This is a genomic window from Devosia sp. 1566, assembly GCF_004005995.1.
Classification (GTDB): Bacteria; Pseudomonadota; Alphaproteobacteria; order Rhizobiales; family Devosiaceae; genus Devosia.
In genome coordinates, this window is sequence record NZ_CP034767.1 from 1 (window position 1) to 115,343 (window position 115,343).

Consider the following 115,343-nt stretch of genomic DNA (forward strand, 5'->3'; position numbering starts at 1 on the left):
CGCCGCCAACGATACTTCTTTGCGTCCACAGCTTTGGGACGCAATGGCGAAGCTTTGGCTGCGGAGACCCTCCGCCGCCATAACAAACCAGGCCGACCCGATCTTGCGGACGGGGCGGCAACACGAATGGGGCACCAGAATATGAAGCAGCAGATTGCCGCCGGAAGAGCAGATTGGGACCGATCCAACGCTTCTTCCTTTTCGTCGACCAGCATGGGCGAGGTGTCTGCCGTGAACGAAGCCGAGTTTCCCTCAGCCGATCAGCGTCAGCTCTGGAACCGGGTCCGTGCCCGCCTCAAAACTGCGGTTGGCGAGGATGTGTTCACCTCCTGGTTCGCCCGCCTCGAACTCGAGGAAATCGCCGGCGAAGTGGTGCATCTGTCTGCCCCCACCCGGTTTCTCTGTTCCTGGGTTCAGTCCAATTATGCCGATCGCATTGTGGAAGCGTTCCGCCTGGATGATGAAGCGATCACCCGGCTCCAGGTCACGTTGCGCGTCAATGGCCAGCCCCGCCAGCGCCCGACCCTAGTGGCTGAATCGGCGCCCGCCGAAAGCGCCGCCGCTGCGCCCGCGCAGTCGCCACAGCCCTCGGCGACCGTGACGCGGATTGGCCGCGAAGCTCCCGCCCCCAAGGGCGATGCCCTTTCGGGCAGCGGCATCGATCCGCGCATGACCTTCGATACATTTGTCGCCGGCGCCGCCAACGAAATGGCACTGGGCGTTGCCCGCCAGATCGCGCAGGCCGCCGCCAATGACACCGTGACCTTCAACCCGGTTTACATTCATTCCACCGTGGGCTTGGGTAAGTCGCACCTGCTCAATGCCATCGCCCATGCCACCCAGCAGGCCGATGCCACCAAGAACATCGTTTACCTCACCGCCGACCACTTCATGTACCATTTCATCACCGCCGTGCAGCGCCAGTCCGCGCTCGGCTTCAAGGAATGGTTGCGCCGGGTCGATCTGCTGCTGATCGATGACATGCAGTTCCTGCAGGGCAAGTCGGCTACCGAATTCGGCCATACGCTGGGTACGCTCCTGACGGGCGCCAAGCAGGTCGTCGTGGCCGGCGATGCGCCGCCGCGCGATCTCGAAATGCTCGACGAGCGCGTGCGCTCGCGCCTTTCTGGCGGGCTGGTTGTGCCCATCTCGGGCTTTGACGTGGAACTGCGCCGCTCCATCGTACAGCGCCGCGCCGATCAGGCGACCGCGCGCTTTGGCATGCATTTCCCCGCGCCCGTGCTCGATTATGTCGCCCGTGCCGTGGTCAGTCATGGCCGCGATCTTGATGGCGCGGTCAACCGTCTGGTGGCCGCCAACCAGCTGACCGGCGAACTCATCACCGTGCCGCTGGCCGAAAAGACCCTGGGCGACCTCATCCGCACCCATGACGCCAAGCGCGTGCGCATCGAGGACATTCTCAAAATGGTGTCGCGCCACTACAAGGTGCCGCGCAACGAATTGCTGTCCGCGCGCCGCTCGCGCGATGTGGTGCGGCCGCGCCAGATCGCGATGTTCCTTGCCAAGGCCCTGACCTCGCGCTCGCTGCCCGAGATCGGCCGCCGCTTTGGCGGGCGCGACCACACCACCGTGCTCCATTCGGTGCGCAAGGTCGAGCAGATGATCAAGGACGATGTGGAACTCGCCCAGGAAATCGAACTGCTCAAGCGCATGCTTGAGGAATAGGACGGCCTGGCGTGAAGTGAGTTGCGGCGAGGCTTTGAGGTCTCGCCGTACTTGTTTTGGGGCAATGGGCCAGCGTGTCGCGCTCCCGGGCCTTGCCAATCGGTTCACAAATTGTAAATGTCCAAACCCGCCTCGCCGGGGTGTTGGCTGGCCCGATCAGCCGCGTAGTGCTTTGGAAGTTGTTGCCATGAAGATTACCCTCGAACGCAATCATCTGCTCAAGTCGCTGAGCCATGTGCATCGGGTGGTTGAACGGCGCAACACCTATCCAATCCTGGCCAATGTGGTGTTCAAGGCCGCCGAGGATGCGGTTGAACTGCGCGCCACCGACCTTGATATCGAGGTCACCGAAAGCGTGCCCGCGATGGTCTCGACCCCGGGCACCACCACGGTTCCGGCCCATACGCTTTATGAAATCGTGCGCAAGCTCGCCGATGGCGCCGAAGTGCGGCTTGAAACCGAAGGTGGCGAGCAGATGCTGCTGACCTCCGGGCGATCGCGCTTTCACCTGGCATGCCTGTCGCCCGACAGCTTCCCCGATCTCAAATCGGGCGCCTTTGGCCACGAATTTTCTATGCCGGCGAGCGGCTTGCGCGAGTTGATCGAGCGCACCCAGTTCGCCATTTCCAACGAGGAAACCCGTTACTACCTCAACGGCATTTACCTGCATGCCGTGGAATCCAGCGCCAACGGCCCGCTGCTGCGCGCAGTCGCGACCGATGGTCACCGCCTGGCCCGCGCCGAAATGCCCGCGCCCGAAGGCGCCCAGGGCATGCCCGGTATCATCGTCCCCAAAAAGACCGTGGGCGAAGTGCAAAAGCTGCTCGACGGCGTTGATGGCGAGGTCAAGGTCGAGGTGTCCGACACCAAGATCCGCTTCACCGTGGGTCCGGTCGTGCTGCTGTCCAAGCTGATCGAGGGCACCTTCCCCGATTATGATCGGGTCACGCCCAAGAACAACGACAAGCAGATGAATGTCGATCGCGCTTCCTTTGCCATTGCGGTGGATCGCGTTTCCACCATTGCGTCGGATCGCGGCGGCAAGGCGGTCAAGCTTTCGGCCAAGGATGGCCTTTTGGAATTGTCCGTCACCAATCCCGATCACGGCACAGCCAGCGAAGAACTCGCGGTGGAATTCGACACCGATGGCTTCGAGATCGGCTTTAATGCCCGTTACCTCTTGGACATTGTCGGGCAGATCCGCTCGGAAAGCGCCGTCTTCATGTTCAATGATGCGGGCTCGCCGACCCTGGTCAAGGAAGAGGGCGAGGCCAGCGCGCTTTACGTGCTGATGCCCATGCGGGTCTGAGCGGCATTCACAAGTTGAGCATTGATGCGGAGCCGATGGCTCCATTGCTCCTGCGGGGTCATCGATGATCCGCCACCTGTCGCGCCTGCGCCTGACGGCCTTTCGCAACTACACTGCCGCTGCGCTCGATCTGGATGGTCGCCATCTGGTTCTGACCGGCTCCAATGGCGCAGGCAAGACCAATCTGCTTGAGGCCATTTCCCTGCTGTCGCCCGGGCGCGGGCTGCGCCGGGCAACGTTTGACGCCGTGGGCGAGCAAGGCTCCGATACGGGTTGGGCAGTGGCCGCGACGGTGGAAACCGAAGCCGGACCCACCGACATTGGCACTGGCGCGTCCCCCGGCGATTCCGGACGCCGGGTGCGCATCAATGGCGCCAATGCCCGCTCGGTCGAGGCGATGAGCGAGTATCTGCGCGTCCTGTGGCTCACCCCTGCTATGGATGGGCTGTTCTCGGGCCCCGCCAGTGACCGCCGCCGCTTTCTGGATCGCCTCGTGACCACGCTGATCCCCTCCCATGGCGCGGCGGTGTCGGACTACGACAAGGCGATGCGCCAACGCAACCGGCTGCTTGAAGAAGGTGGCGATGTTCGCTGGCTGGGCGCCATCGAGGCGCAGATGGCGGAGTTGGGCGCCTCCATTCACCTCGCCCGAGTCGACAGCCTCGAGCATCTGCAAACCCTCATCGCCCATAGCCTTGAGGACGAGAGCTTTCCGGCGGCCGATCTGGCGTTGACCCCGCTCTGGGAAGACGGGCCGGCACCCACCGTTTCAAGCGAGCTCGAAACGTCCTTGGGTGAGCTCTGGCTGGGCTCGCGCGGCCTTGATCGGGCGGCCGGGCGCACCATATATGGTCCACACCGTCTGGATCTCGAAGTGACCTATCGCCAGAAGGGCATGCCGGCCGCCTTGGGCTCGACTGGCGAGCAGAAAGCGCTGCTGATCGGCCTCATTCTGGCGCATGCGCGCCTGGTGCATCACCGCACCGGCATCACGCCATTCCTGTTGCTGGACGAGATTGCCGCGCATCTGGATCCAGATCGCCGCCGTGCGCTGTTTGGCGCTCTGGACGGTCTGGGCACGCAGTGTTTTCTCACCGGCACGGACAGTTTGCTGTTCGCCGATCTGGGCGAGCGGGCCCAGGCGGTAACGGTGCGCGACGGGCGGCTCCTCACGGAGCGCTAAAGCCCGGACTCACCTGCCGATTTGCGCTATATAGACCCATTCGACTTGGGGTTGACGCCCCAGTTGGATACAACAGTTTCACTCCCTAACGACTTGATTCGGACCCCATGACCGACAGCGAAAATTCCGTTCCCAACGAATACGGCGCCGATAGCATCAGGGTGCTTAAAGGCCTCGACGCGGTGCGCAAGCGCCCGGGCATGTATATCGGGGACACGGATGACGGCTCGGGCCTGCATCACATGGTCTACGAAGTGGTCGACAACGCCATCGACGAGGCACTGGCCGGCCATGCCGACCTTGTAACGGTCACGCTGAACGCCGATGGCTCGGTGACGGTGATCGACAATGGTCGCGGCATCCCGACCGACATCCACAAGGAAGAAGGCGTTTCGGCGGCCGAGGTCATTATGACCCAGCTGCATGCCGGCGGCAAGTTCGACCAGAACAGCTACAAGGTTTCGGGCGGCCTGCATGGCGTGGGCGTGTCCGTGGTGAATGCCCTCAGCCAATGGCTCAAGCTCAAGATTCGTCGCGACGGCAAGATCTTCGAGATGAGCTTCACCCATGGCGATGCCGATGGTCCGCTCCAGCAGACCGGCACCTATGTGCCCGACAAGCAGCCCGGCACCTATGAAGGCCGCTCGGGCAGCGCCATCACCTTTTTCCCGTCGGACCAAACCTTCACCATGGTGGAGTTCGACTTCAAGACGCTCGAGCACCGCTTGCGCGAACTGGCCTTCCTGAATTCCGGTGTACGCATCCTGCTCAATGACCTCCGGCATCCCGAGCCGGTCAAGGTCGAGTTGTTTTATGAAGGCGGCCTCGAGGCCTTTGTGCGCTATCTCGACAAGGCCAAGACGCCGGCGATCGACCACCCCATCACCATGATCAGCGAAAAGGACGGCATCACCGTCGAAGTGGCGCTGCAGTGGAACGACAGCTACCACGAAAACGTGCTGTGCTTCACCAACAACATCCCCCAGCGCGATGGCGGTACCCACCTTGCCGGCTTGCGCGGGGCGCTGACGCGCCAGGTCACGAGCTACGCCGAAAGCTCTGGCATCAGCAAAAAGGAAAAGGTGACCGTTACCGGCGACGATACGCGCGAAGGGCTGACCTGCGTGCTCTCCGTCAAGGTGCCCGATCCCAAGTTCTCGAGCCAGACCAAGGACAAGCTTGTGTCCTCCGAGGTGCGCCCGGTGGTCGAGAACATCGTCAATGAAAAGCTCGGCCAGTGGTTCGAGGAGCATCCCAACGAAGCCAAGATCATCGTTGGCAAGGTCGCCGAAGCTGCCGCTGCACGTGAAGCCGCCCGCAAGGCGCGCGAATTGACGCGCCGCAAGGGTGCGCTCGAAATCTCCTCGCTCCCCGGCAAGCTTGCCGACTGCCAGGAACGCGATCCGGCAAAATCCGAAATCTTCATCGTCGAAGGTGACTCGGCCGGTGGCTCGGCCAAGCAGGGGCGCGACCGCTCCAACCAGGCGGTGCTGCCGCTGCGTGGCAAGATCCTCAATGTGGAGCGCGCGCGCTTTGATCGCATGATCTCGTCCGACCAGGTCGGCACGCTGATCACGGCGCTGGGCACCGGCATTGGGCGCGAAGAGTTCAACGCCGACAAGCTGCGCTACCACAAGATCATCATCATGACCGACGCTGACGTGGACGGCGCCCATATTCGCACGCTGTTGCTGACCTTCTTTTATCGGCAAACGCCCGAACTGCTGGAACGCGGCCACATCTATATCGCCCAGCCCCCGCTTTATAAGGCCAAGCGCGGTCAGTCCGAGCAGTATCTCAAGGACGAGCGGGCGCTCGAGGACTATCTCCTGGCGGCCGGCCTGGACGATGCCGTGTTCACCACCAGCGCAGGCGTCGAGCATGGCGGGCATGATCTGCTCTCGATCCTTGGGCAGTCGCGCGACATCGTGCACGCCATCGCCAATCTCAACACCCGCTACAACCGTAGCCTTGTTGAGCAGGCCGCTATCGTTGGTGGCATGGACCCTGAGGGTCTCGCCGATCCCGAGCGCGCCGCCGCGACCGCCAAGCGCATTGCGGGGCGCCTTGATCGCATCTCCGATGAGCTCGAACGCGGCTGGATCGGTGAACTGGCCGATGACGATGGCCTGACCTTCTCGCGTACCGTGCGCGGCGTCACTGAGACGCACCGCCTCGATCCGGCACTGCTGGGGAGCGCCGATGCGCGGCGCCTGCGGCAACTGGCCGAGCGGCTCGACGAACTCTATGCCGGCATGCCCACTCTGACGCGCAAGGGCGAGACGATCCCGATCTTCGGGCCGTCCTCGCTGTTCAATGCCGTTACCGATGCCGGCCGCAAGGGCGTGTCGCTGCAGCGCTACAAGGGACTGGGCGAGATGAACGCTGAGCAGCTCTGGGAAACCACGCTTGATCCCAATGCCCGCACCCTGCTCAAGGTGGAAATCGACAAGTCCGACGAGGCCGACAGCGTGTTCACCGCCCTGATGGGTGATCTGGTGGAGCCGCGCCGCGATTTTATCCAGGACAACGCGCTCAGCGTCTCCAATCTGGACGTTTGACCTGGCTGATGGCGGGGTGTCGCAACCCCGCCACAGCGCCGGGAAATCGGCTGTTATCACATAAACCGGCCACATTTTGCCGGGACAAGCAAAGTCGTGTGGACGCGCGGCAGCACCCCGATTGGGCGGGCGCCAGGTGAGCGGCCAGACCAGCATCTCTTTGCCAGGCAAGCGCATTGCGCGATACCGGGCCGGGACACCGTTCAGGGTTCAGATTTGATGGATTTCCGCATCACCGCCGATGACCGTGTCGGGGCTCAGCCTGGCAGGAAAGCCAAACCCGCGCCGCGTTCCGCCTCAGCCAAGAGCCGGGAACGCGTCGAGCCTTCAATGGGCCGCTCCGTTGGGGTGTTTGTGGACGATGAACGCACGGGCGGGGCCTCACCCGGGCCCAAGGGCGCCAAGCGCCCGGCGCAAAAACGCGGCAAGGCAACGCCACCCCGTCGCCCCGGCAAGCCCAAGCGCCGTCGTTCGGGCGCGGGCGGCTTTCTGATCGGCGTGCTCCATTGGGGCTTTGTCTTATGCCTTTGGGTCGGCATCGCCATCGCCGGCGTCGTGGTTTACTACGGCGCGCAACTGCCATCCTCTGACACCTGGGCTGTGCCGGATCGGCCGCCCAATATCCGCATCCTTGCCGCTGACGGGCAACTGATTTCCAATCGCGGCCAAACCGGCGGCGAAGCCACCGTGCTACGTGAGCTGCCGCAATATGTGCCCGCGGCGCTGCTCGCCATCGAGGATCGGCGCTTTTACGACCACTTCGGCGTCGATATTGTCGGCCTTGCCGCCGTGGCGGTGGAAAGCCTGCAGGCTGGACGCGTCACCCGTGGCGCCTCGACCATTACCCAGCAGCTGGCCAAGAACCTCTTTCTCACCCCCGACCAGACAATTGGGCGCAAGGTGCAGGAAGCGCTGCTCGCCGTGTGGCTCGAGCAGAACTATTCCAAGGACGAAATCCTCGAGCTTTATCTCAACCGCGTGTTCTTCGGCCACAATTCCTATGGCATCGAGGCGGCGGCGCAGACCTATTTTGGCAAATCCGCCCGCAATCTGTCCCTGGGGGAAGCGGCCATGCTGGCCGGTTCGCTCCAGGCGCCATCTCGCCTCAATCCCAAGTCTGATCCTGCCGCCACCTCGGCGCGACAAAAGCTCGTCCTCAGTGCCATGGCCGAAGAGGGTTATATCACCCGCGAGGAGGCCCAGGCCGCCCAGATCGATCCCGATCAGACCATCCGCACCAAGGTGGCCGGCTCGGAATCCTATGTCGCCGATTGGGTGGAGTCATTGATGACCGCCTATATCGGTGAGATCGAAGGCGATGTGGTGGTCTCTACCACGGTCGACTGGGACCTGCAGAAGCAGGCCGAGTTCATCGTGCGTGAGGCGGTGGCCAATGAAGGCCCCAAGCGCGGCTTCACCCAGGGTGCGCTCGTGGCCATGGATGTGGATGGTACCGTTCGCGCCATGGTGGGTGGCGTGGATTACCAGGCCAGCCAATACAACCGCGCCGTCACGGCCAAGCGCCAGCCCGGCTCGACCTTCAAGCCATTCGTGTATCTCGCGGCCATGGAAAAGGGCTACACCCCTGATACCCTCGCCGAGGACGCGCAGTTCGAATATCAGGGCTGGAGCCCGCGCAATGCTTCGGGCAAGTATGCCGGCACGGTAACGCTGCGCCAGGGCCTGGCTTATTCGCTCAACACCATTGCCGCACGGCTCGCCATTGATGTCACGCCCCAGGCGGTGATCGATACCGCCATGCGGATGGGCATTTCCTCGCCACTGACGGCGGTGCCCTCGATTGCGCTCGGAACCCAGGAGGTGAACTTGCTTGAGCTCACTTCCGCCTATGCACCCTTTGCCAATGGCGGCATGGGCGTGATCCCCAATGTGATCACCCGCATCGAAAGCAAGGACGGCGAGGTGCTTTACGAGGCCAGCACTGCCGGCCCGGGCCGCGTTATTGCCCCCAATATCCTGGCCGAAATGAACGACATGCTCAAAACCGCCGTGGAAGTGGGCACCGGCAAGGGCGCCAACCTCAATGGCTGGCCTTTTGGGGGCAAGACCGGTACCAGCCAGGAATCCAAGGATGCGCTGTTTGTCGGCTATACCGCCCGCATGGTCACTGGCGTGTGGCTGGGCAATGACGACAACACCAAGACCACGCTGTCCGGCGGCAATGTGCCGGCAGCGATCTGGAGCCAGTTCATGACCAAGGCCCATGAAGGGCTCGAAGTGGCGCAGATACCAGCCGGTTCCGGTGAGGCCAGCGGCGCCGGGGGTGCGGTCTCCAGCCAGCCGGTCGCCCAGCCGGTTTATGATCCCCAAACCGGTCAGCAAGCCGTCGACCCGACGACCGGTCAGCCCATGGTGCAATATGTGGATCCGGCGACCGGCGAGCCGGTGGACGGCTTTGCTGAAGCAGCTTCTGCTCCCGCGGCGCAGATCGATCCCACTACGGGCCTGCCGGTCGATGCTGGCCAATCGGCTCCGGCTATCGATGCGGCTACCGGCTACCCCGCCGGCACCATCGTTGACGCCTCGGGCCAGCAGATCGATCCTGCCACGGGCTATCCCGTGGGCGAGGCAGCTCCAGGCTTTGACAACACCCCGATCGATCCTGACACCGGCATGCCCATGCAGCTGGTGGTGGATCCGGCAACCGGCCAGGAGGTTTGGGTCCCGAGCCAGCCCGCGCAGCAGGCCCAGCCGCAATGGCAACAACAGCAGCCCCATGGCATCCAGCCGCCGGGCGACTTTGTAGCGCCCCAGCCGGTGGAAAGCTTCGCGCCGCCCCAGCCGGTGCAAACCCAGCCCGCCCCCAGTGGCGAGCGCAAGCCGCGCACGCTGATGGACATGATCTTTGGTGGTTGAGCTGGTTCTTCGGGGCTAATTGGCGCGAAACGCCATCAGCTCGCGGCCATGGGTCTTGAGCCAGGCCCGGCCGCGATCCATCTCGGGCAGGGTGCGCTTGACGGTGGCCCAAAAGGCCGGAGAATGGTTCATCTCCACTAGGTGAGCGACCTCATGGGCCGCCACATAATCGAGCACGAAGGGCGGCGCGAGGATCAGCCGCCAGTTGTAGTTGAGGCTGCCGCTCGATGAGCACGAGCCCCAGCGGCTGGCCTGGTCGCGCATGGTGATCGAGCGCACGGTGACCCCGAGCCCGGCGGCATGGTGGGCGCTGCGCAGCTTGAGCTCGCGCGCCGCCTCTTCCTTGAGCCAATCAACGAGCCGGCGGGCGCGGTGCGCCGGCTCTCCTGGCACAAACAACACTTTCTCCCCATCCTGCTCGCTGATCTCGACCCGGCCGCGCAGCTTGCCCGTGGCAATGATCCGGTGCGGGATGCCGCGCAGGGGCACCAGCACGCCATCGGCAAAACTGACCGGCCCGGTTGTGCCATCGAGCCGTTCGGCCAGCCAGCCGGTTTGGCGCTGCAAAAAGGCTTCGGCGTCGCTCCAGCGGCCGCCGGGCGGCAGGGTCAGCACCGGCGTGCCGTCATGGGGAATGGACAGGCGATAGGAGCGCGCGCGGGCATGGGTGCGCACGGCAACGCTCACGGTGCGATCGGCAATCCGGATCTCGGTCGAGGGAGGGATTTTGCTTTTAAAGAACAGGGCAGTGGTCCGCAGCGAATCAGCCACGCCCAGACTAGCGCGCCCGCCAGCCACACCCCAAGGAAAAGGCGCCTTCCTCGCGGAAGACGCCTTTGCTAATGCGGTCCCGGGCAGGGCTTAGCTGCCCCAGTTGGCCGTGTTGTTGTCGCCATAACCCTGGCGGGTGCCGTTACGCTCGCTCATGAAGCGGTCGAACTCTTCGCGGTCCTTGGCCTTGTGCAGATTGGCCATGTATTCGCGAAAGGCCTCGATCTCTTCGTCGAGCCGGCGACGCTCTTCCTCAAGCCGGCGCAACTGCTCGCTGCGATACTCGTCAAAGGCGGCATTGCCGCTCGAGGACGCTGCAAAGCCACCGCTAAAGCCAGCCGGCTTGTTGGAGGAAACAAAGGAGCGAGCCTTGTTCCAATAGGCCTGGGCCTTTTCAGGCGAGCCGCCAAATTTTTCACCCCACAGGATATAGCCAAGAACGGCCAGACCCAGGGGCCAGAAGATGATAAAGCCTAGAACCATCAGGGCGATGGTCAGGGGGGACCAAGCCGGTTTGATAAGGGCAGTGTTCATGTTTCGCATTCTCCCAGTCACAACAGGGAATACGTGGTCCCCTCGGGCGCAGGATCAAGCATGACGGACCAAAAATTTTGTCTTGAATCATACGCCCGCCATTCCCATGCGCTATGGAGGGGTTTCCCCGGGAGGCGCGCGCCATGAGTTCAGTTGAAACGGCCGACGGGCTGCTGCGGCCTTCCACCTGGCGCCGGCTCCGGCTTGAAACTCTGGTCTTGCTGCGCTGGCTAGCCCTTGCCGGCCAAACCATTGGCGTGTTGTTCGTGGCGTTCGGGCTGGGCTATCCGGTGCCGCTAATGGAATGCGCTGTGTTGATCGGGCTTTCCGCCGCGCTCAATATCTGGCTCGTCTTGCGCTTTGGTCCCGCCCACCGGCCCACCTCACTCTTTATCGCGAGCCAGATCGCCTATGACTGCCTGCAGCTTGGCGGCCTGCTGGCGCTGACCGGGGGGCTGCATAATCCCTTTTCGGTGCTGCTGCTGGCCCCTGTATCGGTCTCGGCAACCACTTTGCCGCGCCGCGACACGCTTCTCATCGCGCTTCTCGCCGCCCTGATCGCCTCCATACTAGCGGTCTGGCACCTGCCGCTGCCCTGGAGCCCCAATGAGCGCATTGTTTTCAATCGCATCTATGTGGTTGGCATCTGGGTCGCCATTATCTGCGGCCTGACCTTCATTACCTTTTATATCAACCGCGTCGCCCATGAAGCCCGCCAGATCGGGGACGCCCTGGCAGCAACCGAGTTGGCGCTGTCACGACGGGAGCAACTTTCGGCCCTTGATGGACTTGCCGCCGCCGCTGCCCATGAATTGGGGACGCCCCTTTCCACCATTGCTCTTGCCGCCAAGGAGATGCGGGCCGAAGTACCAGCGGGCAGTGATCTGGCCAGTGACGTGGAATTGATCATCAGCCAGGCTGCGCGCTGTCGCGCCATTCTCTCTAAATTGCGCAATCTTGGCAGCGAAGGCGGCGATCCCTTTGCGGCGGCGCCCCTGACCGATCTGTTGTCCGAAGTCGCTCGTCCTCATGAGGCGCTCGGCAAGACCATCCTGTTTGATGTGGACGGTGCGGGTGGTGAGCCTCCGGTGTTCCAGCGCAGCGTCGGTCTGCTATATGGCCTGGGCAATCTCATTGAGAATGCCACCGATTTCGCCCGCAGCACTGTTCGTGTCGGCGTCCGCTGGGATGCTGACAGCGTGTGCGTGACCATTGCCGATGATGGGCCCGGTTTTGCCCCCGAGCTGATCGCCCGGCTGGGCGAGCCTTATCTCACGACGCGGCCGCGCGATCCTCAAGGCAGCGATGCCCATCAGCCAGGGGGACTTGGGCTCGGCATTTTCATTGCCAAGACGCTGCTGGAGCGCACGGGCGCACGGCTCGAATTTGCAAATGCTGACCCAGAAGGGCACGCCCAAGTAACCATTGTTTGGCCACGTTCAGCCGTGGAGGGCTGAAACGGCCGCCGGGCTTTTGCTTTTTGCGCCTGCAATACCTAAATAAGGCGCATGAGCACGATTGAAGAACTTTTGGCCGCCGATTCCAGCTTGTTGCTGGTGGACGACGATGCCGCATTCCTGCAGCGCCTCGAGCGCGCCATGGCCCGGCGCGGCTTTGACGTCCGCTCCGCTGGCTCGGTTGCCGAAGGGCTTGCCGCAGTGGCCGAACGCGCCCCGGCCTATGCGGTGGTCGACTTGCGGCTCGAAGATGGCAATGGCCTTGAAGTGGTCTCGGCTCTCCACCAGCAGCGTCCAGATGCCCGGGCCGTGGTGCTGACCGGCTATGGCAATATCGCGACGGCGGTGACGGCGGTCAAGCTCGGTGCTGTGGACTACCTCTCCAAGCCCGCCGACGCCGACGATGTCATCAATGCGCTGCTGGCGACCGGGGAAGACAAGCCCGAGCCGCCGGAAAATCCGATGTCGGCCGACCGGGTGCGCTGGGAGCATATCCAGCGCGTCTATGAACTATGCGACCGCAATGTTTCGGAAACCGCGCGGCGTCTCAACATGCACCGCCGCACGCTGCAGCGCATCCTCGCCAAGCGCGCCCCACGCTGATCTCTAGTCGAGCCGGCCGAGGCCGCGCTCGCTCCTGAGGGCCGGATCCATCAAGCCGTGGATCCGCTCGGCGCCCAGTCGCGCCAATTGCAGCAACAGCGCCCGCCGCCGCGCCGGGGGCAGGGGCGTATCGGGGCTCGGACGCAGCACCGCTCCTTCATGCCCATCGGCCACGATCAGCCCTTCGCTCTCCGGAAAGATCTCGGCTTCCAGTTCAGGCGGCTTGGCAAAAAAGAACCGATCGGAAAACGCCCTGTATTCCGGCCATTTCGTATCCACCTGAAAATCCTGCAGGCTCGATTTGATCTCGACGATCCAGATCTCGCCCTTGGGGCCGACCGCCAGCACATCGGCGCGCCGGCCATTGCTCAATGGCACTTCGGCATAAGGGGCCATGTTGTAAACGTCGCGCAGCAGGCGCATCACGCCGCGCTGCACCCGCAGGGCCGTGGGCGATTGGCGCCCATCGACAATGGGGGGCAGCTCAGCCATGGGGCGCGGGCGCCGGCGCGCCCGTCACGGGCAGCACTGCATTGCGAGTGGAAAGGGCGCGCACGGCCAGCAGGCCCGCGGCGAGCACGGGCAGGCAGATCAGGTAGGAATTGCGGATGCCCAGATATTCAGCCACGAAGCCCAAAAGGGGCGGGGCGAGGAAGAACACCACAAAGCTGATCTGCCCCAGCGCCGCAACATTGACCGCCGAGGGGCGGTCGGTGCGCTGCGCGGCGGCCGAAACGGCCAGCGGATAAACGGCGCTGCAGCCAATGCCCATCAGGGCAAAGCCCGTCAGGGCCAACCCCGGCGAGGGCGCAAGGCCAACCAGCAGGGTCCCGCAGGCGGCAAGCCCAAGCAGGATGGTCGCAACCAGCCTCGGCCCCAGCCGCTCGACCACGGGATCGACGGTGAGGCGCGTAACGGCCATGAAGAAGGAAAAAAGCGTGAGGCTGAGCCCGCCGATAAAGGGCTCCACTGCAAACACATCGCGCATATAGATGGCCGACCAGTCGATGCCCGCCCCTTCAATGAGGAAGGCGGCAATGCCGATGATGCAAAGGGGCAGCAACCCCAGGGTCGGGAAGGCAATGCGCGGCGTGTCGCCCTGATGCCCGTCAGTCCGGCGCGGTGCACTGCGCATGCCCGCGATCATGTAGCCGCCAACGCCCAGCACGACGAGCGCGATCAGCGCCAGATGCAGCTGCATCGAGAGCTGGGACTGGCGCACCACGGCGCCGAAGAGGGCGGTGACGAAAAAGCCGGCGCTCCAGAACCCATGGGCGCGGTTCATGAACCGCTTGCCATATTGCGCCTCGAGCCGGTCGATCTCGACATTGAGGTTGATCTCGAGCGCACCCGACAGCAGCCCCGTGCAAAAGAACACCGCAAACACGGCCGGCGCGACGCCCAGCCAGGGTACGCAGGCAAACAGCAGCGCCGGGCCCAGAACGGTAATGAAGGCGGTGGTCCGGGCGCCCAGCCGGTCAATCAGCGGCGCCGACAGGGTCAGCGACAGCAGCGAGCCAATAGACATGCCGATCAGCGTCAGCCCCAGCTGGCTTTCCGTGACTCCCAGCGCGTGCTGCAGGTCGGGCAACCGCGACAGGAGCGCCCCCGTGGTCAGGGCAAACAGGAAAAAGCAGGCATAGATACGGTGCTGTGGTGCAATCGACATGGCGTGAACTAACTCGGTATGCCCGGCAATTCAGCGCGAGAATGGCGCTGCCGGCCTGCCCGCAAGGGGTGAGCCAGCGCCAATCGGGCTGAACAAGGGATGAAAGCCGGCCGAAAGCTAGTGGGTTTCTGCCCAAAGGGAAAGAGCGGGCCGCAAGGTGCCTGCTCGGGAAAGAAGAAAAGGCGTCCCAACGGGGCAGCCTTTTTCGTTGGAGCGACTAGAGCTTTTCGATGCACACGGAGGTTGTGCCCCGGTTGCGGAAACCCAGCTTGTTGGCGGCGCCCTTGGAAAGATCGATGATCCGCTTGCCGTGGAATGGACCGCGATCATTGATCGTCACCTGGATGGTCTTGCCCGTGCGCTGGTCGGTCACCCGCAATTTGGTGCCGAAGGGGAGCGAGCGGTGCGCCGCGGTCATGGCATCTTGGTTGAAGATTTGTCCCGATGCCGCGCGCTTGCCGTTAAAGCCCGGACCGTACCAGGAGGCGCCGCCACATTGGGCGTAGGCGGCCGAGGAAAAGCACAGGGCGGAAGCAGCAACGGCCAGGGTTAACAGAGTCTTTTTAAACAAGCGTCCAGTCTCACTTCAATTGATGTGAGCAGACGATACCCGGCGGGCCGGGGCCAGAATGTGGACTAATTTACCAAAATGCCTTTTCGGCCGGAACCAATGCCGGTAAGGGGCGTTAGGCGGCCCCGATTTGCTGGAATGTCGCGGTAAGTTCCTTGGCGCAGCTAGAATGAGGTTCTAGTTCAAAGCGCCTCGTCGTCCCGGATGCAGCTGAATCGCGCAAACGCAGGATTGTGTTTGCGCGGTGCTGCACATAGGCCACACCAAGCCCACAAGGGCAATAAACGCTCGTACCGTCTGTTAGTTCCGGGGAAAACCACAGGAAATTGCGGCGACGCTGCCGACAATGCGGCGGCTTTGTGGCGCTCGTATTCTGATATTTGACCAATTGATAAAAGATTGGGGTCGCGCTAGCCTCCCCAAGAAGACTGCAGCAGGGGAGGAGAAACCATGCCGGACGGTGTTCTCAAGGAGGGCATTGCGCCCGCACGGCTCGAACCGACGCAGTACCGCGCCAATTTCGCCGAACTGCATCCCCCTCTCGACAAGCACGAAGCCTTTGTGGAAGCCGATCGCTGCTACTTCTGCTTTGATGCGCCCTGCATGAATGCTTGTCCCACCAGCATCGATATTCCGCTGTTTATTCGCGAGATCGCGACCGACAACCCGCTGGGGGCCGCCAAGACGATCTTCGAGCAGAATATTTTGGGTGGCATGTGCGCCCGGGTCTGCCCCACCGAGCAGCTTTGCGAAGAAGCCTGCGTTCGCGAGGAGGCCGAGGGAAAGCCGGTGCGGATTGGGCTGCTGCAGCGCTATGCCACCGATATCGCGATGAGCGAAAACCGGCAGTTCTTCACCCGCGCGCCCGCCACCGGCAAGAGTGTGGCGGTGATCGGTGCGGGACCGGCGGGACTGGCCGCCGCGCATCGCCTCGCCACCAAGGGCCACGCCGTGGTGATGTTTGATGCGCGCCCCAAGCCCGGCGGGCTCAACGAATATGGCATCGCCTCCTACAAGGCGACCGACAGCTTCGCCCAGGCCGAGGTGGATTACGTGACCGCCATTGGCGGCATCGAGATCGTCAACGGCCAGGTGCTCGGGCGCGACCTCACGCTGGAGCGGCTGTGCGAAACCTATGATGCGGTGTTTCTCGGCATTGGTCTGGGGGGCGTCAATGCGCTGCGGGCCGAAAACGAGAATGTGGCCGGCGTCAGCGATGCGGTGGATTTCATCGCCGATCTGCGCCAAGCCGAGGATCTGTCCCGCCTGCCCATCGGGCGGCGGGTGGTCGTAATCGGCGGGGGCATGACGGCGATCGATGCGGCGGTGCAGGCCAAGCTCCTGGGCGCCGAAGAGGTCACGATGGTCTATCGCCGTGGCAAGGAACACATGAATGCTTCTGAATGGGAGCAGGACCTTGCCGCCTCCAAAGGGGTTACTATCCGCCACTGGCTGGCGCCCAAGCGGGTGCTGACCGATGGAGCCAAGGCCATTGGGCTGGAACTGGCCTATACCGCGCTGGTGTATGGCCGGCTGACGGAAACCGGCGAGACCACCACGATTGCCTGCGACCAGATCTTCAAGGCCATCGGGCAAACCCTCGCCATCGAAGGCGGCGGGCCGATCCTGGCGGGCGGCAAGATCGAAGTGGATGCCGAGGGGCGCACCTCCATGCCCAAGGTCTGGGCGGGGGGCGATTGCGCTGCGGGTGGCGATGATCTGACGGTGACGGCCGTGGCCGAAGGGCGCGATGCCGCCGAAAGCATGCACATCTTCCTCATGGGAGGCAGCAATGGCTGACCTGCGCAACAACTTCGTTGGCATCAAGTCGCCCAACCCGTTCTGGCTCGCATCCGCGCCGCCCACCGACAAGGCCTATAATGTCGAGCGCGCCTTTCGAGCCGGCTGGGGTGGCGTGGTCTGGAAGACGCTGGGCGAAGAGGGACCGCCCGTGGTCAATGTCAACGGGCCGCGCTATGGCGCGATCTGGGGCGCCGACCGGCGGCTCCTGGGGCTCAACAATATCGAGCTCATCACCGACCGGCAGCTGCAGATCAACCTGCAGGAAATGAAGCAGATCAAGATGGCCTGGCCCGACCGGGCCCTGGTGGCCTCCATCATGGTGCCCTGCGTCGAGGACGCCTGGAAAGCCATCCTGCCGGTGGTGGAGGAAACCGGCGCCGACGGCATCGAGCTCAATTTCGGCTGTCCGCACGGGATGAGCGAGCGCGGTATGGGCGCCGCCGTCGGGCAGGTGCCTGAATATATCGAAATGGTGGTGCGTTGGTGCAAGCAATATACCCGCATGCCGGTGATCACCAAGCTCACGCCCAATGTCACCGATATCCGCAAACCGGCCCGCGCCGCCAAGGCGGGCGGCACTGATGCGGTGTCGCTGATCAACACCATCAACTCCATTGTTTCGGTGGATCTCGACCTCTTTGCACCGACCCCGACCGTGGGTGACAAGGGCACCCATGGCGGCTATTGCGGCCCGGCAGTCAAACCCATCGCCCTCCATATGGTCGCCGATATTGCCCGCGATCCCGAAACCTATGGCCTGCCCATCTCCGGCATTGGAGGAGTGACCACCTGGCGCGATGCGGCCGAGTTCATGGCGCTGGGCGCGGGCAATGTGCAGGTCTGCACCGCCGCCATGACCTATGGCTTCAAGATCGTCGAGGAAATGATCTCGGGGCTCAGCCAGTGGATGGACGAGAAGGGCCATGCCGATCTCGAAGCCTTTACCGGCCGCGCCGTGCGCAATGTCACCGATTGGCAGTATCTGGATCTCGAATACATCGCCAAGGCCAAGATCGACCAGGATCTGTGCATCAAATGCGGGCGCTGCCACATCGCCTGCGAGGACACCTCGCACCAGGCCATCACCAAGGAAAAGGATGGTCGGCGCTATTTCGAGGTCAAGAACGAGGAATGCGTGGGCTGCAATCTGTGCGTCAATGTCTGCCCGGTGGAAGACTGCATCACGATGGAAGCCCTGCCGGTCGGCTCGGTGGATGAGCGCACCGGCCGCGTCGTGACCGGGCGTTATGCCAACTGGACCACCCACCCCAACAATCCCAGCGCGGCGCAAACGCCGATGGGCGACATCTCGGTGGTTGAGCCGGCACAATAGCGCCCTCCCTTCAGCCAAGCACTGGTCAGCGCCCCGCAGCACGGCACTCGCTTGCGGTTAGGCGCCGATGATGCTCGTCCAGCGAGCGCAGGGGTGCGCCTAGTGCTAGCCGCTGACGCCAAATCCAACTCGCAAGAACGTTTAAACCTGCGGAAGGCTCAGACTGCCTCAGGTTAGCGGCGGGCAACGGGATGAGCGTCCGAGCCTTTCCCCCGCCGAACCCTAACGGAGATCAACCATGTTCTACACTGACGGAAAGCTGCAATATCCGGTCCGCGTTGAAACGCCCGATCCACTATTCGCCCGCGCGCTGCAGCAGGCAATCGGCGGCGTGGAAGGCGAAATCCGCGTTTGCATGCAGTATTTCTTCCAGGCCATGGGTGCCCGCGGTAACCCGAAATTCCGTGACCTGTTGCTCAACACCGCCACCGAAGAACTGGGCCATATCGAGATGCTCGCCACCGCCGTGGCCATGAATCTTGAGGGCGCACCAGTCGGCATCAAGGACGAAGTGGCCAAGGACCCGATCGCCAGCGCCGTGCTGGGTGGCATGAACCTCAAGAACTTCCTGTCCGCCGGGCTTTCGGCCATGCCGGTCGATTCCGACGGCGTCCCGTTCGACATGTCCCACATCTATGCCAGCGGCAACATCGCTGCCGACATGACCGCCAATGTCATGGCCGAGTCCACCGGCCGCGTACTGGCCGTCCGGCTCTACAACATGACCAGCGATCCCGGCATGAAGGACATGCTCCAGTTCCTGATCGCCCGCGATACCATGCACCAGAACCAGTGGATGGCCGCGATCGAGGAGCTGGGCGGCGACAAGGGCGTGTTCCCGATCCCCAACAGCCATCCGCAGGCCGAGGAAAAGACCGAATTCGCCTATGGCTTCTTTAGCCATACGCTCGACAAGCAGCCCCCTGAAGGCCGCTGGTCCAAGGGTCCGTCCATCGACGGCAAGGGCGAATTCAGCATTGTGGTCAGCGAGCCCCTGGGCCAGGTCCCTAATCTCGGGCCAGCCCGTCCCAAAGGCGGCGCTCAAAAAGAACAGATGTAAGCCAAGCGGCTTGCACGATTCCGGTGGGGTTGGCTTGTGCCAGCCCCATTTCTTTATGTCAGCCGACGACGTGCAGAGGCATCAGCCGGACCCTGGCAGGATTAGCGCTCACTTGCTCGACAATGCCGTGGGCCAGTAGGCGCCGCATCAGCCCCTTGCCGCCGCTTAGGCGCTTGAAGAGTTGCGGGTTAGCCTGGGCGAGCCTCGAGCCGATCTGGCCCGGATCGGCCCGGCCCGTGGCGTTATCGCTCAGCGCCCGCACAAGATTGGTCAGCTCGTCACGGTCTGTTGCAGAAAGCGCGGTCAGCCCCTTGGCACGGGGAGGAGCTGCCGGTTTCTGGGGCGCGGGAGCGGACTTGGTAGCGGCAGGCGCTAAGGGGGTGACGGCCCCCCTAGCCACCGGGGCACTTGCGCAATCCTCTTCGGGTAAACAGGTGAACCCAGTGCAGCCGGCGCGAAAGGCTTGCGGCGCCTTAGCCGTCCCAAAGCCCAATACGTCCAGTCCCATGTCGCGCAGATGCAGCGCCAAGGGGGTGAAATCGCGGTCATTGCTGACGAGAGCGATGGTGTCGACTTGCCCACGATGCGCCAGGTTCATGGCCTCGATGGCAAGGCGGATATCGGCGGAGTTCTTGCCCTTGCCCAGGCTTGGTTGCAGCACCAGCATCAAGCCGTGCCTGCTGGCTTCAGCCCGCCAGGGCCCCAGCGTCGGCTCGGCGAAATCACCCACGGCCTTGGCAGTGGTCACCTGGCCGCGCTGCGCCAGTTGCGAGAGCACTGGCTCAATGCAGCCTGCGCCGATGTTTTCCGCATCAAACAGCACAGCGATCTGCCGCATAATCGTCCCCCCAGCCCCGGCCGCAGGCTAGCGCAGGGGCTCTCTCCAGAGCCTCTCCAAATTGCCTGCAATTGCGCGGATCAGGCGCCGGAGCGGCGGGGGGTGAGGCCATGCATGAACAGGTGCTCGAGAAAGCGCGCGGCATCCTCGAAGCGCCCTTCGCCACCACGGGCGGGTCCGAGGACGGCGCGCACCTGCACGTCGAAATCGGCGTAATGCTGGGTGGTCGCCCAGATCGAAAAGATCAGGTGATAGGGATCAGTGCGCGCGAGCTTGCCCTGGTCCATCCAGCTCAGCAGCACCTGGGCTTTTTCGTCGACGAGGTTCTTGAGGTCGACCTCGATCATTTCGATGATCCGCGGCGCGCCCTGCAGCATCTCATTGGCAAAGAGCCGGCTTTCGCGCGGAAAGTCGCGCGCCATTTCGAGCTTGCGTCTTATATAGGAGCGGATCTCGGGGAACGGGTCTCCCGCCGCATCCATCTCGCGCAGGGGCGCGAGCCAAGTCTGCAACAGCGCCGCAATCAGGCGGCGATGGATCTCTTCCTTGCGCGGAAAGTAATACAGTAGGTTGGGCTTGCTCATCCCCGCAACCTCGGCGATCTGGTCGATCGTGGCGCCGCGAAAGCCATGCAGCGAAAACACATCCAGCGCGGCTTCCAGGATAATATCGTGCTTTTCACGCTGGATCCGCGTCAGCGGCCGGCTGGGCTTGGCGCCTGGGCCGGCTGCCGCGATCTGCCCATCGGCACCAGCGGCAGGCGCAAGATTTTTCGCGTCGGGGGGCGGCATTTTGGCCTTGCGGGAAGTTCTGGGAGTGCTAACGTTTTTCCATATGGTCAAAATTCTTGGGTTCGCCGGGCCACGTCAAGAGCTAAAAGCGCGCACCGAGTTGGTTCTTGGAGGAGTTAGCCGTGGCGTCAACGTCCAGCAGCAGAGCGCCCAATGATCTGAGTGCGTTCTGGATGCCGTTTACCGCCAACCGGCAATTCAAGAAAGCGCCCCGCATGCTCGTTGGGGCCAAGGACATGCACTACACCACCGCCGATGGCCGCCAGATTCTCGATGGCACGGCCGGGCTCTGGTGCGTCAATGCCGGTCACGCCCGCCCCCGCATCGTGGAAGCGATCGGCAACCAGGCCGCCGAACTCGATTATGCGCCCGCCTTCCAGATGGGGCATCCCAAGGCTTTTGAACTGGCGAGCCGCCTCGTCGACCTCGCGCCCGAAGGGCTCGACCATGTGCTCTACACCAATTCGGGTTCTGAATCGGTGGAAACCGCCCTCAAAGTGGCTCTGGCCTACCACCGCGTGCGCGGCGAAGGCAGCCGCACCCGCTTGATCGGTCGCGAGCGGGGCTATCACGGCGTCAATTTCGGCGGCATCTCGGTGGGCGGCATCGTCACCAACCGCAAGATGTTCGGCACGCTGCTGGCGGGGGTCGATCATCTGCCCCACACCCATAACCTGCAGAAAAATGCCTTCAGCAATGGCTTGCCCCCGCATGGCATGGAACTGGCCGACGAGCTCGAGCGCATCGTGGCCCTCCATGATGCCTCCACCATTGCGGCGGTGATCGTTGAGCCGGTGGCGGGCTCGACCGGCGTCTTGATCCCGCCCGCCGGCTATCTGCAGCGCCTGCGCGAGATCACGAAGAAGCACGGCATCCTGCTGATCTTTGACGAGGTGATCACTGGTTACGGACGGCTGGGCACGCCCTTTGCCGCCGATTACTTCGGGGTGACGCCTGATATCATGGTCACGGCCAAGGGCCTCACCAATGGCGTTATTCCGATGGGCGCGGTGCTGGTTTCCGCCGAAATCCACGACGCCTTCATGGCCGGGCCGGAAAACGCCATCGAGCTGTTCCATGGCTATACCTATTCGGGCAATCCCATCGCCTGCGCCGCCGCGCTCGCCACGCTGGAAACTTACCGGGAAGAAGGGCTGCTGACGCGCGGGGCGGAACTGGCCCCCTATTTCGCCGAGGCGCTGCATTCGCTGCGCGGCGAGCCGCATGTGATCGATATCCGCAATATCGGACTGGTTGGCGCCGTCGAGCTCGAGCCCATCGCCGGCAGCCCGACCAAGCGGGCCTTCTCGGCCTTTATCAAGGCATTCGAAAGCGGCTATCTGATCCGCACCACAGGGGACATCATTGCGCTGAGCCCACCCCTCATCATTTCGCGCGACCAGATCGAGGAACTGGTGGATGGATTGCGCACAGTTTTGCGGAGCATCGAATAATGCGGCTGATCGAAAACGCCGTAGCAGGCAAGCGCTACATTTCCAGCGGCCGGCGTGTGCCGGTGTTCAATCCGGCCACGGGCGAACAATCGGCCGAACTGCCGCTGTCGACCCCCAACGAGCTCGATGCTGCGGTGCAGGCCGCCAAGGCCGCGCAGCCCGTTTGGGGCAATACCCCGCCCATGAAGCGGGCGCGCATCATGTTCCGCTACAAGGCCCTGCTCGACCAGCATGCCGATGAGCTGGCGCGCGAAATTTCGCGTGAGCACGGCAAGGTGCATGACGATGCGCTGGGGGAAGTGGCGCGCGGCATTGATTGCGTCGAATTTGCCTGCGGCATTCCCCAACTGCTCAAGGGCGAGTTCTCGCGCAATGTGGGCCCGGCGATCGACTCCTATTCCGAGCGCCAGCCGCTCGGCGTCGTGGCGGGCATCACCCCGTTCAACTTCCCGGCCATGGTGCCGATGTGGATGTATCCAGCGGCCATTGCCTGCGGCAACACCTTTATCCTCAAGCCCTCCGAGCGCGATCCTTCAGCCTCGATGCTGGCCTGGAACCTCTTCATGGATGCGGGTCTGCCTGAAGGGGTGTTCAATATCGTCCATGGCGACAAGGAAATTGTCGACGCCATTCTCGATCATCCCGACATCAAGGCGGTGAGCTTTGTCGGCTCTACTCCGATCGCCGAATATGTGTATCGCCGCGGTACGGCGGCGGGCAAGCGCATGCAGGCGCTGGGCGGGGCCAAGAACCACATGGTGGTGATGCCCGATGCCGATCTCGACCAGGCGGCCGACGCGCTGATGGGCGCTGGTTACGGCTCGGCCGGCGAGCGCTGCATGGCCGTTTCGGTGGCGGTGCCCGTGGGCAAGGAAACTGGCGACGCGCTGATCGCCAAGCTCAAGCCGCGGGTCGAAGCGCTCAAGATCGGCCCAGCAACCGACGCCGATGCGCAAATGGGCCCGGTGGTGACCAAGGCCCATCGCGACAAGATCATCGGCTATATCGACTCTGGCGTCGAGCAGGGCGCCGAGCTCGTGGTCGATGGGCGCAACTTCTCGCTCCAGGGCTATGAAGGCGGCTATTATGTCGGGGGGACCTTGTTCGACAATGTGACCCGCGACATGACCATCTACAAGGAAGAGATCTTCGGGCCGGTGCTCTCGGTGGTGCGCGCGGCGGACTATGCCGAGGCAGTCGATCTCATCAACAGCCACGAATTTGGCAATGGCACCGCGATCTTCACCCGCGATGGCGATGCGGCGCGCGAATTTGCCGACAAGATCGAGGTGGGCATGGTCGGCGTCAATGTGCCAATCCCGGTGCCGGTCGCCTATCATTCCTTTGGCGGCTGGAAGCGCTCGCTCTTTGGCGACCATGCCATTTACGGTCCAGAAGGCGTTCACTTCTATACCCGCCTCAAGACCGTGACCACCCGCTGGCCCGCCGGCATCAAGGGTGGCGCCGAGTTCTCCTTCCCCAGCGTCAAATAAGGAACACAACCGCATGCCGTCCCCCGGAGAAAACCTGCGCATCAATGGTGACCGGCTTTGGGACGGCCTGATGGACATGGCCAAGATCGGCCCGGGCGTGGCCGGCGGCAATAACCGGCAAACCCTGACCGACGAGGACGGGGAAGGGCGGCACCTCTTTGCGCGCTGGTGCGAAGCGGCGGGGCTCACCCTCGGCGTTGACCAGATGGGCAATATGTTTGCCACCCGCCCGGGCACCGATCCCGCGGCGCTGCCGGTTTACATCGGCTCACACCTCGATACCCAGCCCACCGGCGGCAAGTTCGATGGCGTGCTCGGCGTTCTGGCCGGGCTCGAAGTGGTGCGCTCGCTCAACGACCTCAACATCGCCACCCGCCATCCGATCGTCGTGACCAACTGGGCTAATGAGGAAGGGGCGCGCTTTGCTCCGGCCATGCTGGGTTCGGGCGTGTTTGCCGGCATCCATACGCTCGACTATGCCTATGCGCGGCGGGATGGCGAGGGCAAGAGCTATGGTGACGAACTCAAACGCATCGGCTGGCTGGGCGACGAAGAGGTAGGCGCGCGCCCCATGCATGCCTATTTCGAATACCACATCGAACAGGGCCCGATCCTTGAGGCCCAAAACAAGCAGATCGGCGTCGTCACCCACTGCCAGGGTCTGTGGTGGCTCGAATTCACGCTGACGGGTCGGGAAGCCCATACCGGCTCGACCCCGATGAATATGCGCGTCAATGCCGGGCTGGCGATGGCACGGATCATCGAGATGGTGCAGGCCGTCGCGATGGACAACCAGCCGGGCGCGGTGGCCGGCGTCGGCCAGGCCCGGTTCTTCCCCAATTCACGCAATGTTCTGCCCGGCAGGGTGGTGTTCACGGTTGATCTGCGCTCGCCCGATCAGACGAAGCTCGACGCCATGCGGCGCCGGATCGAGGAAGAGGCCGCCAGCATTGCCGCCGCGCTCGGCGTGGGCTGCAGTGTCGAGGATGTCGGCCATTTCGATCCCGTCACCTTCGCGCCCGAACTGGTGGATCGCGTGCGCAGCGCTGCCGAAAAATTGGGCTATTCGCACATGCCCATTATCTCGGGCGCCGGCCACGACGCCTGCTGGGCCGCCAAACTGGCGCCCACGACCATGATCATGTGCCCTTGCGTTGATGGCATAAGCCACAACGAAGCCGAGGAAATCAGCCGGGACTGGGCCGCTGCTGGCGCCGATGTGTTGTTCCACGCCGTGCTCGAAACCGCGGAGATCGCGGACTGAGACATGGCATAGCGATTGCATAGAATCGAAAAGATCGTGCAGGGGGGATGTGACGATGAGCATAGTCATCAAGAACGGGACGGTGGTTACCGCGGACCTGACCTATAAGGCCGATGTGCTGATCGAGGGGGAGCGCATCATCGAGATCGGCGCCGATCTCGATGGCGACGAAGTGCTCGACGCCAGTGGCTGCTATGTGATGCCGGGCGGCATCGATCCGCATACCCATCTCGAGATGCCCTTCATGGGCACCTATTCCGCCGACGATTTTGAAAGCGGCACGCGGGCGGCGCTTGCCGGTGGGACCACCACCGTGGTGGACTTCTGCCTGCCCAGCCCCGGCCAGTCCCTGCTGGAAGCCCTGCAGATGTGGGACAACAAGACCGGCAAGGCCTCCACCGACTTCGCCTTTCACATGGCCATCACCTGGTGGGACGAGCAGGTCTGGCGCGAAATGGCCGAGGTGGTGGATCGCGGCATCACCTCCTTCAAGCACTTCATGGCCTATAAGGGCTCGCTGATGGTCAATGACGACGAGATGTTCTCTTCGTTCAGCCGCTGCGCCGAACTCGGCGCCTTGCCGCTGGTCCATGCGGAAAACGGCGACGTCGTCGCCGCCATGACCCAAAAGCTGCTCGACGCCGGCAATAACGGCCCCGAGGCCCATGCCTATTCGCGCCCCCCCGAAGTGGAGGGGGAAGCGACCAACCGCGCCATCATGCTGGCCGATATGGCGGGCGTGCCGCTGTATGTCGTCCATGTCTCGTGCGAGCAGGCCCATGAAGCCATCCGCCGCGCGCGCCAAAAGGGTATGCGGGTTTATGGCGAGCCGCTGGTGCAGCACCTGACGCTCGATGAAAGCGAATACGCCAACCCCGATTGGGACCATGCCGCGCGGCGGGTGATGTCGCCCCCGTTCCGCAACAAGCAGCACCAGGATTCCCTCTGGGCCGGCCTGCAATCGGGCTCGCTGTCGGCGGTAGCCACCGATCACTGCGCCTTCACCACCGCCCAGAAGCGTACCGGCATCGGCGATTTCAGCAAGATTCCCAATGGCACAGGCGGCCTCGAAGATCGCTTGCCGGTATTGTGGACGGCTGGGGTAAATACCGGGCGCCTGACCATGAACGAATTTGTGGCGGTGACCTCGACCAATATCGCCAAGATCCTCAACATGTATCCCAAAAAGGGCGCGGTGCTGCCCGGTGCCGATGCGGACTTGGTGGTCTGGGACCCCAAACGAAGCAAGACCATTTCCGCCCAGCGCCAGCAATCGGTCATCGACTACAATGTGTTCGAGGGCTTTGAAGCCACCGGTCTGCCGCGCTTTGTCTTGAGCCGGGGCAAGGTGTCGATCAGCGAAGACGAGGTGCGGGCCGAGCCGGGCCACGGCAAGTTCGTGCCGCGCGAGGCCAAGAACCCGGTCAGCCGCGCCCTCTCGCAATGGAAGGATCTCGTGGCGCCACGCCGCGTCGAGCGCTCCGGCATTCCCGCGAGCGGCGTCTAGCCATGGCGACAATGCTCTTCAAACCCACTCGCTTTAAGCACTAGAGGGCCAACTCTTGTCCGTGTTGTCTGCTGCACCCGCCATTTCTTCTCCCACGGCTTTGCAGTCGGCACCCGTTGTCTCAGCGCGCGGATTGGGGCTGATGTTCAAGACCAATGATGGTCCGGTCCATGCCCTGTCCAATGTCGATCTCGATATCGGCAAGGGCGATTTCGTTTCCTTTATCGGCCCGTCGGGCTGCGGCAAGACGACGTTTCTGCGCACCATTGCCGATCTGGAACAGCCCACATCGGGCACGCTCACCATCAATGGGCAAACTCCCGAACAAGCGCGCAAGAGCCGCGCTTATGGCTATGTGTTCCAGGCCCCCGCGCTCTACCCCTGGCGCACGATCGAAAAGAACGTCGCGCTGCCGCTCGAGATCATGGGCTATTCCGCGGCCCAGCAGCGCGAACGCATCACCCGCACGTTGGAGCTGGTGAATCTGACGGGCTTTGCCGGCAAATTCCCCTGGCAGTTGTCGGGCGGCATGCAGCAGCGCGCTTCGATCGCCCGGGCACTGGCGTTCGACGCTGACCTCTTGCTGATGGACGAGCCCTTCGGCGCGCTCGACGAAATCGTTCGCGACCACCTCAATTCCGAACTGCTCAAGCTTTGGCAACGCACCGGCAAGACCATCTGCTTTGTCACCCACTCCATCCCCGAGGCGGTGTACCTGTCGACCCGGATCGTCGTGATGTCGCCCCGCCCCGGGCGGGTGACCGAGGTGATCGTCTCGACCCTCCCCCGCGAGCGCCCGCTCGACATCCGCGAAAGCCCCGAGTTCCTCCAGATCGCCGCGCGGGTGCGCGACGGTCTGCGCGCGGGCCATTCCTATGACGAGGTCATGGTCTGATGGGGCGCCTGCAGCAAGCTTTGCCCGTTCTGGCTGTGCTGCTGATGCTGGTCCTCGCCTGGTATGGCGCTGCCATCGCAATGAATGCCGCCTGGCAAAATGATGTGAACCGGCGCGCCGGCATCGAGACCGTGCCGGCGACCGACTTCGTCTTGGCCACTTGGAACCAGGAAAAGCCGGTTCTGCCCACGCCACATCAGGTGCTAGGCGAATTGTGGAATTCGACGGCACTGGTGGCGCCCAACAAGCCGCGCAGCCTGCTGTTTCATGCCTGGGTGACCTTTTCGGCGACCGGCTTGGGCTTTGTCATGGGCAGCCTGCTTGGCATTGGGCTGGCCATTGCCATTGTTCACAGCGAAGCCACCAGCCGCTCGCTGATGCCCTGGATCGTGGCGAGCCAGACCATTCCCATTCTGGCGCTGGCGCCGCTGATCGTGGTCATTGGCTTCAACATCTTCACCGGCAGCCTGGGTCTGCCGACCGATCCGGCGCGGCTGCTGTCCAAGGCGATCATCTCGGCCTATCTCAGCTTTTTCCCCGTGACCGTAGGCATGGTCAAAGGGCTGCGCTCCCCCGAAGCCATCCAGCTTGACCTGATGCGCACCTACCATGCCTCGCGGGCGCAAACCTTTTGGAAGCTGCGCTGGCCGGCGGCGGTGCCGTTCTTGTTTGCTTCGCTCAAGGTGGGCGTGGCCGCGAGCCTTGTCGGGGCCATCGTGGGCGAATTGCCGACCGGTGCCGTCGCGGGCCTGGGCGCACGCCTTCTCGCCGGATCCTATTACAGCCAGACCGTCCAGATCTGGGCGGCGCTGGTCGCCGCCTCGATCCTCGCGGCGCTGCTGATCCTCATTGTCGGCTGGGTCGAGGCGCTGGTCGCCCGTCGCATGGGGGTGCGCGCGCCATGAGCCAGTTCCAGCTTTACCTCGCCATCCTTGCGAGCGGGCTTTGCGCCGCAGCGCTGGGCCTGACGCTTCTGAGCGGGGCCGAGCCGACGCTGCTGCTGCACGGGTTCCTGGTGTTGGGCGCCCTGTCGCTGTTGCGGCTGTGGCTGCATCCCGGGCTGTGGCTCGATAGTGCGCTCGCGGTCCTCGGCGCTGTCGCGGTGCTTGCGAGCTTCCAGCTCTACCCCGGCCCGCCCGCTTTCTTGTGGTTGGCGCTGGTCGCGACCTGGCTGTGGAGCTGGGTATTTGTCGAGCGCCTATCGGACCTGACGGCACCGAGCCTGGGGCAGAATGGCGGCCTGGGCTTGTTGATCCCGCTGACCTTTGGCCTCGCCATTCTCGTGACCTGGGAAGCGATCACGCGCGGCGCTGGCGTGCCGCAGGTGATCCTGCCGCCTCCCTCCCAGATCGGCAGCCGCATCGCCGCGAGCCTGCCGACGCTCTGGACCGATTTCCAGCAAACCTTTCTCAAGGCGGTGCTCGCCGGCTACGCCATTGGCTGTGGGGTGGGCTTCTTGGTGGCCATCCTCATCGACCGCTCGCCGTTCCTCAAATCCGGCTTGTTGCCGCTGGGCAGTTTCGTTTCGGCGCTCCCCATCGTGGGGGTCGCGCCCATCATGGTGATGTGGTTCGGCTTTGACTGGCAGAGCAAGGCGGCCGTGGTCGTGATCATGACCTTCTTTCCCATGCTGGTGAACACCATTGCCGGGCTCAACGCCGCTTCGGCCATCGAGCGCGACCTGATGCGCACCTATGCCGCCAGCTACTGGCAAACGCTGCTCAAGCTGCGCCTCCCGGCGGCGGCTCCCTTCATCTTCAATGCGCTCAAGATCTGTTCGACCCTCGCGCTGATCGGCGCCATCGTGGCCGAGTTCTTCGGCTCGCCCGTCGCGGGCATGGGGTTCCGGATTTCGGCCGAGATCGGGCGCATGAATGTCGACATGGTCTGGGCCGAGATCGCCATGGCGGCGCTCGCCGGCTCGGTTTTTTATGGGGTGGTCGCGCTGGTCGAGCGGGGGATCACGTTTTGGCATCCGTCCATGCGTCGTGCGTGAGGCGGCACAACAGGGGAAAGCAGCATGAACAAGTTCTTGGTCGGGGCTTTGGCAGGGGCCATTTCGCTCGCCTCCGCACATGCGGGATATGCGCAGGACAACAGCGTGACTCTCCAGCTCAAATGGGTCACCCAGGGTCAGTTCGCCGGCTATTATGTTGCGGCGGCAAAGGGCTTTTACGAGGAAGAAGGGCTTGATGTGGAGATCAAGCCCGGCGGCCCCGACATCGCCCCCGAGCAGGTGATTGCAGGCGGCGGGGCCGATGTGATTACCACCTGGATGGCGGCGGGACTGGCAGCACGCGAACGCGGCGTGCCACTGGTCAACATCGCCCAGCCCTTTGCGTCCTCGGGCCTGCTGCTGACCTGCCGCAAGGATGCGGGGGTCGAGACCACCGACGACTTTCCCGGCAAGACGCTGGGCGTCTGGTTCTTTGGCAATGAATATCCCTTCTACGCCTGGATGGCCAAGCTGGGCCTCGCCACCGACGGCAGCGAAGGGGGCGTCGAAGTGCTTCGCCAGGCCTTCAATGTCGATCCCCTGATCCAGAACCAGGCCGCTTGCATCTCCACCATGACCTATAACGAATTTGGCCAGGTGCTGCGGGCGGGCCTGACCGAGGACGACCTGACGGTCTTCAACTATCGCGACGAAGGCGTCGGCATGCTCGAGGATGGGCTGTATGTGCTCGAGGAGAATCTCGCGGATCCTGCCTTTGTCGAGAAGATGACCAAGTTCGTGCGCGCCTCGATGAAGGGCTGGGAATATGCCCGCGCCAACCCCGAAGAAGCCGCCCAGATCGTGGTCGACAACGACATGACGGGCTCGATGACCGTAGAAGACCAGCTCTATCAGGTCACCGAGGTCAACAAGCTGACGGAAGGCTCAACCGGCGCCCTCGATGAAGCCGCCTACCAGCAGACCGTCGATACGCTGCTTTCGGCCGTGTCGCCTGACAACCCGGCCATCACCAGGGCCCCCGAAGGCGCATTCAGCCATGTCGTCACCGAAGGCTTGTAGTCCCTTCGCCAGATCGATTGAGAGGGGCGGGAGCAATCCCGCCCTTTTTCATGCCCGGATTTGCCGCTCTTTTGTGCGCTTTTGTACAAAATTTGGGCACTATCTGGAACGAAAAGCAGTGCTCACGGTTGAGTGATCATCGCGTCAAACGCCTGAGGACTCCATCATGAACTCTATCATTTATCTCGTCGGTCTTGTTGTGGTCGTCTTGGCCATCCTGTCTTTTCTTGGCCTCAGCTAAGGGAAGCGGCAGCTTTCTTCCGTTTCCCCCCGCGAAAGGCTCATCATGACCATAGAATCTACTCTGGGTGTAACCCGCGTAGCCACAACCGCTTCGGATGGCGACCAGTCCTCCTATGTTGACTGGCCCGCCATCATTGCAGGTATTGTGCTCGCTTCGGCAATTTCCGTCGTCTTCATCAGCTTCGGATCGGCAATTGGGCTGAACTTCCTCGACTTCAATGCACGCGAAGGCGCCTCGCCGATCTTCATCGCCATCGTGGCGGCCAGCTGGTTCTTGTGGGTACAGGTGTCGAGCTTCATGGCTGGCGGGTACCTCACCGGTCGTTTGCGCCGCCGCTATCACGACGCCACCGAGCACGAGAGTGATGTGCGCGATGGTGCCCATGGCCTGCTGGTTTGGGCCGGCGCCGTTGTGGTTGGCACTGTTCTAGCCGTGAGCGGCATTGGCGCTGCTGTAAATACAGCGGGTGCCGCACTTTCCACTGCAACCCAGGCTACCGCCAATGTGGCGGGCGGCGCAGCTGAAGCAGTTGATCCAAACGCATACTTCATCGACACTCTGTTCCGCTCGCAGCAGCCAACCAATCCCGAAGCCGCACGAGCCGAAGCGGGCCGCATCTTCGCGCAGGCCGCTTTGGGCGATGGTACCGTGGTGGAAGAGGACCGCACCTACCTGGCCAATGTCGTTGCCGCCAATACCGGGTTGACACCAGAAGAAGCCAATGCCCGCGTTGATCAGGTGATCGGCAATATCGAGCAGGCCCGTCAGGATGCGCTGGAAACCGCGCGTACCGCGCGTAATACCGGCATCCTTGGTGCATTCCTTTTGGCTGCATCGCTGCTGATTTCGGCTATCGGCGCCTTCTGGGCCGCCCAGAAGGGTGGCAATCACCGGGACGAGAACAGCGTGTTTGCTGAAGTGTTCCGCCGCTTCTAAGCGTCACTGGAAAGGAAAACATCATGTTGCGTGGTTTGGGTCTCTGGCTCCTCGGTGTGCCGATCTGGTTGATCATCATCATCGTACTCTTCTTGAACTAACAGAAATGGGCGGGGAGCAATCCCCGCCCATTTCTGTGTTGTCTGCAAAGCGGAAAAGACTCAGGCCTGGATGGCCGCCGCCACAATCACGCGGGCGCCCGGGGAATTGTCGGCGATTTCCATGGATCCACCGAGGCGCTGCACCAGGCTCGCCAACATGCGCGAGCCGAACCCCGTGCCTTCGGTCACACCGCTATAACCGCGTCCGCTATCGGCAACGATCAGGCGAAGCATGTCACGGTGCTGCTGCAGGCTGATGAGCAGCGGGCCGGGTTCACCGCCATAGGCATATTTGGTGACATTGGTCACGAGCTCGTTCACGATGAGGCCGACGCTAACCGCCCGATCGGTGCTGATCAGCATGGGGACAAGATCCAAGGTCACCTGTCGGCGCCAGCGCTCGTCCATGGATTTCAGCAACTCATCGACCAACTCGGTAAGATAGCGCGACAAGTCGATAATCTCGACACTGTCATCCTGGTAAAGGCGCCGGTGCGCCAGCCCGACCGCCGATAAGCGGCTCTCCGCCTGCGTCAGATGTGCGCGCACTTCTTCGCCAGCATTGCGCCCCTGCATGCGCAGGAAGGCGCCCACAAGCGCCAAACTGTTTTGGACGCGGTGATTGACCTCGCGCAACAAGAAATCCTTCTGGCGGATTAGGCTTTCATTCTCGTTGAGGGTCGTGGTCAGCTCGCGGTTAAGCTGCTTGATGCGACTGTTGTTGCGCGCCTCGGTCATCAAGCGAACAACGCGGGACGCGGACTCCGTCTGCGCCAATGTCCAGGGCCGTGAGCGGCCGCGCACGCTTTCGGACCATGCTTCGAATGAAGCGCGCGGCTTAAGCACCGCCCCCGGCTCGTGCGGTACGTCCTTGTGCGGGTTGCCGGCCCATTTGACAGTCTGCAACTGTTCGGCCCGGAACCACATCAGAATCGTGGGTACCTCGGTTGACATCGTGACGGCGAGGAGCCCGCTGGCACTCTCCTGAAACGCTGCTGCTGCGGCATAGTCCTTGCTCAGTTCACGGCTGGCGACCGGCTTGAGGGACCCGGGATGGCGCACATGTTCCGCCAGTTGGCGCACATCCGTTGGGTCGGGACAATTGCCGGCGCGAAACAGCTCGCCCCCCTGAACGGCGGCAAAGCCATCGGCTTGCAACAAAGCGGCGAGTTCTTCGCCGGATCGCGCAAAGAACTCTACTAGGGAGCTGTCCGTGCCGAGGCGGGCGAGGATGGCGTCTTCCTGCGCGCGCAGCGCAATCCGCTCGCGATACAACTCGCCCTCGTCACGCGTCTTGACCTGCCGGGCGAGACTGGTTGCCATGGCCTGACATGCGAGCCTTGTGGTCAGCGATAATTCGCGCGGTTGGTGGTGATGGCAGGCGATGAGCCCCCACAAAACGCCATCAACCACGATGGACATGGAGGCCGAAGCGCCCACCTCCATGTTCTTGAGGTACTGGATATGGATCGGGGAGACACTGCGCAGCGTCGAGTCGCTCAGATCAATGGCGGTCAGGTCCCGGCTGGCGCTGACGATCGGGGCGGGCTCATAGTGCACATCGGCAATGACACGCACCTTGTTGCGCACGTAAAGCGCCCGCGCCTGGCGCGGAATGTCGGTTGCCGGGAAATGGTGGTTCATGAAGCTCGAAGCGCTATCGCTGATGCTTTCGCCCAGCACCACGCCCGCCTCGTCATCGATGAAGCGGTAAACCATTACCCGGCTATAGCCGGTGAGGCGCTGGAAAATGCCCGCGGCTCGGTTGGACAGGTCCGCCAGGGTGGTCGAGCGCTCCAAGGTGGCGCCCAGTGTCTCCAACTGCGCCAGGAATTGCGCGTCAAGATCCGCGTTTTCGTCGGGGTCGGTGAGTTCAACCACCAGATGCCCACCACTGCGATAAGCGACGCCATCACGCGCTCGTCGACCAAACTGCAGGCGGCCAAGCACCAGCAAGCCGGAAGCCGGGATCTTGCCGACAAGCGCTTGCACGTTGAGCCCCGTGAGCTCAGCCAACGGAAGCCCAAGGATTGGGGCAGAACCGTCCGGTCCGGCAAAACCTTCAACAATGCCGCTATCGGCATCAGCAATCAGCATTGTGCCATAGGGCTGGATGGATCCGGGAATATGGATCGGCTCCAGGTCGCAATTGGTCAGGTCAACGGTCTTAGGCTCTGGCAAAGACAGGCTCCGAATGGATCGACAGAGCCAGTTGAAACACGGCCCCTGCGGCATGCAATGCTGCGGAATGGTCAAGCTCAGCAGTTCCGAGCAAGGCCACGAACCGCTTCCAGCGCCCCGGATCGTCCGTTTGCGCCGCCAGATGCCGTGCTCCGAAATGCTCGCTTAGTCCAAGCTGTTGTGCCCGCGCAAAAAGGATGCGCGCACCCACGCCCGAGCCCTCCAGCACATAAAGTGCCCCGAGGGCAGAAGCAAACCCCAAGGGAAGCTCAAGGATGGGGGCGCTTGGAAGATCAGCTTGCCTGAGATCCTTCAGGTCGGCGCGGAGAGGACCCGCCAGGTCCTGCACCGACCATTCTGGCCGGCCTCGGACGGTCGGCTCCACCGCGGCGCGGAACCGGTAGGAGCGGATAACAAAGGCCCGATAATCGTCCAAGCTTTCGAATTGGCCCACAATATTGTCGAGGCGCGTATGCACGGCTTGAGTATGCAATCGCAGTGCGCTGCGCAGGCTAGTGTCGGCCAACCGGTCAGTCTCCTACCGCTTCCGCTTGCTGCGCCAGGGCATGTGTGGCGCGGACGGGGTGCAATCCACTTTAGCAGCAAGTCACGCGGTTCAAAGCGCTGCGGCCGAAGGCAGACCTTCATATGTGCGCAGTTTGAGCGATAAGCGCATCCTGTCGCAAGTGGCACAGCACCCGCAAAGCAGAGAGCTGACTGGAGAGAGCTGAATTTGGGGTGACTGTGGCGCATCTGCGCCGCAATCACCTTGCTCTCGGGGGATTAACGAGGGGTGGGCGGGGCAGGATGCCGGCGACCATCACCCTGGCGGGAGCGCACCAAGGCATAAGCCAAGGTCAACACCGCACCGGTAACCGCGACTTTGCGGATCAAGCCGGGCATGTTGTGGGCGACTTCAGATTTGATACCCATTTCGGCCGGGATATTGGGCACTCGGCCGGCCAGCAGGTCGGCCGCTACGCCTTCAACCACGTTGATGCGGTCCGCTGCCAACAGGATCAGCCAATGGCTCCATTTACCTTCGCTGCTCTTGAACGCCTGCCGACGGAGCGCCCCACTGACGCCGCTGGGCGGAGTAGAGGTGCCAAATACGGCGGTACGCCGATTATGCTCGGTTGAACGGAGCACCTCGACAGTTTCTGGCTGCAAGGCTGGTCGTGGCCAATCCAGCCCACCCTTGCTGTCCTTGGAAATGTCGCGCATCGGGTAGGTTGGATTGTTGGCCGGGTCGGCATCCACACCCCAGCCGACCACCTGGGTCGGATCAATCCGCTGCTGGGCCGCCAGGGCTTCAGGCGACATTGATTGAGGAAGGGACGAGGACGGGCTTGATGCAACCATCGAGCTTGGCAGAGAAGATGTGGTAGGCATCGGAGACCTCCTCGAGCGGCACTTTGTGGGTAATAAGGGCTTTGGGGTTGATGCGGCCGGCCTGCACATGCTCGATCAGCCGCGGCAGGAGGCGCTTCACCGAAGCCTGGTTGGCGCGGATGGTGATGCCTTTGTTAACCACATTGCCGATCGGCACCAAATTCCCGGTTGGGCCGTAAACCCCGACAATCGAAACAATCCCGCCCTTTTTGACCGAGTTGATCGCCCAGTGCAGCGCGGTCGCGGCACCCGCTTCGAGCTTGAGCTTGGTGCCAAGCAGGGTGTGCAATGCACTTCCTGCTGCGTCTCCGCCCACCGCATCGATGCAGACGTCAGCGCCCAGCGAGTCTGTGATCTTCTTGAGGAAATAAACCGGATCTTCGATAGAGCGGAAATTGTAGACCTCGGCCGGGCCGTACTGGCGCGCGAAATCGAGCCGGTATTCGAGGTGGTCAATGACGATCACCCGTCCGGCCCCAAACAGCCACGCGCACCGGGCGGCCATGATGCCAACCGGGCCGGCCCCGAACACCACCACCGTGTCACCGCGCTGGATGCCGCCCATTTCGGCGGCTTGATAGCCGGTGGGCACCACATCGGTCAGCAGCACCGCATCATCGAGATCCATGCCGGCCGGGATCTTGGTTGGCCCCACATCGGCATAGGGAACGCGCACATATTCGGCCTGCCCGCCATCATAGCCACCAGCGGTGTGGGAATAGCCGAAGATGCCGCCCACGGCAGTCGCCTGGCTGTTGGACTCGTGGCAATTGCCAAACAGACCCTGTTGGCAGAAGTGGCATTTGCCGCAGGCAATATTGAAGGGCACGATCACATGGTCACCCACGGCGAGGTTGCGAACCTCCGAGCCGACCTCGACAACAATGCCGGTAAACTCATGCCCGAAGGTCATGCCGATCCGGGTGTCGGGCACCATGCCGTGGTAAAGATGCAGGTCCGAGCCGCAGATGCATGAGCGCGTCACCCGCACGATCGCATCTTCCGGATGGAGGATCTCGGGCATCGGCTTTTGCTCGGCCCGCACCCGATAGGGCCCTCGATAATCCATCGCCAGCATGCGCATCTCCTTGCAATAGCTTGGGTTGAATGCTGAGGATGCCTGCGGCGTTCCCCTTTCCCAGGGACCCGCTAACCTAGGTGCCGGTTCCCCTTGGTCGGCACCTTTCACTCAATCGTGTGCCTAGATCGAGGGGACAGCTCCCACGATGCGGAGGGACTGGCCTTCATAGCCATCGAGACCGATGAAGAGTTCGCCCGATTCCGGCAAATCCCCAAAGATCGTGCCATGTAACATGTCGATCACGGGTCCGGTCTGGGCATGCTCCAGGGTGATGGTTTCCTCGACCCGATCTGGCCCAAAATTGAGCGCAGTCACCTGCAGCCCGCGTTGATCGGGCAGTTCATGCACCATCACGAGCAGGCTGTTGTTCTGCACGTCTGGAATGGCGATCTGCTTGGCCGCGAAGAGACCATGCGCCTGGCGCACAGCCAGCAGGTGCTTGAGCTCGTTGGCGAAGGACTTTGGATCGTCTAGCTGCTGATTAAGTGGACCATAGAGCATACGCGCTCTGGGCAGGCCCGCGCTGGAGTGCTCGGCGCCCGGATTGACGTCGATCAGATCATAGGCGCCGCGCTCGATCCAACGGGTGTCGCCTTCGCTGGTGAGCTCACTGACCGATTCCACCGGAAGCGGCAGGGCGCCGACTAAATCCCATCCCGACAGGGCGAAAACGCCCGGCTGGTAGGCGTTGTACATGACCAGCAGCAGGTGGATGCGCTTGATCAGCTCCTTTTGCTCGGGCGTTATCGCATCGAGATCGCGGATACCGAGCGCAGCGGTGATCACGCTAATGGTGGTGCAGGCGACGCCATTGGCCACAAAGCGCAGATTATAGGGTGCGGCTTCGCCCGTAAGCTTGAGGTAAAGGGTGTCACGCAGATGCTCGCGCAGCAAGGACCCTGGCCAGGTCTGGCCTTCGAACACATAAGTGTCGTTGGCATGCTTGGTCCAGAAATGCACCAGTTCGAGCGTCAGCTCGTCATGGTTCTGCAGCGCGTGGATCAGCGAAGCTGGATCAATGCCAAATTCATGGACCGTGCGCAGCATTAGCCGCAGAAATTCCGTGCTGCCGGTCAGGACTGCGTGGTGGTAGGCGGGGCGGGTGATGAAGTCGTAGCTGAGATCAGCGCCTCCCTTTGACATTTCGGCGATGTCATCGACGGTCAGGTTGAGCTCCTGAAAGGAAAAGCCACCTGCTTTGCGCACCATGCCGGCAATGAGTTGGTTGCCAACAAGGGAAAGCGGATGGCCCTCGGACCAAGCCGTCTCGTTCTGCTGAACCTCCACACCAAGGAAGCCGTTCGCATCCAGCCGCAAGCCGCGCGCACCCAGAATATCGAGTGAATGCAGTGCGTCCCCGACAATCATTTGTGGGGCGGCAAAGGTTGGATCGAGCCAGTTGAGCGAAGGCTGGCCTTCCTTGAAATAGTGCAGATAAACCCAGCGCCGCGCTACGCCATCCACGCCCAAGATAACGTCGGTGGCGCTCCAGTCGGTTTCCTTGACGCCCGGCTCAAAGAAGATCACGCGCCTGAGCTGGCCAACGATATAGCCTTTGCTCTTGAGCGCATCGACGCTAGACGGCGACATATTGGCGGCCCGGCGTCCCTCTGGAATATCGGGGAGCAGGTTCCAGTCTTCCTGGGGAATTTCCACCATGTGGTAGAGCCCTGGATAATCCCCGTAGAACATCTCGGCGAGGCGGAAGTCAGCGCCCTTGCCGGTGTGGGCGGGGATAATGTCGTCGATAACGATGGAATTGTAGGCGGCTGCCACCCGGCTCATGGCTACGAATTCGTCGAGCGTACCAAATTGCGGATCGATCTCGAAGCTGATGCGGTCGAAATTGCCGTCGACGGTTGGCGTCTTGACGCCGTCCCGAATGCCGCCGGCTTCCTTCATCGGGCCGGTATGTACGCCTTGCACGCCGATGGCTGCGAGCGACCGCCACAGCTCGGGATCGCCGAGCGTCGCCAATACGCTCTCGCCTTCGCGGGTGACGATCGCGGCGGGATAGGCGGTGAACCAGACCGAGGCCAACGCCGAAGCCGCGCGTGGCCGCGCTTCTGCATACGGATTGCGCCAGAACCGCCCTTGACCAGCATAGCGGCTGGCAAGCTTGCGGGCATTGTTGAGCATGGACTGTTCTAAGAGCCAGTCGATGTATTGCGGATCCGGTTTGTCCATATCTGGCCTGTTCGCTGGTCGGGCAATGATCTAGTGCGGGTTATGCTGTATGTCGGCTGAGCCTGAACGCTTCGATTAAGCCGTCGTTGCCTTGATCTGGCAGAAAGCCACTAGCCTGCCCTTCTCAGCGGCTCGACAAGGCTCCAGGCATCGGGGTCCTCGGCAAGTTCCTCAATGGTCATCGCGTACTTTCGGCGCCAGTTGGGGTGCTCGGTGGAGGTGCCGGGCACATTGACCGGGGCGATGTCACCAGTCATGTCATCAAGTTGCGTGACCAGCAGCGTGGACCGGGTCATGCCAAGAAAGCGGTGCGCCTCCCGGGCAAAGAGCTCAGGTGAGACATCAGCTATCCTCGGCGCAGGGCTGAACAATCCAGCCTGCGTGAATGCCTCGAGTATGTTTAACCGCTCCCGGTCGCGCCTTTCTTGCTGGCTGCGGGTTTCCTCCTCGGTTCCATAAAGCCCCAAGCTGTCCTTCAAAGTGATGTCGTCGCCTTCCCACCACGCCTCAAGCGTCGGCAGATCGTGACTGCCGGTCACCGTCAGCGCCAGTTCGGGGTATTGGTCCGGCGGCACAAACGTGCCGGTTTGGAAATCCTGCTCAAAAAACAGCACGCGGTACGACAAGATGTTGGCAGCGGCGAGCTGTTCGCGGAAGCCGGGCGGCACGGTGCCGAGATCTTCCCCGACAACCAAGCATTGCTGCCGCTGGGATTCCAGCGCCAAAACCCCAATCAGATCATCGAGGGGAAAGCTCACATAAGCGCCTTCCGCTGAACTCTTGCCCTCGGGGATGCAGTAAAGACGGGCCAGCCCCATCACATGGTCGATCCGCAGGCCGCCGGCATGGGCCATGTTGGAGCGGATCAACTCGGCAAAGCTTTTGTAGCCTTCGCGTTTGAGCGCAATTGGATCAAATGGCGGAAGGCCCCAATTCTGCCCAGCGGGATTGAAGATATCGGGCGGAGCACCCACCAGGGTGCTCTGCAGGAAGGCGGGCGGATTTGCCCAGGTTTCCGCACCGGAGCGATCACATCCCACCGCTAGGTCGCGATAAAGGCCGATAGCCATGCCCTGCCGGCGGGCTTCCTCGGCTGCCCTCGCTAGCTGTTCATCGGCGAGGAACTGGAGATAGATCTGGAAGTCCAATTCAGCCTCGTGCTCGCGTGCGAACTGCATTTGTGCTGGCGAGCCGGCGATCTGCATGTCAGTCGGCCAGTCCTGCCAGCTGGCTTGCGACGGATTCTCGCTGGCAAAATGTTGTCGCATGACCTGAAACAAGGCTACGCGTTCAAGGCTTTCGCCCTTTTCTGCGCGGAAGGCGGCCATCGCGTTTTTGCGCTCGGCACTGTCTGCTTTCGTGAAGCTCTCAAAGACGAGCTGCAGTGCCTCGAGCTTAAGCGCGGTTACTGCAGTGTAATCGACCAGCTTTGTGGCGCGGCAGTCGCCCAGGCGCCGCTGGAAATCGGCCGATTCCACCAAGGTTTGCGCCGCTTCGGACTGGCCGAACTCAGGCACCGCCAGCACGTCGATATAAAGGGGGTTCAGATAAAGCCGCGTTGCGGGTGAATAAGGGCTTGCAGCTTCAGGATCGTCCAAGAACATCTGGTGCAGGGGGTTGAGCCCGATCACGGCACAACCGCGAGGTCCAGCGACCTTGATCAGCTCTTGCAAGTCTGAAAAATCGCCGATGCCCCAGTTTGCGGCTGAACGCAGCAGATAAAGCTGCACAGCAATACCCCAATAACCCGTCGCCGTTTTTGGGGGCAACCAGCAGCGACCGGGGCTGACGATGAGGTTTGCCTCCGCACTTATTTCTGGAAGTTGCAAGCGGTGGTATCCGAATGGCAGGTCGGGAATGCGCAAGCTGACCTTGCCCTGGGGCGAAGCAGCGAAGGAATCCGCAACGCCGCTGATCTCCTTCCCGTCCTCCAGCACGACTTGCCAAGCGAGCTGGTCAGTGCCGGCCGGCAGCTTGACCTCGAGCGCGCACCCGCCGTCTCGCGGCGTCACGACAATGCTGGCCGGGAGGGAGCGTGCGGCGGCTTCCTGATCGAATTGCTCCAGTGCGGTCTTGGCTTCAGCCTCATCGGCGACTGAAACGCCCATGCTCGCGAGCAGGAGCTGAATTGTTGCCGCGGATACCGATATGTGGCGCCCTAGCGCGTCCTCGAACTGCACCCCGATGCCGTAACGCTGTGCGAGTTGTTCCAGCGCAGACCGCGCTTCGTGATGGTCGTTGGACATCGGTTCTCCTCATCGACGTACAGGACGTCGGGCAGCAACAAACTACCTAGCGTCCTCTACGGCTACGGCAATCTGCCAGCGGCGCGTTTGTTCCTCACCGACCACCTGCAGTGGTTAGGTCCGGGTCCACCCGCGGTCAGCGGGTTTTGCCGTAGGCGTCACTAAACTTCTGACAAGAAAGCGAAACTAAACCACAGATTGAAGCATTTGGTCCGCAATCATGCCGGAAGTGGGGACATCATGCTGCTCGACAATAAAAAGGCTAAGCCCAGCAAGGCTCGAGTGGCAACCGCTCAGCCGGTGAGCGCTCCCCGACAGGTGGATGCCGGCGATCAGGAATTGTTCCGGCTGGCTGCCAACCGGGTAGCCATCGAAGGGATCGTGCCCGAGATTGATGGCGGCCGTTTCCCCGCCAAGAGCGTGGTGGGCGAAGAGGTGGTGATCGAGGCTGATATTTTCAGCGATGGTCATGACACGATCGACGCGGCCCTGCTGTATCGCCCGGCGGGAACCGAAGCCTGGTTTGAACAGCCCATGGAGTTCGTCGAGAACGACCGCTGGCGCACGACGATCGCCTTTCCCGAGAACCGGTTGTACGAGTTCACCCTTGCCGGCTGGCGGGACCTTTATGGCAGCTGGCGCAAGGAGATCGCCAAAAAGCACGCTGCGGGCATTGATGTCAGCCTGGAACTCGAGGAGGGGCGTCGCCTGCTCGATGTCGCACAGCGCTCAGACCGGGCCAGCGATGCTGACAGGCGGGAACTGTCCGGCGTGTTGGCGGCATACACAGCGCTGCAGAACAATCCCGAGCGCCTGGCGCTATTGAGTTCCGATGCTGTGGCCGACGTGATGCAGCGCGCCGCTGCGCGAACCAATTTCAGCCAGTATGAGCGCGTGCTCGAGATCTTCGTTGATCGCAAGGTCGCTGCGTTCGGCGCCTGGTATGAGCTCTTTCCGCGCTCGCAGTCGGGCAGTCCGGACCGGCACGGTACCTTTGACGATGTGATCGCGCGGCTACCCTATATCCGCGATCTGGGCTTTGACGTGCTGTACTTCCCGCCCATCCACCCGATCGGGCAAACCAACAAGAAGGGCAAGAACAATAGCCTGAGTGCGACCGTCGAGGACCCCGGCAGCCCCTATGCCATTGGATCGGCGGATGGCGGTCATGAGGCAATCGAGCCCAAGCTTGGCACGTTCGAGGATTTCGACCGGCTGGTTGCAGCTGCCGCCGAGTATGATCTTGAGATCGCGCTCGATTTCGCCATCCAGTGTTCCCCCGACCACCCCTGGATCAAGGCGCATCCCGAATGGTTCGACTGGCGTCCGGACGGCTCGATCAAATATGCCGAGAACCCGCCCAAGAAGTACGAGGACATCGTCAACGTCCACTTCTATCGCGATGCGATTCCAAGCCTCTGGCATGAGCTGCGCGACATCGTGCTGCTTTGGGTGGATCATGGCGTCCGCATCTTTCGCGTCGACAATCCCCACACCAAGCCCTTCCCGTTCTGGGAATGGCTTATCGCCGAGGTCCGCGCCAAGGATCCAGGCGTCATCTTCCTTTCGGAAGCTTTCACCCGCCCCAAGGTGATGAAGCGGCTGGCCAAGGTCGGCTTCAGCCAGAGCTATTCCTATTTCACTTGGCGCAATGTGAAGTGGGAGCTCGAGCAATATCTGACCGAGCTGACCCAGGAGGAATCCCGCCATTATATGCGGCCCAATTTCTTCACCACCACCCACGACATCAATCCGCGCTATCTGCAGGGCAGTGGCCGGCCCGGGTTCCAGACCCGGTTGATCCTGGGGGCAACCCTGGGCGCCAGCTACGGCGTTTATAACGGCTTTGAAATCTGCGAATCCGAGCCGGTTCCGGGCAAGGAGGAATATCTCAACTCCGAGAAATACGAGATCCGGGCCTGGGACTTCGACAAGCCCGACAACATCAAATGGGACATTGCCTTCATCAACCGGCTACGCCGCGAGCACAAGGCGTTGCAGGAGTTTACGAGCCTGGCTTTCTATAACGCCTGGAACGACAACATCCTGTGTTACGGCAAGCGCACCGCCGACCGTTCGGACTTCCTGCTGTTCCATGTGTGCCTTGACCCGCACAACCAGCAGGGCGCCGATTTCGAGTTGCCGCTATGGGAATTCGGCCTTCCCGACGATGCCTCGATCGAGGTCGAGGACATGGTAACGGGGCATCACTTCACCTGGCACGGCAAGTACCAGCACATCCATCTTGATCCATTCTACAAGCCATACGCCATCTGGCGTCTGATTGCGCCGGGGGCACCGCGATGAACGCCCCGACAGCGCCGATGGCTTCGCCCGTTCCCACGCTCTTTTCCCCCGATGGGCAGCTGGTTTCGGCCATTGCCGGGGAGGGCAAGACACAGCTTGAATCCGTGACCCTGCCGGCATTCCTGCCGTTCCAGCGTTGGTTCGGCGCCAAGGACAGCACGATCACTGGCGTCAGCCTTTCCCCGCTGGGGGAACTCGAGCCCGGCGCTCACGCCCTGGTTGCCGCCGATGTTGCCGTGGGGGGAGAAACGCAGCGCTACCTGCTGCCGCTTTCCGCAGTGTGGAGCGATTTGGGCCGGGGCAGTGCCGGCTCGGCAGCACCCCCGGTGCTCGCCAATATCAACAGCGACTCCAGGTCCGGTGTGCTGATCGATGGTGCGCTTGACGGCGGCTTTGCCAAGGCATTGCTGCAAGCCTTGCGTGAGCAGAACATCATGAGCACGGCAGCTGGGGACGTCGTATTTTCCGCCAGCGAAGCTTTGCGGGCCAGCGGCGATGTCGGCGAGCCACGGCCGCTCGGCGCGGAGCAAAGCAATGTTTCGATCGCGTTTGGTAACACCATCATCCTCAAGCTCTACCGCCGGTTGCGCTCGGGTGAGCAGCCCGATGTTGAAGTGGCGCGCTTCCTGACCGCTGTCGGACAGTTTGCCAATACGCCTGAATTCCTGGGCGAAATCCAACATCGTCCGACTTCGGGTGAGGCAACGACGCTCGCCGCCGTGTTTGCCTATGTGCCCAACCAGGGTGACGCCTGGGCGGCGGTAACCAATGCCTTGACCGAGAGCCTGTTGGACGGCGCGGCTGACGACGGCAACTGGATCGGCGCTATCCTGGGGCAGCGCACGGCGGAAATGCACAAGGCCTTCGCCGTGGATACAAACGAGGCCGCTTTCCGTGTCGAGCAGTTGGCCGGATCTGACATTACCGGCTGGGCCGCTGAAGCGGTCGCCGAAGCTCACGATCTTCTCGACCGTCTCGAGCAGAACCTGCCCAGCCTCCCGGGCGTGGCCCGTGCGATAGCCGAGGAGATTCTCAGCAAGCGCGAACTGCTGATCGAGCGCATCGAGGCTGGCTCAGCAATGGCACCCTCGGGTGGGCGCTCGCGCATTCACGGCGATTACCATCTCGGCCAGGTCCTGGTAACCGGGCGCGACGTGATGATCATCGATTTTGAAGGCGAGCCCAAGCGCAGCCTGCCCGAGCGCCGGGCAAAGTCATCCCCCCTGCGTGATGTCGCCGGCATGCTGCGCTCGTTCCATTACGCCGCCTGGACGGCCCTCAGCCGCTACCAAGCCGAAACGGGCAGCCTGCCTGATGGGGTGCGGACACGGGTCGAGGATTGGCGCCGCGGCATCAGCGCTGACTTCGTCGCGGCATACGAAACCAGCGTGGCTGGTGCCTTGAGCTTTCCGCCCGACCCAGCCCTGGCCAAGGCTTTAACTGAAATGTTCCTGCTGCAAAAGGCTATCTACGAGGTTGGCTACGAGTTGGCGAACCGGCCCGCCTGGGTGGAAATTCCCCTCAGTGGCATCAAAGACCTCCTGAGTGAAGGCTGAACCCGTGGACAATCCAATGAACCAAGACACTGCGCGGCCGTCAGCCTATCCTGGCGATGTCGAAGCGATCGTGCGGGGGCGGCATGGTAATCCCTTTGCCACGCTGGGCATGCAGGGAGGCGATGGCGAGCCCCTTGCCGTCAATGTCTTTGCTCCGCAGGCGGGGCAAGTTGAGGTGGTGGACAGCGCCACTGGCGAGAAGGTCGCCGAGCTCGAACGCATCCACCCTGAAGGGTTCTTTTCGGGGTTCGTCACGGACCGCAACGAACGTTTTGCTTATCGGCTCGCCATGTCGGCCGGCGAATTTGCCTGGGAAGCCGAAGACCCCTATCGCTTCCCGCCCATCCTGGGTGAGATGGACGAATACCTGCTGGGCGAAGGGCGCCATTTCCGCCTCTACGAAAGACTGGGGGCCCATCCAACAGTTCTGGAAGGGATAGACGGGGTTGCCTTCGCCGTTTGGGCGCCCAATGCCTCGCGCGTCAGCGTCGTGGGCGAGTTCAACGCCTGGGACGGGCGCCGCCACCCCATGCGCAAGCGCATAGGTGTCGGAATCTGGGAACTGTTTATCCCGGGTCTGGAGAAGGGCACCGTCTACAAATACGAGATCATTGGCGCCCATGGCGAGCGGCTGCCGCTCAAGGCCGACCCGCTGTCCTTCTACCAGGAACATCCACCCGCAACCGCTTCGGTCGTGCACGGCCTGCCCGAACATGACTGGCAGGACAGCGAGTGGATGCGCAACCGCGCGAGGCGGCAGGATTTATCGGCCCCGATGTCGATCTACGAGATGCATCTGGGCTCCTGGCGAACAGGAGGGGACGGCGAGGCGCTCGACTACGACGCCATTGCCGACCAGCTCGCTGACTACCTTACCGATATGGGCTTTACCCATGTTGAGCTGATGCCTGTCACCGAGCATCCATTTGGCGGGTCCTGGGGGTACCAACCAGTGGGCCTGTTTGCCCCCACGAGCCGCTTTGGCACGCCGGAAGGTTTTGCGCGCTTCGTGGACCGTTTGCATGCGGCCGGCATTGGCGTCTTGATGGATTGGGTACCCGCACATTTCCCGTCCGACGCCCATGGGTTGGTGCGGTTCGATGGGACCGCCCTTTACGAGCACGAAGATCCACGGCTGGGTTTCCATCGTGACTGGAACACGCTGATCTATAATTTCGGCCGCAACGAAGTGGCCAATTTCCTCGAGGCCAGCGCGCTCTTTTGGCTGGACCGCTACCATATCGACGGCCTGCGCGTGGATGCCGTGGCCTCCATGCTCTACCTCGATTATTCCCGTGAGGCGGGCGAATGGATCCCCAACAAGTTCGGCGGCAACGAGAATCTCGAAGCCATCGCTTTTCTTAAGGAGACCAATACCCGCGCCTATGAGCTCAATCCGGGCTCGCAGACCATTGCCGAGGAATCCACCGCTTTTCCCAAGGTCAGCCGCCCCATTTATGACGGTGGCCTCGGCTTTGGCTACAAATGGAACATGGGGTGGATGCACGATACGCTCCACTATATGCAGCTCGACCCCATCTATCGCCGGCATCACCAGGGTGAGATGACCTTCGGGCTGCACTACGCCTATACCGAGAACTTCGTGCTGCCGTTGAGCCACGACGAGGTCGTTTACGGCAAGGGGTCACTCCTGGGCAAAATGCCGGGCGACCGCTGGCAGAAATTTGCCAATCTGCGCGCCTATCTTGCCTTTATGTGGACCCACCCGGGCAAGAAGCTCCTGTTCATGGGCGGCGAGTTCGGCCAGGAGCGGGAATGGAACCACGACCAGTCGCTCGACTGGCATCTGCTCGAAAATCCCATGCACAAGGGCGTGCAGTCGCTGGTGCGGGACCTCAATCATACCTATCGCAACCATCCGGCGCTCCACCAGCTCGATGCCGACCCCGAGGGGTTTGAATGGATCGACGCCAGCGATGCCGAGGGCAGCGTCTTTATCTATCTGCGTAAGGGCCGCGATGGCGTGCCCCCGGTGGTTATCGCCTGTAACATGACGCCGGCAGTGCGCTCCGATTATCGGGTGGGGGTGCCGCAAGGTGGAAGCTGGGGCGAGATTTTAAACTCGGATTCAGAAGTCTATGGCGGCTCCAATGTCGGCAATGGCGGCCATATCAATGCTGAAGACGTCAGCTGGCACGGCCGGCCGGCGTCCCTGCGGCTCACCTTGCCACCGCTCGCCGCCATCCTGCTGACGCCGAACGATCCGCCGGCATAAGAGCCGGCGGGAGTCACACCATCTGGATGGGCGCAGCCTGCGCCGTCAGCGTCGAGACAAAGCGCTTGGTCCGTTCAGAGGCGGGACTGCCGAACACCTGTTGCGCCGGGCCTGCCTCGACGACTTCCCCGGCCTCGATGAACACCACATTGGAGGCTATGGTGGCGGCAAGGCGCAGGTCATGGGTGGCCATCAGCATGGTCGTGCCTTCGCGGGCCAGTTGCGCCAGAACTTCCACCACTTCGCCAGCCAGCTGCGGATCGAGCGCCGAAGTGGGCTCGTCGCACAACAAGACCTTGGGCGTCGGCGCCAGGGCACGGGCAATGGCGACGCGTTGCTGCTGCCCGCCCGAAAGGCTCGATGGCCAGGCATCGGCCTTGGCCGCCATCCCCACTTTTTCGAGCAGTTCGAGACCGCGTTGGCGCGCTTGGTCGGGGGGCCATTTCAGCACGGTCAGCAGTCCCTCCATCACATTTCCCAGCGCGGTGAAATGGGGAAACAGCTGGAAGTTCTGGAACACCATGCCAGTCTTGCGCCGAAGAGCCAGGACGGCTTTGCGGTCCACCTTGATCCCAGGCCCAAAATGGATGACGGCATCATCGATGCGGACATCGCCCGCTTGCGGCATTTCCAGCAGATTGACGCAGCGCAACAATGTGCTCTTGCCACTGCCCGACGGGCCGATCAGCGCTGTTACGCTCCCCTCGGGAACGGCCACGCTGACGCCCTTGAGCACCTCAGCATCGCCAAAGCTCTTGTGGATGTTTTCGAGCGTGATCACGCGCCAGCCTCGATGAAACCGCCATAGCGGGAAAAGCGTCGCTCCACTCTGGCCTGCAGGCTCGACAATACCGAGCTGACAACAAGATAGATCAGGGCGACCTCAACATAAAGAATGAGCGGCTCGTAGCTAGTCGCGACGATACGCTGGCCGGCCCGGAATAGTTCGGGCACGGTGATCGCCGCCGCCAGCGAGGTGTCCTTCACCAGCGAGATAAAGGTATTAGACAGTGGGGGAATGGCTACCCGCGTTGCCTGGGGCAGGATGGCGCGGCGCATGGCCTGGGGCCAGGTCATGCCAATCGAATAGGCGGCTTCCCACTGCCCCTTGGGCACTGACAGCAGGACGGCCCGGATGATCTCGGACGTATAGGCGCCGACATTGAGGGTGAAGCCGATCAGGGCGGCGGGAAACGCATCAAGCACGATGCCGATGCTGGGCAAGCCGTAAAAAATCAGGAACAGCTGCACCAGCAACGGCGTGCCGCGGATAATCCACACATAGAATTTGACCAGTGCGACCAGCGGGCGCGGCCCGAACAGCCGGGCGATGGCGGCAAGAAAACCCAGGCTCAGGCCCAAGACAAACGACAGCAGCGTCAGCGGGATGGTGAACAGCAGGCATGCCCAAAGCAGCGAGGGCAGGGAGTCCAGCATCAAGGAAAGCCAGGGCGGCATCGCGGGGTTTCCGTCAACAAAAAAGGACCGGCCGAACCGGGCCGATCCTTTCACACAATATCGGAGAAAGTTTACTGGGAAACGTCTTCGCCGAAATACTTCTGGGAAATTTCGGCATAGGTGCCGTCGGCCTTGATCTCCTCCAGGGCCGCATTGATGGCGGCCAGAAGTTCGGGCCGGTTCTTGGCCAGCAGCACGCCAGAGAAATCGGCATCTTCGGCTTCCGCGACGATCTTCACTTCGGCATCGGGCTGCTGCTTTTTAAAGTCGTAAAAGGAAAGGCTGTCATTGATGGTGGCATCGGCACGGCCCTGGGTGACGAGCGCGATCGACTGGTCGAACCCTTCGGTGGGCACCAGTTCAGCGCCATATTGCTGCGCCAGCTTGCCGAAATTGCTGGTCAGCGTCTGGGCCGAGCGCTTGCCGGAGAGATCCTCGAAGCTCGTGATGTCGGTATTGTCCTCGCGTACCACCAGCACGGCCTTGGAGGCGATATAGGGCTCGGAGAAGTCGTATTTGGCCTGCCGCTCAGCATTGATGCCGACCTGGTTGATGACAACGTCATAGCGATTGGCGTCGATGCCGGCGATGAGGCCGTCCCAGGGCCCTTCCACAAATTGTGGCTCGACCCCAATATGCTCGGCGATGGCCCGGCCGATCTCGACATCAAAGCCCACCAGTTCCCCGCTCGCGTCATGGAAGGTGAAGGGAGCATAGGTGCCTTCGGTGCCGATGCGCAGCGCACCCGCCTGCTTGACCGCATCGAGGTCCGTCTGCGCCCATACCGGCGTGGCCACCGCCATCAAACCGACAGCAACAAGCACTTTAGCGAGCTTCATCTTCTTCTCCTGGCTGGCCGGTTCCTGTTGAGGCCCGGATTTGGTGAGGCAAACTGCGCCCAAGCCCGCCCGGTTTCAACTAGCTGAATGGATGTTTTCTCCCAGGCGCCCCGCAGAGTGCTCCCATGCTCCGCTTGGCGGGGCGCTGACATCTTTGTTGTGCCAAGTGCCACGGTCGCAAAACTTTCTTCGGTTGTTAGTTGGCAGCGGCGGGCGGCTGGCCTAGTCTCATTTGCATCACGGCCGCTTCAGCCCGCCAAGAGGCACGAGCTGGCCAGTGCAGGGGGGGACGTCGTGGCGATCAGAATCGCTGTCGGGCAATTCCACGAGCTCAGCCAGGAGCGCCTGCGCTTTGCCGCGCAGATCGGGGCCACCGGGATCCAGATGAACAACCCCACCCTTCCCGGCGACACGCGCTGGGAAGAAGCGGATGTGCGCGCGCTGGTGAAAGAGGTTGAGGCGGCGGGGCTGGTCTTCGAGGCCATCGAGAATGTGCCCACCCATTTCTACCACAAGGCCATGCTCGGGCTTGAGGGCCGGGACGAGCAGATCGAGAATTACCAGCAGACGATCCGCGCGGTCGCACGAGCCGGGGTGCCGGTGCTGGGCTATCATTTCATGCCAAATTCGGTCTGGACCACCAACCGGACCGCCCAAACGCGGGGCGGGGCGCTGGCGCGCCAGTTCGACATGAGCGTTGTCGAGGCCCATGCCGACGATCTCGACACCCTGCGTGGCTTTATGCCCACAACGCTCGGCCGGGCCAGTTCCATGCCGCTCTTTGGCAAGGACGGGCCGGTGATCACCGAAGAAGCGATGTGGAGCAATTACCGCTATTTCATCGAAGCGGTGCTGCCCGTGGCCGAAGAAGAAGGGCTGCGGCTGGCGCTCCATCCCGACGATCCACCCGTGCCGATGCTGGGCGGGGTGGCGCGCCTCTTCTACCAGCCCGAAAACTTCCGCCGCGCCTATGAGCTTGCCGGCCAGTCACCGGCTTGGGCGCTCGACCTGTGCCTCGGCTGTTGCTCGGAAATGCCGGGCGGCAAGGCGGCGGTGCGCGAGATGATCGATTTCTTCGCCCCGCGCGGCACCATCGCCTATATCCATTTCCGCGACGTGCAGGGGGCCGTTCCCAATTTCACCGAATGCTTCATCGGCGATGGCAATTACGATCCGGCTGAAGTGATTGCGCTCTTGGCCAAACATCGCTTCGATGGCTTCCTGCTCGACGATCATGTTCCCAAACTGGATGGCGACAGCGACTGGAACCATCGCGGCCGCGCCCATGCCATTGGCTATATGCAAGGTTTGCTGCGCATGGCCGACTATTGCGACCTGCTATGAAACCCTTGCCGGCCGGCGTTCCTCCGGCCAGCCCCTGCGCTGCAAAAGTTTGAGGACCTGGTTTAATGCCTTCTGCCCTGGTGTTCGTTGGTGGTGTCAATCGCGGGATCGGCTATGTCGCCCACCCCGCCGGGGAGGGGATCGCGGCCTTCCGGCTGGACCTTGCCAGCGGGGCGGCAGAGCCGCTGGCCGTTACCAAGGGCATCGACAACCCGACCTTTGTGGCCGTGGCGCCCGATGGGCAAAGCCTGGTTGCCGTCAGCGAAGTGGATGGCTGGCATGAAGGCTTGCTCACCGCCTATGGACTGGATCGGGCGACCGGCGCCCTGCGCTATCGCAACAAGCAGCCCACCCGGGGCGATTACACCTGCTTTGCCGGCTTTGATCGCTCGGGCCGCTGGGCCGGCATTGCCAATTATGGCGGCGTGCCGATCACCGAAGAGCCCAACCGCTCCTTTGCCATTTTCCCTGTGCGCGTCGATGGCAGCCTCGGCGCCCCTTGTGCCGAAATCACCCATACCGGGCAGGCCAAGGATCCCGACCGGCAGGGGCGGCCCCATGCTCATTGCCTGCGCTGGAGCCCGGACAACCGCTTTATCCTCGTGGCCGATCTCGGGATTGATCGGCTGATGATCTATCGCTTCGACGCGCAAAGCGGCGCCGTTTTGGCGCATGGCGCCGCCGAGTTGGCGTCGGGTGCCGGGCCGCGGCACCTGCAATTCCATCCCAGCCTGCCGCTGGTGTATTGCGTCAACGAACTCGACAGCACCCTTGCCACCTTGCGCTTCGACCCCGAGGCGGGGCAGCTCGAACTGCTGGGGGCCGTATCCACCCTGCCAGCGGGCGGGCACCCCGGCAATTCCTGCTCCGCCATCGCCGTGCACCCCAGTGGGCAACACATCTTTGTCGGCAATCGCGGCCATGACAGTGTCGCTCGCTTTGTTCTCGATATCCAAACCGGACTGCCGACGCTGCTGGGCACCACGCCGGCAGGCGGACACATTCCGCGCGACCTGGCGCTCGACCCGTCCGGTACGCTCCTGGCCGTTGCCAATCAGGAAAGCGACCGGGTGTCCCTGTTCCGCTACGAGCCGCAGAGCGGCGGGCTCGAGCCGCTCGACGTCCCCATCGATGTGGGCTCGCCGACCGTGGTTGCCTTTCATCCCGAGCTTGGGGGCGCGGCATGAAGATCACCGCGATCAAGCCCTTTCCCGTCTGGGTCGGACACCGCAACCAGCTGATCCTCAAGATCGAAACCGACGAGGGGATCTATGGCTGGGGCGAAAGCGGGCTGTCGGGCCGCGAAAAGGCGGTGATCGGCGCGATCGAGCATTTCCGCGAGTTCCTGCTCGGGCGCGATCCCATGCGCATCGGCGCCATCTGGCAGGAGCTTTATCGCAGCCAGTATTTCGAAGGCGGGCGCGTGTTGCTCGCCGCCCAATCGGCGATCGATATTGCGCTCCATGACATCAAGGCCAAAGCTCTGGGCGTGCCAGTTTATGAGCTGCTGGGCGGCAAGCAGCGCGACGTGATCCCGACCTTTCCATCCGTGGCCAATGTCGAAGGGCCCGAAGGGATCGAAGCCGCGCAGGCGCTGGTTGAGCGAGGCTGGAACGTGGTGCGGTTCTTCCCCGCCGCCTGGAGCAATGCCGACAACATCTTCGAGCCGCGCGTGTCGATCGGCCGAACGGCGCAGGCGCTGGTTGCCGCGCGCGAAGCACTGGGCGAGGAGGTGGTGATCGGGGTGGATTACCACCATCGGCTGAGCGTGGCGGAAGCGGCGAGCTTCTGCCAGCGCATGCCGGCCGGCACGCTCGACTTCCTTGAGGAACCCATTCGCGACGAGACGCCCGAGGCTTATGAGGCGCTGCGTCGGCTGACCGATGTACCCTTTGCCATCGGCGAGGAATTTGCCAGCAAGTGGCAGTTCCTGCCCTTTATCGAGCGCGACATCCACCAGTTCAACCGGCTTGATCTCTGTAATGTTGGCGGCTTCACCGAAGCCATGAAAGTGGCCGGCTGGAGCGAGGCCCATTATGTCGACATGATGCCCCATAACCCCTTGGGGCCGATCTGCACCGCCGCCACCATCCATTTCTCCGCCGCCGTCCCCAATTTCTCCTGGCTCGAAACCCGAGTGGCGGTGGGCGATCTTTATAGCGGGGAAGCGGGCAATGAGATCTTCACCCAGCAGCCGCGCCTCGAAGGCGTGGTGTACCGGGTGCCGGACGGACCGGGCCTTGGTGTCGAGGTGGATCAAGGAAGGCTCGCGGCGCAAAGCTTCCGTTTTTGGGAAGCGCCCCATCTGCGCCGCCCCGATGGTTCGGTGACCAATTGGTGAGGCTGGGGTGAAACAGTTCGCACTCGGTTGGAGCCATGGCGATGCGCTGGTGCTGAGCACCGCTGCCATGCTGGCCGAGTGCCGCTTTGATCTTGGCGGCAGAGATTTCCGCCCCTTTGCCCGCGCCCCCTGGATGGGGCAGGTGAGCGATCCCGCCATCATCGGGCATCTGCGCGAACTGGGCGGCGATTTTGCCTGCCTGCCCTTTGGCGCCGGGCCCCCACAGCCGATCGGGCCACCCGAATGGGCCGAACTCATGGGCGAGCCGCCCCTTGTGCCCATTCACGGCCCGGCCGGTGACGCGGAATGGGAGCTGGTTGCGCGAACCGAGCACAGCGTTACCCTCGGGCTCGATTACCCCGCGGACTCCCTGGTGCGCCGGCTCGAGCGCCGGGTCGCCGGACGGCCGGGAGCGCCGGTTCTCGACTCGAGCCTCACTATTTACCCCCGCCGCTCCGGCGCCGTTTCGGTGGGCTTGCATCCCATTTTGCGGCTGCCTGAAGCACGCGGGCAATTGCGGCTCGAAGCCGAGTTTGAGTTTGGCCTGGTGCATCCCCGGCAGGTGGGGGCAGGGGAAGCGCAGGAGTTTACGAGCCTCAACCACGTGCCGCACAGGGGTGGAAAAATCGATCTGAGCCATGTGCCCCTGGGTGAGCCCAATTTTAGCGCCCAGCTCTGCGGCATGCGCGGACCGTTGCGCGCCGTGTTCCTCGAGGAAGGCGCAGAGGTCGAGATCGATTGGGACCGCGACCTGCTCCCCTCGCTGCAGATCTGGTGCACCGATCGCGGCATCGAGGGCGAGCCCTGGCAAGGGCGCTATCGCGGCATCGGACTCGAGCCCATTGCTTCCGCCTTCGATCTCAACACCCAGCTTTCCGAGCGGCCCAACCCTATCAGCCGGCGCGGCGTCGCGACGGCAGTCCAGCTGCAGGCCGACACCCCGCTCACCCTTTCTCACACGGTTTCCGCTTTCGCCACCGGAAGCACAGCCGCAGGCGGAGGTTGATCGCACCCTAGTTACTGCTCCCTTCAGCCGCATTGCTCTGCCTGATGCAAAGTAAATCATCTGATTTGCTTGACGGCCGGCTTTGTGTGTCTGCGCCTTCTCTGGAATAATGCAAGTAACAGCATTGCCAATTCTGGCAAGCGGGCGCACAATAGTTATGTTGGTCCTCCAATCACTGGCGTCAGATCAGGATGGAGGCAAACACAAGGAGGTGCAGGGCCCGACTGGTTGGAGGAGACCGGGGCCTTGCCGGATCACAGCAATGCCGGCCCCGCCGGCTTGAGGTGCGCGCAGGTGCCCGGCGCAGCCATGCCCTCCGGCATGCCGCCAGCCGGCTGGAGCCAACAAGGGAGAGAGCGTTTGATGTTCAAGTTTCATGCAGTTGCTGCCTCGGTGATCGCGCTGGGGCTGGTGGCGGTGCCGGTGGCCAGCCTGGCCCAGACCGGCGCCCCGCCCGCGACCGAAATCACCCCAAGCGGACCCCTGCCCGAAGTGCCGCGCAACCAGACGCTGAACCTGGCCTGGGGCGTTTCGGCATCCTCCTCGATCGGCACCACCAATCCCTGGGTGCTGCCCGGCTATACCCATCAGGAAGGCAACAACCTGCTGTTCGAGCCGCTGATGTATTTCGGCATCTACACCAACGAGTTCATTCCCTGGCTGGCCGACAGCATGGAATATACCAATGAGGATTTCACCGCCCTCGAGATCAAGCTCAACGAGAACGCGGAATGGTCCGATGGCGAGCCGGTGACGGCCGATGACGTCGTTTATACCTTTGAAGGCCAGCGCGATTACGAAACGCTCCCCTATCACGCCCAGTTCGCCGACCTCGTCGACACCATCACCGCCAAGGACGAGCTGACCGTCGAGGTGACGTTCAAGCAGCCGGCGCCGCGCTTCAAGTTCGAGGTGCTGACCGAAAAATTCGATACCGGCATCCCCATCGTGCCCGAACACTGGCTGTCCCAGCAGGAGGATCCGACCAAGGTGCCGGGCCTGGCGGAAATGCCCCATTCGGGCCCCTATGACGTCGTCGCCTGGAACGCCAACCAGAAGATCCTCGACCTGCGCGACGACTGGTGGGCGGTCAAGGCCGGGCGCGTCGAGATGCCGGCGGTCAAGCGGGTGGTGGTGGTCAACATCCTCAACCAGCCTATCGACACGGTGGCCCAGCGCCTCGTCAACAACGAGTTCGACTCCTCGGTCGATATGCGCGCCCAGATCATCGGCAACATCTTGCAGCAGAACCCGGACATCCAGTCCTGGACCGGCACGGAAAGCCCCTATGGCTATCTCGACTGGTGGCCCAATTCGCTGTGGATGAACACCCAGCTCGAGCCCTACAACGATGTGCGGGTGCGCAAGGCGGTAAGCCTCGCCATCAATCGCGACCTCATCAACGAGGTGCTCTATGAAGGGGCCGAGATCGCCACGATCTATCCCTTCCCGCTTTATCCCAACCTGCAAACCTTCGCCGACACGCCCGAAGTGAAGGCCGAGGAGGAGAAGTATAGCCCCCTGACCTTTGATCCAGACCAGAGCGCGGCGCTGATGGAAGAAGCGGGCTTCACCCGCAATGGCGATGGGCTTTGGGAAAAGGATGGGCAAACGCTCGACGCCACCATCCAGGCCTTTGAAACCATCCATGGCGACGTCGCCCCGGTGCTGGCCGAAATGCTGCGCCAGGCCGGCTTTGACTCCAATGTCAATTTCGGCACCGATGCCTACCAGAACATGGTGGACGGCAAGGCCGGGTTCTACATGTTCGGCCACGGCGCGAGCCTGTTTGATCCCTTCGAGGCGCTCAACCTCTTTCACGGCCGTTATTCCAATGTGATCGGCTCCTCGGCCGGCAACAACCGCTTCTCGCGCTATTCCAACCCCGAGTACGACGCACTGGTTGATGCCATTGCGCCCCTTGATTCCCAGGATCCTGCCTTTATCGAGGGCGCCGCCAAGGCGCTGGGGATCTACTGGCGCGACGTGATCGATGTGCCCGTGATCCAGTGGCTGCACCGCATTCCCTACAACAACCATTATTGGACCAACTGGCCGAGCGCCGAGAATGTGGGCCTGGGCACCAATGGCGCCTTTTGGGCCCATACTGGGCTGCTCGTGATCGCGGGGCTGCAGCCTTCGGGCAACTAAGACTTCCGGCACCCGGGGTGCGCGGCACGCGCGCACCCTTTCCCTCAAGTGTATCGGGATCAGTGCAGTGAACATTCGGATCGTTGCCCGGCGCCTGCTCTATTTCGTGTTGATCGTCTGGGCTGCCTCGACCATCGTGTTTTTCATTCCGCGCCTGTCGCCGCGTAACGCCATTCGCGAGCGCTTTGGCGAACTGGCGCGCACCGGTGGCTTTTCGCCCGCCGATATCGAAAAGCTGATCGGCTCCATGCAGCAGCAATTCGGCCTCGACCGCCCGCTGCTCGAACAATACTGGCAGTATCTGGGCAATATCCTGCGGCTCGATTTCGGCTATTCGCTCAGCCGCTATCCCATGACCGTCACCGATGTGATCGCCCAGTCCTTGCCCTGGACCATTGGGCTGCTGCTGGTGACGACGGTTCTGAGCTTCATCATTGGCACGCTGCTGGGCGCGGTGGCCGCCTGGCCGAGGGCACCGGGCTGGCTGCGCTCGACGGCGACGCCCTTTATCCTTCTGACCGGCGTACCCCCGGTGATCATGGGCATCCTGCTGCTGTTCTTTATCGGCTTTCGTCTGAAATGGCTGCCGCTGGGCGGGGCCTATTCGGTGGGGCTCGTGCCCAACTGGTCCTGGACGTTTTTTACCGATCTCATGGCGCACCAGATCCTGCCCGCTCTGTCGCTGATCCTGGGCTCGGTAGGCGGTTGGGTGCTCTCCATGCGCGGCATGGGCGTCACCATCCAGGGGGAGGATTACGTCAATTTCGCCGAACACAAGGGGCTGAGCGGGCCACGCATCTTCCGCGATTATTATCTGCGCAACGCGCTGTTGCCCCAGGTCACGGGCCTGGCCCTGGCGCTGGGTACGGTGGTCACCTCGGCGGTGATCGTTGAAGGCTTGTTCGGCCTGCCCGGCATCGGCACGGCGCTCAACCTTGCCATCCGCGCCAACGATTTCCCGGTGATCTACGGGATCGTGCTCTTCATCACCATTGCCATTGCACTGCTGATGACGCTGCTCGAATTCGTTTATCCGCTGCTCGATCCGCGCATTCGCAACAGCTAGGAGCCCGCCATGACCCTCGTCAATGCTACGGGCGTGCCGGTGAGCCCCGCCCTGCCGACCCAGCCCTCCCGCGTGCGGCTGACGCTCCGTTATCTGCGGCGCAACAAGGGGCTGGCGCTCGGCGCCGCCATCCTCCTCGCGCTGGCCCTTTTCACTATTATCGGGCTCATCCTCATCGATCCCAAAAAGGCCTATCCGCTGTCGGCCGCGCTCAAGCAGCCCCCCAGCCTCAAATATCCCTTCGGGACCGATTTCTTTGGCCGCGATCTCTTGGCGGCCATGGTGGTGGGCACCTGGCAGACCGCCTTTATCGGCCTTCTCGCCGGCGGCATCGGTACGCTGGTGGGCGTGGTGCTGGGCTTCACCGCCGCCTATTTCGGCGGCTGGATCGATGGCACGGTGCGCACGATCTGCCAGATTTTGACGCCCATTCCGGTGCTGCTGATCCAGGTCGTCGCGGCGGGCTCACTCGACAAGCGCGACGTCACCATCGTCACCATGGCGATCATTGTCGCCATGCTGGCCTGGATGGGCCCAACCCTCGTGATCCGGGCGCAAGTGCTGACCATGAAGGAGCGCCAGTTCGTGGCCGTCGCCAAGCTTTCGGGCGTTTCGGACATGGGCATCATCTTCAAGGAAATCTTGCCCAATCTCCTGCCCTTCATCGCCGCCGCCTTTGTCGGCCAGGTCTTTGCCGCCGTGTTCGCCTCCTTCTATCTTGCCGTTCTCGGTCTTGGGCCCCTACGCGAGCCGCTCTTGGGTAACATCATCTGGGCGGCCCAGAGCCAGGGCGCGTTCTTTAATGGCTGGTGGTGGTGGCCGCTCGAGCCGGCCTTCGCCATGATCCTGATCCTGGGGGCACTGGCCTTGGTCAATATGGGGCTGGACGAGTTGGCCAATCCCCGCGTCAGAAGGACGGAGTAGCGCCATGGCTGCCGTGACCCTCGACCCCGTGAGCGCGCCAACGCCCCATGCCGGGGTGTTGGCGCAGCCAGCGCCCAGCCCGGTGCTGCGCGTCAACCAGCTCGCGGTCACCTACTACACCGATCTCGGCCGGGCCCGCGCGCTCGACGATGTCAGCTTCACCCTCAATGCCGGCCAGAAGCTGGGCATGGTCGGAGAGTCGGGCTCGGGCAAGAGCACCTTGGCGCTCGCCATGATGCGCATGATCAAGCCCCCCGGGCGCATCGAGGGCGGCGAAGTCTTTGTGGGCGACACCGAGCTCATGGGCCTGAACGAAGAAGCCATGCGCCGGGCGCGGCTGAGCAAAATCGCCTATATTCCGCAAGGGGCGATGAACTCGCTCAACCCCGTGATCCGCATCGGCGCGCAGATGGTCGATGCCGTCAAGGCGCATCTGCCGGGGGAAAGCCGCGCCGCCATCCAGGATCGTTGCCGGCAGGCGCTGCGCTCGGTCGATCTCGATCCCGGCGTCTTCAACATGTATGCCCATGAGTTGTCGGGCGGCATGAAGCAGCGGGTGTGCATCGCCATTGGCGTGCTGCTCGAGCCCAGCGTCATCATCGCCGATGAGCCCACCAGTGCGCTCGATGTGGTCACCCAACGCCAGGTGATGGAAACCATCGACCGGGTGCAAGACCAGATCGGCGCCGCCGTGATCCTGATCGGCCACGACATGGGGCTGATGGCCCAGTTCGTCGATCGGGTGGCGGTGATGTATGCCGGGCGGCTCGTGGAGATCTCAAGCGTACGCGAGATGTTCACCAACCCCAAGCACCCCTATGCAAGGGCGCTGATCTCGAGCCTGCCCAATCTCGACAATCGCGGCGTGTTCCAGGGCATTCCGGGTCTTGCCCCTTCGCTGCTGCGTGTCCCGAGCGGCTGTGCCTTTCACCCGCGCTGTCCCTTTGCCATGGACGTCTGCACCACGGTGCGGCCCGAAGTGCTGGAACTGGAAGGCGGGCGGCGCGTCGCCTGCCACCTGTTTGACGAGGAGGCCCGCCATGACTGAACTGCTCGAACTGCGCGGGGTCTCGAAAGTCTATACCCGCGGGCTGACCCATTCCCACCCCACCGTGGCGCTGCGCGAGATATCGCTGACCCTCAAGGAGGACGAGCCCACCATCCTCACTGTTGCTGGCGAAAGCGGTAGCGGCAAGACGACGCTAGCCATGCTGCTGCTGGGCTTCATCAGCCCCACAATGGGGGAAATCCTCTATAAGGGCCGCAATATCACGACCCTGACGGGACCCGAGCGACTGGCCTATCGGCGCGAAGTGCAGGCGGTGTTCCAGGATCCTTTCGCGGTCTTTAATCCCTTCTATACCGTCGACCACCTGCTGACGGTGCCGATCAAGCGCTTCAAGCTGGCAAGCACAAGGGCTGAAGCGCGGGCGCGCATGGAAGAAGCGCTCAACGCCGTGGGGTTGCGCCCCGAAGACGTACTCGGGCGCTTTCCGCACCAGCTTTCGGGCGGGCAGCGCCAGCGCATCAATGTCGCCCGCGCCTTGTTGCTGAAGCCGCGCCTGCTGATCGCCGACGAGCCGGTGTCCATGGTGGATGCCTCCCTGCGCGCCACGATCCTCGAAACCCTGCGCAATCTGCAGCGCGATTATGGCGTCTCCATCATCTACATCACCCACGACCTAACCACGGCCTACCACATCGCCAAGTCGATCATCGTGCTTTATCGCGGTGGGGTGATGGAGGCGGGGGATGTCGATCGGGTGATCAAGTCGCCCCAGCACCCCTATACCCAGCTGCTGGTCGATTCCATTCCCTGGCCCAATCTCGAGCAGCGCTGGGGCGAGCAATCGATCATGGCGCGCGAAAGCACCGCGCCACCGCCCGGCGCCTGCCCCTTCATGCCGCGCTGTCCCAAGGCCATGCCGGTTTGCGCCAGCCGCCCGCCGCTGTTCCAGATCAATCCGCACCAGGCGGCCGCTTGCTACCTGCATGAGCGGCAGCCTCAACTCGTGGCTGAAAAGCTCTCCGAACTCCTGCCTGCCTGAGAACCCTATGCTCGAAATCGCCGAATTCATCAGTCCCACGCCATCGCCGGTCTGGCAGCTTGCCTTGCAGGCCGGGGTGAACCTTGCCGTGGGCGGGCTGCCCTTTGACAGCTTGCGCCCGGGGGAAAGGCTGGGGGATCTCGCTCCGCTCAGCCGCATGCAGCAAAGCTACCAAGATGCCGGCTTTGAGCTGCGCGTCATCGAGGCGCGCCCGCCGCTTAATTTGGCCAAGCGCGGCTTGCCGGGGCGGGACGAAGAGATCGATGTCGTCTGCGAACTCCTTACCAGCATGGGCAAGCTCGGCATCGGCGTCTGGTGCTATGAATGGATGACCGATTTCAACTGGGTGCGCACCAATATGGCGACGCCCTCGCGCGGGGGCTCGGTGGTCACGAGCTTCAATCTCGATGATGTTCCCGAGGACCTGACGAGCAATCCGCCCATCGGCGAGGAAGCGCTTTGGGAGAACCTCCAATATTTCCTCGCGCGCGTGCTGCCGGTGGCCGAACAAGCCGGGGTCAAGCTCTCCATGCATCCCGACGACCCGCCGATCACCCCGATCCGGGGCGTCAGCCGCATCATGCGCAGCATCGAGAACTACCAGCGCCTCCTGGCCATGGCGCCCAGCCCGATGAACACCATTACCCTGTGCCAGGGCAATTTCACCCTGATGACCGATGACCTCCCCCGCGAGATCAGGCGCTTTGGCGACAAGATCTCCTTTGTGCATTTCCGCGATGTGCGGGGCGTGCCCACGCGGTTCGAGGAAACCTGGCACGACGACGGCAAGACCGACATGCTCGCCTGCATGCAGGCCTATCGCGACATCGGGTTCAGCGGCGTCCTGCGGCCCGACCATGTGCCCACCGTTGCGGGCGATAGCAACGATAATGCCGGCTATTCCGCCTTCGGGCGGCTTTACGCCATTGGTTACATCCGCGGCCTGCACGAGGCCGTTTATGCGCAATAGGTCAGATCCATGAGAATTGCAGTTACCGGCGCCAGCGGCGGCATTGGCCGCGCCATTGTCAAAGAGGCCGAGGCCCGCGGCCACACGGTGGTCGGCATCGACCGGGTCGAGCACCCCGATGTCGCGGCCAGCGGCGAGCGCCGCTTCGTTCTGGCCGACATGGACAATTACGATGCCCTGCTCGACGCCTTTGCCGGCTGCGATGCGGTGATCCACATGGCCGCCATTCCGTCCCCCGGCCGCCATCCCGATCACATCGTGCACAACAACAATGTGGTGGGCAGCTATAATGCGCTCCAGGCCGCCGTCGAGAACGGCATCCGGCGGCTCTGCCAGGCCTCGAGCGTCAATGCCATTGGCCATTCCTTCAGCCGCGCGCCGCGCTATGATTATTTCCCCATCGACGAGAGCCATCCCAACTACGCCGAGGACCCCTATAGCCTCTCCAAATGGATCTGCGAGCAGCAGGCCGACGCCTTTATCCGGCGCTATCCGGAGATGGTGATCGCTTCCATGCGCTTTCATTATGTCTGCGATGACCGCTCCATCGCCAAGGCGCTCTATGACCCCAATCCCGAGATCGCCAAGCATCTCTGGGCCTATACCAGGCGCGATGCGGCGGCCGATGCGTGCCTCTTGAGCCTCGAAGCTTCCATCGAGGGTCACGAGGCCTTCTATATCGTGGCGCCCGACACGATTTCGGACACGCCGAGCCGGGAGCTGGCGCGCCAGTATTTTCCGCAGATCCCGCTGCGCGATGGCTGGGGCGGGCACCAGAGCTTTTTCAACTCGGCCAAGGCCGAGCGCATGCTGGGCTGGCGGCACGGCCATGTGCCGCCCGAGCGCCTGACCGACTAGGATCGCGCTAGAGGTCGGCCTGCCGCCATTGGGGTCCGAGATGGATGTCGATGGTTTGCAGCCGGCCGGGCCCCAGATTTTCGAACCGGTGCGGCAGCCCCTTGGGGCCGAGCACGACCTCGCCGGCCTGCGCGTCGATCACCGCATCGCCGACATAAAAGCGCCCGCGGCCTTCCACCACCACAAAGAGCTCGTCATAGGGATGGACATGCAGGGCCGGCCCCGTGCCCACCGCCTCATTGCCATAGGCGAGGATCGTGGTCGTGGTGCCCAGTGCCTCGCCCGGAAGGTGACCGCGCCAGGGGCCGGGCTGGTCGGGTCGAACAACTGCTGTTTGGCCGGGGCGCGCCCGTCCGGCACTGCGGCGCTGGGGTCGATGCTGAGTTTTGCCATTGCTGTTGCACTCCAAGGTGAGTTGCTTGGCCATTATTGGGCCGGTTCACCAAGACTGCCAAGAGGACGCAGGCAGTGCATAGGCTTTGAGCTGAATTGCGCGCAATTTAGGCACAAGCAGATGCTGCTGATCTGTTGTGCAAAATGCCGTGGTCAAATTGGCGATCCTGCGCAAGGACTTACCGGCACAAACAAGGATTGGCACAACTGATGCATGACAGTTCCCAGCAAAGGGAGCTGCGCAATGTCCAAGTCTGCCGAGATCGATCTTGCTTCTGTTTCCAAGATCTACGGCAAGACCACGGCCGTCGACAGCATCAGCCTCAAGATCCCCGGCGGCAGTTATTGCTGTCTGCTCGGCCCTTCGGGCTGTGGCAAGACCTCCACCCTGCGCATGATTGCCGGGCATGAAACCGTCTCGATCGGGGACATTGTTCTGGGCAAGCAGGTGGTGACCGACCTGCCACCGGCCAAGCGCGGCACGGCGATGATGTTCCAGTCCTATGCGCTGTTTCCCCATCTCGATCTGGTCGACAATGTCGCCTTCAGCCTCAAAATGGCGGGGGTCGACAAGTCGACCCGCCGCGCGCGGGCGCTCGAGCTGCTCAAGCTGATGCAGATGGATGCCTATGCCGACCGCCGTCCCGGCCAGCTTTCGGGCGGCCAGCAGCAGCGCGTGGCCCTGGCGCGGGCGCTGATCACCGATCCCGAAGCGCTGCTGCTGGATGAGCCGCTCTCGGCGCTCGATCCCTTCCTCAAGATCCGCATGCGTGCCGAGCTCAAGAAGCTGCAAAAGCAGCTCGGCATCACCTTTGTCCATGTCACCCACAGCCAGGAAGAAGCCATGGCGCTGGCCGACCTCGTCGTGGTGATGAGCAATGGCCGGATCGAGCAGGCCGCCACCCCGCGCGAAGTGTTCGAGCGCCCGGCGACTGCCTTTGTTGCCCGCTTCATGGGCGATCATAATGTCATTTCGGGCAAGGTCACCGGCGCCGGCGACGGCCTGGTGGATTTTACCGTGGTCGGCGGCGGCAGCTTTTCCGCCACCGGCGCACCCCTGCCGCTGGGCGCCGATATGGATGTCGCCGTGCGCACCGACCATGTCCGGATCGGGGACAGCCCGCAGCCGGGCCTCGGGTTCACCGGCATCATCTCCAACATCGAATATCGCGGCGCCACGGTGAAGCTCACCGTGGAGGGCGCCGGGATCAGCGAATTCACCGCCATCATCACCGACACCGCCTTTTACGCGACCCCGGTCGCGGTGGGCGATGCGGTGCCCCTCCATTGGGATGCCGGGGACGCCATCGTCCTCGCCCGACCCGATGCGTAACCGTCCATCAAGCCAACAGGGAGACGTGCCATGACCGCCAAGAGTGACATCAAGTCCGGTGTCAGCCGCCGCAACTTTCTCAAGACCAGCGCTGCCGCCGCGGTCGGCGCCAGCCTGGGTTCGGGTGTTATTACGGGCTTTCCGACTATCTGGGCGCAAAACCCCATCACCCTGCGCCAGTTCGGCACCGGCGTGAGCAACCTCAACGCCATTGCCGAAAAGTGCAAGGAAGATCTCGGCATCACCATCCAGATGACGGCCACCGACAGCGATGCGGCCGCCCAGCGTGCCGTGACCCAGCCCGACAGCTACGACATCGCCGATGTGGAATACTGGATCCTCAAAAAGGTCTTCCCGGCCGGAGTGATCCAGCCCATGGATATCAGCCGGCTGACGCATTACGACCAGATCGTGCCGCTGTTCAAGACCGGCAAGCTGCTGCCCGACAGCGTCATCGCCCAGGGCACCGCGCCCCATACGGTGGGCTTTGTGGAAGGCCCCGACAGCCGCGACTTCGCCAAGGGCGAAACGGACTGGTTCACCATGGTCCCCACCATCTACAATGCCGATACGCTGGGTATCCGGCCCGATCTGGTGGGTCGTGAGATTTCCTCCTGGGCCGATATCATGGACCCCGCCTTCAAGGGCAAGTCGGCCATCATCAACGTGCCCTCGATCGGCATCATGGATGCCGCCATGATCATGGAAGCCATGGGGCTCATCACCTATGGCGACAAGGGCAACATGACCACCGAAGAGATCGATGCCACCGTCGATTTCCTGATCAAGGCCAAGCAGGATGGCCAGTTCCGCGCCTTCTGGAAGAGCTTTGACGAAAGCGTCAACCTCATGAGCTCGGGCGAGGTGGTGATCCAGTCCATGTGGTCGCCGGCCGTGGCGGCAGTGCGCTCCAAGGGCATTGCCTGCACCTACCAGCCCCTCAAGGAAGGCTATCGCTCCTGGGGCGGCGGCATGGGTCTGGCGGCGCACCTGTCGGGTGCCCAGCTCGACGCGGCCTATGAATATATCAACTGGTACACCTCGGGCTGGGTCGGCGGCTATCTCAACCGGCAGGGCTATTATTCGGCCAATATGGAAACGGCCAAGCAGCACATGACCCCCGACGAATGGGGCTTCTGGATCGAAGGCAAGCCCGCCCAGGGCGATATTCTCGCGCCCGATGGCACGGTGATGGAAAAGGCCGGCGCCGTGCGCGATGGCGGCTCGTTCGAAGAGCGCATGGGCAAGGTCGCCTGCTGGAACTCGGTGATGGACGAGGACCGCTACATGGTCCGCCGCTGGAACGAGTTCATCGCCGCCTGATGCCTCAGCCTGTCCGGCAGGCTCTTGCCACATCCACCGATGCGGCACCTCCCCCTTGACGGGGGAGGTTGGGTGGGGGTGGCGGGAGCCTCGATTTCCGGGCTTTCCACCCCCACCCTTGATCCCTCCCCGCGAGGGGGAGGGTTTTGACTGCAACTGCAGGAGCATTCCAATGACCGCTTTGCTCGCCCGCGCCACGCCTTATCTGCAGGCGACGCCGCTGTTGTTGATCCTCGGCTTTTTCCTTGCCGTCCCGATCCTGCTGCTGCTGGTGGTCAGCTTCTGGGATTATGACTTTGCCGGCATCTATCCCGATTTCCTCACCCTCAACTATGCCGAAGCGCTGGGCTCCTGGGTCACCTGGCGCATCTATGCCAATACGCTCAAATATGCGGTCATCGTCTGGGCGATCACCGCTTTGGTGGGCTTCTGGGTCGCCTATTTCCTCGCTTTTCATGTGCGCACCGCGACCATGCAGATGGTGCTGTTCCTCATCTGCACCGTGCCGTTCCTCACCTCCAACATCATCCGCATGATTTCCTGGATCCCCGTGCTGGGGCGCAACGGGCTGATCAATTCGGGGCTGACTGGATCGGGGATCATCGAACAACCCATCGAGTGGCTGTTGTATTCCGACTTCGCCGTCGTGCTCGCCATGGTCCATCTTTATACGCTCTTCATGGTCACCCCGATCTTCAACGCCATGATGCGGATCGACAAATCCCTCGTTGAAGCGGCGCGCGATGCAGGCGCCAAGGACTGGCAGGTGATCTGGAACGTCGTGCTGCCGCTGGCCAAGCCCGGCATCGCCATCGGCACCATCTTTGTCGTCACCCTGGTGATGGCCGATTTTTCCACCGTGCAGGTGATGAGCGGGGGCCAAAGCGCGTCGGTAGCGCTGATGATGCGCAACCAGATGAGCCTTCTGCAATATCCGGCGGCCGCCGCCAATGCGATCGTGCTGCTGGTGCTGGTGCTCCTCATGGTCGCCGGCATGCTGCGCATCGTTGATATTCGCAAGGAGCTCTAGGATGGAACGCGAAAAGCGCAGCCCCGGCTTTTACCTGCTGGCCGGCTTTTTCGGCCTCTTTGTGCTGTTTCTCTACGGCCCTTTGTCGGCCGTGTTTATCCTCAGCTTTCAGGGGCCGCAGGGCGGGCTAACCTTTCCGCTCAATGGCGTGTCACTGCGCTGGTTTCAGAACCTCTTCGAGGCCCAGGCGGTGGGGGATTTCGGCGCCAGCTTCGGGCGCTCCTTTGCGCTGGGGCTAATGGTGATGGCGGGCACCGTGCTGGTCTCGTTGCTGGCGGGGCTGGCCTTTCGCCGCCGGTTTCTGGGCGCAACGCCCCTCTTCTACCTGACGGTCGCGAGCCTCGTTGTGCCCTCCATCATCGTTTCGCTCGGCATCGGCGTGTTGTTCCAGCAGATCGGCTGGCGCCCCAACTGGTTCAGCTCCGGCTTTGGCGCGCATCTGACCTGGACGCTGCCTTTTGGCGTGCTGATCATGTTTGCGGTGTTCAACCGCTTTTCCCCGAGCTACGAGGAAGCCGCGCGCGATCTGGGGGCCAGCAACTGGCAGACCTTTCGCCATGTCGTCTTGCCCATGATCGCACCCAGCCTGATCGGCGTGGGGCTTTTCGGTTTCTCGCTGAGCTATGACGAGTTTGCCAGGACGCTGATGACCTCCGGCAGCGCCAACACTTTGCCGCTCGAAATCTACGGCATGACCACCAATGTCACGACCCCGGTGCTCTATGCGCTAGGGACGGTCACGACACTGTTCTCGTTCCTCGTGATCCTCGTGACCCTGAGCACCATCCTCTGGATCAACCGCCGGCGGGTGCGGGCATGAACCGCATCGCCGTCATCAATCCCAACACCACCGCCAGCATGACCGCGACCATTGCCGCAGCGGCCCGGCTAGTGGCCGCGCCCACGACCGAGATCGTGCCGCTCACTTCTTCCATGGGGCCGGTCTCCATCGAAGGCTATTACGACGAAGCCTTTGCCTTGCCTGGATTGCTGCGTGAGATCGGCCAGGCGGAGGGGGAGGGGGCCCGGGCCGCAGTGATCGCCTGTTTCGATGATACCGGGCTCGATGCCGCCCGAGCCATGGCCACCATTCCCGTGCTCGGCATTTGCGAAGCGGCGCTCGCCACCGCGGCCTTCCTCGCCAAGCGCTTCACGGTCGTGACCACCACCGAGCGCTCGCGCGTGCCCATCGAGGAGCTGGCGCAGCGCTATGGCATGTCCGGGCGCGCCCGTATCCGCGCCGCCGACATTCCGGTCCTGGCGCTCGATGATCCAGCCTCGGGCGCGCGCGAGCGGCTGCGGGCGGAAATCGATCGTGCCATCGGCGAGGACAAGGCGGAGGCCATCGTCCTGGGTTGCGCGGGGATGGCCGACCTGGCGCGGGCGCTGCAGGAGGAACTCGGGCTGCCGGTGATCGATGGCGTGGGCGCCGCGGTCAAACAGGCCGAAGCGCTAATCGCGCTGGGCCTGCGCACCAGCAAACGCGGCAGCTATGCCCCGCCCCTGCCCAAGCCCTACAAGGGCGAACTCAGCGCTTTCGCGCCACGAGAATAGGGGAGCGAGCCGGTCAGTCCAGCTCCTGCACCCCACCCCCCGAGACGGTCAGCACCTGCCCGCTGATCCATGACGCCGCGGGCGAACACAGAAACAGCGCCGCATAGGCGATGTCATCGACCTCCCCGAGCCGTCGGATCGGGGTGTGCTGCAGCATGCTCTGCTCGATCTCGGGCGTCAGCACGCCGGCCAGCGCCGCGGTCCTTGTGGCGCCGGGCGCAATGGCGTTGATCCGCACGCCCATAGGCCCAAGATCAAAGGCGATATTGCGGGTCAAATGGTTGAGCGCGGCCTTGGAAGAGGCATAAGAGGCCATGCGCTGGTTGCGGTTTTCACCGGCCATGGACGAGATATTGAGCACTGCGCCATCCCCTGCTGCCGCCAGATGCGGCGCGGCCAGCTGGGTGAGCCGGAACGCCGAAAAGACGTTGAGTTTGTAGGCCCAGCGGAAATCCTCCATTGGCATGTCAAAGGGCTGGGGGCCGCCGCCTCCGGCATTGTTGACGAGGATGGCGAGCTTGCCGAACTGGTCCAGCGCGGTGTGCACCAAAAGCTCAAGGTCATCTTCCCGGGTGACATCACAAGCCACCGCGACCGCCTTGCCCCCTGTTGTGTTGATTTCGGCGGCAGCCGCCTGGGCCGCCTCGAGCTTGCGGTCGCTGATCACGATGGCGGCCCCCGCACCGGCGAAGAGACGCGCAATGCCGAGCCCGATCCCGGAACCGGCGCCAGTCACCACCGCCACCTGCCCATCAAGGCGGAACTTATTCGGGTCATACATGCTGTGCTCCCGTCGTCCTTTGCCAAACCCTAAGCCGTCGCGCCTTTCAGCTCTTGATATCGGTCAGGCCCGGGCTGGTATTGAAGGGGCGCGTGCTGTCCGGTGGACGCCTCGCGCGGTGGGCCGATCTGACAGGCTGGGTTCCGCTCCCCCGGCGAATTCCGCGTCACGGCAGATACTGGATCTGCAGGCCCCGGTGCAGCGTCGAGGGGGCCACCTGGGCGCGCACCTTGAACACCTCGGCGATCAGCGCCTCGGTCAAGACTGCATGTGGCGTGCCCGCGGCCACCAGCCGCCCCTCGCGCATCACTGCGATCTGGTCGCAGAACATGGCGGCGAGGTTGAGATCGTGCAGCGCCACGATCGTGGTGAGCGGCAGCCCGGCCACGAGGCGCAGGATATCGAGCTGGTGCTGGATATCGAGGTGGTTGGTGGGCTCATCAAGGATCAGATCGGTTGGCTCTTGCGCCAGCGCTCGCGCCAGCTGCACGCGCTGCCGCTCGCCGCCCGAAAGCGTATGCCAGGGCTGGTGGCGCCGGTCGGCCAACTCCACCCGCTGCAGGGATTGCTCGACAATGGCGTCGTCCGCTTGCGTCCAGGGCGACAGGGCCGAGCGGTGCGGCGTGCGCCCCAGCCGCACCACATCGAGCACCGTCACATTGGCTTCGGTCGTGGCATGTTGCTCGACCACCGCTACGCGCTGGGCGAGCTGGCGCCGGCCGAAGCGGCCCAGCGGGGCGGTATCAAGGGTGACCTCGCCACCAGCGGGCGCGCGCAAACCCGCGAGGAGCCGGATCAGCGATGATTTGCCCGACCCATTGGGCCCGAGCAGGCCCAGCGTCATGCCGGGCTGCGCCTCGAGGGTCACGCCATCGACGATGATCTTGCTGCCAGCCTTCCAGCTCACGCCATGGGCGGCAATGGTCATCGCGCACCCCGCCCGCGATATAGGATGACGGCAAAGAACGGCACCCCGACCAGCGCGGTGACCACCCCGATCGGCAGCACCTGCTGGGGCAGGATGATGCGCGAAACGATGTCGGCCAGCACCATGAACACCGCTCCCACCACCACGCAGGCGGGCAGCAGCCGCAGATGGTGCGGGCCCACGATGAAGCGGGCGACATGGGGAATGACGAGGCCCACAAAACCGATCGAGCCCACCATCGACACCATGGTTGCGGCCATGAGGGCGGTGAGCGCAAACAGCACCACCCGCACCTGCGCCACGGGCACGCCGAGCGAACGAGCGGCGTCATCCCCGAAGGTGAAAGCATCGAGCGCCCTCGCATAGCGCAGGCACACGACAAGCCCCGCGCCAACCACGCCCGCGGCGAGGCCCACATCGCTCCAGCGCACGCCGGCAAAACTGCCCAGCAGCCAGAACATGACGCTGCGCGCCTGTTCGGCATCGGCCGAAGTGCTGACGACATAAGAGGTCAGCGCATTGAACAATTGCGAAGCGGCGACACCGGCCAGGATCGTGCGCTCGGCGCTGCCCGCCGCGCCTCGCGCGAGGAGAATGACAAAGGCAAAGGCGGCCAGGGCTCCGGCAAAGGCGCCCAGCGGAATGGCGGCGCTACCCGCCCCCATGCCGAGCACGATAACGCAGACCGCCCCGGTCGAGGCGCCTGCCGAAACGCCCAGCACATAGGGTTCGGCCAGCGGATCGCGCAGCAGCGATTGCAGGATCGCGCCACACAGCGCCAGCCCCGCCCCGCAGGCGGCCGCTACCAGTGAGCGGCTGAGCCGATAATCCCAGATCACGCTTTCCTGGATGCGGCTGATCTCGAACTGCGTCCAGCCCAGGCGGTTGGTGATGGCCTGGAGCGTGGTGTGGAGCGAAATGGGCATTTCGCCAATCCCCACGCCCAGCGCCACGGCAAGGGGCAGCAGCAAGGCTGCCCCCGCGATCACCGATCCCCCCAGCCGCGCGCGGCGCCGCTGGGTCATCGCCATGGTCATTGCAGCAGGCCCTGGCTCTGCAGCGCCCCCGCCATAATTTCGAGCCCGCCTATGGTGCGCAGGGTCGGGTTCATTGCCTGCGCGTCGAGCAGCACCAGATGGTCCGCCTGCACGGCGCTGAGCTGGCTGACCACCGGGTCGGTTTGGAGAAACTCCATTTTGACGGCAGGGTCATCGGCCGGCCGGTTGCGCCGGTCCATCGTGCCTACGACGATGACGGTGGGGTCGGCCGGCGCAATGGCTTCCCAGCTCACCAGCGGCCAATCTTCTTCGCTGTCGACGATGTTGCGGGCACCCAGCACCTCCATCATATAGGCCGAAGCGCCATTGCGGCCCGCCACCCAGGCATCCCCGGCGATTTCAGGGCTCGAAAACCAGAACACCATGGAAAGCCCCGCCGCACGCTTCCCCAGTTGCGCGCGCACGGCCGCTTCGCGGCTGCGCAGCTCGCTCACGAGTTCGGCCCCCCGCTCATTGACGTCAAAGATCGCCGCCAATTCGCTGATCTCCTGGTAGAGCAGTTCGCTGGTCCAGGGTTCGAGGCGCACGCCATCGCCGTTGCTGGCATCCTTCATGGCGCAGGTGGTCGGCGAGATATAGCTCGGGATCCCGAGATCAGCATATTGCTCGCGGTTACCCGCTTCATCGCGCATCCCGAACTGGGCGGCAATGAAATCGGGCTCGGTGCCAAGGATTGCTTCATAGCTCGCGGTGCTGTCGGCCAGGCGCGGCACTTTTGCGTTGTCGGCGGCAACCTCTTCGAGCACCGGCGAAACCCAGGTGGCGGTGCCCACCATGCGATCGGCCAGACCGAGCAGCAGCAGGATTTCCGAGCTGTTCTGCCCGATGCCGACGGCCCGCTGCGGTGCCTCGGTAAAGGTGAGTTCGACCCCGCAATTTTCGAGCTGCAGGGGGTATTGGGTTGCGTGTTGGGCCAAGGCCGTGCTGGCCGTGGCAACAAAAATGCCGCTGGCCAGAAGGGAGAATAGACGCATCGAAACCTCTCGTGATGCTGTTCAAGCCAAACGATCAGCCAGACACGAGGGGAAAGTTGAGGTCATGCTGCCGCTACCCCGAAGAGGGCGCAGCGGCAACGATCGGACCAGGCAAGAGCCGGTCCGCACCCCACCGAAACACCTCGTTCGGTTTGCTGGTCGATGTCCCGGCAGGTCTCCTGGCTCGCGGCTCTGGCGCTCCTCGTCCCCTTCCCGGTCGCTTGACCAGTGGCTTGGACGGTGAACTTGCCGCTTACAGTTGCGAGGGCAGCTTCGGTTTTGGCCCCTGATGGGTAATCCGCACCGTATTCCCTTTTCATCCGCGCTCGATGGCGGAACCGTGACCCCGCCGTCTTAGCGGCGCGTCGGACCCTGGGCAAGGGGGAAGTGGCGGAGGGGGTGTCGCGGTCAGCCGCTCGCCAGCCGCGCCACCGAGCTGCGCACCACTAGTTCCGCGCGCAACAGGATATTGGTGGATTTGGGCTGCTCGTCGGCCAGCAGGGTCAGCAGCAATTCCATCGCCGCTTCCCCGATCCGGTGCCGGGGCTGCTTCATCGTCGTCAGCGACGGGCTGACAAAGCTGGCAAAGGAAATATCGTCGAACCCCATCACCGAAAACTGCCGCGGCAGTTCATAGCGGCGCGTGTTGAGCGCGATGATGACCCCGAGGGCCGTTGCATCATTGACGCAGAAAAACGCGCTGGGCAGCGCATCGCGCACAAACATCAGCTCGGCGGCGGCGCGTCCGCTTTCCGTCGTGCCATCGCCATCGAGGATCAGCCGCGGATCGATGCGGATGCCGGCCCCTTCAAGGGCCGCGCGATAGCCCGCTTCGCGCAAGCGGTTAATCTCCCGGCTGCTGGAATGGCCGATAAAGGCGATGCGCCGGTGCCCCTGCGAAATCAGGTGCTCGGTGGCGACGCGGGCGCCCTCGACATTGTCGACCCCGACAAAGGGAATGCTTTGCCCCGTCACCGGCTCGTTAACGGCGACGGTCGGGGGCAGGCGGGTTTCGCCGCGATCCTGCCCGAAGCCGAACGGCAGGTGGCCGGTAAAGAGGATCAATCCATCCGCCTGGTTGGAGCTGATGAACCGGAGATAATCGGTTTCCCGGCTCGGATCGTTCTGGGTATTGCCGATCAGTACCCCATAGCCGCGCTTGCTGGCTTCAGTCTCGAGACCCACGAGGATGTTGGAGAAATTGGGGTCGCCCACATCGGGGGCAAGGATCAGGATCATGTTGGAGCGCCGCATGCGCAGCGAGCGCGCCAGGGCATTGGTGGTGTAGCCGGTGCGGGCAACGGCTTCGGCGACCTTGCGGCGGGTGGCGTCGGCGACTTTGGTCGGCTCGTTGATGGCGCGGCTGACGGTGGCGATCGACACCCCGGCCATGGCCGCAACATCTTCAATGGTCGCCAGCTTTTGCTGCTGCACTCCGCCCCGCTCCGCCCTCCGCGCCGCTCGGTTGCGCTGCAACCGGCTTACGCCCAGACAAGTGTCATTTGCGCGATCAATCAGTGCGCCTGTGCCCCTTAGCAGAGGTCGACCCAGGCGGCACGCTCTACCACTCCCCCATAGCAGTTATGCACCTGTGTAAACCTTTACATCAATCCTGAAAACCTTTACACCGGCACTCAAGCAGAGAGCCGCACAGTAAGTGCGCCATGCTTGGGGGAGGGCGGCAGCATGATCGATGCGCAAGACGCAAATGCGTCCCCGATCTTGTCGGCCCACCGCATTTCCAAGTCCTTTGGCGATATTCCGGTGCTGTTCAGCATCGATTTCGACATCAGGCCCGGCGAGGTTCACGCCATTATCGGCGAGAATGGCGCGGGCAAGTCGACGCTGATCAAGATCCTCTCCGGTATCGAGCAGCCGACCTCGGGCACCATCACCTATCAGGGGCAAACCGTGGTCTTGCCACCCGATGGGCAGGCGGCGGCCATGGGCATCGTGGTGATCCACCAGGAATTGCTGCTGGCCGAACATTTGAGCGTCGCCGACTCCATTTTCCTCGGGCGCGAATTGCGCCGCGGCCCATTCTTGCAGCTCAAGCAGATGCGCGAGCAGACCCGGGCCATCCTCGACACGCTCCATGTCCATATCGACCCCGATGCGCGCATCAACACGCTCTCCGTCGCCGACAAGCAGATGGTGGAAATCGCCAAGGCGATCAGCCGCGATGCGCGCGTCATCATCATGGACGAGCCGACCGCCGTGCTGTCGGTTGGCGAAACCCAGACCTTTTTCGAGCAGATCCGCCGCCTCACCGCCAAGGGCGTGGCGGTGATCTTCATCTCCCACAAGCTCGAAGAAATCATGGAGCTCGCCGACCGGGTAACGGTGCTGCGCGACGGGCAGCTGATCGCGACGGTCGGTACCGAGAACCTGACGCCCGATTCCATCGCCCAGATGATGGTGGGGCGCGAACTCTCCAATCTTTATCCGCCCAAGCACGAGCCTGATGTGGATGGCGAAGTCGTGCTTTCCGTGCGCGATCTCGCCGCGCCCGGGGTCTCGGGCATCTCCTTCGAGCTGCGGCGCGGGGAAATCCTCGGCTTTGCCGGGCTGATCGGTTCGGGCCGCACCGCGGTGGCGGAAGCCATTGTCGGGCTCACGCGCAAAACTGCCGGCACCCTAGAGGTGCATGGCGCTCCCGCCGATTTCCCGGATCTCGCGAGCTCGCTCGATGCCCGGCTGGCCTATATGACCAAGGACCGCAAGGGGCGGGGGCTGCTGCTCAATGCCGGCCTGCAGCCCAATCTCACATTGCTCACGCTCAAGAAGCACCTGCGCCACGGCTTTCTCGACGGGCGCAGCGAAGCGCAGGCGCTCGAGCGCGCGGTGCGGCGCTTTGATGTGCGCGCGCGCGATCCGTCGGTGCCGGTGGGCAAGCTGTCGGGCGGCAATCAGCAAAAGCTGATGCTGGGCAAGACCATGGAAAGCGAACCCGACATCATCATCATGGATGAGCCCACGCGCGGTATCGATGTGGGCACCAAACAGCAAATCTATCACATCATCGCGGCGCTGGCCGCCGAGGGCAAGGCGATCATCGTCATCTCCTCGGAAATGCAGGAAGTCATCGGCCTTTCGCACCGTGTCGTCGTCATGCGCAACGGGCGCATGGCCGGGGTGCTGGAAGGCGCTGAGATCACCGAGGCCGAGATCATGCGTTACGCGGCCGGCATCAAGCTGGGGGTGGAAAATGAGCGTGTCAGTGCCTGAAACCACAAGCAAGCCGGCCAAAAGCTTCAAAATCGATCTCAAGATCCTGGGGCCGCTGCTGGCGCTGATCCTGCTGATCATTCTCGGCTATAGCCTCAACCCGCTGTTTCTGGGCGAGGGCAATGTCACCAATCTGCTGACCCGCTCCGCCTTTATCGGCATCATCGCGGTGGGCGCGACCTTTGTGATCACGGCCGGCGGCATCGATCTGTCCGTGGGCTCCATGGCCGCCTTTATCGCCGGCATGATGATCATCATCATGAACTCGGCCGTCGACAGCATGGGCGCCTCAATCTGGACCGTGCTGCTGGGGGTGGGTTGCTCGCTGATTCTCGGGCTGGGGGCCGGTTTCATCAACGGCTTTTTAACCACCAAGGCCAAGATCGAAGCCTTCATCGTCACCCTGGGCACGATGGGCATCTACCGCTCGCTCGTGACCTATTTCGCCGATGGCGGCACCCTCTCGCTCAATAGCGGCGCGCGCGAAATCTACCGGCCGGTTTATTACGACAGCTTCCTGCGCATACCCTACCCGGTCTGGGTGTTCATTATCGTCGCGGTGGTCGGCTGGATCCTGATGAACCGCACGGCATTTGGCCGCTATTGCATGGCCATCGGCTCCAACGAGCAGGTGGCGCGCTATTCCGCCATCAAGGTCGATCGCGTGCGCACCTGGACCTATGTGCTGCAGGGCCTTTGCGTATCGCTCGCCACCATCATCTATGTGCCCCGCCTCGGCTCGGCCTCCTCCGCCACCGGCGTCTTGTGGGAGCTCGAGGCCATTGCGGCCGTGATCATCGGCGGCACCATGCTCAAGGGCGGCTACGGGCGCATCGGGGGCACGGTGATCGGCGCGCTGATCCTCACGGCCATCGGCAATATCCTCAACCTCACCGATATCATCTCCAACTACCTCAACGGGGCCGTGCAGGGGGTGATCATCGTGGCGGCCGTCTACCTGCAGCGCGGCAGCTTCAAGCGCGCCATCCGCAAAAAGGCCGAATAGCGAAATTTCCCAGCCCAACAGGGCGGGGCAAAACCGGCGCACAACGCGCCACACAAGGGAGGACTACCCATGTCTATCAAGGCATTGACCCTGGCTCTGGCCGCGACCACGGCTCTGGCGGCCCCATCGCTCGCCCAGGACCAGGTCAAGATCGGCGTTTCCATTCCGGCGGCCACCCATGGCTGGACCGGCGGGCTCAACTACCATGCCAATGAAGCCGAAAAGCGCCTCGAAGCGCTGTATCCCAATCTCGACATCACCATCGTGACCGCCGACAGCCCCGCCGATCAGGCCGGCGATATCGAGGACATGACCTCGGTGCAGCAGATCGACGCCCTTGTCGTGCTGCCCTTTGAATCCGATCCGCTGGTCGAGCCGGTGCGCCAGGCCAAGGAAGCGGGTGCCTTCATCACCGTGGTCGATCGTGGCCTGCCCGACGAAACCATCCAGGACGTTTATGTCGCCGGCAACAACACCGAGCTGGGCGCCACTTCGGCCGAATATTTCAAGACCCGGCTGGGCGAGGGCGACAACATCGTCATCCTGCGCGGCATCCCGACCGTGATCGATACCGAACGGTTCGACGCCTTCATGGCTGGTATCGAAGGCTCGGGCATCACTGTGCTCGACAACCAGTTCGCCAACTGGAACCGCGATGACGGCTTTGAAGTGATGCAGGACTTCCTGTCGCGCTTCCCCGATATCGATGGCGTCTGGGCGCAGGACGACGACATCGCCATGGGCGTGGTGGAAGCCGTGCGCCAGGCGGGCCGTGAGGGCGATATGTTCATCGTCGGCGGCGCCGGGATGAAGGACGTGATCAAGGGCATCATGGATGGGGACGAGTTGATCCCGGTTGATGTGCTTTATCCACCCGCGATGATCGCCACCGCCATGGACGTGACCGTCGCCAATTTCATGTCCAACGCGCCGGTGCAGGGGCAATATATCCTGAGCGCGCCGCTCGTGACCCAGGATAATGCCGAGCAGTTCTACTTCCCCGACAGCCCGTTCTGATTTTCCGAAGCAGTCTCAAGATTGTGGGGCGCTTCAGAGGCGCCCCATTTTGCTGAATCAAGCGCCGCTTAGCGGCCGGCAGCTTCTCTGGTCAAGCTTCGCCGATGTCAGAGACAATCTGCCCCGGGGCAGCGAGATCGATCGGTTGGGGGCCCAGAAGGGCAACGAGGCTGCCTTCCAGCCTCGACAGTTCATCGGCGCCGATCTGGCTTGCCCATCTTGCGCGCAGTTCTTCAAAGATCGCCTCGCCTTCACGCATCACGCCGTATCCCGCTGGGGTGACTTGCACGAGTTTGCGCCGCGCGTCCGCAGGATCGTCGGCCCGGGTGAGATAGCCGCGCTCCTCCAGCAGGGCAATGGTCTTTGCCGCTGCCTGCTTGCTCACCCCTAGTCGGCGGCCCAGATCTGAAGCGTTGGAAGCGCCAGCCGCAATGGCGCGCATGGCAAAGTCATGGGCCGGACGCACATCCTCGTAGCCGCGTCGCGCCAGTTCCGCAGTGGCCGCATCGGCCAGGAAGCGAAAGCCGCCAAGAAGCAGAAGTGCAAGATCAGCGCCGGTCCGTGCCATAGCCGGAACCTACAAGTAGGCGCGGACGATGACAACCAGGTTGCCGAACCCTAGACAACGACAACTCGGTTGTCTATGTTGGCGAGGAAAGACAACAAGGTTGTCTACCAGAGGTCGACATGGACTTTTCTCCCGTGAGCTCAACCAATGCCGCATTCAGCCACCAACTGGTGAGATCTGACGGCACCGACATCCATTATGTGTCAGCAGGTACGGCGGGATCGCCAATCCTGCTGGTTCACGGTTTTCCGGAAACCTGGTGGGCGTTCCACAAGCTCTTGCCTCTCCTCGCCGAGCATCATCGGGTCTTTGCCGTCGACCTGCGCGGTTTTGGCGGCTCCCGCGGGGCGATGCAGGATTACGACAGCAGAGCGGTGGCCGAGGATCTACACCGGCTGGTGGCTCACCTCGATGTTGGCCCCGTGCATCTGAGCGGGCAAGACATTGCTGGCGCCGGCGTTTTCCGGCTTGCTGCGACCTATCCGGAGCAAGTCGCGAGTTTCACCGGCATTGAAATGGGCTTGGCTGGATTTGGCCTTGAGGCGCTTGCTGATGTTACCCTTCACCCTGGCTCCTGGCATATCGGCGTGCTGGCCGCTCCGAAAATCCCCCAGCTGTTGCTGGCTGGGCGAGAAGAGGCATTCCTCCGGTTCATGTTCAGCTCGATGTCCGCTGCCGCCGAGGCCGTGTCGGACGCCGACCTTGCCGAATTCGCCCGCAGCTATTCCCGTCCGGGCGCCTGGGAAGGTGCCGCCAAACTCTACCGATCCATGCTGCGCGAAGGCGCAGATATTCGTGCCATTGCCCAAGATAAGGCTTTGACAATGCCCGTGCTCGCGGTGGGCGCGGGTGGTGGCGAGTTCACCGCCACGACCATGGCCAAGGTCAGTGCGGGCACCGTGCGATCAGTTCTTCTCGATGGAGTAGGGCACTACCCGGCTCTTGAAGCGCCGGAGCGGTTGGCCCAGGCGATGCTGGCTTTTGTTGCCGAAGTTGATGCCAGCAGGGGGGATATTGCCAGCGCTCATTCGTGATGCTGCTTTCAGCAGCAGCTCGAAAGGCCCTGACTGAACACAGGCAAGGACAGTCACGGGCTAACATGTTACGAGGAAGAGAGCATCCTCCCGCCGCCCGGACCTTCCAAAGTGAATCTCACCGCCAGCTCGTCAGTGACCCATCTCGCCGGCAAGACCACGCTGCCCATCATCATTGCGGTAAGTGTTTGCCACCTCATCAACGATGTCATGCAGTCCATGCTCTCGGCGATCTATCCATTGCTCAAGGTCAACTATCAACTGGACTACATCCAGATCGGGTCGCTGACGCTGACCTTTCAATGCGTAGCGTCGCTGCTGCAGCCGGCAATCGGCATGTATACCGACAAACGCCCGTTGCCCTATTCCCTGCCCGTCGGGATGGCGGCGAGCCTATTGGGTCTGATCATCCTCGGCATGGCACAGACATACTGGTTGTTGCTGATCGGTGCCGCATTCGTGGGACTAGGCTCGGCGATCTTTCATCCTGAATCCAGCCGAGTCGCCCGCCTGGCTTCAGGCGGCCGGCATGGTTTGGCCCAATCGATGTTCCAGGTTGGTGGCAATGCCGGCTCGGCCATCGGGCCATTGCTGGCCGCTTTCATCGTGCTGCCGCGCGGGCAGTGGAGCATCAGCCTGTTCGCTGCCGGCGCCCTGGTGGGTATATTCATTTTGTGGCGGGTGGGCAATTGGTATGCCGAGCACCAGCGCAGCAATGCTGGCAAGGCGCCCGCAAGCAAGTCGTTGATGTTCGATCACCGCACCACCATGATTGCGCTGACCGTGCTGACGGTTCTGACCCTGACCAAGAATGCCTACACCGCCAGCCTATCGAGCTATTACACCTTCTTTCTCATCGACAAATTCCAGGTCGGGGTGCAGGACGCGCAGTTGCTGCTGTTCGTTTATCTCGGTGCTTCGGCTGTCGGCGTATTCCTCGGCGGACCGATCGGGGACCGGTTCGGGGCCAAGTTCGTAATCTGGTTTTCAATCCTGGGGGTGCTGCCGTTCACGCTTGCGCTGCCCTATGCCGACATGACCTGGACCGTGATCCTCACCATCATCATCGGGCTGGTGTTTTCCTCGGCCTTTTCCGCCATTGTGGTCTTTGCGCAGGAGTTGATGCCGGGCCGCGTTGGGTTGATCGCGGGCATCTTTTTTGGCTTCGCGTTCGGCGCTGGCGGGATCGCTGCGGCGGCACTGGGTGCCGTCGCGGATTTCACCAGCATCCAGCACGTCTTCGGGCTCTGCTCCTTCCTGCCACTCGCCGGCTTGCTGACGGTGTTCCTGCCCGATATGGGCAAGGTCAGGTAGCTGGCGGGGGCGCCAGGTGGACAGGTTTGGGCCGGAGCTTCAGGAAGGCGAATGGCCGAAATCAAATCTGTCGTCCACCGGGATGCCGACCCTGGCTCTCAACCCTGCGGGTTACTTGGCCCGCCAGATACGTATTGGCTGGACGTCGGGATGGGCAGTCGGCCAATTTCGGGCAAACTGGTCAGTTCCTAGGTTACGTCGCCCGCCCGGACCACTCGCGCTCATTCATTCTTGCGCCTCTTGGATCATGTCCGCGAGCAAAGAATAAATGAGGTCGGTATTGCCAAAGATCTCCTGCGGATTAATCAGGTCGTGCGGCAGGTGGTTGGAGAACTCCAGCCGTTCGGTTGAGACGTCCGGGTCCCGCGCGCGCCACAGATTGACCAATTGGTCGGTCAACTGGTTGTTGACGGCAACATCGGCCTCGTTGAGCACCACCGAGATGCGCGCGACTGCGGGTGGCTCCCGCGCGGCATCATGCATCACCGCCTCGCCCAGCCGCATCACCTGGGCCAAGGTGTGGGTCGATGGACGAGGGAACACATAGTCGGTCTGTGGGGCGGTCACCGGCGCCAGCGGATTGATCCAGAACATCATGTTGGGCAACAACAGGAGCAGGTTGGTCGCCGCCGTGTTGGCCCAGGGCGGCACGATATAGGGGCCAAGAAAGGGCGATACCGGGACGGCCAGGCGAATGTCGGATCGGTGCTGTGCCGCCCAGGTGACGATCGTACCTCCGGCGGATAGACCGACAACCACCACGTTATCACCCAGCCCCTGCGCCAGATCGGTTGAGCTATTAGCCAGATCCACCAGGTGCTCGGCGGTGAGAGCGGCCAGGGAAACGGTGTCGGGATCGGCCTCGCCATGGCCGAACATGCGGGGCAGATACACATTGTAGCCCAATGCAAAGACCGAGCGCGCCAGCGCCTCGCCCTGGGCGGGGCAACTGGTAAGGCCATGGAAAAAGACCACGGCAATGGTGGTCTTGCGGCCATGGGTGAGGAGTTGGGAGGAGCAGCGCTTATGAAGCGCCAGTTCGCCTTCCGCCCCCCGCACCGCGTAAAAGGCCGCGAATGCCTCTTCATAGCTTTGCGCCGGCGCGGTGGGTGATGGCCTTGCGCTTAATCCCTGCACCGGCACAGGGGTCAGGGAGAGAATGACAAAGGAGCCGGTCAGGCCGACAGCAAGGATCAGGGCGCCGACCCGGGCTGCCCGACGAAGACGCCGGGAAAGCGTCCTGACAGGCCGTGACGGGCGATTTCGCGCCGCGTCGTGCGGCCTGATGAAGGCAATCAGCGCCCAGGCCAAAATTCCGCCCGCCAGCCCCAGCGCCATCGCGGCGGCAAAGCCCGTGGTCATCAGGCCAAGCCCCGCAACCCAAACCACCCACTGGATGCCGCCGGTGGCCGGAGTGTCGGACACCGCCATTTGGTTGAAGCCGAGAACGACCGGATAGGACAGGGTTGCCGCCAGAATGCCCGCTGCAGCGCCGGCGAGCGGGGAAACCCTCGTCCAACTAGGCATCAATAGCCACCAAACCAACCAGCCGCAAAGGAACACCCCGGCAAACAGCACCGGCCAGGGCACGCTCCCCGCACTGTTGGGAACGGCTCCCCCCATGTTGAGCCCGAGCAAGGGCGCCAGCCCCAAGGCTAAAAGGGCGAAAAGCAGTCCGGCGGCAAGGGTCCAGGGGAGGTACCAAGCGGTGCGGCGTTGAGGAGCGTCTGTTGGCATCAATTGGCTCCCCTCCCGATGCAGGCAGGCAAGGCGGGGCCCATCCTGAACAGTGCTGCTATGGTGCCCGCGCCCAAGCTCATTTGCTATCGACCGCGATCATGTCGAGCAGGATTGGGTAGACAATGCTCACCGCGCCATGCGGTTCGCGGGGGTCGATCACATCATGGGGCAAGCCGTCCGCCTGGGGCAGGAATCGCAAGTCCACTGTTCGTCCATCCTCGCGCCACTGCGCCACCAGCTGCCGGGCCTGTGCGTTATTGACCGAGTGATCTGCCTCGTTGAGGAGAAAACCGATGCCCTGCGCAGCGGGTGCTTCCCATCCCGCCTGGGCGGCAGTGATCCGCCCCAGGCGCATCAATTCGGCCACGGCGCGGGTAGCAAAGCGTGGATAAACATAGGGCATGCGGGGGGAGCTATAGGGCGTTTCGGGGTTCCACCAGAGCATCATATTGGGCAAGAGGAGGAGCAGGTTCGTTGCGGCCTGCGTCGCCCAAGGCGGCAAGAAGGCCGGCCCAAGAAAGGGCGCCACCGAGATCGCACCCGCCAGGGTGCTGTCGTTCTGTGTCTCGAAGGTGGTGATCGTTCCCCCTGCCGAAAGGCCGGTGATGATCACCTCGTCGCCCAGACCCTGCGCGAGAGCAATGGCAACTCGGCTGTATCGACGAAGTCTTCGGCGGTGACACTGGCCAATGCCAAGGTGAGCGGATCGGCTTCGCCATGTCCCGGCAGGCGGGGTACGAGGACGTTATAGCCAAGGCCAAAGAGCCGGGAAGCCAGTTCGTCGCCTTGGGCCGGGCAACTGGTCAAGCCGTGGAAATAGATCACGACCCCCGCGACCTTGTCCCCATGCGTTTGCAACTGCGAGCGGCATTCCGGCCGCAGCGGCAGAGTGGCTTCCTGCGCCTGGATGACGGCAAAGCCGGCCAGGGCCTGCGCATAGCTTTCAGCCGGGCGAGGGGGCGTGCTTGCGGCGAGCTGAGGGGTGGGCAGGACGGTCAACCCGACAAACACGGCAACCAGTGAGACCACTGCGAAGGCGGCGCAGAAGACCAGGCCTCGAAACATCCGCTGCAACAGGCCCACTTCACGCTTCCCTGCGCGCGACGGCCGCGCGAGGTCAGCGGCAAAGCGGCGCTGCAGGAAGGCCATCAGCATGCCTGTCAGTGCCAGCGCGATGGTAGAAGCAAAGCCGGTGGTGACCAAGCCGAATGCGGACTGAACCAGAACATAGCCGAGTTGGCGCAGCAGGGACGCAAGGTCTGCGGCCAGGCGCGCGTCCGAATGGAGGAACTCGGCCAGCAACAGCACGGCAGGATAGGAGAAGCAGGCCACCAGCACGCCCGCGACAGCGCCCCTGACCAAGCTGACCTGGCTCCGCCAAATAACAAGCAGCCACCAGACTACGGAGCCACAAAGGAAGACACCGAGGAGAATATTGGCGACGGTGATTTCGCCGCTATTGCCCAAGGCTGCCGGGTTAATCCGCAACTGGGCGGAGGCGCTCGCGAGCAAGGCGGTTACAGCAAAGGCGAGGCCAGCAAGGAGGCTCCAGAGCCAGCGCTGTGCCGCCAAAGGGCGGGCAGAATTCTTTTCCACGCCCGTGCTCATGGCTTGCCTGCCGGATAGGAGGCCATGCGTTCCTTGAGCTCGGCAATGCTGGCATCGTTCCAGCCGCGCGGGTCGACGAGGGCGCGCCAGGCATCGATGTAATCATCGATGGCGTAGTTGTGGCCATAGCCGATCGGGGAGGTCTGGGCGAGAGCCATATCCATGCCCAGTTGCAGCCAGGTGACCAGGGGATACCAGGTCAGGGCCGAGGACACCCCCGGGCCGCGCTGGCCGATCATCCAGGCCGGTTCGGTGCGATAGCTCGACCATTCGAAAAAGACGATGGGGTCGCTTGGATATTGCAGAAAGGCGATCCGCAGCGGTCCCCAAGGGGTGCCAGGGTCGCCCAATTCTGCGCCGCGATTGGCAAAGCGGACCGTCGATGCATTACCAAAGCGGGGCCGCCATTCGGGGGAGCCGGGATCGCGATTGGCGGTGGCATAGCCCCAGATGGAACTGGTGAAAGGCGGGCCTGCCCAAAGTGCACCATTATAGGGGTCGGCAAACAGGTCAAGGATCTGCGCCGAGGCCTGGGAGCTATTGGCCCCAAGGCTGAGGCCGTTGAGATAAAGCCTTGGCCGAGTATCGCGGGGTAGCTTGGTCCAGTATTGATAAACGATGGAAAACAGGGCCTGGGCCGCCTCTGTGCCGTATTCAGGTTGAACCACCAGGGAAAGCGGGCTGGTGAGATAGGAATATTGCAGCGCAACGCTGGCGACGTCCCCCGCCATTAGATATTCCAGGCTATCAATGCTGGGCGGATCCACCCAGCCCGTGCCGACCGGCATGATGACAACGAGCACGGACCGGTCGAACGCACCCACTCGAAGCATTTCCTCCAATGCGAGGCGGGCGCGCTCTTCAAGGGTCGCAGCCGAGCGCAGGCCGACATAGACACGCAGTGGCTGTTCGGCAGGCCGCCCGATCATGGCGGCGATAGCAGACTGGCTGGGGCCCGACTGCACATAAACCCGGCCATCCCGCCCGATCGTGTTCCAGGCCACGAGCGAAGCGGCGCTGCCTGACTGGAGCGTATTGGCGGGTGGCTCGCCAAACTGGCCCGCGACCTGGTCAAGCTGCTCAAAGAAGCGGTCCGCCGAAGCGAGGGCAAAGCGCAGCAGCACGCCATTGAACAGCACGGCGGTGACCACGCTTACAAAGGTGATACCCAAGAGGAGCGCCACCCGACGTGGCACATAGCGCTTCATCCGCCGCGCCACGGCCTGGACACTGTGGACAAGGAGGGTGCCCAGGGTAACCAGCACAACGGCGGGCAGCAGCGCTACCAGCACCACCTGAAACGGGTGGCCGCGATGCACGGGTGGCTCGCCCATGGCTGCGCGCACCGAGTTTTGCCAGGGCACGATCTGCACCAGGCTGTAAAGGACCAATGCGGCGCAAAGCACGGCGACAAGGAAGCTGACAAGGCGCGTATAGGCGCCAAAAGGGCGGCCGAGCTCGATATAGTCCCACAGCCACTGCAGCGTCGCGCCAATGGCATAGCCGAAGGCAAAGGTGGTGCCCGAAAGCAGGCCTTGAATTGGGGGTGTTCTGGGCAGCAGCGAAGGGGTTAGCGACAAGCAGAACAGGATCACCCCAACCACAAGACCTGCTCGGGACAGATTGCGATCGATCAGGGGCAGCAGCGAGGTCGCCCGCAGGGCTTTTTCCATGGCGTCATCCCTCCACTTGCGACCCCGCTCATGGTACCTGATGGATTGTTCCTTGCCGTCCAGATGTGATTGGCCAGCTGCGGCCGGTCAATGAATGGCTTCAAAGCGGGTGAACAGGGGTAGTGTTTGTGTCCGGCAGAATTGCTCGACCGTGGATAGAAATTTTAGCGTAATTGCTTCGCCTCAAGCTAAGCAATCGGAAGCTCAAGCCGATGTGCGCCGCAGGTAGCCGCAGAATGGGGGCCGGTCGCTGGCCCGCGTGGCACCTTCAGCCGCACTGGTGGCGCTGGTTGGATGACAATACCCTTACACGCAACCGGAGAGATTTTCAGAAATCTTTCAAGCACTTAGTGGAACGATCGGGCTGTGCAAGGGTTGGGTTGTGCAAACAAGAGAACCACAATGAACAAGCTCCTCACTTTCATGACCGCTGCCACTCTGGCGACCACCGCCTTTGCTGGCATCGCTTCGGCGCAGAGCCCGACATCAACAGCCACGACCACAGCCACAGCTGCAACGGATCTCACCATCCGCTCCGGTCCCGGGCCGCAATATGCGTCAGTAGGCTTCATTGCCGCTGGGGAGAGCGCGACGGTGGGTGGTTGTCTGCAGGGCAGCAAGTGGTGCCAGGTCAGCTATGATGGTGCCACTGGCTGGTCCTATTCGGATTATCTTACGGCCGATCTTTCGGGCGAAGCTGTGGTGCTGACGGAGCGTTACTCCGATGTGGGCCTTGCGACCGTCACCTATGAGGATGAAGGTGCTGCTCCCGGCGGCGCGGCAGCTGGTGCAACCAGCGGTGCTATCGTTGGCGCCCTTATCGGCGGCCCTATCGGCGCGGCCATTGGTGGTGTTGTCGGTGCGGCAAGCGGCGCCACCGCCGGTGCAGTGATCGATCCGCCGGAAGTCGCTCGCACCTACATCACCTCCAACCCCCAGGAGTCAGTTTATCTGGATGGGGAGGTCGTGATCGGCGCCGGTGTTCCTGAGACGGTGACCCTGCAGGCTATCCCTGAATACACGGAATACCAGTACGTCTACATCAACGGCCAGCCCGTTCTGGTTGACCCCGCCACCCGGCAGATCGTCTACGTCGTTCGCTGATCACGCGCCGGCTGGTTCAGATAACCGGCCGGCTTCCTCTCGACTGCGCTGCCTCTCTTTTCACCTCTGGTGGTGTGTTGAACTGCTCGGGGCCGTCGCAGACTGCGGGTAAGCGGCTCAAGCGCTACTGCCTATGCGGGTTGAAAACCCAGGGGCCGCGCGGTTCCTGGTCCCGCGAATTTCAGATGCGGCAGGCGAGACCATGCGGCTTTCCCGCTACCCGAGGCCCGCTCCGAACTTGCCTGCGGCTTTGCTTTCCAACTTAAGAACAGGGCCGACCCGCGAGCGCGTTGAGACGTAAGTGTCTTCCCGCGATGAACCCGGCACGCCTCGCTGAGGCGGATCCGCGACCTGCCAATGGTCAGCTGATTGGTCGGTAAAACGGCACCAGAAGTGCGGGGGGATACTTCTGGCGCCGTTTTCTAGCCGACGCTCCAAGAGTGGGCAATCCAAGAAGGCATGGGACCTTGGAAGTCAACGCCACCACCATAACCCACCTGCAGTGACCCATCGGTGATAGGCTTTGTCAGGCGTTTGTCAGGCAACAAGGGGTACAATTTCGTTATGCCAACTCGCACCCTCATTGCTGCGCTTGCTCTTTTCGCCCTGCTTGGCCAGCCAAGCTGGGCGCAAGGCAATGGAAATGGGAATGGGAATAGTGGAGGGGAAAGCCGGGGCAGCGACAGCGGGAATGGCGGGAACTCCAGTGGAGGGAACGGAAACGGAAATGCTGGTGACCGGGACGGCAACGGCAATAATGGCGGCGGTAATAACGGCGGCGGCAATAATGGCGGCGGCAATGGGAACGGCAATGGCAATTCGGGTAGTGCCGGGGAAGCAGGTCGGTCCAATCCGGGCGACGAAAACGCTGGGCCTGGCAACAATTCGGGCCATGGGGGAGGAGGGACTGGCAGCAACGGGCGCGCCAACGCTGGAGCGCCGGGTCAGTCGCGATCCAGGGAAGAGCCGGTTGGGGAAAGCCCGGAACGATCAGCTCTAGAAGCAGTGCGCTCCGGCAAAGCAGTTCCACTCGAAAGCTTGCTCCCCGATGTGAGGGCCAATACTGGCGGCGAGGTTATCGACGCTGAGTTGCTAACCGTGGACGGCTTCCTGCTATACGGCATCAAGGTACTGACGCCGGCTGGCCGCGTCAGCGTTCAATATTACTACGCCAATTCGGGCCGACCCGTGAGGGGCCGCTGATGCGGGTGCTGATTGCCGAAGATGACGATCGGATCGCCGAGACGCTCGTTGCGGCGTTGAGCCGCGCCGGCTTTGCCGTAGAGCGCGAAAGCGATGGTGAATCGGCCTGGTTCCGCGGGGACTCCGAGGCGTTCGACGCCATCATTCTTGATCTCGGCTTGCCGCAAATGGATGGGTTGACAATACTCAAGCGCTGGCGCAACGCCGGGCGCCTGACGCCGGTACTGATCCTGACGGCGCGGGGCCAGTGGGAAGAACGAGTTGACGGCATCGAGGCGGGAGCTGATGACTACGTGGTCAAGCCCTTCCACATGATGGAGATCATCGCCCGGATCCGCTCCCTCGTCCGAAGGTCCGCGGGCCTTGCCTCCTCGCGCATTTCCTTTGGGCAATATCTGCTCGACACGCGCACCATGCAGGTCACCAATGATGGCACTCCCGTTGATCTGACGCCGCAGGAATTCAAGCTGGTTGCCTACCTCGTGCACCAGCGCGGACGGGTTGTGTCGCAACTCGAGATCACCGAGCACATCTATAACCAGGATTTCGAGCGGGACTCCAATGCCATCGAAGTTCTTGTCGGGCGCGTACGCAAGCGTTTGGGCCCCAATGTGATCAAGACCAGGCGTGGCTTCGGCTATGTGCTCGGTGACGAGGGGTGAGACCCAGATCACTTCGCCTGCGCATGATGGGATTGGCCCTGATCTGGGTGGTTCTGTCCCTTCTGGGCGCAGCGCTGGCTCTGCAATTCCTCTTTACTCTCAATATCGAGCGCACCGCGCGCGCCGAAATGGCGGCAGCATTGAACCGGCTGGCGGCAGAAATCGTGCCGGAAGTGGCGACGCCCGCAATTGGCACGCCCCTGCCGGACCCGCTTTACTCAACCCCATTTAGCGGCCGATATTGGCAGATCGAGGCGCTCGACAATGGCGGGGTCACCCGGTCCAAGTCCCTTTGGGACTTCGTACTGCCCACACCGCCGGTCGCCACTGGTGGCGAGCTACTGCATTATGCCGAAGGCCCAGAACAGCAGCCGCTAATCCTGCTGACCCGCAGACTGGAGCTGGAGACTTCGACCGGTGAGCGACCCTTCCTAGTCACGATTGGGGCGGACCGCTCCGCCCTTGATGCCGCCAAAGTGGAATTCGCCTGGGACGCAGCCAAAGTGCTGGCCATGCTGGGCGCCATTATCGTGCTGGCGGCCTGGGTCCATATCAAGCTGGGCCTCGCCCCGGTTCAGTCAGTGCGCCGCGGAGTGGAGGCGATCCGCCGGGGCGAGGTGGAGCGGCTGGAAGGGCCCTATCCCAGCGAGCTTGAGCCGCTGATCGATGAAGTCAATGAACTCCTCGCCACGCGCGATGCCGCTACAGAAAAGGCCCGCTCGCGGGCTTCCGACCTCGCGCACGGACTGAAAACCCCCCTTGCAGCCCTTACCGGAGTGGCCGAACGGCTTCGCAACAGGGGTAATCCCGCCGACGCGGACATGATCGAAAGCCTGACGGAGGAAATGGCCGAACGCATGGATTATCAATTGCGGCTCGCCTCCCTGCGCGTGCGAACCGCCGCCCATGTCGCCAGCGCGTCCCTGAACACCGCGGTGATCCGCACAATGACAGTGCTCAAGAAAACCGGCCACGGCGAACATCTGCACTGGGTGGCGCAACTGGGCGATGATTGTGACGTCGACATGCACCGCCAGGATCTGCTGGAGCTGGTTGGCATTACCCTCGAGAACGCGGCGAAGTGGGCCCATAGCAGGGTTTCGGTGCACAGCCGAAGGGATGGTGGTTTCGCGGTGCTCGAAATTGGCGATGATGGCCCGGGCATACCCCCCGAGCAGATTGCCCAGCTTGGCATTCGGGGCCGCCGACTGGACGAGAGCCGGCCAGGAACTGGCCTCGGCCTTGCCATGGCTGCACAGATTCTGGACCTGAATGGCGGCTCAATGCAGTTCGGCCGCGCCGATGCAGGTGGGCTTTGCGTCACACTACGAATGCCGCTTTCGCTAGCTCGACGCCGCGCAGGACCTTAAGCGGCCGCGACTGCTTCGTCTGGAGTGTAGGCGTTCTGGTTTTGATTGGCCGCTACGTCAGCTGCGGGCGCTTGCCCCAATTGGGCGCTGATGATGAGCCCTGCCGCAGCAAGGCAGCCAAGGGACAAACAGCAAAGGATCATAAATGCGGTGACCATGAGAGTGCTCGCTTGCGAATAAGGATCGGCCTGACCAAGAAGGACGAAGCCTGGTTTTATCCAGGCATGACGGAAGAACGAAGCAAACTCGCCAGCGGTTGCGTGTATTAATTAATTGTCGCTCCGTGTGTAGCCTGACAAATCGATAACCGGACTGTCATGATCATGACAGGAAGTGCGCTGCCAAAACAATACCGAAGTAGTGCTTTAATATATATCATTCGCCATCGACGATTAATCAACGAACGACACAGTGCGTTTAGCCGTATATTGTAGGCGTCTCTCCGGACGCTGCTCCACTAAGATGTGTTTGGTTATCATGCCCCGGTCGAACCTAGGGCTCGAGCAGCCTGGCAATTCGGAGCGGAGCCAACTTGGGTAGCTATTCCACGGCAGGCGAGCAGTGCAGGGCCTGCGTGTCCACCTCCGGCATGCACGCGTTGACGCGTGTGCTTACAATCTGGTCTACGCCAGCGCCGGAGAGCATCAGCCCGGGGCGTGGCAGCGCTGCAGCCATTATCCGCTTGATCTAAGTGCAAGCCCAGGCAACGTTTCCGCACCTGTCCAGTTGACCAACACCCCTATCGATTCAATCTGGGACATGAAAATGGCAACGGAAAAGACACTCAGCGACGCTTTCTACGAAGCTCTCAAGGATGTTTACTTCGCCGAGCGCACCTCGGTGCGGGCACTCAAGAAGGCCGCGAAAGCCGCCAAGCACCCCGAGCTCAAGCAAGCCCTGGAAAAGCATGGCGAAGAAAGCGCGGAACAAGTCGAGCGCCTTCAGCAGGTGTTCGAAATCTTCGGAAAGGCGGCGCGAGGCAAGACCTGCGAGGCTATCCAAGGTTTGATGGCCGAAATGGAAGAGCATCTGGAGGACTTCAAGGACAGTGAAGCCTCGGATGCCGTTCTTATCGGGAGTGCTCAGGCAATGGAGCACTATGAGATTGCTCGTTATGGCATGCTGAAGTCATGGGCGCAGCAGCTGGGACTGAAGGATGCGGCGGACTTGCTGGAGCAGACCCTCAACGAAGAAAAGAACGCAGACCAGTTGCTCACTGAACTTGCAGAAAGCTCCGCGAACCAGCAGGCCGCTTAACCAGAGCTAGCTCAACACCGATTTGGGCCCGCCTGCCTCGGTAAGCGGGCCCACTGTTGCTCAATGAGCATCGCGCGTGCGCGCGCTCTGCCCATGCCAGGCTCAGGAATGGGGAGCTAGCCGACGAGATCATTGCATCATGCGTCGGACGTGTGCCCCACCACAGACGGGAACAGCTGCCGTTTAAACGACGGTCGGGCCGATCCCGCATATGAGGCGAATTCGGCGGCTCAGGCTGCCGCCAATCTTGAGAGCAGCCCTGCCGCGTGCCCAATTGCATCACTCGAACCCAGCATACAGCGGCAGCGGCTCGCGTGGTTTATGACAGGGCTTTCATGCCGTTGTGATGGTTGCGACATGCGAGGTGACTAGGAAGAAGCGTCAGTTTCTCCTGGAGAATACAATGCTTAAAGCTCTCGCGCTTGGCGTCAGCCTCAGTTGCCTTTCCGCTCTCGCCCTGGCTCAGGACGGCGCCGAAGGTCCGGCAAAGTTCGACGCTGTGCTCAAGGCTCATGCGCAATTGCCCGCCCAGACATTCCTCCCGGTCCCGGCCGACGCGCCTCCCGGCCTTCAGCTTTCGGGCCGTTTTACCTCTGGCACGCGGGTCGAGACGCCTTACGGCTGGGACAATCCGGCTTCGGGTATTGCTATGCCTTTTCCGGGTCAGCCCCTCCAGGGCATGAGCGGCGTGCGTTCGCTCGGCAATGACCGCTTCCTGTTTCTGACGGATAATGGCTTTGGCAACAAGGCCAACTCCGCCGACGCGATGCTGATGTTCAACATCCTCAAAATGGACTGGACCGCCGGCAAGGTTGGTATCGAGGAAACGATCTTCCTCAAGGACCCCAATCGGGTCGTGCCGTTCCCGATCGTCACCGAACATAGCGACAGCCGGTATCTTACCGGGGCTGACTTCGACCCTGAGTCGATCCAGCCTGTGGGCGAAAACTACTGGATCGGCGACGAGTTCGGCCCTTGGTTGATCGAAGTTGACGGCGAGGGCGTCGTGTTGCAGGTCATCAAGACCAATCCTGGCGGCATCGACTACAGGTCTCCGGACAACCAGTTTACCTCGCAGCCTGCGGCGGGCGCGACTGTCACCGGTATCAACACCGGCCGCTCCGGTGGCTACGAAGGCATGGCGCAGTCAATGGACGGGAAAACGCTGTATCCACTGCTCGAAAAGCAGTTCTACGATGAAGAGGCGGGGTCGCTGGAGACCGTAGACGGGCAGCCGGTTATTCGCATGCTGGAATTTGATGCCGCTGGCGCATCGTGGAGCGATACGGTTCGCCGCTATCCGCTCGATGATGCCGGCCACGCCATCGGAGACTTCAACCTATTTGAGGGCACCCGTGGCCTGATCATTGAGCGTGACAATAATGAAGGTGACGATGGTCGCGAAAAGGCCGCCGCCTTTAAGCGCATCTATCTGGTTGATCTCGCCCGTGCAGACGAGAACGGCGTGCTTGAAAAGATCGCCTATATCGACCTGATGGCCATTCAGGATCCCGATGGCATTGCCCCGCGCGGCAGCAAGGACGGGGTCTTCACGTTCCCATTCGTGACCATCGAAGACGTCGACTTGGTCGATTCCACCACCATCATCGTCGCCAACGATAACAACTATCCCGGCTCCACCGGTCGTGAAGCCGGCCGCGCCGATGACAATGAGTACATCCTCCTGGACGTCGCCGACTTTCTCGCCGCCCAATAGGCAAATTGCAAGGTGAGGAGGTCTCCTGACCTCCTCACCTTGCTCAATCCTGGACTGGGTAGTGCCTAGCGGTTCTAGTCGCCAACGCTCTCCAGGCTGCAGCCTGGTCGTCATTTCTGCAGCGGCACCAACGCCGAGCGTTTTCTATTTACAAGAAGGGAGCCAGGGAGCCGCTCCTCGTCCCGTACTCGCCTTAGATTTCTGCCGATACTGCTGACACCAGTGCCCACGCGATTACGGCGAGGCCGGCCAACAATCCGCCGCCTTCCCGCTTCTTTGGAGCCGTGGCCTGATCCTTGCTCGCTGACGGAGCGCGCACATTCTTTTGCATCGCAACCTCCTCACTTCGTGCTCGACCTTAGCGGGAACGATGATGCGCTTGCCGATGGCCCAACTCAACACACTGTTGTTCACAGTCGCTAGAGCAGGGAAGCTGATCGACGCCGGCATTGCCGATGATGTTGCTGAGTTCAGGTCCAGCCGCAGGCCGAGATCGACACCGTGTTCCGCAAGGTCTGGCTCGACCTGTTCTCTTCCTGGGGCCGCCCTGCGGCCGGGCGATCTCATCAATAACGCTTCGGGAGCTGCTATTTCACCAGACCAAACATCGGTCCAAAGCCACCATGCCATGAGTAGTCTCGCCGACCCAATGCTGGATCGTAGATGCCCGTGCCCCGCCCCCCATCAAGGAAGAGCGCATTGGGACACTGAAGATGATCCCGGAACAGTTCGGCAAAGTCATGGAAGTTGACATTGCCGGCGCTGATGGCGAGGCGCACTTCGCCCTCTTCGCACACACCGATGCCGCTTCGGCGGGTTCGATCGGAAGAGCCGGGGATCAGGAGCGGATGGATCTCGCCCTCGATCACCAGCATGGGGCCGGACTGGGTGGCGAAGCGGGCAGGGGGGCGCCCTGCTTGGAAGGCTTCGGTGGTTAGAACGCCCGCGCCTTCCTCGCTGAGGAAAAATACTCCGTTCGGCTTCTTGTAGAAATTGGGCACTCGGCCAGGTTCCGCGTTGACGGAGTTGGTGTTTAGCGGCCGCAATTCCCTACCGTCTTCAACGTAAAGCCCTGAGGGGGTGAAATCGGGCAAGTACATCCCTGCGTTCATCGCGAAACCCAGCTTCTCGCCTTGACTTTCCACGGCGTCAGCGAGTTCGCGAAAATGCCGGAAGGGACGCCCATCTGGGGACCGCCAGTACAGGCGCAAATCATCGCTCGCCGGGTCCACGGTGCAAACAAGGTATCCGTTGCCTGCAAATTGCTGCGATGCGCAATGTTGTGCCTGCGCGCGTTGAGACGACAGCAGCAGCAACAACAACAGGAACGTTCCTCGCAGTATCCACGCCATGCTCGTTCCTTTTGTTCTAATCGCATTGACCGCACTGATGAGGGACTGAGCCCTACGCTGGCAGATCCGACACGATCTGCAGTCGGTTGCCGAAGGGATCAAAGACATGGGCATAGGTGACCATGCCCGGTACGGGAACCGGGTCTCCGCATTCGACGCCTCTGGCCCGGAGCGCTGAGACCGCTTCAGCACAGTTCTCGACGTTCAGGACCAAGGTGGTGTGATGCGAAGCAAGGAATTCACCAGTCTCGGGCAAGGTGATCGCAAGGTTTCCGCCGCTCCCGCCAGTCGAAAATTCAACCCAGGCGATCTCGGGAAGATCATAAACGGGCTCACCGAGCCCAAATATGTCCCGGTAGAAATCGCGCGCAAGGTCAAGGTCGGGCACTGTGATGGAGACAACGTTGATGCCCTTGAACATGGCAGCTCCTCACGACTGCGTGGATGGGCCCGACGCGTCAAAGCCTGCGCAACTTTGCGGATACTGAAAGCGATGACTCGGCAGGGTTCACCATCTTAGTAGTCTGCAATGAGACAAAGTGGAACAACCGCGGTGTTGTTCGTCCAGCCGTCTTGGCGCGCCTATCGTTCTTTTTGGCGATACTGGCAATTGCGGGAATGCTGCGCCAGCCGCAGAGGCAACAAGCTTGGCGGCTATGCGTGAAACTGCTCACTCGCGGCAGTGAGACGACGGATCAAGTCTCCGACCGTGTCCAAGCTATATGGCTTGCCTACGAAAACCCCGCGAGGCGGCAGGTCGTCATGCGTTACGTTGCGGTGCCCGGATGTCACTATGACCTCGATCGGCGGCCAGGCGTCCTTGACCATTGTCGCCAGCTCCAGACCATCCACATCACCGGGCATGTCGACATCGGTAAACAGGCATTCAAAGCGCTTGCCGGATTGGAAAATGGCAATGGCTTCCCTGGCGTTTGCCGCTTCTACCACCTCAAGCCCTTGATCCGTCAGCTCCTCGACAGTGTTCATTCGGAGCAGGGCTTCATCCTCCACGACGAGGACGGTGATCTTGCTGGTCATGGCTTCCTCGATGCACTGGTTGGAGGGCAACGCAGGACCTGTAGGATCGATCCTTGTCGGCCCGAGGTTGGTGTCCGAAGGGTCGCTTTTTGACAGGTCCGGGCGGCGGCAGCGTTTCAAGTCAACCATTCGGATCAGCGGCGGCATCCCGGATTTCTTCACCTCATCTCGAGGGAACAGGAGCATCAGCTCGCAGAAGACCGCGCGCTTTCAATTCAGCCCAGAAGGCAACAGGTATGTCCCGCAACATATCGCTGTGGTTCCGAAAGGGGTGGGCGGGTTCTATTCCCCCCGGAATAACTGAAGCCACAAGCGGATGGTGCAGGGGGAATTGCAACGCTGCGGCGGCTAGAGAAATCTCGTGATCCCGGCAAACCTCTTCCATCCGGCGTACTCGCTCGCTCTCCTCGGAGGTCGGCTCGTGATAGTTGTATCGAGCTCCAGGGACAGGGCCCGTGGCCAGAATGCCTGATGCAAGCGGGGCGCCGACAATGATACCGACCGCTTTTTCCTCGCACAGGGGGAATTCCCGATCGAGTGCAGGCTGCTCTGCCAAGGTGTAAGGAAGCGCGACAAGAAAAAAGTCGAGCTCAAGGCATTCGAGGAACAAGGGGATGGTGCCGATCCGGTTGACCCCCGCTCCAATCGCTTGAACTCGCCCAGCTTGCTTCAGCTCCTTGAGCGCTCTGATGCCCCCGGTGGCGAGTTGGGCAAGGTGGGCCTGCACCAGGGCATCGGTGCCAAAGCTGGTGCGATCGAGATCGTGGATGATCAGCATGTCGACCCGGTTCATGCCCAGGCGCTGGAGGCTATCCTCATAGGACCGCATGACGCCCTCATAGGAGTAGTCGTGGTAATAATCGAACGGCAGAGCAGTTGGGGCAAACCGATCCGAGCTCCGGAAGGCGCGGATATTGGCGGGCGCGACGAAGATGCGACCGACCTTGGTCGACAGGATCAGCTCGTCGCGCGGCTTGCTCGCCAGCACCGTCCCAATCCGGCGTTCGCTCAGCCCGCGTCCATACCACGGCGAGGTATCGTAGAAGCGAACCCCGGTCTCCCAGGCCGTTTCAACTGTAGAGGACGCTTGGGTCTCCGACACTTCAGTACTGCCCAGCCCGGCTGCACCGAACCCCAGCCTGGGCAGCATGAGGTCTGACCGGCCAAGGCGTTTGAGTTCGAAAGGCTCCATGACTGGTCCTAAGAATGAGGGGGCCGTTCAATCAATGGGCTTTTCCCTCATGCGTTCCGCGGGTCAGCAGATCGGCGGTTCGAACCATTGATAGGGCCGCTAAGAAGCCGTAGGAACGGTTGTACGCGCCGATGCGTGGTCCAGTTCGGTCAGGCCTGCATACTGGCTCGGCGGCAGGCCAACGAACCGGGAAAACGCGACGCTGAATGCACTTGCGGAGCCATAGCCGATGCGGCTGGCGATTTCTTTCATGCCCCCATCCCTACGCCGCAGCATGTCCTTGGCGAGGGCCATGCGCCAGGAGAGCAGGTATTCCATCGGCGCCATGCCGGTTTGCTTTTGAAAGCGATCAAAGAACACCGATCGAGACAACATGGCCGCCTTCGCCAATTCATCGATCGTCCACGCCTTGGCTGGTGTTCCGTGCATGAGGCGAATAGCTGGGCCCAGATGGCGGTCCGCCAGGCCACGCATAATACCCGGCGTTTCCGGGCTCGCGGAGTTCGATCGCAAGGCTTCGATCAACAGCAATTGCAACAGGCGCTCGAGCACGATGTCTTTCGCTGGTCGGGTGTCTTGGGCTTCGTTGCGGAGCATCCGGACCAGATCGGTAAGGCGAGCCTGGCCCCTGACAAGAAGCACGCGCGGCAGCAAGGCCACAATGAGGGTTGAGTCTGGAGAGCCGAAAGACAGTCGACCCACCAACACCCGCATATTCGGATGCCCACTTGGGTCGCCGTGCCGGGTCTCCTCCCCAAGCCGGGTCACCCGCAGGGGATCAACACCTTCCTCCACGTCGGCTTCACTGCTCGACATGGTGAAGCGACAGGATGCCGGAACGAGCACGAAGTCATTTGCTTTCAACTCTGCTTCCGGTTCCCCATCGACGCTGAGCCTCGAAGAGCCGTCCAGAATGACGGCGAAGAACGGGCTGCCTTCAGCTGCGCCCTCCACGCGCCAACTGCCTGAACCACTGGCGGCCTTCGAGAAGGGCATGCTCGGCTGCAGCATGGTGACGATTTCGGCGAGGGGATCGATCAATCGGACGCTCGCTGATGCAAACACGAGGCTCTATCATAGCGCGTCCTCCTTGGCAGGTCCACATAAGCAACTTCGAACTCCGCCAAGGGATCTTTCCATGAATACCGTTCTCATCACAGGCTGCTCGTCGGGCTTTGGTCTCGACATCGCCAAACACTTTCTGGGCCATGGCTGGAAGGTCATTGCCACAATGCGGTCCCCGCGCCTGGATCTGTTCCCGACCTCGGAGAACCTGGTGCTGCTGCCGCTCGACGTGACCAAGGACGACAGCGTAGCCCGCGCGATCGAGGCCGCAGGTCCGATCGATGTTCTCGTCAACAATGCCGGTATCGGCTGGCTAAACGCTCTGGAGGGCACGCCGATAGATGTCGTGCGGTCCGTCTTCGAGACCAACACCTTCGGAACGATGCGGATGGTGCAGGCCGTGCTGCCTCAGTTCCGGGCCAGGAAGGCGGGGCTCATCATCAACGTGACCTCGAGCGTCACGATGAAGCCGCTGCCTCTGCTTTCCGTCTACACCGCAAGCAAGGCCGCCGTGAACGCATTTACCGAATCCCTCGCCATCGAGCTTGCGCCCTTCGGCATTGCGGTGAAGATCGTTCTTCCTGATGCCGCACCTGACACCAGCTTTGGCACCACAGCTCTTTCCCGCCTGGAGGACCATGGTGGCTTCCCCGACGCCTACGCCGATTTTGCGGAAACGGTGTTTACGGCCATGAGGGCGCCTGGCGCTCCTAAAACCCGATCCTCCGACGTGGCGGAGGCCGTGTGGTACGCGGCAACCAACCCGGCAGCACCAGTGCGTATTCCGGCCGGCGCCGATGCGCTTGCGCTCGCTGACTAGTCGGAGCTTCGAGAAGTCCGATGCCGACCGTTTAGGTCCGCATCGGATCGAGGATGAGCTTGATGGAAGCTTTCAGAATTGAAAATTCGTCCCGCATGGCCGGAATGAGCCGCTTGCCGCCAGGGGGCACTCCCACTCTGCCTTCGCGTTGCGATGGTATATTTCAGCTCCAACAGCGTCCCAGCCGGCAAACATCGCCGGCATGTCAGCTATCCAGCGTGTGTTCCGGAGCCCCATGGAGGAGCTGGGACTCCGGGGCTTGTGTAAGATGAAGGTAGCGTTCGAACTGTGCCAGCACGTCGGCAATCAACTGATCGCGATGTAAGCCCATGACATCATAGCCGCGCCCACCACTGGAGAAATAGGTGCGCGCCTCATAGCGCGGTTCTGGTTGGCCGGTCGCGAGAGGGGCAAAATTGGCGACTGGCTGGGATGCAACGCTGACGCCATAAACAAAATCGCGCACCCCTTGGGCAGGAGAACGCAAGGCAACAGCGCCAGCTTCGTCCGCTTCAACCCAGGCGGGCCGACCACGTGCGGCCAATTCACGTGCGACCTGTTCGAGCGCGGGTCGAACCTCTGTGGTGATGAAGCTTTCAACTTCTTGCTTGCTGGGAGCCCGCATCATCAAGGCTAAGCGGCGTTGCCAGGTTAGCTCTACAGCCGCATGGGCGGGCACGGCAGCCGCGCCACCTTGGGGATATAGCTGTGCCAGGTCGGCGCGCATTCCGAGGTACAACGACCAAACCAAGCCCAGCATGACGAAGGTGAAGGGCAGGGCGGTGGCAATTGTTGCCGACTGCAATGCGCCCAAGCCTCCGGCCACGAGGAGCGCTGCGGCAACAATTCCTTCCATGAAGCACCAGAAAACCCGCTGGCCGGTGGTGGTCTGGGTCTCGCCACCTGCGGCGATGGAATCGATGACCAATGAACCTGAGTCTGCTGAAGTGACGAAGAAAATGGCGACCAGAAGTATTGCCAAAATTGAGGTGATGTTGCTGAACGGAAGGTATTGGAAGAAGTGGAAGAGGCCAGTTGAAACATCCGCCGCAATAGCCTGTCCCACTGCGCCTGCTGCTATACCCGTGTCGATGAAGATTGCCGTGTTGCCGAAAATAGTCATCCAGATGAAAGTGAAGCCGGCGGGAATGAAAAGCACCGCAGTCACAAACTCCCGAACGGTGCGACCGCGGGAGATACGGGCGATAAACATCCCGACAAAGGGAGACCAGGAAATCCACCAGGCCCAATAGAACAATGTCCACTCGTCGATCCAGGGTGTCGGCTGGTAAGCGTAGATATTGAAGGTACGTAGTACCAGGCTATCAAGATAAAGCCCTAGGTTCTGTACCAGATCACGAAACAACTGTGTGGTCGGCCCCACGACTAGCACAAACAGCATCAGTAGGATCGCCACTACCAGGTTGGCTTCCGACAAAATGCGCACGCCGCGGTCCAATCCAGTGGCGACCGAGACGGTCGCCAGCGCCGTTACCAGCGCGATAAGCGGCAGTTGAACAACAGGACCGATGGGAACACCCAGCAGGTAAGCCAGCCCTGCATTGATCTGGGAAACACCCACCCCGAGGGAGGTCGCTATGCCGAACATGGTGCCGACAATCGCAAAGATGTCGACCGCATGGCCGATGGGACCATTGATACGCTCCTTGAGCAGCGGATAAAGACCCGAGCGAATAGTTAGCGGCAGCTTGTAGCGGTAGCCGAAATAGGCCAGCGACAAGCCGACCACCGCGTAGATTGCCCAAGCATGGATGCCCCAGTGAAAGAAGGTGACGGTCATAGCTTCGCGCATCGCGGCAATAGAGCGGGGCTCGGCTGTCGGGGGTGCCATAAAGTGGGTCATCGGTTCGCCCACCGCATAGAACATGAGGCCAATCCCCATGCCGGCGGCAAAAAGCATGGCGATCCACGAGGTGAACCTGAAATCGGGCGTGGAATCATCGGGGCCGAGCTTGAGGCGCCCATAACGGCCAAAGCAAAGGAGCACGACGGTGATAAGGAAAATTCCGACGGCCAGCAGGTAGAACCAGCCGAAGCTCTGCAAAATACCGGCCTGCATTGAGCCGAAAATATGATCAGCTTGGTTCGGGAAGAAAACCCCGATCGCGACAAAGGCCCCTATGACGAGAAGGGACCCGAAGAATACCGGCTTGTTGATGATGAAGGGCTTTAACATGCCGCCATGTCCTTGAGCGTCGTGTCAGCGCATGACCGAGCCCAAACGCTGTCAGCTGCGGTGGTGATGTCCAGGGTGTAAAGCGTCGACAAGGCAGAGGTTCCGAACCGGCCCTAGGCGAAGACGCCACCCGTGGCCCGCCCGGGCGGACCGTCAGAAGTGGTCCTGGACAGTTCAATCGATCCTGGTAGTGGCGGGTTTACCAAGGAAGACGGCCAGGTGATCGCCGCAGACAGCCGGCCCTACTTGGCGTGCTTGAGTAGCAGGTCACGCGCCTGGTTGATCTTGGCTGCCAAATAGCTCGAGCCGCCATGGTCCGGATGCACCGCCTTCATCAACTCGCGATGAGCGGTGCGGATTTGCTCTTCGGTCGCGTCAGCCTCGAGACCCAGAATGGCGTAAGCTTCCTCCAGTGGATCGCGTTCAGGGGCAGCTTCCCCGGTTCCACCGCTGTCCTGTTGGGCGAAGTACTCGCGCCAGCCGCTGCGGTTGGCGTCAAGCCAGCTCTCCAGCAGGCTGAGGCTGTCGGCATCCCCCGCTACCTCGGCGAGAAGGGTGCGTGTGTCAGCCTCGCCGAGATCAAGCAGGTCCATCCCAGCGAACTCACCGTTAAGAATCCTGCCGGAAACGGCCCCGGTGTCGTGATCCAGCTCCATCGCGAAGCGGTAGCTGCGCACTTTGGAGATGTTGTGGGCTGGCCCGAGTGGTCCTTGGAGGGAAAAGGGGCCAAGCCGGCCTGTACGCAGCACTGCAAATGCCGCCGCCCCGACAAACAATGCAAGATCCAAGCGCCGGGCCACGAGCAAAAGGGTGGCGATTGCAACGCCCAGACCGCCCACCAGCCAGCGAAGTCCACGTCTGAGCAGTTGAGGATCGTATCTTTTGATCTGGTTGAAGATGGCCAGTGTGGCGAGCAGCGCCAGGCTGCCCAAAAGGATATAGGTCATGGACGCAGTTGCGAGAGCAGCGCTTGGGCCTGTGGACTGGCTTGCAGCCTCAGCATGTCGCTACCGCCCCTCGCGTAAGCTGCCACCGCCTTGAGCAGCGCTGCGAGCTCTTGGGGCGCCGACGAGTCGAAACGTGCATATGCGCCCTTGCTTAGTCGGGCAAACTCTCGGAAAGCCCGCTCCACCTGCGCATCCCGCCCCTCTTGAAAGATGAACAGGGGCAGACCGAGAAGGCCTAGTTGTCCGGCGGTCTCCGCCAGCTCGTCCACACTCTCCTCCACCGCGTCCCCCACATAGATCACGGCATTGATGCGGCGCCTGGCGTGCTCCGCACGGGCATGGGCGAAGGCCTTGGAGATCTGCGTCCGCCCTCCCTGGCACTGAATCCCGCTCATGAGCTTGGCCAGGCTGCCTCCATCGACCACCCATTTGCTGGCGCGGCATTCGCCAAAGCCGCGAAAGTAGAGCAGTTGGACCTGAAGTGCGCTGGCCCTCGGGATCGCCTCAAACATCTCCGCCTGCAGCGAACAGGCGAGATCCCAGGTTGGCTGGCGGCTGAGCGTCGCGTCGAGCGCGAAGAGCACACGTCCGTCATGGCGGGCGCTTGGCCTCGCTAACTCCCTCACGTTCCTGACGAATGCAGCAACCTCACCGCTCACTCCTGGTTGGAGAGCGGTGCCGTCGGCTTTACGCCCTGATGGGTCTTTTCCTGCCATTCTCCGAATATGTGTGTGTCAGAGAGCGCCCGCAAGTGCCGGACCGACTAGTCACGCCATCGTGGAAGGGCAGGATACTACCGAAGTTTCACCATACCCGCTGGAATGCCGTCCACCAAGCGGGGGTGTATCCCCGCCGGTGGAGGGCAAAGGCATAACCTTGGCTTAAACTGTAGCGCCGCTTTGGATCAGAAGAGCCGGAGCAAATATCACGGCTTGCGAACGCAGATCGCAAAGCGGTCCTGGGTAAGCCGCTCCAGCCCGCGCCAGAAGCTCATCTTCCGGGCTTGGGGCCAGTGAATGGCGATGAGCTGGCGGTCAATGACTGGATCGACAAAGCCGACTTTGAGCAGTTCGGCGACCACCGTTTCAGCGGGCATTTCGCCGGAGAAGTGGACATGTTCCCGGATGCGCTGCAGCCGCTCGGCCATGCCCGGAGCGAGGTTGCCGTGGCCGGGCTTGCCGCCGAAGCGTAGCCGGAGCCGGGTGACCCAGCTCTTGCGGCCCATATTGCCATCGACGATTAACAGCTTGCCGCCCGGCTTGAGCAGCTCGAACCACTCCTCGAAGGCGGCCGACGCATCGACCAGCGTCCAGACCAGGTGGCGATTGGTGATGACGTCGTAGCTGGCGCGCGGCTCCTGCGTATTTTCCGCGTCGCGCATGATGAAGCGAATATTGGAGCCGCGCTGGAGCGACTTGGCGCGCGCCTGGGCCAGCATGGCTTCGGACCAATCAGCACCGGTCACCGCAAAGCCCATGTCGTGCAGCAGGTGGGAAATAACGCCAGTGCCGCTCGCCAGATCGAGCGCCTTTCTTCCCGCGCCATCGCCCAGATGCTTGCGGATCAGCTGGTGCCAGCCGCGGCGCTCGGCTTCCGAGAAGATTTCATGCCCGACGCTCTGGTCAAAGGTCGCTGCCCGTTCGGACCAGAATTCCCGAATTTCATCGCGGATAGAATAGTTTGCGCCGAAGCCACTCATGTTCCTGCCTAACACCTTATAATTGCTCTAAAAGATAATTCTTGATCTAGGAGTTCATCTTTAATAGCTGACTCTGCGTATCAAGTTTTCCGAGAGACAGCAAAATGAAAATGTCGCGTCTAATGCTCGTGCCGGCGCTGGCCGTGTTGACGTCGTTCTCTCTGCCTGCGTGGGCCCAGGCGTTCACGATTACTGATGTCGCCGGGCGCGAAGTCGCCTTTGATGCGCCCGTCGAGCGGGTCATCCTGGGCGAAGGGCGCATGCTCTATTCGCTGGCCACGATCGAAACCGAGAACCCCTTCGCCAAGGTCGTGGGGTGGCGCAATGATCTGTGGACCACCGACCAGAAGTCCTTCGATGCTTATGCGGCCAAGTTCTCGGAGGCCAAGGACTTGCCGTTCCTGGGTAATCTGACCGATGGCACGCTGCAGACCGAAACCGTGGTGACGCTGGATCCAGACGTCCTGATCCTGCCCATCGGCAACAAGACCGCAGCCGACGAGGTCAAGCTCGAGGAGATGCTCGAGGGCATCGGGGTCAAGATCGTTTATGTCGACTTCCGCGAGCACATCATCGACAACACCGTGCCCAGCCTGCACATCCTGGGGCAGCTGTTTGGCAAGGAAGAGCGCGCCCAGGAAGTCGCCGACTTCTGGCAGACCGAAATGGACAAGATTGCGGCCGTGCTGGCGGCGAACAATCCCGAGCGGCCCGACGTTTTCATGTATCGCGCTGCCGGTTTGGTTGAATGCTGCGGCACCTTTGGTCCCGACAATTTCGGGCTCATGGTGGAGCTAGCGGGCGGCAACAATCTCGGTTCCGATTTCCTGCCCGGCTATACCGGCTCGATCAATCCCGAACAGGTCATCGCCTCGGACCCCGACATCATCGTGGTGACCGGCTCGGACTGGACCAATTCTCCCGATGCCACTGGCTTTGTCAGCGTCGGCCCGGGCACTGCCGATGATGCCGAAGCGAGCCGCGCGATCCTCGCGTCGCTGGTCGAGGCGCCGGCCTTTACCGGCTCCACGGCGGTCGCCGAGGGCAATGTGCACGCCATCTGGCACCAGTTCTATACGAGCCCCTACCAGTTCGTAGCGATTGCCGAGATGGCCAAGTGGTTCCACCCCGACCTTTTCGCCGATACCAATCCTGACGCCACCTTCAAGGCCTTCTATGATCGCTTCCTGCCCATTGCATACGAGCCGGGCTCCTGGCTGTCGCTCAAGGCCGACGAGTAAATCATGGCCGCCGCGGATAGCTCTCTGCTGACGGAAGCGGTGGCTGAAGGGCGCGGTGAATATCGCGCCCGCACCCGTCGCAAGTTGCTTATCTTGGGGGGGCTGAGCCTGGCGCTTTGCTTTTCCTTTGCGGTCGACCTCGCTTGGGGGCCGGCACGCTATGGTCTCGATCAGGTGGTGCTGGCGCTGTTCAATCCGGATGCGGTGTCGGCGCAAGTACGCACCGTGGTCTGGGACATCCGTATGCCCGTGGCTGTCATGGCGATCGTCGTCGGCGCAGCGCTATCGGTGGCCGGCGCACAGATGCAGACCATTCTCGCCAATCCGCTCGCCAGCCCGTTTACGCTGGGGATTTCGGCCGCGGCGAGCTTTGGCGCCGCACTGGGCATTGTCACGACCGTGCCACTCATCCCGGTTGCTGCCGGGCTGATCGTTCCGGTCAACGCCTTTGTCATGGCGCTGCTCGCCACGCTGTTCATCCATTTCGTGTCGCAAATGCGCGGCGTCACCGTGCAAACCGTGGTGCTGCTGGGCATCGCCCTCGTTTTCACCTTCAATGCGCTCCTTGCGTTTGTGCAATATTTGGCGTCCGAACAGGCGCTGTCGCAGGTGGTGTTCTGGACCATGGGCAGCCTGACCAAGGCGACCTGGCCCAAGATCTGGATCACGCTGGCCGTGTTGCTGGTGGCGCTGCCGCTGTTTGCCCGCAACGCCTGGGCCCTGACGGCCATCCGGCTGGGCGAAGACAAGGCGGCGAGCTTTGGCGTCAATGTGCGCTATATCCGGCTCGAGACCATGCTGATCATTTCGCTCCTGGCGTCGGTGCCGGTGAGCTTTGTCGGCACGATCGGCTTTGTTGGCCTCGTTGGTCCCCATATTGCCCGCATGATCCTGGGTGAGGATCAGCGCTTCTTCCTGCCGGGCTCGGTGCTCGCCGGAGCCTTGCTCTTGTCGGTCACCTCGATTGTCTCCAAGTCGATCATTCCCGGGGTCGTTTTCCCCATCGGCATCATCACCGCTTTGGTTGGCGTGCCGTTCTTTATTTCGCTGATCCTCTCCAATGTGAGGCGCTCATGGTAAGCCTTCAGCTCCGGGACCTGGGTGCGTCTTACGGCAAGAAGCTCACCATCGCTGCCGTCAGCACGCCCGAATTCCACTCCGGCGAAATCATTGCGGTGATTGGCCCCAACGCGGCGGGCAAGTCGACGCTGTTCAAGCGCATTGCCGGGCTCCTCAACGGGCCCGGCGAGGTCAGCCTTGCCCATACCAGCAAGGGCAAGAAGGCGATCAGCTATATGCCGCAGGACACGTCGGCCAATGCGGTGCTGACGGTCTACGAGTCGATCCTCTCGGCCCGCAAGCAAGGCAGCCGCTGGTCGGTGGACGATGCCGATCTGCGGTTCATCGACCAGGTGATGGCGGCTCTCAACATCAAGCCGATCGCCTTTCGCGACCTTGGGGCGCTCAGCGGCGGCCAACGGCAACTGGTATCCATCGCCCAGACCCTCGTGCGCGAGCCCGACGTGATGTTGATGGACGAGCCCACCAGCGCCTTGGATTTGCACCGGCAGGTGGAAGTGCTCAGCTTCATGCAGGCACAAGCCCGGCAAAAGGGCATGATCGTGTTGATCGCGATCCACGATCTCAACCAGGCGCTGCGCTTTGCCGACAAGGTCCTGCTGATCGCCGATGGCAAGATGCAGGCTTGCGGCTCGCCTCTCGACGTCATCAACGCCGACATGCTGCGCCGTGTCTATGGCGTGGATGCCCGCATCGAGAAGTGCTCGCGCCAGTTCGACCATGTCATTGTAGATGGCGTTGCCGCCTAACGGCCTGTTCCGTCGTTGAAGTTAGCTTACGCAGCAAAACAGACCCCTTGCTGGCAGCAGGCGCCCGTTCATGGCTGTGGTCATTAGGCCCAGCCCTCGAGCAATCCGCCGGTGTTCTCGTTGGACCTAATGCTGGACGACATTGGTCGGTGCCGAGGATGGCGAAACGGTCATGCCCTGGGTCAGTGCAGTCGAGACCAAGGCCACCCCAATGGCAGACCGACTCGAGGGATATCCGCAGACGGCACGAGGGTCTTGCATGCCGTGCGCCAGAGCGGCGGGCTCGTTATGGCGGTGAGCGACCAAGAGCTCGACGCAGCCAGAACAGCATTGTTACGGCACGACGGTCTGGACGCAGAAATCTCCGCCTGTGCGGGTGTGGCTTATCTGATGAGAAATCCCGGCGTGGCACGCTTAGGCACCGTTTGCTTGATCACTGCCTCAGGGTTCAAGCACACGTTCGCAGGTGAAGTGCCCTCGCCGAAATTCGACCTCGCGGCCGCTGAACGGGTCAGCACCTTTTTGTCCGCTGAGGGGATCAGCGGCACCTTGCTTTGACACCGAACATCGGCCCCTCTGAACCATGCTCTGGCTTTCCAAGCTCTGATGGCGTCAAGGCGCGCCGTTTCCGCCGTGCAGTGTACCGACCTGACATCTCGAAAGCAGGCGGTCCGCTATCTCGACGCGCGCGTCGTCCTTATGCTGGAGACGCCAGGCAATGCCGAGGCCCCTAAGTATCTGCTATCGACCGCCCGCCTACACAGCCGGCATCCCGCTCCGCCCCGGTGCATCCGCTCCTTGCGCGTCGGTTACCTCCGCAGGTATGGCGCACATAAGATACTTTGCACAAGCTTGGCATTCGAGTTGCGGGACAGGAAAGTCGCCTGATGATTGCTCATGTGCAAGTACAAGAAGGGTGTAAGACCTGGATTGGGAATTTAAAATCCACCTCTTCGTTGTGCGAAAGCACACTCATCGCAGTAGCCGCTGAGGTTCTTATTGGCTAACGATGGACGGACGCAATTACCGCGGCCGAGTTCCGGCACAAGCCGAGGTAACTTCCACCGCAGTAGGCAAGTGGCCCCAACGGCGAGACTTGCAGCGCGTCAAGGCGCTCGGCTCCGAGATAATCCTATGCGAACAAAGACCCCATGAACATCAAACATGCTCCCGACAAGCTTACCATCCTGATTGCTTCGCCATTGGAAGACCAGCATGTCGAGCGAATCAAGGCCTACGATCCGGCTCGATACGAGGTAATCCACCACCCTGATCTGCTCGCCAGACCACGCTATGTCGCTGACCATAATGGAGCGCCGAGGACGCTGAGCGAAGACGAGCGCGCTCGCTGGTCAGAACTGATGGCTCAGGCTCATATTCTGTTCGACTTTGATCGCCTAGATCCTAGCAATATGCCTGTCAACGCGCCCAACCTGCGCTGGGTGCAAGCGACTAGCGCTGGCATTGGAGAGTTCCTCCGCCGTACCGAGCTTGACCAAAGCAACATCATCTTCACCACGGCGTCAGGTGTACATGCTCGGCCCCTGGCGGAGTTCGCCTCGCTTGGGCTCCTCTACTTTTTCCGTGACGTGCCTTATCTCGATGTTCGGAAGCGTGAGCATCATTGGGAGCGCTACACCGTCCGGGGTTTAGAAGGGGCGCGCGCGTTGATCGTAGGGCTCGGCTCAGTTGGGCGGGAAATCGCCCGTGATTGCGCTCATTTCGGGGTGGAAGTCTGGGGTACTCGGCGCACAGGCGGCGCAGCACCAGAAGGGGTCAGTCGCATGATTGATCAAAAAGACATTCGGCAGGTCTTGCCCGATGTAGATGCTCTGGTCCTTGCCTGCCCATTAACGGAGGAAACACGCTTGCTGATCGACAAGCCCGAACTCGACGCTCTTAGACCAGGTGCCGTTATCGTCAATGTTGCCCGCGGCCAGGTGATCAACGAAGCTGCCATGTATGAGGGGCTCAGGTCAGGCCGCATCAAAGGCGCCGCCCTTGATGTGTTCGAGACCGAGCCGCTACCCAAGGAGAACCCGATGTGGGACCTTCCAAACGTGCTGATCTCCCCTCACTCGGCGAGCACGGTTGACGCCGAGAATAGTCGGATCGTGGACATCTTCATCGACAATCTGGGCCGTTTTGCTCGTGGGGAACCCCTGCGCAATGTTTATGAGCCAGAGCGCGGTTACTAAGACCGACATGATAGATGCGGAGTGGAGGGCCGGCGGCCTGTGCAGCCATGCCGCTGCCGGGGCCGCCGTTTGCTCATCCGCGTTCCGTTTTGCGTGAAGTCTGCGCTCTCCGCGAACCGAGGTAAGAAGTGTATAATACGGGTGCTTACTTGGTGAGCAGCTGTTTTTGTGAGTTGATTTCGGAGGCAGGTACGTATCTGCTGTTATTTGGGATGATGCTCCCGTCCGAGGTGAACACCGCAGGGTGAACAGAAGGGCTGGAGTATTCGGAAAGGCAGAACCATACCGGATGACTGACGCCTACACGCCTAGTGCACGAGTTGATGCTCGCAGCGGTCGGGCTATTAGCGCAACTTCTGCGAGTGCCCCCGATCTCAGATCTGCCGCCGCTCCCGGAGCGAAGGTCCTAGAAGTTCGAGGTCTTGAGACCAAGTTTTATACCGTCGATGGTGTGGTGAACGCCCTTAACGGCATCTCCTACACCGTCAACAAGGGCGAATGCCTGGCCATTGTGGGGGAAAGCGGCAGCGGCAAGACAGTTGGCGTGCTGTCAATTTTGCGTCTTATCCAATCGCCGCCTGGACGAATCGTCGGCGGCTCCATTCACTTCAATGGCGTCGACCTGCTTTCATTGGACGACCGCGCCATGCGTAATGTGCGCGGGCGCGAGATTTCGGTGATCTTCCAGGATCCCATGACATCGCTTAATCCGGTCATGCGGATTGGAGCCCAGATCACGGAAAGCATTCAGGCGCACGAGAATCTGACGCGCCGCCAAGCCCGCGCCAAGGCCGCAGATTTGCTGGGCATGGTGGGCATACCCACGCCGGCAAAGCGCCTCAATGACTATCCACACCAGTTCTCGGGGGGCATGCGCCAGCGCGTCATGATCGCCATGGCGCTGTCGTCCTCGCCTCAACTGATTATCGCCGACGAGCCAACCACGGCATTGGACGTGACCATCCAGGCGCAAATCGTGGAGTTGATCAAGAAACTGCAGGCGGAGTTGGGCACTGCGGTGATCTGGATTTCGCACGATCTTGGAGTTGTAGCCCGCCTGGCCGACAATGTTGCGGTTATGTATGCCGGTCATATCGTGGAAAAAGCGCCGGTGGACGAGCTTTATGCCCGTCCTGCTCATCCTTACACTATCGGGCTGCTGAATTCGCTGCCGCGGCTGGATGCGCGCGACAAGCGTAAGTTGCAGGCGATCGGTGGCTTGCCTCCCAATATGCTTGGCACCATCACCGGGTGCCCCTTTGTGCCGCGCTGCCCCCATGCGACCGAGATCTGCCGGGGAGAAATGCCGCCCTTGGCAGAAGTGGCACCTGGCCATCTGGCTGCCTGCTGGCATGATCGATTGCGGCATGGGGATACACGTCAGTGAGCGCCCAACCCCTTGTTCGCGTCAAAGACCTGAAGATGCATTTCCCGATCCGCGCCGGCGTCCTCAATCGCCAGATCGGGGCTGTAAAGGCTGTTGATGGCATTACCTTCGACATCCAAAAAGGCGAAACGCTGGGGCTTGTAGGGGAGAGCGGTTGCGGAAAGACCACTGCTGGCCGTGCAATCCTGCAGCTTTATCGTCCCACTGCTGGGGAAGTCCATTTCAAGGGCGCTGACTTGCTGAAGCAAGATTCCGGAAAGATCCGCCAGGCGCGCCGGCATATGCAGATGATCTTTCAGGATCCCTATGCTTCGCTCAATCCACATATGCGGGTAGGGGAGATCATCGCTCGGCCGCTGCGCGTGCATGGCCTGGTGAAGAATCCCCGGGAGGAAAAGGAGGTGGTTGCCGACCTGATGGCCAAGGTCGGGCTCAGGACTGCGTTTCGCGACCGCTTCCCGCACGAGTTCTCGGGAGGGCAGCGTCAGCGCATCGGCATCGCCAGGGCATTGGCAACTTCCCCCGACTTCATTGTTTGCGATGAGCCGATTTCCGCTCTCGATGTCAGCATCCAGGCGCAGATCATCAACCTGCTTGAGCAGTTGCGCGAGGAATTGGGGCTGACTTACCTCTTCATCGCCCATGACTTGAGCATGGTGCGGTACATCTCCACTCGCGTCGGGGTCATGTATCTGGGCAAGATGATGGAGCTAACCGAGAGCGACGAACTCTATCAGCATCCGCTACACCCCTATACCAAGGCGTTGCTGTCGGCCATTCCCATCCCCGATCCGCCGCTGGAACGGCAGCGTCAACGCATACTGCTGCAAGGTGATCTTCCCAGCCCTGCCAATCCTCCCACAGGCTGTCAGTTCAGCACGCGCTGCCCCTTTGCGACCGATCACTGTCGCGCTGTCGAGCCGGGGTTCCGGGAAGCCGCTCCTCGTCACTGGGTTGCATGTCATTACGCCGAGACCCTGGATGGGGTATCTCCGGGTCAGCAACAAGGCGTCCCCCGGCAGTGAGTTACGTTATCCGCCGCCTGCTGCAGTCTCTAATCGTCGTCGTCGGAGTGAGCGTAGTTGCGTTTGGCATGCTGTTTGTCACCGGGGACCCCACCGAGGTGATCCTGGGCGAAGCGACTGATCGAATGACCGTGGAGCAGATCCAGGAGTATCGGGTCAAGATGGGGTTCGACCGCCCTTGGTTTGTTCAATATGGCAGCTTTGTCTGGAACGCGCTGCATGGAGACTTTGGCTACTCCTTTGTTCGCCATCAGCCTGCGTTTCAGGTGATCATGGACAAGTTGCCCGCTACGGTGACCCTCGCGGCGGTGGCTTTTGTACTATCGCTGCTGATTTCCATACCACTTGGCGTCTTGTCTGCAATTAAGGCCCACAAGCCCCTGGACCATGTCGCCACCTTTTTCGCCTTAGCGGGCCAATCCATCCCCAGCTTCTGGCTCGGCATTCTGCTGATCCTGTTGTTTGGGGTACAGCTGAAATGGCTGCCGATCTCCGGTAGCGGCACCTGGGCGCATATGGTCATGCCAGCCCTTACGCTGGCTGCCTTTCCCATCGCTCGCAATATGCGGCTGACGCGCTCGTCCATGCTGGACTTTATGCAGCGCGACTTTACGCGCACCGCCCGGGCCAAGGGCATCTCCGAAAACCGCGTTGTTTATGCCCATGTGCTCCGCAATGCGCTTCTGCCGATCGTCACCGCCATAGGGCTGGAACTTGGCTTCCTGCTTGGTGGCTCGGTGATCACGGAAACCATCTTCGGCTGGCCGGGCGTTGGTCGCGAGATCGTTTCGGCTATTGGCTCGAAGGACTTCTATGTCGTGCAGGCCGGCGTGATCATGCTGGCCCTGATCTTCGCAGGCGTGAACCTGCTCATCGATCTGGCTTATTCCTGGATCGATCCGCGCATCCGGTATGGCTCATGACCTTGATCCAACAGCCTCCTAAGGGCGATGCCTTGATCCCAGCCGAGCAGGAGGTTCTGGCGTTGTCTGCCGCCTCAGAGGCAAATCCCGCCTCGAAAAGTCAGTTCCTGCCGCGCTTGTTGCGCAGCAAGGCAGCCTTGGTGAGTGTTTTCATTCTCCTGCTCGTCATTCTTGCCGCCCTCACTGCACAGTGGCTGGCGCCCAGCGACCCCTATGCCATCAAGGTTATCCAGCGACTGAAGCCCCCCGGCTACCAGAACAGCGCTGGCGTAACCTTCTGGCTTGGCACCGACACACTTGGACGTGACGTGTTGAGCCGCATCATCTACGGCGCGCGCGTCTCATTGACGGTCGGGATATCCGCCGTCGTGATCTCAGGGACGGTGGGCCTGCTCGTCGGGCTCTTGTCCGGCTACTTTGGCGGGGTCGTGGACGACGTCTTCATGCGCATTTGCGATATCCAACTGTCATTCCCCACAATCCTGCTGGCTTTGACCATAATGGCCGTCCTCGGCAGCGGGCTCGATAAACTCATACTGGTGCTGGGGTTGACCGGCTGGGTGCAGTACGCCCGCATCGTGCGCAGCCAGGTGCTGTCGATCAAGAACGATGAGTTCGTGCTGGCCGCGCGTGCGACTGGGGAGCGCCAATGGCGCGTTCTGTTCCAGCATATCCTGCCCAACATCTGGAGCCCGATTATCGTCATCGCCAGTTTCACGGTCGCCAGCAATATCGTGGCGGAGGCGTCGTTGAGTTTCTTGGGCGTCGGCGTGCCGCCAAGCGTGCCGAGTTGGGGCACCATCCTGGCGGATGGGCGCCAGTATATCGGGGTGGCAGACTGGCTGACGATCCCAGCCGGCCTGGCGATCTCGCTAACGGTCCTGGCTATCAACATCATCGGAGACTGGCTGCGGGATTACCTTGATCCGCGCCTGAAGAACATTCTCCAATAAATTCGTCAAAGCGTGACATGCACGCCATCGCAGCTGAAGGGGAGTAGAATGAAACCACACGGTCTTTTACGAACGGCGCTCCTTGCGCTCAGCCTGAGTTTAGGTGCTGTTGCATCTTCTCCGGTGATGGCCCAGAGCAGGCCGGTTATCTTCCTTGAACGCGCCGAGCCGGTCAGTCTCGATCCGATGTTCACGCAGGCTGACGCCAATGTCATCCTGTCGATCCATGAAACACTGTTCCGCCTCGACAACGCAGGCGAGGTGGTACCGGCGATCGCCGAGTCGATTACCATGATCGATCCCTTGGACTGGGAGATCAAGATCCGCCCCAACTTGGTGTTCCATAATGGCGAGCCGATCAACGCCGATGCGGCCGTGTTCACATTCGACCGCGCCAAGAGATTATTCGAAGCCGGGGAAGGCGACCTGACCTTCGCGCTCGGGGCGCTGAAATACGACCACATGGAAAAGGTTGATGACCTAACGGTAAAGCTCGTGATGACCGCGCCTGATCCGATCATCACCTCGCATATGGTCAATCCTGAACTTTCGCTTCTGCCACCTAAATACTACTCCGAGCATACGCCTGAACAGGTTGCATTTGCCCCAGTGGGTGCGGGTGGCTACCAGTTCGTATCCTACCGACCCGGTGAGGGTCTGGTGCTCAAGGCTTTCGAAAAGTACCGGTTGGGCAAGCCGCCAGTAGACGACGTTGTGATCAGGGCCGTGCCCGAAGTTGCAACCCGCATCAGTGAGATGAAGGCTGGGTCTGCCGATTTGATGGTGGGGGTCCCGGCGGACCTCAAAGCAGACCTCGAGAGTTCAGGGGTAAATGTCGTCGTTGCCGCGAGCTATCGCCGCCTGTTTGTAGCCATCAAGCAGGGCCGCCACCCCGCACTCGCCGACGTCAAAGTGCGTCAAGCGATGAACTATGCCATCAACTGCGAGGAAATGGCGGACGCTCTGCTTGGCGGAATGGCGGAGTGTTCCATAGATCTGGTCAATCCGCCCCATCAAGATCCCAACCTAAAGCCTTATGCCTATGATCCGGAGAAGGCCGAGCAGCTCTTGGACGAAGCTGGCTGGGTGGTCGGCAGCGAGGGTGTTCGCGAAAAGGACGGAGTACGGCTGTCGCTCAATTTCGACACCACAAACGGCTCCTATCTGATGGACAGCGACATGGCGCAGGTCATGGCGGAGTACTGGAAGGAAGTGGGAATCGAAATTGCTGACCTGCGGGTGATTGATGCCTCGGTCAGCTCCCAAATGCGGGCGCAGCAAGGTGCCGGTTACCGCGACCTGATGAACAGCTCGTCTGGTCCCGATTACACATGTCAGGGCGATCTGCTTCTGGTGCAAAAAGATTCCGGCTCGAACCGTATGAGCTGGGTGGACGACAAGTTCGAAGCAATGTTTGTAGCCTTCAACCAGGAGTTTGATCAGTCCAAGTGGACCGAGATGTGCAACGCGGCCCAAGCATATGTCGCTGAGAAGGCCCCTGTGGTGTGGTTGTTTACCGAGCCCACCTTGTACGGCACCTCTCCACGGCTCCAGTACGAACCGCGCCGTGACGGTCGAGTCTACCTGAACCTGGTGCTTAAGGGCGTCACTGAGTAGTTAGGCGAGCGATCAGCAGCCTGGATCTGCAAGATTCAGGCCGTTTCTGTTTCTAACTGGCAGCAGAGGTGCTCTCCCCGTCCGGAAATGATGGTGAGGTCGGCAACGGCTTTGACGACCTGCTGAAAGGCAACTGTCGGGCACCTCGGCTCTTAAAGCTGCCGGTCAGCTAACGGCCCCGTTTCAGACATTCAGCATGACCGACCAACGGCAAGAATGGGGCCGGCAGCGGTCTGTCCGCTATTGGGCAAGTCTTATTGAAGCTGCCATTGATCTCGGTCTAGTGGGCTGCATTTGTCATGTTTAACGATACAAATTATCCCTAGATTGCGGCGCTCTCCACAGAAACCCAGGTCTCTCCGCCGTCAGTAGTGGCCACGCGGCCTTCATCAGCCAGCTTGAGCAAATGAGCGTGTACCATCCGGCGGGCGGCGCCGCGCAAAGTAGGCGCAGTGTGGGAATAGTGACTTTCCAGCAAGGCAGTGATGGTGACGGGCTTGGACAGTTGGTCTGCTATCTCGGCCTCCCTCCTCATTCTGCGCGCCAAAAGCTCCCAAGCTCTCTCCTGCGGGGTTTCCACCGGCGGGCCATGGCCGGGAAGATACCTGATATCGCTACGGCTAAGCAGGCGCCTGAGGCTTTGGAAATAATGCGCCATGCGCCCGTTCGGTGGCGAGACCACCGTGCTTGCCCAGCCCATCACTAGGTCGCCGGTAAAAAGCACTCCGTCTCCGTAGGAGAGGCAAAGATGGTCGGGGCTGTGACCGGGCGTATGAATGGCTGTGAGCGACCCGATCGTTTCACCTTCTCCTAAGACCTTATCGAGAGCAAAAGGGGCGAGGTTGGGCGCATAGCCCCAGATGTCAGACCCGGTTGAGGCGGCAAGTGCGGGGGCGAGGGTGCAATGATCTGGATGGCCATGCGTCAGCAGGATACGAATAATGTTTCCGTGTGTCAGTTGGAGGATGCGTGAAAGGTGCTCGTCGCTCTCTGGCCCGGGATCGATCACCACGATCCCCTCCGCCTCCTGCACCAGATACGTGTTCGTGCCGTCGGCGGTTCCCGGACCAGGATTGGGTGCTGTAAGGCGCAGCACCCCCTTGGCCATGCTGGCTGCCTGAAAAGAGGTGAGGTCTACGCCATCCCAGTTGGCTGATGTCTCAAAACCTTGAACTATGGCGGCCAACTTCCACTGTGCACGTGAGAGGAGCCGGCAATGCATAGCTTTCGCCTTGCGTCATCGCTTAACGGTTTTTCCATACGGGTTTCCGCTTCTCGGCAAAGGCCCTGGGCCCTTCAATGAAGTCTTCAGTGCTGGTCAGAGTGGCGTGGATTGGGTAAGTCGTGCGGATGGCGTCCTCCAGGGTGGGCTTATCCAGCGATGCAAAGACTGCCTCCTTGGCGGCGCGGACAGCTACGGGTGCTTGTTCCAAAATCAGGTTTGCCCATTTCAGAGCCGCGTCTAGCGCTTGGCCGGCGGGCACGACCTCATTGACGAAACCGAGCCGGCGCCCCTCTTCGGCCGGCACGCGGCGTCCCGTCAGTACAATGCCGAGCGCTTCCTTCTCAGGGATGATGCGGGGCAGCCTTTGTACCCCGCCACCTGAGGCGATCATTCCGACTTTACCTTCAGGCAGGCCAAAATAGGCATTCTCCGTGGCGATGATGAGATCGCAGGCCAAGGCCAGTTCGAACCCTCCGCCAAGGGCCAGTCCGTTGACCGCAGCAATCACCGGCTTTGCCAGATCGAAGCGCATGGCGAGACCTCCGAAGCCGGTATGGGGTCTCGGACCTCTCTTGCCCGCCGCCTGCGCCTTTAGGTCGTTGCCCGCGGAAAA

General features: G+C 62.1%; 98 protein-coding genes and 1 riboswitch (1 of these 99 running past the window's edge). Of the genes, 59 read left to right on the plus strand and 39 right to left on the minus strand.

Annotated features, from left to right (window positions below):
• The first annotated feature begins 213 nt into the window (after window positions 1–213).
• From dnaA to ELX51_RS00025, 5 genes are all read left to right on the plus strand, one after another.
• The gene (dnaA, locus tag ELX51_RS00005) at window positions 214–1,686 is read left to right on the plus strand and encodes a chromosomal replication initiator protein DnaA (RefSeq protein ID WP_127755116.1); all 1,473 of its coding nucleotides are present in this window, start codon (window positions 214–216) and stop codon (window positions 1,684–1,686) included.
• Window positions 1,687–1,873: 187 nt separating this feature from the next.
• Window positions 1,874–2,995 (plus strand): DNA polymerase III subunit beta, encoded by a 1,122-nt coding sequence (gene dnaN, locus ELX51_RS00010; protein WP_127751581.1) that lies wholly within the window; start codon window positions 1,874–1,876, stop codon window positions 2,993–2,995.
• A gap of 64 nt (window positions 2,996–3,059) precedes the next feature.
• On the plus strand, window positions 3,060–4,178 hold the full coding sequence (gene recF, locus ELX51_RS00015; RefSeq protein ID WP_127751582.1) for a DNA replication/repair protein RecF: 1,119 nt from the start codon (window positions 3,060–3,062) through the stop codon (window positions 4,176–4,178).
• Between the two features lie 107 nt (window positions 4,179–4,285).
• Window positions 4,286–6,739 (plus strand): DNA topoisomerase (ATP-hydrolyzing) subunit B, encoded by a 2,454-nt coding sequence (gene gyrB / locus ELX51_RS00020; RefSeq protein ID WP_127751583.1) that lies wholly within the window; start codon window positions 4,286–4,288, stop codon window positions 6,737–6,739.
• Between the two features lie 330 nt (window positions 6,740–7,069).
• Complete coding sequence (locus ELX51_RS00025; RefSeq protein ID WP_164854679.1) at window positions 7,070–9,616, plus strand: PBP1A family penicillin-binding protein; 2,547 nt, start codon at window positions 7,070–7,072, stop codon at window positions 9,614–9,616.
• A 15-nt stretch (window positions 9,617–9,631) separates the two neighbouring features.
• Here the strand turns inward: ELX51_RS00025 and ELX51_RS00030 are convergent, their stop codons facing one another.
• Window positions 9,632–10,387 (minus strand): SprT family zinc-dependent metalloprotease, encoded by a 756-nt coding sequence (locus ELX51_RS00030; protein WP_164854680.1) that lies wholly within the window; start codon window positions 10,385–10,387, stop codon window positions 9,632–9,634.
• Between the two features lie 90 nt (window positions 10,388–10,477).
• The gene (locus tag ELX51_RS00035; protein ID WP_127751586.1) at window positions 10,478–10,921 is read right to left on the minus strand and encodes a DUF2852 domain-containing protein; all 444 of its coding nucleotides are present in this window, start codon (window positions 10,919–10,921) and stop codon (window positions 10,478–10,480) included.
• A 143-nt stretch (window positions 10,922–11,064) separates the two neighbouring features.
• Between ELX51_RS00035 and ELX51_RS00040 the strand changes: the two genes are divergently transcribed.
• A complete protein-coding gene (locus tag ELX51_RS00040) occupies window positions 11,065–12,378 on the plus strand; it encodes an ActS/PrrB/RegB family redox-sensitive histidine kinase (RefSeq protein WP_127751587.1) in 1,314 nt (437 codons plus the stop codon).
• A gap of 51 nt (window positions 12,379–12,429) precedes the next feature.
• A complete protein-coding gene (locus ELX51_RS00045; protein ID WP_127751588.1) occupies window positions 12,430–12,981 on the plus strand; it encodes an ActR/PrrA/RegA family redox response regulator transcription factor in 552 nt (183 codons plus the stop codon).
• Between the two features lie 3 nt (window positions 12,982–12,984).
• On the opposite strand, the gene ELX51_RS00050 is transcribed toward ELX51_RS00045, so the two are convergent.
• The 3 genes from ELX51_RS00050 to ELX51_RS00060 form a co-directional block, all read right to left on the minus strand.
• On the minus strand, window positions 12,985–13,473 hold the full coding sequence (locus tag ELX51_RS00050; protein ID WP_127751589.1) for an MmcB family DNA repair protein: 489 nt from the start codon (window positions 13,471–13,473) through the stop codon (window positions 12,985–12,987).
• Entirely contained in the window at window positions 13,466–14,650 is a 1,185-nt protein-coding gene (locus tag ELX51_RS00055; RefSeq protein ID WP_127751590.1) for an MFS transporter, read from the minus strand. The genes ELX51_RS00050 and ELX51_RS00055 overlap by 8 nt, the downstream gene beginning before the upstream one ends.
• Window positions 14,651–14,867: 217 nt before the next feature.
• Window positions 14,868–15,221 carry a septal ring lytic transglycosylase RlpA family protein gene (locus ELX51_RS00060; RefSeq protein WP_127751591.1) on the minus strand — a complete coding sequence of 118 codons (354 nt, stop codon included), beginning with the start codon at window positions 15,219–15,221 and terminating at the stop codon, window positions 14,868–14,870.
• Window positions 15,222–15,671: 450 nt separating this feature from the next.
• Here ELX51_RS00060 and ELX51_RS00065 point away from each other — a divergent pair, with 450 nt between their 5' ends.
• The 3 genes from ELX51_RS00065 to ELX51_RS00075 all read left to right on the plus strand — a co-directional run bounded on the left by ELX51_RS00065 (window position 15,672) and on the right by ELX51_RS00075 (window position 19,417).
• The gene (locus ELX51_RS00065) at window positions 15,672–17,021 is read left to right on the plus strand and encodes an NAD(P)-dependent oxidoreductase (RefSeq protein ID WP_127751592.1); all 1,350 of its coding nucleotides are present in this window, start codon (window positions 15,672–15,674) and stop codon (window positions 17,019–17,021) included.
• A complete protein-coding gene (gene preA / locus ELX51_RS00070) occupies window positions 17,014–18,357 on the plus strand; it encodes an NAD-dependent dihydropyrimidine dehydrogenase subunit PreA (RefSeq protein ID WP_127751593.1) in 1,344 nt (447 codons plus the stop codon). Before ELX51_RS00065 ends, preA begins: the two co-directional genes overlap by 8 nt.
• A 238-nt stretch (window positions 18,358–18,595) precedes the next feature.
• Entirely contained in the window at window positions 18,596–19,417 is an 822-nt protein-coding gene (locus ELX51_RS00075) for a manganese catalase family protein (protein WP_127751594.1), read from the plus strand.
• A 58-nt stretch (window positions 19,418–19,475) separates the two neighbouring features.
• On the opposite strand, the gene ELX51_RS00080 is transcribed toward ELX51_RS00075, so the two are convergent.
• Both ELX51_RS00080 and ELX51_RS00085 read right to left on the minus strand, forming a co-directional pair.
• Window positions 19,476–20,255 carry an NYN domain-containing protein gene (locus tag ELX51_RS00080; RefSeq protein WP_127751595.1) on the minus strand — a complete coding sequence of 260 codons (780 nt, stop codon included), beginning with the start codon at window positions 20,253–20,255 and terminating at the stop codon, window positions 19,476–19,478.
• An 80-nt stretch (window positions 20,256–20,335) separates the two neighbouring features.
• Entirely contained in the window at window positions 20,336–21,046 is a 711-nt protein-coding gene (locus ELX51_RS00085) for a TetR family transcriptional regulator C-terminal domain-containing protein (protein WP_127751596.1), read from the minus strand.
• Window positions 21,047–21,219: 173 nt separating this feature from the next.
• Here ELX51_RS00085 and ELX51_RS00090 point away from each other — a divergent pair, with 173 nt between their 5' ends.
• The 9 genes from ELX51_RS00090 (at window position 21,220) to ELX51_RS00130 (ending at window position 31,855) form a co-directional block, all read left to right on the plus strand.
• Window positions 21,220–22,500 (plus strand): aspartate aminotransferase family protein, encoded by a 1,281-nt coding sequence (locus ELX51_RS00090; protein WP_127755117.1) that lies wholly within the window; start codon window positions 21,220–21,222, stop codon window positions 22,498–22,500.
• On the plus strand, window positions 22,500–23,993 hold the full coding sequence (locus ELX51_RS00095; RefSeq protein WP_127751597.1) for a CoA-acylating methylmalonate-semialdehyde dehydrogenase: 1,494 nt from the start codon (window positions 22,500–22,502) through the stop codon (window positions 23,991–23,993). The genes ELX51_RS00090 and ELX51_RS00095 overlap by 1 nt, the downstream gene beginning before the upstream one ends.
• Before the next feature lie 13 nt (window positions 23,994–24,006).
• A complete protein-coding gene (locus ELX51_RS00100) occupies window positions 24,007–25,257 on the plus strand; it encodes a Zn-dependent hydrolase (RefSeq protein WP_127751598.1) in 1,251 nt (416 codons plus the stop codon).
• Between the two features lie 55 nt (window positions 25,258–25,312).
• Window positions 25,313–26,764, plus strand: coding sequence for a dihydropyrimidinase (gene hydA, locus ELX51_RS00105; RefSeq protein WP_127751599.1), 1,452 nt, complete (start codon window positions 25,313–25,315; stop codon window positions 26,762–26,764).
• A gap of 142 nt (window positions 26,765–26,906) precedes the next feature.
• Window positions 26,907–27,659, plus strand: a complete 753-nt coding sequence (locus ELX51_RS00110; protein WP_127751600.1) for an ABC transporter ATP-binding protein — start codon at window positions 26,907–26,909, stop codon at window positions 27,657–27,659.
• Window positions 27,659–28,564: an ABC transporter permease gene (locus ELX51_RS00115; protein ID WP_127751601.1), complete on the plus strand. Its 906-nt coding sequence runs from the start codon at window positions 27,659–27,661 to the stop codon at window positions 28,562–28,564. The genes ELX51_RS00110 and ELX51_RS00115 overlap by 1 nt, the downstream gene beginning before the upstream one ends.
• Window positions 28,561–29,655, plus strand: coding sequence for an ABC transporter permease (locus ELX51_RS00120; RefSeq protein WP_127751602.1), 1,095 nt, complete (start codon window positions 28,561–28,563; stop codon window positions 29,653–29,655). The genes ELX51_RS00115 and ELX51_RS00120 overlap by 4 nt, the downstream gene beginning before the upstream one ends.
• 24 nt (window positions 29,656–29,679) lie before the next feature.
• Window positions 29,680–30,675: an ABC transporter substrate-binding protein gene (locus ELX51_RS00125; protein ID WP_127751603.1), complete on the plus strand. Its 996-nt coding sequence runs from the start codon at window positions 29,680–29,682 to the stop codon at window positions 30,673–30,675.
• A 286-nt stretch (window positions 30,676–30,961) separates the two neighbouring features.
• Window positions 30,962–31,855 (plus strand): hypothetical protein, encoded by an 894-nt coding sequence (locus ELX51_RS00130; RefSeq protein WP_127751604.1) that lies wholly within the window; start codon window positions 30,962–30,964, stop codon window positions 31,853–31,855.
• A 161-nt stretch (window positions 31,856–32,016) separates the two neighbouring features.
• Here the strand turns inward: ELX51_RS00130 and ELX51_RS00135 are convergent, their stop codons facing one another.
• The 6 genes from ELX51_RS00135 to malQ form a co-directional block, all read right to left on the minus strand.
• A complete protein-coding gene (locus ELX51_RS00135; protein ID WP_248305201.1) occupies window positions 32,017–34,137 on the minus strand; it encodes a histidine kinase dimerization/phosphoacceptor domain -containing protein in 2,121 nt (706 codons plus the stop codon).
• Window positions 34,124–34,663, minus strand: a complete 540-nt coding sequence (locus ELX51_RS00140; RefSeq protein ID WP_127751606.1) for a biliverdin-producing heme oxygenase — start codon at window positions 34,661–34,663, stop codon at window positions 34,124–34,126. Before ELX51_RS00140 ends, ELX51_RS00135 begins: the two co-directional genes overlap by 14 nt.
• 257 nt (window positions 34,664–34,920) lie before the next feature.
• Window positions 34,921–35,460, minus strand: a complete 540-nt coding sequence (locus tag ELX51_RS00145) for a hypothetical protein (RefSeq protein ID WP_127751607.1) — start codon at window positions 35,458–35,460, stop codon at window positions 34,921–34,923.
• Entirely contained in the window at window positions 35,450–36,607 is a 1,158-nt protein-coding gene (locus ELX51_RS00150; RefSeq protein ID WP_127751608.1) for a zinc-dependent alcohol dehydrogenase, read from the minus strand. The genes ELX51_RS00145 and ELX51_RS00150 overlap by 11 nt, the downstream gene beginning before the upstream one ends.
• Window positions 36,608–36,730: 123 nt before the next feature.
• Window positions 36,731–38,797, minus strand: coding sequence for a maltose alpha-D-glucosyltransferase (treS, locus tag ELX51_RS00155; RefSeq protein WP_127751609.1), 2,067 nt, complete (start codon window positions 38,795–38,797; stop codon window positions 36,731–36,733).
• Between the two features lie 110 nt (window positions 38,798–38,907).
• Complete coding sequence (malQ, locus tag ELX51_RS00160) at window positions 38,908–41,043, minus strand: 4-alpha-glucanotransferase (RefSeq protein ID WP_127751610.1); 2,136 nt, start codon at window positions 41,041–41,043, stop codon at window positions 38,908–38,910.
• Between the two features lie 240 nt (window positions 41,044–41,283).
• On the opposite strand from malQ, the gene ELX51_RS00165 reads away from it, so the two are divergent.
• From ELX51_RS00165 to glgB, 3 genes are read left to right on the plus strand one after another with little or no spacing between them, the layout of a single operon-like run.
• Complete coding sequence (locus tag ELX51_RS00165; protein WP_127751611.1) at window positions 41,284–43,350, plus strand: alpha-1,4-glucan--maltose-1-phosphate maltosyltransferase; 2,067 nt, start codon at window positions 41,284–41,286, stop codon at window positions 43,348–43,350.
• Window positions 43,347–44,906 (plus strand): putative maltokinase, encoded by a 1,560-nt coding sequence (locus tag ELX51_RS00170; RefSeq protein WP_127751612.1) that lies wholly within the window; start codon window positions 43,347–43,349, stop codon window positions 44,904–44,906. The genes ELX51_RS00165 and ELX51_RS00170 overlap by 4 nt, the downstream gene beginning before the upstream one ends.
• 16 nt (window positions 44,907–44,922) lie before the next feature.
• A complete protein-coding gene (gene glgB / locus ELX51_RS00175) occupies window positions 44,923–47,142 on the plus strand; it encodes a 1,4-alpha-glucan branching protein GlgB (RefSeq protein WP_127751613.1) in 2,220 nt (739 codons plus the stop codon).
• 13 nt (window positions 47,143–47,155) lie between these two features.
• Here glgB and ELX51_RS00180 read toward each other — a convergent pair whose 3' ends face one another.
• The 3 genes from ELX51_RS00180 to ELX51_RS00190 all read right to left on the minus strand — a co-directional run bounded on the left by ELX51_RS00180 (window position 47,156) and on the right by ELX51_RS00190 (window position 49,403).
• A complete protein-coding gene (locus ELX51_RS00180; RefSeq protein WP_127751614.1) occupies window positions 47,156–47,923 on the minus strand; it encodes an amino acid ABC transporter ATP-binding protein in 768 nt (255 codons plus the stop codon).
• Window positions 47,920–48,600 carry an amino acid ABC transporter permease gene (locus tag ELX51_RS00185; protein WP_127751615.1) on the minus strand — a complete coding sequence of 227 codons (681 nt, stop codon included), beginning with the start codon at window positions 48,598–48,600 and terminating at the stop codon, window positions 47,920–47,922. Before ELX51_RS00185 ends, ELX51_RS00180 begins: the two co-directional genes overlap by 4 nt.
• Window positions 48,601–48,671: 71 nt before the next feature.
• Entirely contained in the window at window positions 48,672–49,403 is a 732-nt protein-coding gene (locus ELX51_RS00190) for an amino acid ABC transporter substrate-binding protein (RefSeq protein ID WP_248305378.1), read from the minus strand.
• A gap of 330 nt (window positions 49,404–49,733) precedes the next feature.
• On the opposite strand from ELX51_RS00190, the gene ELX51_RS00195 reads away from it, so the two are divergent.
• From ELX51_RS00195 to ELX51_RS00245, 11 genes are all read left to right on the plus strand, one after another.
• Entirely contained in the window at window positions 49,734–50,783 is a 1,050-nt protein-coding gene (locus ELX51_RS00195) for a mannonate dehydratase (RefSeq protein ID WP_206524675.1), read from the plus strand.
• Between the two features lie 65 nt (window positions 50,784–50,848).
• Window positions 50,849–51,970 (plus strand): lactonase family protein, encoded by a 1,122-nt coding sequence (locus ELX51_RS00200; RefSeq protein WP_127751618.1) that lies wholly within the window; start codon window positions 50,849–50,851, stop codon window positions 51,968–51,970.
• Window positions 51,967–53,124: a mandelate racemase/muconate lactonizing enzyme family protein gene (locus tag ELX51_RS00205; RefSeq protein WP_127751619.1), complete on the plus strand. Its 1,158-nt coding sequence runs from the start codon at window positions 51,967–51,969 to the stop codon at window positions 53,122–53,124. Before ELX51_RS00200 ends, ELX51_RS00205 begins: the two co-directional genes overlap by 4 nt.
• Before the next feature lie 7 nt (window positions 53,125–53,131).
• A complete protein-coding gene (locus tag ELX51_RS00210) occupies window positions 53,132–54,130 on the plus strand; it encodes a hypothetical protein (protein WP_127751620.1) in 999 nt (332 codons plus the stop codon).
• A gap of 363 nt (window positions 54,131–54,493) precedes the next feature.
• Window positions 54,494–56,281 carry an ABC transporter substrate-binding protein gene (locus ELX51_RS00215; protein ID WP_127751621.1) on the plus strand — a complete coding sequence of 596 codons (1,788 nt, stop codon included), beginning with the start codon at window positions 54,494–54,496 and terminating at the stop codon, window positions 56,279–56,281.
• A gap of 67 nt (window positions 56,282–56,348) precedes the next feature.
• A complete protein-coding gene (locus tag ELX51_RS00220; protein ID WP_127751622.1) occupies window positions 56,349–57,347 on the plus strand; it encodes an ABC transporter permease in 999 nt (332 codons plus the stop codon).
• A gap of 9 nt (window positions 57,348–57,356) precedes the next feature.
• Complete coding sequence (locus ELX51_RS00225) at window positions 57,357–58,271, plus strand: ABC transporter permease (protein ID WP_127751623.1); 915 nt, start codon at window positions 57,357–57,359, stop codon at window positions 58,269–58,271.
• 4 nt (window positions 58,272–58,275) lie between these two features.
• Window positions 58,276–59,319: an ABC transporter ATP-binding protein gene (locus ELX51_RS00230; protein WP_127751624.1), complete on the plus strand. Its 1,044-nt coding sequence runs from the start codon at window positions 58,276–58,278 to the stop codon at window positions 59,317–59,319.
• Window positions 59,312–60,319, plus strand: coding sequence for an ABC transporter ATP-binding protein (locus ELX51_RS00235; protein ID WP_127751625.1), 1,008 nt, complete (start codon window positions 59,312–59,314; stop codon window positions 60,317–60,319). The genes ELX51_RS00230 and ELX51_RS00235 overlap by 8 nt, the downstream gene beginning before the upstream one ends.
• A gap of 7 nt (window positions 60,320–60,326) precedes the next feature.
• On the plus strand, window positions 60,327–61,289 hold the full coding sequence (locus ELX51_RS00240; protein WP_127751626.1) for a mannonate dehydratase: 963 nt from the start codon (window positions 60,327–60,329) through the stop codon (window positions 61,287–61,289).
• A 9-nt stretch (window positions 61,290–61,298) separates the two neighbouring features.
• Window positions 61,299–62,147 (plus strand): NAD(P)-dependent oxidoreductase, encoded by an 849-nt coding sequence (locus ELX51_RS00245; RefSeq protein WP_127751627.1) that lies wholly within the window; start codon window positions 61,299–61,301, stop codon window positions 62,145–62,147.
• Between the two features lie 7 nt (window positions 62,148–62,154).
• On the opposite strand, the gene ELX51_RS00250 is transcribed toward ELX51_RS00245, so the two are convergent.
• Window positions 62,155–62,574: a cupin domain-containing protein gene (locus ELX51_RS00250; RefSeq protein WP_248305202.1), complete on the minus strand. Its 420-nt coding sequence runs from the start codon at window positions 62,572–62,574 to the stop codon at window positions 62,155–62,157.
• A 210-nt stretch (window positions 62,575–62,784) separates the two neighbouring features.
• Between ELX51_RS00250 and ELX51_RS00255 the strand changes: the two genes are divergently transcribed.
• From ELX51_RS00255 to ELX51_RS00275, 5 genes are all read left to right on the plus strand, one after another.
• Window positions 62,785–63,873: an ABC transporter ATP-binding protein gene (locus ELX51_RS00255; protein WP_127751628.1), complete on the plus strand. Its 1,089-nt coding sequence runs from the start codon at window positions 62,785–62,787 to the stop codon at window positions 63,871–63,873.
• Between the two features lie 30 nt (window positions 63,874–63,903).
• Window positions 63,904–65,196: a PotD/PotF family extracellular solute-binding protein gene (locus tag ELX51_RS00260; protein ID WP_127751629.1), complete on the plus strand. Its 1,293-nt coding sequence runs from the start codon at window positions 63,904–63,906 to the stop codon at window positions 65,194–65,196.
• A gap of 172 nt (window positions 65,197–65,368) precedes the next feature.
• Window positions 65,369–66,226: an ABC transporter permease gene (locus ELX51_RS00265; protein ID WP_127751630.1), complete on the plus strand. Its 858-nt coding sequence runs from the start codon at window positions 65,369–65,371 to the stop codon at window positions 66,224–66,226.
• Between the two features lies 1 nt (window position 66,227).
• Complete coding sequence (locus tag ELX51_RS00270; RefSeq protein WP_127751631.1) at window positions 66,228–67,046, plus strand: ABC transporter permease; 819 nt, start codon at window positions 66,228–66,230, stop codon at window positions 67,044–67,046.
• Window positions 67,043–67,780: an aspartate/glutamate racemase family protein gene (locus tag ELX51_RS00275; RefSeq protein ID WP_127751632.1), complete on the plus strand. Its 738-nt coding sequence runs from the start codon at window positions 67,043–67,045 to the stop codon at window positions 67,778–67,780. Before ELX51_RS00270 ends, ELX51_RS00275 begins: the two co-directional genes overlap by 4 nt.
• Before the next feature lie 13 nt (window positions 67,781–67,793).
• Here ELX51_RS00275 and hdhA read toward each other — a convergent pair whose 3' ends face one another.
• From hdhA to ELX51_RS00300, 5 genes are all read right to left on the minus strand, one after another.
• Complete coding sequence (gene hdhA, locus ELX51_RS00280; protein ID WP_127751633.1) at window positions 67,794–68,561, minus strand: 7-alpha-hydroxysteroid dehydrogenase; 768 nt, start codon at window positions 68,559–68,561, stop codon at window positions 67,794–67,796.
• 166 nt (window positions 68,562–68,727) lie between these two features.
• On the minus strand, window positions 68,728–69,489 hold the full coding sequence (locus ELX51_RS00285) for an ABC transporter ATP-binding protein (RefSeq protein WP_127751634.1): 762 nt from the start codon (window positions 69,487–69,489) through the stop codon (window positions 68,728–68,730).
• On the minus strand, window positions 69,486–70,514 hold the full coding sequence (locus ELX51_RS00290; RefSeq protein ID WP_164854935.1) for an iron ABC transporter permease: 1,029 nt from the start codon (window positions 70,512–70,514) through the stop codon (window positions 69,486–69,488). The genes ELX51_RS00285 and ELX51_RS00290 overlap by 4 nt, the downstream gene beginning before the upstream one ends.
• 8 nt (window positions 70,515–70,522) lie before the next feature.
• Window positions 70,523–71,521 carry an ABC transporter substrate-binding protein gene (locus ELX51_RS00295; protein ID WP_127751636.1) on the minus strand — a complete coding sequence of 333 codons (999 nt, stop codon included), beginning with the start codon at window positions 71,519–71,521 and terminating at the stop codon, window positions 70,523–70,525.
• A gap of 151 nt (window positions 71,522–71,672) precedes the next feature.
• A riboswitch (cobalamin riboswitch) is annotated at window positions 71,673–71,879 on the minus strand.
• Between the two features lie 50 nt (window positions 71,880–71,929).
• The gene (locus ELX51_RS00300) at window positions 71,930–72,955 is read right to left on the minus strand and encodes a LacI family DNA-binding transcriptional regulator (RefSeq protein ID WP_282567569.1); all 1,026 of its coding nucleotides are present in this window, start codon (window positions 72,953–72,955) and stop codon (window positions 71,930–71,932) included.
• 252 nt (window positions 72,956–73,207) lie between these two features.
• Between ELX51_RS00300 and ELX51_RS00305 the strand changes: the two genes are divergently transcribed.
• The 3 genes from ELX51_RS00305 to ELX51_RS00315 all read left to right on the plus strand — a co-directional run bounded on the left by ELX51_RS00305 (window position 73,208) and on the right by ELX51_RS00315 (window position 76,772).
• Window positions 73,208–74,749, plus strand: a complete 1,542-nt coding sequence (locus ELX51_RS00305) for a sugar ABC transporter ATP-binding protein (RefSeq protein ID WP_127751637.1) — start codon at window positions 73,208–73,210, stop codon at window positions 74,747–74,749.
• Window positions 74,730–75,755, plus strand: a complete 1,026-nt coding sequence (locus ELX51_RS00310; RefSeq protein WP_127751638.1) for an ABC transporter permease — start codon at window positions 74,730–74,732, stop codon at window positions 75,753–75,755. Before ELX51_RS00305 ends, ELX51_RS00310 begins: the two co-directional genes overlap by 20 nt.
• Window positions 75,756–75,824: 69 nt before the next feature.
• Window positions 75,825–76,772 carry a substrate-binding domain-containing protein gene (locus ELX51_RS00315; RefSeq protein WP_127751639.1) on the plus strand — a complete coding sequence of 316 codons (948 nt, stop codon included), beginning with the start codon at window positions 75,825–75,827 and terminating at the stop codon, window positions 76,770–76,772.
• A gap of 91 nt (window positions 76,773–76,863) precedes the next feature.
• Here the strand turns inward: ELX51_RS00315 and ELX51_RS00320 are convergent, their stop codons facing one another.
• Window positions 76,864–77,340, minus strand: a complete 477-nt coding sequence (locus ELX51_RS00320) for a MarR family transcriptional regulator (protein ID WP_127751640.1) — start codon at window positions 77,338–77,340, stop codon at window positions 76,864–76,866.
• Between the two features lie 119 nt (window positions 77,341–77,459).
• Between ELX51_RS00320 and ELX51_RS00325 the strand changes: the two genes are divergently transcribed.
• Window positions 77,460–78,374 (plus strand): alpha/beta hydrolase, encoded by a 915-nt coding sequence (locus tag ELX51_RS00325; RefSeq protein ID WP_127751641.1) that lies wholly within the window; start codon window positions 77,460–77,462, stop codon window positions 78,372–78,374.
• Between the two features lie 111 nt (window positions 78,375–78,485).
• Entirely contained in the window at window positions 78,486–79,688 is a 1,203-nt protein-coding gene (locus ELX51_RS00330) for an MFS transporter (RefSeq protein WP_127751642.1), read from the plus strand.
• A gap of 225 nt (window positions 79,689–79,913) precedes the next feature.
• On the opposite strand, the gene ELX51_RS00335 is transcribed toward ELX51_RS00330, so the two are convergent.
• The 4 genes from ELX51_RS00335 to ELX51_RS00350 form a co-directional block, all read right to left on the minus strand.
• The gene (locus ELX51_RS00335; RefSeq protein WP_127751643.1) at window positions 79,914–81,425 is read right to left on the minus strand and encodes an alpha/beta fold hydrolase; all 1,512 of its coding nucleotides are present in this window, start codon (window positions 81,423–81,425) and stop codon (window positions 79,914–79,916) included.
• A gap of 79 nt (window positions 81,426–81,504) precedes the next feature.
• Window positions 81,505–82,041 carry a hypothetical protein gene (locus ELX51_RS00340; protein ID WP_127751644.1) on the minus strand — a complete coding sequence of 179 codons (537 nt, stop codon included), beginning with the start codon at window positions 82,039–82,041 and terminating at the stop codon, window positions 81,505–81,507.
• A complete protein-coding gene (locus ELX51_RS00345) occupies window positions 82,038–83,036 on the minus strand; it encodes a hypothetical protein (RefSeq protein WP_127751645.1) in 999 nt (332 codons plus the stop codon). Before ELX51_RS00345 ends, ELX51_RS00340 begins: the two co-directional genes overlap by 4 nt.
• The gene (locus ELX51_RS00350) at window positions 83,033–84,709 is read right to left on the minus strand and encodes an alpha/beta-hydrolase family protein (RefSeq protein ID WP_127751646.1); all 1,677 of its coding nucleotides are present in this window, start codon (window positions 84,707–84,709) and stop codon (window positions 83,033–83,035) included. Before ELX51_RS00350 ends, ELX51_RS00345 begins: the two co-directional genes overlap by 4 nt.
• Before the next feature lie 402 nt (window positions 84,710–85,111).
• Between ELX51_RS00350 and ELX51_RS00355 the strand changes: the two genes are divergently transcribed.
• A complete protein-coding gene (locus ELX51_RS00355) occupies window positions 85,112–85,813 on the plus strand; it encodes a DUF1236 domain-containing protein (RefSeq protein WP_248305203.1) in 702 nt (233 codons plus the stop codon).
• A gap of 537 nt (window positions 85,814–86,350) precedes the next feature.
• Here ELX51_RS00355 and ELX51_RS19845 read toward each other — a convergent pair.
• Window positions 86,351–86,707 carry a hypothetical protein gene (locus tag ELX51_RS19845; RefSeq protein ID WP_164854681.1) on the minus strand — a complete coding sequence of 119 codons (357 nt, stop codon included), beginning with the start codon at window positions 86,705–86,707 and terminating at the stop codon, window positions 86,351–86,353.
• Window positions 86,708–87,015: 308 nt separating this feature from the next.
• Here ELX51_RS19845 and ELX51_RS00365 point away from each other — a divergent pair, with 308 nt between their 5' ends.
• The 4 genes from ELX51_RS00365 to ELX51_RS00380 all read left to right on the plus strand — a co-directional run bounded on the left by ELX51_RS00365 (window position 87,016) and on the right by ELX51_RS00380 (window position 92,022).
• Entirely contained in the window at window positions 87,016–87,678 is a 663-nt protein-coding gene (locus tag ELX51_RS00365) for a response regulator transcription factor (RefSeq protein ID WP_127751647.1), read from the plus strand.
• On the plus strand, window positions 87,675–89,048 hold the full coding sequence (locus tag ELX51_RS00370) for a HAMP domain-containing sensor histidine kinase (RefSeq protein WP_127751648.1): 1,374 nt from the start codon (window positions 87,675–87,677) through the stop codon (window positions 89,046–89,048). Before ELX51_RS00365 ends, ELX51_RS00370 begins: the two co-directional genes overlap by 4 nt.
• A gap of 765 nt (window positions 89,049–89,813) precedes the next feature.
• The gene (locus ELX51_RS00375) at window positions 89,814–90,305 is read left to right on the plus strand and encodes a DUF892 family protein (protein WP_127751649.1); all 492 of its coding nucleotides are present in this window, start codon (window positions 89,814–89,816) and stop codon (window positions 90,303–90,305) included.
• Between the two features lie 403 nt (window positions 90,306–90,708).
• Window positions 90,709–92,022, plus strand: coding sequence for an esterase-like activity of phytase family protein (locus tag ELX51_RS00380; RefSeq protein WP_127751650.1), 1,314 nt, complete (start codon window positions 90,709–90,711; stop codon window positions 92,020–92,022).
• Window positions 92,023–92,609: 587 nt separating this feature from the next.
• On the opposite strand, the gene ELX51_RS00385 is transcribed toward ELX51_RS00380, so the two are convergent.
• From ELX51_RS00385 to ELX51_RS00405, 5 genes are all read right to left on the minus strand, one after another.
• Window positions 92,610–93,374: a phosphodiester glycosidase family protein gene (locus tag ELX51_RS00385; RefSeq protein ID WP_127751651.1), complete on the minus strand. Its 765-nt coding sequence runs from the start codon at window positions 93,372–93,374 to the stop codon at window positions 92,610–92,612.
• 52 nt (window positions 93,375–93,426) lie between these two features.
• Complete coding sequence (locus ELX51_RS00390; RefSeq protein WP_127751652.1) at window positions 93,427–93,795, minus strand: VOC family protein; 369 nt, start codon at window positions 93,793–93,795, stop codon at window positions 93,427–93,429.
• A gap of 233 nt (window positions 93,796–94,028) precedes the next feature.
• Window positions 94,029–94,412, minus strand: coding sequence for a response regulator (locus tag ELX51_RS00395; protein ID WP_127751653.1), 384 nt, complete (start codon window positions 94,410–94,412; stop codon window positions 94,029–94,031).
• A gap of 163 nt (window positions 94,413–94,575) precedes the next feature.
• Window positions 94,576–95,562 (minus strand): aldo/keto reductase, encoded by a 987-nt coding sequence (locus ELX51_RS00400; RefSeq protein WP_248305204.1) that lies wholly within the window; start codon window positions 95,560–95,562, stop codon window positions 94,576–94,578.
• Between the two features lie 141 nt (window positions 95,563–95,703).
• Window positions 95,704–96,645 (minus strand): AraC family transcriptional regulator, encoded by a 942-nt coding sequence (locus ELX51_RS00405; RefSeq protein ID WP_127751655.1) that lies wholly within the window; start codon window positions 96,643–96,645, stop codon window positions 95,704–95,706.
• A gap of 97 nt (window positions 96,646–96,742) precedes the next feature.
• Here ELX51_RS00405 and ELX51_RS00410 point away from each other — a divergent pair, with 97 nt between their 5' ends.
• Entirely contained in the window at window positions 96,743–97,489 is a 747-nt protein-coding gene (locus ELX51_RS00410; RefSeq protein WP_127751656.1) for an SDR family oxidoreductase, read from the plus strand.
• A gap of 205 nt (window positions 97,490–97,694) precedes the next feature.
• On the opposite strand, the gene ELX51_RS00415 is transcribed toward ELX51_RS00410, so the two are convergent.
• From ELX51_RS00415 to ELX51_RS00430, 4 genes are all read right to left on the minus strand, one after another.
• Complete coding sequence (locus ELX51_RS00415) at window positions 97,695–99,686, minus strand: BCCT family transporter (protein ID WP_127751657.1); 1,992 nt, start codon at window positions 99,684–99,686, stop codon at window positions 97,695–97,697.
• Between the two features lie 242 nt (window positions 99,687–99,928).
• A complete protein-coding gene (locus ELX51_RS00420) occupies window positions 99,929–100,633 on the minus strand; it encodes a DnaJ domain-containing protein (RefSeq protein WP_127751658.1) in 705 nt (234 codons plus the stop codon).
• Window positions 100,630–101,217 carry a VWA domain-containing protein gene (locus ELX51_RS00425; protein ID WP_127751659.1) on the minus strand — a complete coding sequence of 196 codons (588 nt, stop codon included), beginning with the start codon at window positions 101,215–101,217 and terminating at the stop codon, window positions 100,630–100,632. The genes ELX51_RS00420 and ELX51_RS00425 overlap by 4 nt, the downstream gene beginning before the upstream one ends.
• Window positions 101,218–101,558: 341 nt before the next feature.
• Window positions 101,559–102,332 (minus strand): class I SAM-dependent methyltransferase, encoded by a 774-nt coding sequence (locus ELX51_RS00430; protein ID WP_127751660.1) that lies wholly within the window; start codon window positions 102,330–102,332, stop codon window positions 101,559–101,561.
• A gap of 122 nt (window positions 102,333–102,454) precedes the next feature.
• On the opposite strand from ELX51_RS00430, the gene ELX51_RS00435 reads away from it, so the two are divergent.
• From ELX51_RS00435 to ELX51_RS00480, 10 genes are all read left to right on the plus strand, one after another.
• Window positions 102,455–103,573: an ABC transporter substrate-binding protein gene (locus ELX51_RS00435; protein WP_248305303.1), complete on the plus strand. Its 1,119-nt coding sequence runs from the start codon at window positions 102,455–102,457 to the stop codon at window positions 103,571–103,573.
• 3 nt (window positions 103,574–103,576) lie between these two features.
• Window positions 103,577–104,653 carry an iron ABC transporter permease gene (locus ELX51_RS00440; protein WP_127751662.1) on the plus strand — a complete coding sequence of 359 codons (1,077 nt, stop codon included), beginning with the start codon at window positions 103,577–103,579 and terminating at the stop codon, window positions 104,651–104,653.
• Window positions 104,647–105,402 (plus strand): ABC transporter ATP-binding protein, encoded by a 756-nt coding sequence (locus ELX51_RS00445; protein WP_127751663.1) that lies wholly within the window; start codon window positions 104,647–104,649, stop codon window positions 105,400–105,402. The genes ELX51_RS00440 and ELX51_RS00445 overlap by 7 nt, the downstream gene beginning before the upstream one ends.
• Window positions 105,403–105,690: 288 nt before the next feature.
• Window positions 105,691–105,960: a hypothetical protein gene (locus ELX51_RS00450; RefSeq protein ID WP_127751664.1), complete on the plus strand. Its 270-nt coding sequence runs from the start codon at window positions 105,691–105,693 to the stop codon at window positions 105,958–105,960.
• Window positions 105,961–106,553: 593 nt separating this feature from the next.
• Window positions 106,554–107,600, plus strand: a complete 1,047-nt coding sequence (locus tag ELX51_RS00455) for a D-2-hydroxyacid dehydrogenase (RefSeq protein ID WP_127751665.1) — start codon at window positions 106,554–106,556, stop codon at window positions 107,598–107,600.
• 454 nt (window positions 107,601–108,054) lie between these two features.
• On the plus strand, window positions 108,055–108,987 hold the full coding sequence (locus tag ELX51_RS00460; protein ID WP_282567570.1) for an ABC transporter ATP-binding protein: 933 nt from the start codon (window positions 108,055–108,057) through the stop codon (window positions 108,985–108,987).
• Between the two features lie 35 nt (window positions 108,988–109,022).
• Window positions 109,023–110,012 (plus strand): oligopeptide/dipeptide ABC transporter ATP-binding protein, encoded by a 990-nt coding sequence (locus ELX51_RS00465; protein ID WP_127755121.1) that lies wholly within the window; start codon window positions 109,023–109,025, stop codon window positions 110,010–110,012.
• Window positions 110,009–110,935 carry an ABC transporter permease gene (locus ELX51_RS00470; RefSeq protein WP_206524676.1) on the plus strand — a complete coding sequence of 309 codons (927 nt, stop codon included), beginning with the start codon at window positions 110,009–110,011 and terminating at the stop codon, window positions 110,933–110,935. Before ELX51_RS00465 ends, ELX51_RS00470 begins: the two co-directional genes overlap by 4 nt.
• Window positions 110,932–111,888, plus strand: coding sequence for an ABC transporter permease (locus ELX51_RS00475; RefSeq protein ID WP_127751667.1), 957 nt, complete (start codon window positions 110,932–110,934; stop codon window positions 111,886–111,888). The genes ELX51_RS00470 and ELX51_RS00475 overlap by 4 nt, the downstream gene beginning before the upstream one ends.
• A 48-nt stretch (window positions 111,889–111,936) precedes the next feature.
• Window positions 111,937–113,505 carry an ABC transporter substrate-binding protein gene (locus tag ELX51_RS00480; RefSeq protein ID WP_127751668.1) on the plus strand — a complete coding sequence of 523 codons (1,569 nt, stop codon included), beginning with the start codon at window positions 111,937–111,939 and terminating at the stop codon, window positions 113,503–113,505.
• Between the two features lie 322 nt (window positions 113,506–113,827).
• On the opposite strand, the gene ELX51_RS00485 is transcribed toward ELX51_RS00480, so the two are convergent.
• Entirely contained in the window at window positions 113,828–114,613 is a 786-nt protein-coding gene (locus tag ELX51_RS00485; protein WP_164854682.1) for an MBL fold metallo-hydrolase, read from the minus strand.
• A 136-nt stretch (window positions 114,614–114,749) separates the two neighbouring features.
• Window positions 114,750–115,343: the 3' portion of an enoyl-CoA hydratase-related protein gene (locus ELX51_RS00490; protein WP_127751670.1), read on the minus strand. 186 nt of this gene lie beyond the right edge of the window; 594 of the gene's 780 nt are visible here — the last part of the coding sequence; its start codon lies beyond the right edge, outside the window; the stop codon is at window positions 114,750–114,752.

What these genes read in the sequence shown, in the direction of transcription:
- ELX51_RS00325 (WP_127751641.1), top strand. Translation starts at nt 77,460, where the DNA reads ATGGACTTTTCTCCCGTGAGCTCAACCAATGCCGCATTCAGCCACCAA.
- gyrB (WP_127751583.1), top strand. Translation starts at nt 4,286, where the DNA reads ATGACCGACAGCGAAAATTCCGTTCCCAACGAATACGGCGCCGATAGC.
- ELX51_RS00075 (WP_127751594.1), top strand. Translation starts at nt 18,596, where the DNA reads ATGTTCTACACTGACGGAAAGCTGCAATATCCGGTCCGCGTTGAAACG.
- ELX51_RS00125 (WP_127751603.1), top strand. Translation starts at nt 29,680, where the DNA reads ATGAACAAGTTCTTGGTCGGGGCTTTGGCAGGGGCCATTTCGCTCGCC.
- ELX51_RS00305 (WP_127751637.1), top strand. Translation starts at nt 73,208, where the DNA reads ATGATCGATGCGCAAGACGCAAATGCGTCCCCGATCTTGTCGGCCCAC.
- ELX51_RS00205 (WP_127751619.1), top strand. Translation starts at nt 51,967, where the DNA reads ATGAAGATCACCGCGATCAAGCCCTTTCCCGTCTGGGTCGGACACCGC.
- ELX51_RS00380 (WP_127751650.1), top strand. Translation starts at nt 90,709, where the DNA reads ATGCTTAAAGCTCTCGCGCTTGGCGTCAGCCTCAGTTGCCTTTCCGCT.
- ELX51_RS00080 (WP_127751595.1), bottom strand. Translation starts at nt 20,255, where the DNA reads ATGCGGCAGATCGCTGTGCTGTTTGATGCGGAAAACATCGGCGCAGGC.
- ELX51_RS19845 (WP_164854681.1), bottom strand. Translation starts at nt 86,707, where the DNA reads ATGGCCCGAATTGTTGCCAGGCCCAGCGTTTTCGTCGCCCGGATTGGA.
- ELX51_RS00120 (WP_127751602.1), top strand. Translation starts at nt 28,561, where the DNA reads ATGAGCCAGTTCCAGCTTTACCTCGCCATCCTTGCGAGCGGGCTTTGC.
- ELX51_RS00455 (WP_127751665.1), top strand. Translation starts at nt 106,554, where the DNA reads ATGAACATCAAACATGCTCCCGACAAGCTTACCATCCTGATTGCTTCG.
- ELX51_RS00430 (WP_127751660.1), bottom strand. Translation starts at nt 102,332, where the DNA reads ATGAGTGGCTTCGGCGCAAACTATTCTATCCGCGATGAAATTCGGGAA.
- ELX51_RS00485 (WP_164854682.1), bottom strand. Translation starts at nt 114,613, where the DNA reads ATGGCCAAGGGGGTGCTGCGCCTTACAGCACCCAATCCTGGTCCGGGA.
- ELX51_RS00245 (WP_127751627.1), top strand. Translation starts at nt 61,299, where the DNA reads ATGAGAATTGCAGTTACCGGCGCCAGCGGCGGCATTGGCCGCGCCATT.
- ELX51_RS00045 (WP_127751588.1), top strand. Translation starts at nt 12,430, where the DNA reads ATGAGCACGATTGAAGAACTTTTGGCCGCCGATTCCAGCTTGTTGCTG.
- ELX51_RS00275 (WP_127751632.1), top strand. Translation starts at nt 67,043, where the DNA reads ATGAACCGCATCGCCGTCATCAATCCCAACACCACCGCCAGCATGACC.
- ELX51_RS00250 (WP_248305202.1), bottom strand. Translation starts at nt 62,574, where the DNA reads ATGGCCAAGCAACTCACCTTGGAGTGCAACAGCAATGGCAAAACTCAG.
- ELX51_RS00345 (WP_127751645.1), bottom strand. Translation starts at nt 83,036, where the DNA reads ATGAGCACGGGCGTGGAAAAGAATTCTGCCCGCCCTTTGGCGGCACAG.
- ELX51_RS00320 (WP_127751640.1), bottom strand. Translation starts at nt 77,340, where the DNA reads ATGGCACGGACCGGCGCTGATCTTGCACTTCTGCTTCTTGGCGGCTTT.
- ELX51_RS00285 (WP_127751634.1), bottom strand. Translation starts at nt 69,489, where the DNA reads ATGACCATTGCCGCCCATGGCGTGAGCTGGAAGGCTGGCAGCAAGATC.
- ELX51_RS00465 (WP_127755121.1), top strand. Translation starts at nt 109,023, where the DNA reads ATGCATTTCCCGATCCGCGCCGGCGTCCTCAATCGCCAGATCGGGGCT.
- ELX51_RS00225 (WP_127751623.1), top strand. Translation starts at nt 57,357, where the DNA reads ATGACCCTCGTCAATGCTACGGGCGTGCCGGTGAGCCCCGCCCTGCCG.
- ELX51_RS00165 (WP_127751611.1), top strand. Translation starts at nt 41,284, where the DNA reads ATGCTGCTCGACAATAAAAAGGCTAAGCCCAGCAAGGCTCGAGTGGCA.
- recF (WP_127751582.1), top strand. Translation starts at nt 3,060, where the DNA reads ATGATCCGCCACCTGTCGCGCCTGCGCCTGACGGCCTTTCGCAACTAC.
- ELX51_RS00375 (WP_127751649.1), top strand. Translation starts at nt 89,814, where the DNA reads ATGGCAACGGAAAAGACACTCAGCGACGCTTTCTACGAAGCTCTCAAG.
- ELX51_RS00150 (WP_127751608.1), bottom strand. Translation starts at nt 36,607, where the DNA reads ATGCTGGCGATGGATTATCGAGGGCCCTATCGGGTGCGGGCCGAGCAA.
- ELX51_RS00270 (WP_127751631.1), top strand. Translation starts at nt 66,228, where the DNA reads ATGGAACGCGAAAAGCGCAGCCCCGGCTTTTACCTGCTGGCCGGCTTT.
- ELX51_RS00295 (WP_127751636.1), bottom strand. Translation starts at nt 71,521, where the DNA reads ATGCGTCTATTCTCCCTTCTGGCCAGCGGCATTTTTGTTGCCACGGCC.
- ELX51_RS00355 (WP_248305203.1), top strand. Translation starts at nt 85,112, where the DNA reads ATGAACAAGCTCCTCACTTTCATGACCGCTGCCACTCTGGCGACCACC.
- ELX51_RS00400 (WP_248305204.1), bottom strand. Translation starts at nt 95,562, where the DNA reads ATGCTGCCCAGGCTGGGGTTCGGTGCAGCCGGGCTGGGCAGTACTGAA.
- ELX51_RS00035 (WP_127751586.1), bottom strand. Translation starts at nt 10,921, where the DNA reads ATGAACACTGCCCTTATCAAACCGGCTTGGTCCCCCCTGACCATCGCC.
- ELX51_RS00255 (WP_127751628.1), top strand. Translation starts at nt 62,785, where the DNA reads ATGTCCAAGTCTGCCGAGATCGATCTTGCTTCTGTTTCCAAGATCTAC.
- ELX51_RS00145 (WP_127751607.1), bottom strand. Translation starts at nt 35,460, where the DNA reads ATGTCGCCTGAAGCCCTGGCGGCCCAGCAGCGGATTGATCCGACCCAG.
- ELX51_RS00265 (WP_127751630.1), top strand. Translation starts at nt 65,369, where the DNA reads ATGACCGCTTTGCTCGCCCGCGCCACGCCTTATCTGCAGGCGACGCCG.
- hdhA (WP_127751633.1), bottom strand. Translation starts at nt 68,561, where the DNA reads ATGTATGACCCGAATAAGTTCCGCCTTGATGGGCAGGTGGCGGTGGTG.
- ELX51_RS00240 (WP_127751626.1), top strand. Translation starts at nt 60,327, where the DNA reads ATGCTCGAAATCGCCGAATTCATCAGTCCCACGCCATCGCCGGTCTGG.
- ELX51_RS00065 (WP_127751592.1), top strand. Translation starts at nt 15,672, where the DNA reads ATGCCGGACGGTGTTCTCAAGGAGGGCATTGCGCCCGCACGGCTCGAA.
- ELX51_RS00115 (WP_127751601.1), top strand. Translation starts at nt 27,659, where the DNA reads ATGGGGCGCCTGCAGCAAGCTTTGCCCGTTCTGGCTGTGCTGCTGATG.
- ELX51_RS00230 (WP_127751624.1), top strand. Translation starts at nt 58,276, where the DNA reads ATGGCTGCCGTGACCCTCGACCCCGTGAGCGCGCCAACGCCCCATGCC.
- ELX51_RS00415 (WP_127751657.1), bottom strand. Translation starts at nt 99,686, where the DNA reads ATGTTAAAGCCCTTCATCATCAACAAGCCGGTATTCTTCGGGTCCCTT.
- ELX51_RS00025 (WP_164854679.1), top strand. Translation starts at nt 7,070, where the DNA reads ATGGGCCGCTCCGTTGGGGTGTTTGTGGACGATGAACGCACGGGCGGG.
- ELX51_RS00310 (WP_127751638.1), top strand. Translation starts at nt 74,730, where the DNA reads ATGAGCGTGTCAGTGCCTGAAACCACAAGCAAGCCGGCCAAAAGCTTC.
- preA (WP_127751593.1), top strand. Translation starts at nt 17,014, where the DNA reads ATGGCTGACCTGCGCAACAACTTCGTTGGCATCAAGTCGCCCAACCCG.
- ELX51_RS00390 (WP_127751652.1), bottom strand. Translation starts at nt 93,795, where the DNA reads ATGTTCAAGGGCATCAACGTTGTCTCCATCACAGTGCCCGACCTTGAC.
- ELX51_RS00085 (WP_127751596.1), bottom strand. Translation starts at nt 21,046, where the DNA reads ATGCCGCCCCCCGACGCGAAAAATCTTGCGCCTGCCGCTGGTGCCGAT.
- ELX51_RS00335 (WP_127751643.1), bottom strand. Translation starts at nt 81,425, where the DNA reads ATGCCAACAGACGCTCCTCAACGCCGCACCGCTTGGTACCTCCCCTGG.
- ELX51_RS00040 (WP_127751587.1), top strand. Translation starts at nt 11,065, where the DNA reads ATGAGTTCAGTTGAAACGGCCGACGGGCTGCTGCGGCCTTCCACCTGG.
- ELX51_RS00365 (WP_127751647.1), top strand. Translation starts at nt 87,016, where the DNA reads ATGCGGGTGCTGATTGCCGAAGATGACGATCGGATCGCCGAGACGCTC.
- ELX51_RS00185 (WP_127751615.1), bottom strand. Translation starts at nt 48,600, where the DNA reads ATGCCGCCCTGGCTTTCCTTGATGCTGGACTCCCTGCCCTCGCTGCTT.
- ELX51_RS00450 (WP_127751664.1), top strand. Translation starts at nt 105,691, where the DNA reads ATGGCGGTGAGCGACCAAGAGCTCGACGCAGCCAGAACAGCATTGTTA.
- ELX51_RS00440 (WP_127751662.1), top strand. Translation starts at nt 103,577, where the DNA reads ATGGCCGCCGCGGATAGCTCTCTGCTGACGGAAGCGGTGGCTGAAGGG.
- ELX51_RS00170 (WP_127751612.1), top strand. Translation starts at nt 43,347, where the DNA reads ATGAACGCCCCGACAGCGCCGATGGCTTCGCCCGTTCCCACGCTCTTT.
- malQ (WP_127751610.1), bottom strand. Translation starts at nt 41,043, where the DNA reads ATGTCCAACGACCATCACGAAGCGCGGTCTGCGCTGGAACAACTCGCA.
- treS (WP_127751609.1), bottom strand. Translation starts at nt 38,797, where the DNA reads ATGGACAAACCGGATCCGCAATACATCGACTGGCTCTTAGAACAGTCC.
- ELX51_RS00190 (WP_248305378.1), bottom strand. Translation starts at nt 49,403, where the DNA reads ATGGCGGTGGCCACGCCGGTATGGGCGCAGACGGACCTCGATGCGGTC.
- ELX51_RS00445 (WP_127751663.1), top strand. Translation starts at nt 104,647, where the DNA reads ATGGTAAGCCTTCAGCTCCGGGACCTGGGTGCGTCTTACGGCAAGAAG.
- hydA (WP_127751599.1), top strand. Translation starts at nt 25,313, where the DNA reads ATGAGCATAGTCATCAAGAACGGGACGGTGGTTACCGCGGACCTGACC.
- ELX51_RS00350 (WP_127751646.1), bottom strand. Translation starts at nt 84,709, where the DNA reads ATGGAAAAAGCCCTGCGGGCGACCTCGCTGCTGCCCCTGATCGATCGC.
- ELX51_RS00385 (WP_127751651.1), bottom strand. Translation starts at nt 93,374, where the DNA reads ATGGCGTGGATACTGCGAGGAACGTTCCTGTTGTTGTTGCTGCTGCTG.
- ELX51_RS00290 (WP_164854935.1), bottom strand. Translation starts at nt 70,514, where the DNA reads ATGACCCAGCGGCGCCGCGCGCGGCTGGGGGGATCGGTGATCGCGGGG.
- ELX51_RS00235 (WP_127751625.1), top strand. Translation starts at nt 59,312, where the DNA reads ATGACTGAACTGCTCGAACTGCGCGGGGTCTCGAAAGTCTATACCCGC.
- ELX51_RS00110 (WP_127751600.1), top strand. Translation starts at nt 26,907, where the DNA reads ATGTTCAAGACCAATGATGGTCCGGTCCATGCCCTGTCCAATGTCGAT.
- ELX51_RS00420 (WP_127751658.1), bottom strand. Translation starts at nt 100,633, where the DNA reads ATGACCTATATCCTTTTGGGCAGCCTGGCGCTGCTCGCCACACTGGCC.
- ELX51_RS00260 (WP_127751629.1), top strand. Translation starts at nt 63,904, where the DNA reads ATGACCGCCAAGAGTGACATCAAGTCCGGTGTCAGCCGCCGCAACTTT.
- dnaA (WP_127755116.1), top strand. Translation starts at nt 214, where the DNA reads ATGGGCGAGGTGTCTGCCGTGAACGAAGCCGAGTTTCCCTCAGCCGAT.
- ELX51_RS00215 (WP_127751621.1), top strand. Translation starts at nt 54,494, where the DNA reads ATGTTCAAGTTTCATGCAGTTGCTGCCTCGGTGATCGCGCTGGGGCTG.
- glgB (WP_127751613.1), top strand. Translation starts at nt 44,923, where the DNA reads ATGAACCAAGACACTGCGCGGCCGTCAGCCTATCCTGGCGATGTCGAA.
- ELX51_RS00090 (WP_127755117.1), top strand. Translation starts at nt 21,220, where the DNA reads ATGCCGTTTACCGCCAACCGGCAATTCAAGAAAGCGCCCCGCATGCTC.
- ELX51_RS00395 (WP_127751653.1), bottom strand. Translation starts at nt 94,412, where the DNA reads ATGACCAGCAAGATCACCGTCCTCGTCGTGGAGGATGAAGCCCTGCTC.
- ELX51_RS00435 (WP_248305303.1), top strand. Translation starts at nt 102,455, where the DNA reads ATGCTCGTGCCGGCGCTGGCCGTGTTGACGTCGTTCTCTCTGCCTGCG.
- ELX51_RS00130 (WP_127751604.1), top strand. Translation starts at nt 30,962, where the DNA reads ATGACCATAGAATCTACTCTGGGTGTAACCCGCGTAGCCACAACCGCT.
- ELX51_RS00100 (WP_127751598.1), top strand. Translation starts at nt 24,007, where the DNA reads ATGCCGTCCCCCGGAGAAAACCTGCGCATCAATGGTGACCGGCTTTGG.
- ELX51_RS00410 (WP_127751656.1), top strand. Translation starts at nt 96,743, where the DNA reads ATGAATACCGTTCTCATCACAGGCTGCTCGTCGGGCTTTGGTCTCGAC.
- ELX51_RS00480 (WP_127751668.1), top strand. Translation starts at nt 111,937, where the DNA reads ATGAAACCACACGGTCTTTTACGAACGGCGCTCCTTGCGCTCAGCCTG.
- ELX51_RS00095 (WP_127751597.1), top strand. Translation starts at nt 22,500, where the DNA reads ATGCGGCTGATCGAAAACGCCGTAGCAGGCAAGCGCTACATTTCCAGC.
- ELX51_RS00055 (WP_127751590.1), bottom strand. Translation starts at nt 14,650, where the DNA reads ATGTCGATTGCACCACAGCACCGTATCTATGCCTGCTTTTTCCTGTTT.
- ELX51_RS00200 (WP_127751618.1), top strand. Translation starts at nt 50,849, where the DNA reads ATGCCTTCTGCCCTGGTGTTCGTTGGTGGTGTCAATCGCGGGATCGGC.
- ELX51_RS00315 (WP_127751639.1), top strand. Translation starts at nt 75,825, where the DNA reads ATGTCTATCAAGGCATTGACCCTGGCTCTGGCCGCGACCACGGCTCTG.
- ELX51_RS00475 (WP_127751667.1), top strand. Translation starts at nt 110,932, where the DNA reads ATGACCTTGATCCAACAGCCTCCTAAGGGCGATGCCTTGATCCCAGCC.
- dnaN (WP_127751581.1), top strand. Translation starts at nt 1,874, where the DNA reads ATGAAGATTACCCTCGAACGCAATCATCTGCTCAAGTCGCTGAGCCAT.
- ELX51_RS00050 (WP_127751589.1), bottom strand. Translation starts at nt 13,473, where the DNA reads ATGGCTGAGCTGCCCCCCATTGTCGATGGGCGCCAATCGCCCACGGCC.